The sequence below is a fragment of the Zhihengliuella salsuginis genome (assembly GCF_014651715.1).
GTDB lineage: Bacteria > Actinomycetota > Actinomycetes > Actinomycetales > Micrococcaceae > Zhihengliuella > Zhihengliuella salsuginis.
In genome coordinates this window covers 1-115,343 of the sequence record NZ_BMXK01000008.1, presented here as the reverse complement: position 1 = coordinate 115,343, position 115,343 = coordinate 1, and the positions used below count along the sequence as shown (strand labels likewise).

General features: G+C 69.1%; 96 protein-coding genes, 6 tRNA genes and 1 pseudogene. 69 read left to right on the top strand and 34 right to left on the bottom strand.

What is annotated here, in order from left to right; genetic code table 11:
- Window positions 1-13: 13 nt before the first annotated feature.
- Complete coding sequence (locus IE069_RS10360) at window positions 14-442, top strand: HIT family protein (RefSeq protein ID WP_189350217.1); 429 nt, start codon at window positions 14-16, stop codon at window positions 440-442.
- Window positions 443-524: 82 nt separating this feature from the next.
- Here IE069_RS10360 and hrpA read toward each other — a convergent pair whose 3' ends face one another.
- Complete coding sequence (gene hrpA / locus IE069_RS10355; protein ID WP_189350215.1) at window positions 525-4,592, bottom strand: ATP-dependent RNA helicase HrpA; 4,068 nt, start codon at window positions 4,590-4,592, stop codon at window positions 525-527.
- Window positions 4,593-5,000: 408 nt separating this feature from the next.
- On the opposite strand from hrpA, the gene IE069_RS10350 reads away from it, so the two are divergent.
- From IE069_RS10350 to IE069_RS10340, 3 genes are all read left to right on the top strand, one after another.
- Window positions 5,001-5,999, top strand: a complete 999-nt coding sequence (locus IE069_RS10350) for an ABC transporter substrate-binding protein (protein WP_189350213.1) — start codon at window positions 5,001-5,003, stop codon at window positions 5,997-5,999.
- A 109-nt stretch (window positions 6,000-6,108) separates the two neighbouring features.
- Window positions 6,109-7,038, top strand: coding sequence for an ABC transporter permease (locus IE069_RS10345; protein WP_189350211.1), 930 nt, complete (start codon window positions 6,109-6,111; stop codon window positions 7,036-7,038).
- Window positions 7,031-7,822, top strand: coding sequence for an ABC transporter ATP-binding protein (locus IE069_RS10340; RefSeq protein ID WP_189350209.1), 792 nt, complete (start codon window positions 7,031-7,033; stop codon window positions 7,820-7,822). Before IE069_RS10345 ends, IE069_RS10340 begins: the two co-directional genes overlap by 8 nt.
- 105 nt (window positions 7,823-7,927) lie before the next feature.
- Here the strand turns inward: IE069_RS10340 and IE069_RS10335 are convergent.
- Window positions 7,928-8,000, bottom strand: a tRNA-Arg gene (locus IE069_RS10335).
- A 185-nt stretch (window positions 8,001-8,185) separates the two neighbouring features.
- Between IE069_RS10335 and argS the strand changes: the two genes are divergently transcribed.
- The 21 genes from argS to IE069_RS10230 all read left to right on the top strand — a co-directional run bounded on the left by argS (window position 8,186) and on the right by IE069_RS10230 (window position 29,496).
- On the top strand, window positions 8,186-9,826 hold the full coding sequence (gene argS / locus IE069_RS10330; RefSeq protein WP_189350207.1) for an arginine--tRNA ligase: 1,641 nt from the start codon (window positions 8,186-8,188) through the stop codon (window positions 9,824-9,826).
- Window positions 9,827-9,829: 3 nt separating this feature from the next.
- On the top strand, window positions 9,830-11,245 hold the full coding sequence (gene lysA / locus IE069_RS10325) for a diaminopimelate decarboxylase (protein WP_189350206.1): 1,416 nt from the start codon (window positions 9,830-9,832) through the stop codon (window positions 11,243-11,245).
- A gap of 11 nt (window positions 11,246-11,256) precedes the next feature.
- On the top strand, window positions 11,257-12,555 hold the full coding sequence (locus IE069_RS10320; RefSeq protein ID WP_189350204.1) for a homoserine dehydrogenase: 1,299 nt from the start codon (window positions 11,257-11,259) through the stop codon (window positions 12,553-12,555).
- Window positions 12,556-13,656: a threonine synthase gene (gene thrC, locus IE069_RS10315; protein WP_189350202.1), complete on the top strand. Its 1,101-nt coding sequence runs from the start codon at window positions 12,556-12,558 to the stop codon at window positions 13,654-13,656. It abuts the gene before it with no gap.
- Between the two features lie 5 nt (window positions 13,657-13,661).
- On the top strand, window positions 13,662-14,684 hold the full coding sequence (thrB, locus tag IE069_RS10310) for a homoserine kinase (RefSeq protein ID WP_229791080.1): 1,023 nt from the start codon (window positions 13,662-13,664) through the stop codon (window positions 14,682-14,684).
- Between the two features lie 259 nt (window positions 14,685-14,943).
- Window positions 14,944-17,091: a transcription termination factor Rho gene (gene rho, locus IE069_RS10305; protein ID WP_189350200.1), complete on the top strand. Its 2,148-nt coding sequence runs from the start codon at window positions 14,944-14,946 to the stop codon at window positions 17,089-17,091.
- 177 nt (window positions 17,092-17,268) lie between these two features.
- On the top strand, window positions 17,269-18,354 hold the full coding sequence (gene prfA, locus IE069_RS10300; RefSeq protein WP_189350198.1) for a peptide chain release factor 1: 1,086 nt from the start codon (window positions 17,269-17,271) through the stop codon (window positions 18,352-18,354).
- Between the two features lie 4 nt (window positions 18,355-18,358).
- Entirely contained in the window at window positions 18,359-19,222 is an 864-nt protein-coding gene (prmC, locus tag IE069_RS10295) for a peptide chain release factor N(5)-glutamine methyltransferase (protein WP_229791079.1), read from the top strand.
- 55 nt (window positions 19,223-19,277) lie between these two features.
- Entirely contained in the window at window positions 19,278-20,000 is a 723-nt protein-coding gene (locus IE069_RS10290; RefSeq protein ID WP_373287811.1) for an L-threonylcarbamoyladenylate synthase, read from the top strand.
- Between the two features lie 6 nt (window positions 20,001-20,006).
- Entirely contained in the window at window positions 20,007-21,128 is a 1,122-nt protein-coding gene (locus IE069_RS10285) for an MraY family glycosyltransferase (protein WP_189350194.1), read from the top strand.
- Between the two features lie 91 nt (window positions 21,129-21,219).
- Window positions 21,220-21,711 (top strand): hypothetical protein, encoded by a 492-nt coding sequence (locus IE069_RS10280; protein ID WP_189350192.1) that lies wholly within the window; start codon window positions 21,220-21,222, stop codon window positions 21,709-21,711.
- A complete protein-coding gene (locus IE069_RS10275) occupies window positions 21,698-21,928 on the top strand; it encodes an AtpZ/AtpI family protein (protein ID WP_189350189.1) in 231 nt (76 codons plus the stop codon). The genes IE069_RS10280 and IE069_RS10275 overlap by 14 nt, the downstream gene beginning before the upstream one ends.
- Window positions 21,929-22,027: 99 nt before the next feature.
- The gene (atpB, locus tag IE069_RS10270) at window positions 22,028-22,837 is read left to right on the top strand and encodes a F0F1 ATP synthase subunit A (protein ID WP_189350187.1); all 810 of its coding nucleotides are present in this window, start codon (window positions 22,028-22,030) and stop codon (window positions 22,835-22,837) included.
- Window positions 22,838-22,924: 87 nt separating this feature from the next.
- Window positions 22,925-23,137, top strand: a complete 213-nt coding sequence (gene atpE, locus IE069_RS10265; protein ID WP_102159851.1) for an ATP synthase F0 subunit C — start codon at window positions 22,925-22,927, stop codon at window positions 23,135-23,137.
- Window positions 23,138-23,194: 57 nt separating this feature from the next.
- Window positions 23,195-23,743, top strand: a complete 549-nt coding sequence (locus IE069_RS10260) for a F0F1 ATP synthase subunit B (RefSeq protein ID WP_189350185.1) — start codon at window positions 23,195-23,197, stop codon at window positions 23,741-23,743.
- Entirely contained in the window at window positions 23,743-24,555 is an 813-nt protein-coding gene (locus IE069_RS10255) for a F0F1 ATP synthase subunit delta (RefSeq protein ID WP_189350183.1), read from the top strand. The genes IE069_RS10260 and IE069_RS10255 overlap by 1 nt, the downstream gene beginning before the upstream one ends.
- A 104-nt stretch (window positions 24,556-24,659) precedes the next feature.
- Entirely contained in the window at window positions 24,660-26,297 is a 1,638-nt protein-coding gene (gene atpA / locus IE069_RS10250; protein ID WP_189350181.1) for a F0F1 ATP synthase subunit alpha, read from the top strand.
- Window positions 26,298-26,366: 69 nt separating this feature from the next.
- Window positions 26,367-27,263, top strand: coding sequence for a F0F1 ATP synthase subunit gamma (locus IE069_RS10245; RefSeq protein ID WP_189350179.1), 897 nt, complete (start codon window positions 26,367-26,369; stop codon window positions 27,261-27,263).
- 52 nt (window positions 27,264-27,315) lie between these two features.
- A complete protein-coding gene (atpD, locus tag IE069_RS10240; protein ID WP_189350177.1) occupies window positions 27,316-28,776 on the top strand; it encodes a F0F1 ATP synthase subunit beta in 1,461 nt (486 codons plus the stop codon).
- A 2-nt stretch (window positions 28,777-28,778) separates the two neighbouring features.
- A complete protein-coding gene (locus IE069_RS10235; RefSeq protein WP_189350175.1) occupies window positions 28,779-29,063 on the top strand; it encodes a F0F1 ATP synthase subunit epsilon in 285 nt (94 codons plus the stop codon).
- 58 nt (window positions 29,064-29,121) lie between these two features.
- Window positions 29,122-29,496: a DUF2550 domain-containing protein gene (locus IE069_RS10230; protein ID WP_189350375.1), complete on the top strand. Its 375-nt coding sequence runs from the start codon at window positions 29,122-29,124 to the stop codon at window positions 29,494-29,496.
- 97 nt (window positions 29,497-29,593) lie between these two features.
- On the opposite strand, the gene IE069_RS10225 is transcribed toward IE069_RS10230, so the two are convergent.
- The 3 genes from IE069_RS10225 to nucS form a co-directional block, all read right to left on the bottom strand.
- Complete coding sequence (locus IE069_RS10225; RefSeq protein WP_189350173.1) at window positions 29,594-29,797, bottom strand: cold-shock protein; 204 nt, start codon at window positions 29,795-29,797, stop codon at window positions 29,594-29,596.
- A gap of 206 nt (window positions 29,798-30,003) precedes the next feature.
- A complete protein-coding gene (locus IE069_RS10220; RefSeq protein ID WP_229791077.1) occupies window positions 30,004-31,272 on the bottom strand; it encodes an N-acetylglucosamine-6-phosphate deacetylase in 1,269 nt (422 codons plus the stop codon).
- Between the two features lie 29 nt (window positions 31,273-31,301).
- A complete protein-coding gene (gene nucS / locus IE069_RS10215) occupies window positions 31,302-31,997 on the bottom strand; it encodes an endonuclease NucS (RefSeq protein WP_189350171.1) in 696 nt (231 codons plus the stop codon).
- Window positions 31,998-32,066: 69 nt separating this feature from the next.
- Here nucS and IE069_RS15815 point away from each other — a divergent pair, with 69 nt between their 5' ends.
- From IE069_RS15815 to IE069_RS10185, 7 genes are all read left to right on the top strand, one after another.
- On the top strand, window positions 32,067-32,393 hold the full coding sequence (locus IE069_RS15815; protein WP_506016868.1) for an Rv1322 family protein: 327 nt from the start codon (window positions 32,067-32,069) through the stop codon (window positions 32,391-32,393).
- Between the two features lie 161 nt (window positions 32,394-32,554).
- The gene (locus IE069_RS10210; RefSeq protein ID WP_189350169.1) at window positions 32,555-34,291 is read left to right on the top strand and encodes a hypothetical protein; all 1,737 of its coding nucleotides are present in this window, start codon (window positions 32,555-32,557) and stop codon (window positions 34,289-34,291) included.
- An 18-nt stretch (window positions 34,292-34,309) separates the two neighbouring features.
- Window positions 34,310-35,221, top strand: coding sequence for a tetratricopeptide repeat protein (locus IE069_RS10205; protein ID WP_189350168.1), 912 nt, complete (start codon window positions 34,310-34,312; stop codon window positions 35,219-35,221).
- A 172-nt stretch (window positions 35,222-35,393) separates the two neighbouring features.
- Window positions 35,394-36,188, top strand: a complete 795-nt coding sequence (locus IE069_RS10200; RefSeq protein WP_189350166.1) for an ABC transporter ATP-binding protein — start codon at window positions 35,394-35,396, stop codon at window positions 36,186-36,188.
- On the top strand, window positions 36,173-37,744 hold the full coding sequence (locus tag IE069_RS10195; RefSeq protein ID WP_189350164.1) for a transporter: 1,572 nt from the start codon (window positions 36,173-36,175) through the stop codon (window positions 37,742-37,744). The genes IE069_RS10200 and IE069_RS10195 overlap by 16 nt, the downstream gene beginning before the upstream one ends.
- A gap of 24 nt (window positions 37,745-37,768) precedes the next feature.
- Window positions 37,769-38,056: a DUF3039 domain-containing protein gene (locus tag IE069_RS10190; protein WP_189350163.1), complete on the top strand. Its 288-nt coding sequence runs from the start codon at window positions 37,769-37,771 to the stop codon at window positions 38,054-38,056.
- 144 nt (window positions 38,057-38,200) lie between these two features.
- Complete coding sequence (locus tag IE069_RS10185) at window positions 38,201-39,970, top strand: DEAD/DEAH box helicase (protein ID WP_189350161.1); 1,770 nt, start codon at window positions 38,201-38,203, stop codon at window positions 39,968-39,970.
- Between the two features lie 3 nt (window positions 39,971-39,973).
- Here IE069_RS10185 and IE069_RS10180 read toward each other — a convergent pair whose 3' ends face one another.
- Together IE069_RS10180 and IE069_RS10175 are read right to left on the bottom strand one after the other, a co-directional pair.
- Window positions 39,974-40,588, bottom strand: a complete 615-nt coding sequence (locus IE069_RS10180) for an isochorismatase family protein (RefSeq protein WP_189350158.1) — start codon at window positions 40,586-40,588, stop codon at window positions 39,974-39,976.
- A 62-nt stretch (window positions 40,589-40,650) separates the two neighbouring features.
- Entirely contained in the window at window positions 40,651-41,961 is a 1,311-nt protein-coding gene (locus tag IE069_RS10175; RefSeq protein WP_189350156.1) for a nicotinate phosphoribosyltransferase, read from the bottom strand.
- 146 nt (window positions 41,962-42,107) lie between these two features.
- On the opposite strand from IE069_RS10175, the gene clpS reads away from it, so the two are divergent.
- The 7 genes from clpS to IE069_RS10140 are packed head-to-tail and all read left to right on the top strand — an operon-like array spanning window position 42,108 to window position 47,471.
- Window positions 42,108-42,413, top strand: coding sequence for an ATP-dependent Clp protease adapter ClpS (clpS, locus tag IE069_RS10170; RefSeq protein ID WP_229791076.1), 306 nt, complete (start codon window positions 42,108-42,110; stop codon window positions 42,411-42,413).
- The gene (locus IE069_RS10165; RefSeq protein ID WP_189350153.1) at window positions 42,413-43,072 is read left to right on the top strand and encodes a DUF2017 domain-containing protein; all 660 of its coding nucleotides are present in this window, start codon (window positions 42,413-42,415) and stop codon (window positions 43,070-43,072) included. The genes clpS and IE069_RS10165 overlap by 1 nt, the downstream gene beginning before the upstream one ends.
- 49 nt (window positions 43,073-43,121) lie before the next feature.
- Window positions 43,122-44,063, top strand: coding sequence for a glutamate racemase (murI, locus tag IE069_RS10160; protein ID WP_189350151.1), 942 nt, complete (start codon window positions 43,122-43,124; stop codon window positions 44,061-44,063).
- Window positions 44,060-44,968: an MBL fold metallo-hydrolase gene (locus IE069_RS10155; protein ID WP_189350149.1), complete on the top strand. Its 909-nt coding sequence runs from the start codon at window positions 44,060-44,062 to the stop codon at window positions 44,966-44,968. The genes murI and IE069_RS10155 overlap by 4 nt, the downstream gene beginning before the upstream one ends.
- A gap of 36 nt (window positions 44,969-45,004) precedes the next feature.
- Window positions 45,005-45,787 carry a ribonuclease PH gene (gene rph / locus IE069_RS10150; protein WP_189350147.1) on the top strand — a complete coding sequence of 261 codons (783 nt, stop codon included), beginning with the start codon at window positions 45,005-45,007 and terminating at the stop codon, window positions 45,785-45,787.
- Window positions 45,784-46,422 carry an RdgB/HAM1 family non-canonical purine NTP pyrophosphatase gene (gene rdgB / locus IE069_RS10145; RefSeq protein ID WP_189350145.1) on the top strand — a complete coding sequence of 213 codons (639 nt, stop codon included), beginning with the start codon at window positions 45,784-45,786 and terminating at the stop codon, window positions 46,420-46,422. The genes rph and rdgB overlap by 4 nt, the downstream gene beginning before the upstream one ends.
- Before the next feature lie 44 nt (window positions 46,423-46,466).
- The gene (locus IE069_RS10140) at window positions 46,467-47,471 is read left to right on the top strand and encodes a 3'-5' exonuclease (protein WP_189350143.1); all 1,005 of its coding nucleotides are present in this window, start codon (window positions 46,467-46,469) and stop codon (window positions 47,469-47,471) included.
- Here the strand turns inward: IE069_RS10140 and IE069_RS10135 are convergent.
- The gene (locus tag IE069_RS10135) at window positions 47,468-48,310 is read right to left on the bottom strand and encodes a hypothetical protein (protein WP_189350141.1); all 843 of its coding nucleotides are present in this window, start codon (window positions 48,308-48,310) and stop codon (window positions 47,468-47,470) included. The two genes, IE069_RS10140 and IE069_RS10135, sit on opposite strands and share 4 nt — an antisense overlap.
- A gap of 76 nt (window positions 48,311-48,386) precedes the next feature.
- Between IE069_RS10135 and IE069_RS10130 the strand changes: the two genes are divergently transcribed.
- Entirely contained in the window at window positions 48,387-49,550 is a 1,164-nt protein-coding gene (locus IE069_RS10130) for an exonuclease SbcCD subunit D (protein WP_189350139.1), read from the top strand.
- On the top strand, window positions 49,547-52,597 hold the full coding sequence (locus IE069_RS10125) for an AAA family ATPase (protein WP_189350137.1): 3,051 nt from the start codon (window positions 49,547-49,549) through the stop codon (window positions 52,595-52,597). Before IE069_RS10130 ends, IE069_RS10125 begins: the two co-directional genes overlap by 4 nt.
- Window positions 52,598-52,669: 72 nt before the next feature.
- On the opposite strand, the gene IE069_RS10120 is transcribed toward IE069_RS10125, so the two are convergent.
- Window positions 52,670-53,428 carry an IclR family transcriptional regulator gene (locus IE069_RS10120; protein WP_189350136.1) on the bottom strand — a complete coding sequence of 253 codons (759 nt, stop codon included), beginning with the start codon at window positions 53,426-53,428 and terminating at the stop codon, window positions 52,670-52,672.
- Between the two features lie 173 nt (window positions 53,429-53,601).
- Here IE069_RS10120 and IE069_RS10115 point away from each other — a divergent pair, with 173 nt between their 5' ends.
- On the top strand, window positions 53,602-53,985 hold the full coding sequence (locus IE069_RS10115) for an META domain-containing protein (RefSeq protein ID WP_189350134.1): 384 nt from the start codon (window positions 53,602-53,604) through the stop codon (window positions 53,983-53,985).
- Here the strand turns inward: IE069_RS10115 and IE069_RS10110 are convergent.
- The 9 genes from IE069_RS10110 to IE069_RS10070 all read right to left on the bottom strand — a co-directional run bounded on the left by IE069_RS10110 (window position 53,972) and on the right by IE069_RS10070 (window position 62,978).
- Window positions 53,972-54,664 (bottom strand): phosphoribosyltransferase, encoded by a 693-nt coding sequence (locus IE069_RS10110; RefSeq protein WP_189350132.1) that lies wholly within the window; start codon window positions 54,662-54,664, stop codon window positions 53,972-53,974. The genes IE069_RS10115 and IE069_RS10110 overlap by 14 nt on opposite strands.
- A gap of 110 nt (window positions 54,665-54,774) precedes the next feature.
- Window positions 54,775-55,872 carry a 3,4-dihydroxyphenylacetate 2,3-dioxygenase gene (gene hpaD / locus IE069_RS10105; protein WP_189350131.1) on the bottom strand — a complete coding sequence of 366 codons (1,098 nt, stop codon included), beginning with the start codon at window positions 55,870-55,872 and terminating at the stop codon, window positions 54,775-54,777.
- A gap of 79 nt (window positions 55,873-55,951) precedes the next feature.
- Entirely contained in the window at window positions 55,952-57,457 is a 1,506-nt protein-coding gene (hpaE, locus tag IE069_RS10100) for a 5-carboxymethyl-2-hydroxymuconate semialdehyde dehydrogenase (RefSeq protein WP_189350129.1), read from the bottom strand.
- Window positions 57,458-57,485: 28 nt separating this feature from the next.
- A complete protein-coding gene (locus IE069_RS10095; RefSeq protein WP_189350127.1) occupies window positions 57,486-58,169 on the bottom strand; it encodes a GntR family transcriptional regulator in 684 nt (227 codons plus the stop codon).
- Window positions 58,156-59,694 (bottom strand): fumarylacetoacetate hydrolase family protein, encoded by a 1,539-nt coding sequence (locus IE069_RS10090; protein WP_189350124.1) that lies wholly within the window; start codon window positions 59,692-59,694, stop codon window positions 58,156-58,158. The genes IE069_RS10095 and IE069_RS10090 overlap by 14 nt, the downstream gene beginning before the upstream one ends.
- A gap of 89 nt (window positions 59,695-59,783) precedes the next feature.
- Window positions 59,784-60,554, bottom strand: coding sequence for an alpha/beta fold hydrolase (locus IE069_RS10085; protein ID WP_189350122.1), 771 nt, complete (start codon window positions 60,552-60,554; stop codon window positions 59,784-59,786).
- Window positions 60,555-60,564: 10 nt separating this feature from the next.
- Window positions 60,565-60,891: a biotin/lipoyl-containing protein gene (locus IE069_RS10080; RefSeq protein ID WP_189350120.1), complete on the bottom strand. Its 327-nt coding sequence runs from the start codon at window positions 60,889-60,891 to the stop codon at window positions 60,565-60,567.
- A complete protein-coding gene (locus IE069_RS10075) occupies window positions 60,884-61,849 on the bottom strand; it encodes an alpha-ketoacid dehydrogenase subunit beta (RefSeq protein WP_229791087.1) in 966 nt (321 codons plus the stop codon). Before IE069_RS10075 ends, IE069_RS10080 begins: the two co-directional genes overlap by 8 nt.
- A gap of 79 nt (window positions 61,850-61,928) precedes the next feature.
- Window positions 61,929-62,978 carry a thiamine pyrophosphate-dependent enzyme gene (locus tag IE069_RS10070; RefSeq protein ID WP_189350116.1) on the bottom strand — a complete coding sequence of 350 codons (1,050 nt, stop codon included), beginning with the start codon at window positions 62,976-62,978 and terminating at the stop codon, window positions 61,929-61,931.
- A gap of 116 nt (window positions 62,979-63,094) precedes the next feature.
- Here IE069_RS10070 and IE069_RS10065 point away from each other — a divergent pair, with 116 nt between their 5' ends.
- Genes IE069_RS10065 through IE069_RS10040 form a run of 6 tightly spaced genes read left to right on the top strand, consistent with a single transcriptional unit; the run spans window position 63,095 to window position 69,462 of the window.
- Window positions 63,095-63,568, top strand: a complete 474-nt coding sequence (locus tag IE069_RS10065; RefSeq protein WP_189350114.1) for an Lrp/AsnC family transcriptional regulator — start codon at window positions 63,095-63,097, stop codon at window positions 63,566-63,568.
- 34 nt (window positions 63,569-63,602) lie between these two features.
- Window positions 63,603-64,388, top strand: a complete 786-nt coding sequence (locus tag IE069_RS10060) for an NUDIX hydrolase (protein ID WP_189350112.1) — start codon at window positions 63,603-63,605, stop codon at window positions 64,386-64,388.
- Window positions 64,385-65,680, top strand: a complete 1,296-nt coding sequence (gene nadA, locus IE069_RS10055; protein ID WP_189350110.1) for a quinolinate synthase NadA — start codon at window positions 64,385-64,387, stop codon at window positions 65,678-65,680. The genes IE069_RS10060 and nadA overlap by 4 nt, the downstream gene beginning before the upstream one ends.
- The gene (gene nadB, locus IE069_RS10050) at window positions 65,677-67,413 is read left to right on the top strand and encodes an L-aspartate oxidase (protein WP_189350108.1); all 1,737 of its coding nucleotides are present in this window, start codon (window positions 65,677-65,679) and stop codon (window positions 67,411-67,413) included. The genes nadA and nadB overlap by 4 nt, the downstream gene beginning before the upstream one ends.
- Complete coding sequence (gene nadC / locus IE069_RS10045) at window positions 67,376-68,323, top strand: carboxylating nicotinate-nucleotide diphosphorylase (protein WP_189350106.1); 948 nt, start codon at window positions 67,376-67,378, stop codon at window positions 68,321-68,323. Before nadB ends, nadC begins: the two co-directional genes overlap by 38 nt.
- 5 nt (window positions 68,324-68,328) lie before the next feature.
- Window positions 68,329-69,462 (top strand): cysteine desulfurase family protein, encoded by a 1,134-nt coding sequence (locus IE069_RS10040; protein WP_308425385.1) that lies wholly within the window; start codon window positions 68,329-68,331, stop codon window positions 69,460-69,462.
- 52 nt (window positions 69,463-69,514) lie between these two features.
- Here IE069_RS10040 and IE069_RS10035 read toward each other — a convergent pair whose 3' ends face one another.
- The 8 genes from IE069_RS10035 to IE069_RS10000 all read right to left on the bottom strand — a co-directional run bounded on the left by IE069_RS10035 (window position 69,515) and on the right by IE069_RS10000 (window position 76,143).
- Window positions 69,515-69,976 (bottom strand): MarR family winged helix-turn-helix transcriptional regulator, encoded by a 462-nt coding sequence (locus IE069_RS10035; protein ID WP_189350102.1) that lies wholly within the window; start codon window positions 69,974-69,976, stop codon window positions 69,515-69,517.
- Window positions 69,969-71,099 carry a CE1758 family FMN-dependent luciferase-like monooxygenase gene (locus tag IE069_RS10030; protein WP_189350100.1) on the bottom strand — a complete coding sequence of 377 codons (1,131 nt, stop codon included), beginning with the start codon at window positions 71,097-71,099 and terminating at the stop codon, window positions 69,969-69,971. Before IE069_RS10030 ends, IE069_RS10035 begins: the two co-directional genes overlap by 8 nt.
- A 166-nt stretch (window positions 71,100-71,265) precedes the next feature.
- Window positions 71,266-72,756, bottom strand: coding sequence for a malate:quinone oxidoreductase (locus tag IE069_RS10025; protein WP_189350098.1), 1,491 nt, complete (start codon window positions 72,754-72,756; stop codon window positions 71,266-71,268).
- 79 nt (window positions 72,757-72,835) lie between these two features.
- Window positions 72,836-74,584: an ABC transporter substrate-binding protein gene (locus IE069_RS10020; RefSeq protein WP_189350096.1), complete on the bottom strand. Its 1,749-nt coding sequence runs from the start codon at window positions 74,582-74,584 to the stop codon at window positions 72,836-72,838.
- A 113-nt stretch (window positions 74,585-74,697) separates the two neighbouring features.
- Window positions 74,698-74,782, bottom strand: a tRNA-Leu gene (locus tag IE069_RS10015).
- An 80-nt stretch (window positions 74,783-74,862) separates the two neighbouring features.
- Window positions 74,863-75,333: a thioredoxin-dependent thiol peroxidase gene (gene bcp / locus IE069_RS10010; RefSeq protein ID WP_189350094.1), complete on the bottom strand. Its 471-nt coding sequence runs from the start codon at window positions 75,331-75,333 to the stop codon at window positions 74,863-74,865.
- A 63-nt stretch (window positions 75,334-75,396) separates the two neighbouring features.
- Window positions 75,397-75,472 (bottom strand) — tRNA-Lys (locus IE069_RS10005).
- Between the two features lie 194 nt (window positions 75,473-75,666).
- A complete protein-coding gene (locus IE069_RS10000; RefSeq protein ID WP_189350092.1) occupies window positions 75,667-76,143 on the bottom strand; it encodes a hypothetical protein in 477 nt (158 codons plus the stop codon).
- Between the two features lie 101 nt (window positions 76,144-76,244).
- On the opposite strand from IE069_RS10000, the gene ilvD reads away from it, so the two are divergent.
- The 5 genes from ilvD to IE069_RS09975 all read left to right on the top strand — a co-directional run bounded on the left by ilvD (window position 76,245) and on the right by IE069_RS09975 (window position 84,009).
- Entirely contained in the window at window positions 76,245-77,948 is a 1,704-nt protein-coding gene (ilvD, locus tag IE069_RS09995) for a dihydroxy-acid dehydratase (RefSeq protein ID WP_373287810.1), read from the top strand.
- Window positions 77,949-78,268: 320 nt separating this feature from the next.
- The gene (locus tag IE069_RS09990; protein ID WP_189350090.1) at window positions 78,269-80,146 is read left to right on the top strand and encodes an acetolactate synthase large subunit; all 1,878 of its coding nucleotides are present in this window, start codon (window positions 78,269-78,271) and stop codon (window positions 80,144-80,146) included.
- Window positions 80,147-80,148: 2 nt separating this feature from the next.
- On the top strand, window positions 80,149-80,667 hold the full coding sequence (ilvN, locus tag IE069_RS09985; RefSeq protein WP_189350088.1) for an acetolactate synthase small subunit: 519 nt from the start codon (window positions 80,149-80,151) through the stop codon (window positions 80,665-80,667).
- 34 nt (window positions 80,668-80,701) lie between these two features.
- A complete protein-coding gene (gene ilvC / locus IE069_RS09980) occupies window positions 80,702-81,727 on the top strand; it encodes a ketol-acid reductoisomerase (protein WP_189350086.1) in 1,026 nt (341 codons plus the stop codon).
- A gap of 86 nt (window positions 81,728-81,813) precedes the next feature.
- Complete coding sequence (locus IE069_RS09975) at window positions 81,814-84,009, top strand: cell wall-binding repeat-containing protein (RefSeq protein ID WP_189350084.1); 2,196 nt, start codon at window positions 81,814-81,816, stop codon at window positions 84,007-84,009.
- A gap of 1 nt (window position 84,010) precedes the next feature.
- Here the strand turns inward: IE069_RS09975 and IE069_RS09970 are convergent, their stop codons facing one another.
- Complete coding sequence (locus IE069_RS09970; RefSeq protein WP_189350081.1) at window positions 84,011-86,050, bottom strand: cell wall-binding repeat-containing protein; 2,040 nt, start codon at window positions 86,048-86,050, stop codon at window positions 84,011-84,013.
- 300 nt (window positions 86,051-86,350) lie between these two features.
- Between IE069_RS09970 and serA the strand changes: the two genes are divergently transcribed.
- Window positions 86,351-87,943: a phosphoglycerate dehydrogenase gene (gene serA, locus IE069_RS09965; protein ID WP_189350079.1), complete on the top strand. Its 1,593-nt coding sequence runs from the start codon at window positions 86,351-86,353 to the stop codon at window positions 87,941-87,943.
- A 131-nt stretch (window positions 87,944-88,074) separates the two neighbouring features.
- Window positions 88,075-89,634 (top strand): methionine--tRNA ligase, encoded by a 1,560-nt coding sequence (metG, locus tag IE069_RS09960; RefSeq protein WP_189350077.1) that lies wholly within the window; start codon window positions 88,075-88,077, stop codon window positions 89,632-89,634.
- A gap of 88 nt (window positions 89,635-89,722) precedes the next feature.
- On the opposite strand, the gene IE069_RS09955 is transcribed toward metG, so the two are convergent.
- The 4 genes from IE069_RS09955 to IE069_RS09940 form a co-directional block, all read right to left on the bottom strand.
- Entirely contained in the window at window positions 89,723-89,866 is a 144-nt protein-coding gene (locus IE069_RS09955) for a hypothetical protein (RefSeq protein ID WP_189350075.1), read from the bottom strand.
- Between the two features lie 43 nt (window positions 89,867-89,909).
- Window positions 89,910-91,430 (bottom strand): hypothetical protein, encoded by a 1,521-nt coding sequence (locus tag IE069_RS09950; RefSeq protein ID WP_189350071.1) that lies wholly within the window; start codon window positions 91,428-91,430, stop codon window positions 89,910-89,912.
- A gap of 116 nt (window positions 91,431-91,546) precedes the next feature.
- Complete coding sequence (locus tag IE069_RS09945; RefSeq protein WP_229791086.1) at window positions 91,547-94,027, bottom strand: FtsX-like permease family protein; 2,481 nt, start codon at window positions 94,025-94,027, stop codon at window positions 91,547-91,549.
- A gap of 1 nt (window position 94,028) precedes the next feature.
- Window positions 94,029-94,808, bottom strand: a complete 780-nt coding sequence (locus IE069_RS09940) for an ABC transporter ATP-binding protein (RefSeq protein WP_189350068.1) — start codon at window positions 94,806-94,808, stop codon at window positions 94,029-94,031.
- A gap of 96 nt (window positions 94,809-94,904) precedes the next feature.
- On the opposite strand from IE069_RS09940, the gene IE069_RS09935 reads away from it, so the two are divergent.
- Window positions 94,905-96,104, top strand: coding sequence for an LCP family protein (locus tag IE069_RS09935; RefSeq protein WP_189350066.1), 1,200 nt, complete (start codon window positions 94,905-94,907; stop codon window positions 96,102-96,104).
- A 17-nt stretch (window positions 96,105-96,121) separates the two neighbouring features.
- Here the strand turns inward: IE069_RS09935 and IE069_RS09930 are convergent, their stop codons facing one another.
- Complete coding sequence (locus IE069_RS09930; protein ID WP_189350064.1) at window positions 96,122-96,823, bottom strand: response regulator; 702 nt, start codon at window positions 96,821-96,823, stop codon at window positions 96,122-96,124.
- On the bottom strand, window positions 96,820-98,019 hold the full coding sequence (locus IE069_RS09925) for a sensor histidine kinase (protein WP_189350062.1): 1,200 nt from the start codon (window positions 98,017-98,019) through the stop codon (window positions 96,820-96,822). The genes IE069_RS09930 and IE069_RS09925 overlap by 4 nt, the downstream gene beginning before the upstream one ends.
- 177 nt (window positions 98,020-98,196) lie before the next feature.
- Between IE069_RS09925 and IE069_RS09920 the strand changes: the two genes are divergently transcribed.
- From IE069_RS09920 to thiL, 12 genes are all read left to right on the top strand, one after another.
- Window positions 98,197-100,272: a PQQ-binding-like beta-propeller repeat protein gene (locus IE069_RS09920; RefSeq protein WP_189350060.1), complete on the top strand. Its 2,076-nt coding sequence runs from the start codon at window positions 98,197-98,199 to the stop codon at window positions 100,270-100,272.
- Between the two features lie 68 nt (window positions 100,273-100,340).
- Window positions 100,341-101,399 (top strand): 3-isopropylmalate dehydrogenase, encoded by a 1,059-nt coding sequence (locus IE069_RS09915; protein WP_189350058.1) that lies wholly within the window; start codon window positions 100,341-100,343, stop codon window positions 101,397-101,399.
- An 81-nt stretch (window positions 101,400-101,480) separates the two neighbouring features.
- Window positions 101,481-102,569: a branched-chain amino acid aminotransferase gene (locus tag IE069_RS09910; RefSeq protein ID WP_189350056.1), complete on the top strand. Its 1,089-nt coding sequence runs from the start codon at window positions 101,481-101,483 to the stop codon at window positions 102,567-102,569.
- An 84-nt stretch (window positions 102,570-102,653) separates the two neighbouring features.
- On the top strand, window positions 102,654-103,415 hold the full coding sequence (locus tag IE069_RS09905; RefSeq protein WP_189350054.1) for a fumarylacetoacetate hydrolase family protein: 762 nt from the start codon (window positions 102,654-102,656) through the stop codon (window positions 103,413-103,415).
- 154 nt (window positions 103,416-103,569) lie between these two features.
- The gene (locus IE069_RS09900) at window positions 103,570-106,239 is read left to right on the top strand and encodes a heparinase II/III domain-containing protein (RefSeq protein ID WP_189350052.1); all 2,670 of its coding nucleotides are present in this window, start codon (window positions 103,570-103,572) and stop codon (window positions 106,237-106,239) included.
- Between the two features lie 319 nt (window positions 106,240-106,558).
- Complete coding sequence (gltX, locus tag IE069_RS09895; protein ID WP_189350050.1) at window positions 106,559-108,073, top strand: glutamate--tRNA ligase; 1,515 nt, start codon at window positions 106,559-106,561, stop codon at window positions 108,071-108,073.
- Window positions 108,074-108,214: 141 nt separating this feature from the next.
- Window positions 108,215-108,286, top strand: a tRNA-Gln gene (locus tag IE069_RS09890).
- 68 nt (window positions 108,287-108,354) lie between these two features.
- Window positions 108,355-108,427: transfer RNA gene (locus IE069_RS09885), tRNA-Glu, on the top strand.
- A gap of 81 nt (window positions 108,428-108,508) precedes the next feature.
- Window positions 108,509-108,581 (top strand) — tRNA-Glu (locus tag IE069_RS09880).
- Window positions 108,582-108,671: 90 nt separating this feature from the next.
- Window positions 108,672-110,471: a dynamin family protein gene (locus IE069_RS09875; protein WP_189350368.1), complete on the top strand. Its 1,800-nt coding sequence runs from the start codon at window positions 108,672-108,674 to the stop codon at window positions 110,469-110,471.
- On the top strand, window positions 110,464-112,161 hold the full coding sequence (locus IE069_RS09870) for a GTPase family protein (RefSeq protein WP_229791074.1): 1,698 nt from the start codon (window positions 110,464-110,466) through the stop codon (window positions 112,159-112,161). The genes IE069_RS09875 and IE069_RS09870 overlap by 8 nt, the downstream gene beginning before the upstream one ends.
- Window positions 112,158-113,201, top strand: coding sequence for a thiamine-phosphate kinase (gene thiL, locus IE069_RS09865; RefSeq protein ID WP_189350048.1), 1,044 nt, complete (start codon window positions 112,158-112,160; stop codon window positions 113,199-113,201). Before IE069_RS09870 ends, thiL begins: the two co-directional genes overlap by 4 nt.
- Before the next feature lie 97 nt (window positions 113,202-113,298).
- Here the strand turns inward: thiL and IE069_RS09860 are convergent.
- A pseudogene (locus tag IE069_RS09860) lies at window positions 113,299-114,311 on the bottom strand (IS481 family transposase).
- 344 nt (window positions 114,312-114,655) lie between these two features.
- On the opposite strand from IE069_RS09860, the gene IE069_RS09855 reads away from it, so the two are divergent.
- Window positions 114,656-115,343: phosphohexomutase domain-containing protein (locus IE069_RS09855; protein WP_506016866.1), on the top strand; the 688-nt coding region annotated here is incomplete at its 3' end.

The following is a 115,343-nucleotide window of genomic DNA, read 5'->3' as shown; positions in this document are numbered from 1 at the left end:
TAGGATGCGAGGCATGAGTTCTCTGTTTTCCAAGATCATCGCCGGCGAGATCCCGGGCCGGTTCGTGTGGAGCGACGCCGACGTCGTCGCGTTCCTCGACGTGCGCCCGCAGACCGACGGGCACGTGCTGGTCGTCCCCCGCGAGGAGGCGGACCGGTGGACCGACGCGGATCCGGTGCTCTACGCGAAGGTCACCGCCGTGGCCCAGAAGATCGGTACCTCGCAAGTCCGGGAGTTCGGATCGGCCCGTGCAGGGACCACCATCATGGGGTTCGAGGTCCCGCACCTGCACGTGCACGTGTGGCCCGTGAATTCGATGCGCGACTACGATTTCTCGAGCCCGCAGGGCAGCACCGACGCCGAGACGCTCGACGCCGTCGCGGTGCGCCTGCGCGCCGCGCTCCGTGCCGACGGGCACGCGGAGGCGGTGCCCGCGGAGTAGCCCGGCAGGGCGCCGGTACGACGCCGTCGCGTCGCCCTGAGCGTGGAGGCTGCGTCCTGCCGTCGTTCCGGAGCGGTCCGCGCTACTTGGCCCGCGCCTCGCGCAGCGCCGTGCGGATGCGCTTCTCCGAGACGGAGTGCGCAGTGCCGAGCTCCTGGGCGAAGAAGCTGACCCGCAGTTCCTCGATCATCCATTTGACCGCCGCGAGTTTCGCGGGTGTGCGCACGCCGGCGGGCAGTGCTTCGAGGGCCGCGTCGTAGTCGTCCTCGACCGCCTGCACGGCGAGCATGTGCTGGTTGTCGCGGGTCACGGCCCCGGCCTCGAGCTTGTCGAGCCGGATCTCGATGGCCTTGACGTAGCGCGGCAGGTGCGCGAGCTGGGCGTAGCCGGTGCCCGCGACGAATCCGGGGTATACGAGCTGCTCGAGTTGGGCCCGGATGTCGGAGAGCGCGTGCATCAGCGCCAGGGACGAGGCCTTCTTGATCCGCTGGTCGACCCGGCGCGCGGAGGAGAGGACCTTCTCCACGATCGCGGTGACCGAGAAGACCGTGTCGATCAGCTCGGCCCGGACGTGCTGGTAGAGCCCGTCGAACTCGGGCCGCGTGAACGGCAGCTGCTCCGGGACCAGCTTGTCGACCGCGGCCTGCGCGCAGTCGGCGATCAGCGTCTCCACGGACCCGTGCGGGTTCTGCGTGAAGACCAGCTTCTCCTGGTTGTTGAGATGGTCGGTCACGTAGCGCGTCGGCGAGGGCACCTTCAGCATCAGCAGCCGGATCACGCCGGTCCGGTGGGCGGCGAGCTGTTCCGCCTCGTTCCGGTAGACGGTCAGCGTGACGTCCGAGCCGGCATCGACGAGCGCCGGGAACCCGGTGATGACCTGGCCGGCGGCCTCGCTGGTCACCTTGCGCTCGATCGTGCCGCCGGCGCCCACGGAGTCGGTCCAGTCGGTCAGGCCGGAGGCCTCCCACCGGGACGACGCCGGTCCGGTCCGGCCCGCTGGTTCGCCCCCGCGGTGTGCGCCACGGCCCTTGTTCTTCTTCCCCGGTGCGCCGGCCCGTGCGGCCGCCCCGGGCGACGGTGCGCCCGCGAGGTCGGCCAGCGCTCCGCCGCCGGAGCCCAGCGATTCGGCCAGAGCACGGCGGTTCGCGGCGGCCAGCGACTCCTGCAGGACCTCGAGGTCCCTTCCCTCGGCGAGGACCTTCGCCTGCGCGTCGACGACCTGGAAGGTCGGCAGCAGGTAGGCGGGCACCGCGCTCCAGTCCCACGAGCCCGGGGGGATGACGAATCCGCGCAGCCGGCGCAGGGCCAGCTCGAGCGACGGCTCGAGTTCCTCGGTCTCCGGGTCGAAATCGGCGGCGAGCGCCGCGACCGCCTGCTGGGCGACATCGGGCGCCGGGACGAAGTTCTTCCGGACCTGCTTGGGCAGGGACTTGATGAGCGCGGTCACGAGCTCGACGCGCAGCCCCGGGATCTGCCAGCGGAAGCGCGCCGGATCCAGCTGGTTCAGGAACAGGATCGGGACCCGGATGGTGATGCCGTCGTGGTCCTCGGGGCGCTGCGGCGCGTGCGGGCCGGCCGTTGCCGCGCTGCCGCGCGACGTCGTCGCCTGCGAGGGGTTGAACTCGTAGCTCAGGTCGAGGTCCAGGTCCCCGTGCCGCCACTTGCGCGGGTACGCCGACTCGTCGACTTCTTCCGCGTCGACGGCCAGGACCGCGTCCGGATCGAAATCGAGCAGCTTCGGGTCCTCGTGCTGGGCCTTCTTCCACCAGCGGTCGAAGTGGCGCTCGGTGGTGACGTCCCCGCCGAGACGCTGATCGTAGAACTCGAAGAGGTCCTCGTCGGAGATGCGCAGATCCCGCCGGCGCATGCGCGACTCGAGCTCCTCGACCTCTGCGAGGAGCTTGCGGTTGCGGTGGAAGAACCGGTGCCCCGTGCGCCAGTCGCCTTCGACGAGCGCGTGGCGGATGAAGAGCTCCCGCGCCAGCGGCTTGTCGACGCGCCCGTACTGGATGCGCCGCTGGGCGATGATCGGCACGCCGAACAGCGTGACCTTCTCGTAGCCCATGACGGCCCCCTGCTTGCGGGACCAGTGCGGCTCCGAGTAGCTGCGCTTGACGAGGTCGGCGGCGACGTCCTCGACCCACTCGGGCTTGAAGACCGCCGCGGTGCGGGCCCACAGCCGGGAGGTCTCGACGAGTTCGGCCGCCATCACCCAGTCGTGGTTCTTCTTGAAGAGGGCGGAACCGGGGAAGACCGCGAACCGGGTGCCGCGGGCGCCCGCGTACTCGCGCTTGCGCTCGTCCCACAGTCCGATGTGGCTGAGCAGGCCGGCCAGCAGGGACTGGTGGATCGGCTCCTCGAGCCCGGAGGGATCGACCGGGCCGGGCGTGAGCGTGATGTCGAGCGGTTTGGCGAGCTGGCGCAGCTGCGCGAAGAGGTCCTGCCACTCGCGCACGCGCATGTAGTTGATGAACTCCTTCTTGCAGAGCCTGCGGAAGGCCGAGGAGGAGAGCTCCTTCTGCTGCTCCTGCAGGTACTTCCACAGCAGCAGGAAGGAGGAGAAGTCGGACCGCTCGTCCTTGAACCGCGCGTGCATCTCGGCGGCCTTCGCCCGGTTGCCGGTCTCCTCGCTGGGGCGCTCCCGCGGGTCCTGGACAGTCAGCGCGGCCGCGAGGATCATGACCTCTTTCGCGACGCCCCGCCGGCCGGATTCGACGATCATGCGGCCGAGCCGGACGTCGAGGGGGAGCTGAGCGAGCTGGCGGCCGACCCTGGTGATCTCCACCGACTTGCCGTTCGTCACGGCTCCGAGTTCGCGCAGGAGGGTGACGCCGTCGTTCACCGCCTTGGCGTCGGGTGCCTCGACGAAGGGGAAGTTCGCGACGTCGGCGGGGGAGGAGACGACGCCCATGGAGGCCATCTGCAGGATGACGGCCGCCAGGTTGGTGCGCAGGATCTCCGGATCCGTGAACTCCGGGCGCGCGGAGAAGTCCTCCTCGGAGTAGAGGCGGATCGCGATGCCGTCCGAGACGCGGCCGCAGCGGCCGGACCGCTGGTTCGCGCTGGCCTGGGAGACGCGTTCGATCGGCAGCCGCTGCACTTTGGTGCGGTGGGAGTACCGGGAGATGCGGGCGGTCCCGGCGTCGATCACGTACTTGATCCCGGGCACGGTCAGCGAGGTCTCGGCGACGTTGGTGGCCAGGACGATCCGGCGGTGGGAGCTGCGGGAGAAGACGCGGTGCTGCTCCGCCATGGACAGGCGGCCGAACAGGGGAAGGATCTCTGTGCCGGCGAGCCGGCGGGACACTCCCACCTTGGCGCGCAGAGCGTCGGCGGCGTCCCGGATCTCCCGTTCGCCCGAGAGGAAGACGAGGATGTCGCCCGGCTCCTCGGCGGCCAGCTCGTCGACGGCGTCGGAGATCGCGTCGATGGGGTCGCGATCGTCCTCCCGCTCGTGGGTCTCGAGCTCGTCGGCGTCGAGCGCGTCTGCGGGGTTCAGCGGGCGGTACCGGATCTCGACGGGGTAGGTGCGGCCGGAGACTTCGATCACCGGGGCCGGGTCCACGGTGTCGCCGTCGGGGCGCCCGAAGTGCTGGGCGAACCGTTCCGGGTCGATCGTCGCCGAGGTGATGACGAGCTTGAGGTCCGGGCGCTGCGGCAGCAGCTGCTTGAGGTAGCCGAGCAGGAAGTCGATGTTCAGGCTGCGCTCGTGGGCCTCGTCGATGACGATTGCGTCGTAGCGCTTGAGCAGCCGGTCGTGCTGGATCTCGGCCAGGAGGATGCCGTCGGTCATGACCTTGATCCGGGTCGAGCGCGAGGCCTGGGACGTGAAGCGGACCTGGTAGCCGATCTCGTCGCCGAGCTCCACGCCCGTCTCCTCGGCGAGGCGCTCCGCCACGGAACGGGCGGCGATCCGCCGCGGCTGGGTGTGCCCGATGAGCCCGCGCCTCGTCGCCGGCCGGCCGTCGGCGTGGCGCTGGGCGCGCTCCTGCTCGAGGACCTCGTGGACCATCTTGGGCAGCTGGGTCGTCTTGCCGGAGCCGGTCTCGCCGGCGATGACCACGACCTGGTTCTCGCGGATCGCCGTCGTGATGTCGTCCCGACGCGCGCTGACGGGCAGGGACTCGGGATAAGTCAAGGTGAGAGCCATGGTCCGGCCAGTCTATCGGCGGACCGGCGCCTTTCTCACGTTGGACCGGTACGACGGCGGAGGTCGGCTCCGCGCAGCGGTGCCCACCTCTTGTGGCGCCTTGCGTCAGGACCGCGGTGCGCGTCAATTCTCCGAACCGTCCAGCGCGTAGGTCGAATCTTCGGTCTGGCAATGGACGAATATCCGGACATGGGAGGAAAGTGATTCCATTTTGATTACGTTCCCGGGAACTCCCGCCATTTCCGTCCAATCTGTTCCGTGCTGGGGATAAAAAGTGATGTTGTTCACAGGTAGGATGCGTACGTAACCATGAAGGGGGTCACATTCGCCAGAGTGTGCTTCCCAAGAGGTCGACGCCGACCTCCACATCGGACGGGGGCTGGGATGCCTCCAGTCGAAAGGACTGCCATGAAACTCGCACAATCCATGAAGGTAACCGCCGCTCTGGCGGCGTCTGCACTCGCGCTGTCGGCGTGCGGTGGTTCCGATTCCCCGGAGGGCGGCTCCGGGGCGGATGAAGAGGTCAAGATCGGCATCAGCCAGTTCGTTTCCCACCCGTCACTGGACGCCGTCGCGGAGGGCTTCAAGGCGGGTCTGGAAGAGGCCGGCTACGAGAACGTCGTCTACGACGAGCAGAATGCCCAGCAGGACACCGCCACGAATACCTCGATTGCCGGACAGTTTGCTGCTGACTCGGATCTGGATCTCATGCTGGCCATCGCCACGCCGTCGGCGCAGGCGCTCGCCCAGGCCGTGACGGACACGCCGGTGCTCTTCTCGGCGGTGACCGATCCGGTGGCGGCGAAGCTCGTCGAGTCGCTCGAGGCGCCGGGTGGCAACATCACGGGCACCAGCGACAAGAATCCGGTGAAGGAACAGCTCGAGCTGCTGCAGGAGCTCTCACCGGATGCCGAGAGTGTCGGCATCGTCTACTCCTCGGGCGAGGTCAACTCCCAGGTCCAGGTCGATTGGGCCAAGGAAGCCGCGGAGGAGCTCGGGCTGACGATCGAGGAAACGGCGATCTCCGCCTCCTCCGAGGTGCAGCAGGCTGCTGCCGGGCTGGACGTCGACGCGATCTACGTGCCGACCGACAACCAGGTCGTCTCCGCCCTCGAGGGCCTGCTTCAGGTGGCCCAGGACAAGAGCATCCCGGTGATCTCCGCGGACGGCGAATCGGTCGAGCGCGGTGCTGTCGCCACCTACGGGATCAACTACGAGAAGCTCGGTGAGCAGACCGCGGCGATGGCCGTGAAGATCCTCGAGGGCGAGGATCCTGCCGGTATGCCGGTCGAGACGCTGACCGAGGTCGAGCTGTACGTCAACACGGACACGGCGGAGAAGCTCGGCATCGAGATTCCGCAGGAGATGCTCGACGAGGCCGCCGAGGTCTACGGCGACACCGAGTAGCTGCCCGACCTGCTCGCGCGGCCGGACAAGGAGGAGATCCGTCCGGCTGCGCGGGCCGTGCACCCGCTGCCGGCGATGGCAGCTTGATCGACAACACAAGGATCCACCCATGATCACAGCGGTTGAGCTGGGCCTGATTTACGCAATCATGGCCTTGGGGGTCTACCTGACCTTCCGCATTCTCGACTTTCCCGACCTGACCGTCGACGGCTCGTTCACCACCGGTGCCGCGACGGCCTCCATCCTGATCGTCAACGGGACCAACCCGTTGGTCGCCACCGTCTGCGCCTTCTTCGCGGGAGCCGCCGCGGGCGTCATCACCGGCCTGTTGCACACGAAGGGCAACATCGACGGCCTGCTGGCCGGCATCCTGACCATGATCGGCCTGTACTCCATCAACCTCAGAATCATGGGCAAGGCCAACGTGCCGCTGCTCGGCGAGGACACGCTGATGTCCCCGCTGCGCGCGAACGGCTGGCTGGGCTCGTGGGTCTCCGTCGCCCTGCTGCTGCTCCTCTGCCTGGTCGCGGTCGCCGTCATCGTCTGGTTCCTGCACACGGATGTGGGCATGGCCATGAGGTCGACCGGCGACAACCCGGAGATGATCCGCTCCTTCGGTGTGAGCACCGACAACCAGAAGATTCTGGGACTCGCGCTCTCCAACGGGCTGGTCGCATTCTCCGGCGCCTTGATCGCCCAGTTCCAGGGCTACGCGGACATCGGCATGGGCATCGGCATCATCCTGATCGGACTCGCGTCCGTCATCGTCGGCCAGGCCATCTTCTCCCAGCGCTACATCTGGCTGGCCGCGATCGCCGTCGTCTTCGGTGCGGTGATCTACCGGCTCGTGATCCAGTTCGCGCTCGGTGCCGGCCTCGAGGTCAACGACATGAAGCTGATCTCCGCCGTCCTCGTGGTGCTCGCGCTCGTGCTGCCACAGGTGGGCGTGTTCCGGAAGCTGGCCGCGCGGATCCAGATCACCTCGCGTGGAACAGCCAAGGCCGATGCGCCGGAGGAAGAGGAGAAGCAGAATGCTTGAAATCACCAACCTGAACAAGACCTTCTTCCCGGGAACCGTCAACGAGCGGAAGGCGCTGCGCGAGATCGATCTGACACTCGCCGAGGGCGACTTCGTCACCGTGATCGGCTCGAACGGAGCCGGCAAGTCGACAGTGCTGAACATGGTGGCCGGCAAGCTGTACCCGGATTCGGGAAATGTGCGCATCGACGGCCAGGATGTCACCAAGCTGGCCGACTTCAAGCGCGCCAAGTACCTGGGCCGCGTCTTCCAGGATCCGATGGCCGGCACCGCGCCGTCGATGACGATCGAGGAGAACCTGGCCCTTGCGCTCGGACGCGGCAAGGTGCGAGCCCTCGCGCTCGGAGTGACGAACAGGAAGCGCGAACTGTTCGTCGAGGAACTGGCGAGCCTGGAGCTGGGTCTCGAGAAGCGGCTCAAGACCAAGGTCGGGCTGCTCTCCGGTGGTCAGCGTCAGGCGCTCAGCCTGTTGATGGCGACGCTGACGGGCCCGAAGATCCTGCTGCTCGACGAGCACACTGCGGCCCTCGATCCGCAGCGCGCGGCCCTCGTGACGCGGTTGACCCGGGAGATCGTCGAGCGCCACCGCCTGACGACCCTGATGGTCACCCACAACATGGAGCAGGCTCTGGCGCTCGGCACGCGGCTCATCATGATGCACGACGGCCAGATCATCCTGGATCTGTCGCAGGCGGAGAAGGAGAAGATGACGGTCAAGGGTCTGCTCGGCGAGTTCGAGAAGATCAAGGGCGCCCAGCTCGATGACCGCACGATGCTGCAGTAGGGGCAGCGTCTAGACATGAGAGAACCCCCGGGCCGACGGCCCGGGGGTTCTCTCATTACTTGTTTCTCGACTCATCTGGGACATATGTCCCGACTCATCACACGGTGCCCTCGAAAGGATTCGAACCTTCGACCTTCCGTTCCGGAGACGGACGCTCTATCCCCTGAGCTACGAGGGCGTATCCATCAAACAGGTGACTGCCTGGCGGACCTTGAAGAGCTTAGCAGGAATCCCGCGCGAGGGTGGAACCGGTCCTTCGGTGCGTCGACGGCGTGGCGCGGGGCGGCGCGCTCCGTCCTGCGAAGCCGAATCGCAGGGACTTACGATGCGGGGGCGGGGCGGTCGGGCCGTTATCCTTGACGGGTGACTCCAGAACAGCTTTCCGACGCCATTTCCCATGCCCTCTCCGAGGCCGTTTCCGCCGGTGAATTCACGGTGGACCTGCCGGACACGGTGAAGGTGGAGCGACCCAAGAGCCGGGACCACGGCGACTGGGCCACCAACGTCGCCCTGCAGCTGGCCAAGAAGGCCGGTATGAACCCGCGGGAATTCGCACAGCTCCTGCAGGGCCGCCTCGAGGGCGTGGAGGGCATCTCCGGTGTGGAGATCGCCGGCCCGGGCTTCCTGAACATCACTCTCGACGCGGCCTCCGCCGGCGAGCTCGCGCGGAAGATCGTCGAGACGGGCGCCGCCTACGGCACCAACGACTCGCTGTCCGGCCACGTGGTGAACCTCGAGTTCGTCTCGGCGAACCCCACCGGCCCCCTGCACATCGGCCACACGCGCTGGGCCGCACTGGGCGACTCCATCGGCCGCATCCTGCGCGCCGCGGGCGCCGAGATCACCCGCGAGTACTACATCAACGACGCGGGCAACCAGATGAACGTCTTCGCGCAGTCGGTCTACAACCGTCTGCACGACCTCCCCGTACCAGAGGGCGGCTACCCGGGCGAGTACGTGCGCCAGCTGGCCGACGCGGTCGTCGCCGAGCGCCCCGAGGTCCGCGACCTGGACGAGGAAGCCGCGCTGCCGCAGATCCGCGACCTCGCCTACAAGGCTCAGCTCGCCGACATCAAGGCGACGCTGAGCGACTTCGGCGTCGAGTTCGACGTCTACTTCTCGGAGGCGGAGCTGCACGACTCCGGCGCGGTCGAGGCCGCCGTCGAGCGCCTGCGCGAGCAGGGCCACGTCGACGACGAGGGCGGCGCCGTGTGGCTGCGCACCACCGACTTCGGCGACGACAAGGACCGCGTGATGATCCGCGCGAACGGCGAGCCGACGTACTTCGCCGCCGATGCCGCGTACTACCTGTCGAAGAAGGACCGCGGCTTCACCGAGAAGATCTACCTCCTCGGGGCCGACCACCACGGCTACGTCAACCGCCTGAAGGCCATCGCGGCCTGCGCCGGCGACGATCCGAAGAAGAACATCGAGATCCTCATCGGGCAGCTGATCTCGGTCAACGGCGCCAAGCTCTCCAAGCGCGCCGGCAACATCATCGAGCTGCGCGACCTCATCGACTGGCTCGGCGCCGACGCCCTGCGCTACTCGCTGGCGCGTTTCCCGGCCGACTCGCCGATCGCGATCGACCCGGAGCTGCTGCAGAAGAAGACCAACGACAACCCGGTGTTCTACGTCCAGTACGCCCACGCCCGCGCCTGCGCCGCCGCCCGGAACGCGGCGGAGAAGGGCGTGGACCGCTCCGCGTTCGACGCCTCCCTGCTCACCCACGAGACGGAGAACGAGCTGCTGGCGCTGCTGGCGCAGTACCCGAACCAGATCGCGGGCGCGGCAGAGTTCCGCGAGCCGCACCGCGTCGCCCGCTACCTCGAGACCTTGGCGGGCGCCTACCACCGCTGGTACGGAGCGTGCCGCGTCGCGCCGCTGGCCGGAGAGGACGTGACCGACACCAACCGCACCCGCCTGTGGCTCAACGACGCCACGACGCAGGTGCTCGCCAACGGTCTTGCCCTGCTGGGCGTGACCGCACCGGAGAGGATGTAGCGCATGCCGGCATCGAACCTGGCCCCCGACTGGCTGACCTTCCCCGCCGACCCGAACGCCCTGCGCGAGCCCCTGTGGCCCGAGGGGGTCGCCCGCAACGGGGACGGCGAGGTGGCCGTCCACGGCATCGCCGTCTCCGAGCTGGCGGCGGAGTACGGCACGCCGCTGTACGTGGTCGACGAGGACGACCTCCGCTCCCGGGCCCGCGCCTTCCGCGATGCCTTCGACGAGGCCTTCGCCGACCTCGCCGGCGGGGTCGACGTGTACTACGCCGGCAAGGCGTTCCTCACCGTCGACGTCGCCCGCTGGGTGACCGAGGAGGGGCTGCGCCTGGACACCTGCTCGGGCGGCGAGCTGGCCGTCGCCCGGCGCGCGGGCGTGCCGGCCGCGAACCTGAGCCTGCACGGCAACAACAAGTCGGTCGCGGAGATCGAGGCCGCGCTGACCATGGGCCTCGGCCGCATCGTCGTCGACAGCCTCGACGAGCTCGAGCGCGTCGGCCGCACCGCGGAGCGGCTGGGAACCACGGGCAGCATCATGCTGCGCCTGACACCGGGCGTGCACGCCTCCACGCACGAGTTCATCGCCACCGCCCACGAGGACCAGAAGTTCGGCCTCTCCATGGTGGACGACGACGGCGCCTCGCCCGCCCAGCGCGCCGTCGCCTTCGCGCTGGAACACCCGCGGCTCGAGCTGCTCGGAGTGCACGCGCACATCGGGTCGCAGATCTTCGAGGCGTCCGGCTTCGCCGTCGCCGCCCGGAAGCTGCTCGCGTTCACCGCGGCGGTCAAGGCCGAGCACGGCGTCGAGCTGGCGGAGATGGACCTCGGCGGCGGCTACGGCATCGCCTACACCGAGGCCGACACCCCGCGGCCGGCGGGCGAGCTCGCCGCGGCGATGGCCGCCGTCGTCCGTGAGACCGTGGCCGAGCTGGGGATCGCCTGCCCGCGGATCTCGATCGAGCCGGGCCGTGCGATCTCCGGCCCGGCCGGGTTCACGCTCTACGAGACGGGCGTGCAGAAGACGGTCGCCGTCGAGGCGGGGGAGTCGACCCTGCCGCGACGCTACATCTCCGTCGACGGCGGCATGAGCGACAACGCCCGCCCCGTGCTCTACGAGGCGGACTACACGGCCGTCGTCGCCAACCGTGTGACGGAGTCTGACGCAATTGTTTCCCGTGTGGTTGGCAAGCACTGCGAGTCCGGTGACATAGTCGTCCGGGACGTCTACCTTCCGGAGGATGTCGCAGCGGGCGATCTGCTCGCCGTTCCCGCCACGGGCGCCTACTGCTGGGCGCTGTCGAGCAATTACAACTACCTGGCCCGACCGGCCGTGGTCGCCGTGCGTGGGGGAGCGTCGCGACTCATGGTCCGGCGGGAGACCGAAGACGATTTACTGGCCCGCGACATGGGAGCTTAGGGACTTAACTGATGACTTTGAAGGTTGCGCTGCTCGGCTGTGGAAACGTTGGATCGCAGGTAGCGCGCATCCTGCTCGACGAGTCGGAGGAGCTCGCGGCGCGCATCGGCGTGCCGCTCGAGCTGACCGGCATCGCCGTGCGGAATGTCGATGCGCCGCGTGAGGGCGACCTGCCGCGAGAACTGTTCACCACCGACGCGGAAGCCCTGGTCGACGGCGCGGACGTCGTCGTCGAGCTGATGGGCGGGCTGGAGCCGGCGGGCTCGATGATCCTGCGCGCGCTGGGCAACGGCGCGTCGGTCGTCACCGGCAACAAGGCGCTGCTCGCCGCGCGCCTGCCGGAGCTGACGAAGGCCGCCCGCGACGGCGGTGCCGAGCTGCTCTACGAGGCGGCGGTCGCGGGCGCGATCCCGATCCTGCGCCCGATCCGCGAGTCGCTCGCCGGCGACCACATCACCAAGGTCCTCGGCATCGTCAACGGGACGACGAACTTCATCCTGGACGCGATGGACACCCACGGCTCCCAGTTCGACGCCGTCCTCGCCGAGGCCCAGCAGCTCGGCTACGCGGAAGCCGATCCGACGGCCGACGTCGCAGGGCACGACGCCGCGTCGAAGGCCGCGCTGCTCGCCTCGCTCGCGTTCCACACGACGTTCGACCTCGAGAACGTCTACTGCGAGGGCATCACCGGGATCTCCGCCGACGACGTCGCCGGGGCCGCCGAGGCCGGCATGGTCATCAAGCTGCTCGCCATCGCGGAGCGCACCACCGACACCGCAGGCAACGAGGGCGTCAACGTGCGCGTCCACCCGACGCTGCTCTCCCGCGAGCACCCGCTGGCGGCCGTGCGGGGCGCCTTCAACGCGGTCTTCGTCGAAGCGGAGAACGCCGGCGAGCTCATGTTCTACGGCCAGGGAGCGGGCGGCGCGCCGACCGCGTCGGCCGTGATGGGCGACGTCGTCTCCATCGCCCGCGGCCTGTCCACCGGAGCCGGCGGCGGAAGCGAGGCGCAGCCGCGTCCGACGCGCGCCCTCGGCATCGAGGAGTCGACGACGCGCTACAGCATCAGTCTCGAGGTCACCGACGAGACGGGCGTGCTGGCCGAGATCGCCGGCATCTTCGCCCGTCACGGCGTCTCCATCGAGACCATGCGCCAGACCATCTCCGCCGACGACAACGGCGGGCAGGCGCGCCTGCGGATCATCACCCATGAGGGCCGCGAGGCCGCGCTGGCCTCCACCGTGGCCGAAATCGAACAGTTGGCCGTCGTCGAGGCGGTCTCCTCCGTTGTGCGAGTCGAAGGAAAGTAAATGGCACATCAGTGGCGCGGCGTCATCCGCGAATACGCCGACCGTCTCCCGGTCACCGAATCCACCCGCGTCATCACGCTGGGCGAGGGCGGCACGCCGCTCGTGTACGCGCCGGCGCTGTCCGAGCACACGGGCAACGAGGTCTACCTCAAGGTCGAGGGGATGAACCCGACCGGCTCCTTCAAGGACCGCGGCATGACGATGGCCATCACTGCAGCCGTCGAAGCCGGGGCCAAGGCCGTGGTCTGCGCGTCGACCGGCAACACGTCGGCGTCCGCCGCGGCCTACGCGGCACAGGCCGGCCTCACCTGCGCGGTGCTGGTGCCGGACGGCAAGATCGCCATGGGCAAGCTGAGCCAGGCCATCGCCCACGGCGCCGAGCTGCTCCAGGTGGACGGCAACTTCGACAACTGCCTCGACGTCGCCCGCAAGCTCAGCGAGTCGTACCCCGTGTTCCTCGTCAACTCGGTCAACCCGGCGCGCATCGAGGGCCAGAAGACCGGTGCGTTCGAGGTCGTCGACTTCCTCGGCGACGCCCCCGACTTCCACATGCTGCCCGTCGGCAACGCCGGCAACATCACGGCGTACTGGAGGGGCTACCGGGAGTACGCCGCCCCCTACACGAACACCGCCGGCGAGGAACTGGCCCCGGTCTCGACCAAGACCCCGATCATGTGGGGTTTCCAGGCAGAAGGGGCGTCCCCGATCGTCAAGGGCTACCCGATCACGGAGCCGGAGACGGTCGCGACGGCCATCCGCATCGGCAACCCCGCCTCGTGGCAGCTGGCCGAGGAAGCGCGCGACGAGTCGGGCGGCATGATCGACTCGGTCACCGACGAGGAGATTCTGCTGGCGCACCGCTGGCTCTCCTCGAAGGAGGGCGTCTTCGTCGAGCCGGCGTCCGCCGCCGGCGTCGCCGGTCTCCTCAAGCACCACGCCGAGGGGAACGCGCCCCAGGGCAAGAAGATCGTCATCACCGTCACCGGCCACGGCCTGAAGGACCCGCAGTGGGCGCTGAAGGGCGCGGACGGGGCCGAGGCCGAGCCGACCAAGGTGCCGTTCGACGTCGTCGCCGTGGCTGACGCGCTCGGCCTGAACTGACCGCCGTGGAAGAAAACGCGACACCCGTGGACCGGCAGTCCACCGGCCTCGACCACCGCATCGCCGCCGGCCAGCGGGTGACGGTCACCGTCCCCGCGACGAGCGCGAACCTCGGTCCGGGGTTCGACTGCATGGGGCTGGCCCTGGGACTGCAGGACACGCTGGTCGTCAGAACTTCGGACCAGCCGGGAGCCCGCGTGAGCGTCTCGGGGGAGGGGGCCGCCGACCTGCCGACGGATGAGTCGCACCTGGTGGCCCGCACCATCCTTGACCGCTGGCGCGAGCTCGGCGTCGAAGCAGCCGGGCTCGAACTGGAGGCGACCAACCGCATCCCGCACGGGCGCGGGCTCGGCTCGTCGGCCGCGGCAATCGTCTCCGCACTTGCTGCCGCGGACGCGCTGCTGCCGGCAGAAGCGGCTGCGAAGGCAGGCGGCCGAGACGGCCTCTTCGAGGCCGCCGCGCTTCTCGAGGGCCACCCCGACAACGTGGCTCCGGCCGTCTACGGCGGGCTGACGCTCTCGTACGAGACGGCGCAGGCCACGCTGATCGACGGCGGCGAACCGCACCGCCCGTCCACCATGCACACGGTGGCCCTGGCCCTGCACCAGGACATCGTTCCTGTGGTGGCCATCCCGGACGTCGAGCTCTCGACGAAGGCCGCCCGCGGACTGCTCCCGCAGACGGTGCCGCACGCGCACGCTTCGGCCAACGCGGCGCGCGCAGGACTGCTCGTCACTGCGCTGACCCGTGAACCGTCGCTCCTGCACATCGGCACGGAGGACTTCCTGCACCAGAGCTACCGGTTCGCCGCGATGGAGGAGTCCGCCGGCCTGATCCGTTCACTGCGTGCGCAGGGCTACGCCGCCGTCGTCTCCGGGGCCGGACCGACTGTGCTCATTCTCGCCCACGGCAGCGAGCAGGCGGGTTCCATCGCGGAGGCCATCGAACGCGGCGTGGATGAATTCGGGCCGTGGCGCGTTGAAATTCCGGGCCTCGACGTATCTGGTGCTATGGTGGAACTGCACTAGATGCCAGATGATGCTGGCCCTGCCCCGGTATTGGATCGTTCATTGATCCCCCGTGGCCTGGTGCGACTCTCACCGCGTCACCCACCACTTCACGATCATCGACTGTGCAGTGGTGCTGGCCGGATCACCGTGAGTCATCAGCGCCACTGAAGGCGTGTTCTCGACAAAAGTCGACTGGCGTATCTGAAGCGTCGCCGACGAGAAAACATTTCGCGGGCCCATCTACTACGGCCCGCCCGACGAGGGAGAAGGAACCTTCGTGACAGAAACCACTAGCCTTGAATCAGGCGTGGACACCAAGACATCTGCCCCACAGAGTGCCGGCCTGGCCGGCTTGAAACTCGCGCAGCTCCAGGCCCTGGCTTCCCAGCTGGGAATCACCGGCGGGTCCCGCATGCGCAAGTCCGATCTGGTGGAGGCGATCTCCAAGCACCAGCGCGGCGGCTCCGTAGCCGACCGCTCTACCGTCAAGGCGGCGCCGAAGAAGGACGCCGCAGCCGAGAAGCCCGCCGCCGAGGCGGGCGAGGCGCCAGCCGAGGCACCGAAGAAGAAGCGGGCCTCCCGCTCCAACGCCGCCAAGCAGGACGCCGGGGAGGCTCCCGCGGAGAACAAGCAGGACGCCCCGGCCGAAGAAGGCGCCGATGCTCCGGCACGCACACGTGGCCGCCGCGGCTCCCGCCGGGCGACCGACGCCAGCGTCGAGACCAAGAGCGATTCCGAGGCCGTTGAGAAGCCGGCCGAGGGGAAGCAAGCCGACGACTCGTCGTCCGACAACGAGTCCGAGGGCCGCGGGCGCAACCGTTCCCGTCGCGGCGGTCGCCGCAACGAGGAAGCCGAGCAGAACGCCGAGAACGAGGGCGGGCAGTCCGAGCAGAACCAGGACGAACAGTCCGAGCAGGGCGACGGCGACAAGCAGGAGCGCCAGGGTCGCAACCGCCGCGGCCGCAACCGCCGCGGCAACCAGAACGACGACGGACAGCAGTCCGGCGACAACGACGCCTCGGAGAAGCGGGAGAACTCGAACCGCGACTCCAACCGGGATGCGAACCGCGACTCGAACAGGGACGCGAACCGCGATTCCAACCGCGACGACAACGACGACCGCGGCGGGCGCAACCGTCGCGACCGCGACCGCAACCGCCGCGACCGCGACCGTGATCGCGACAAGGACCGCGGCCGCAACCGCAACGAGCGCCGTCGCGGCCGTGGACGCAACCAGCCCGAGGTCGACGAGACCGAGCTGAGCGAAGACGACGTGCTGCTGCCCGTGGCCGGAATCCTGGACGTGCTCGAGAACTACGCCTTCGTGCGCACCTCGGGGTACCTGCCGGGACCCAACGACGTCTACCTGTCCCTGAACCAGGTGAAGAAGTACAACCTGCGCAAGGGCGACGCCGTCGTCGGCGCCATCCGCGCCCCGCGCGACGGCGAGAAGTCCGGCGACAGCGGCCGCCAGAAGTACAACGCGCTGGTGAAGCTGACCAGCGTCAACGGGAAGGCGCAGGAGGAGAACAAGAACCGCGTCGAGTTCAGCAAGCTCGTGCCGCTCTACCCGCAGGACCGCCTGCGCCTCGAGACCGAGCCCAAGAAGATCGGCCCGCGTGTGATCGACCTCGTGGCGCCGATCGGCAAGGGCCAGCGCGGCCTGATCGTCTCCCCGCCGAAGGCCGGCAAGACGCTCATCCTGCAGTCGATCGCCAACGCGATCACGCTGAACAACCCGGAAGTTCACCTCATGATGGTGCTCGTGGACGAACGTCCCGAGGAAGTCACCGACATGCAGCGCACGGTCAAGGGCGAGGTCATCGCCTCGACGTTCGACCGTCCGGCAGACGACCACACGACCGTGGCCGAGCTGGCCATCGAGCGCGCCAAACGCCTGGTGGAGATGGGCATGGACGTCGTCGTGCTGCTGGACTCGATGACCCGGCTGGGCCGTGCGTACAACCTGGCGGCACCGGCGTCGGGCCGCATCCTCTCCGGCGGCGTGGACTCGTCCGCGCTGTACCCGCCGAAGCGCTTCTTCGGCGCCGCCCGCAACATCGAGAACGGCGGCTCGCTGACCATCCTGGCCACCGCGCTGGTCGAGACCGGATCCAAGATGGACGAGGTCATCTTCGAGGAGTTCAAGGGCACCGGCAACATGGAGCTCCGCCTGTCCCGCAAGCTCGCGGACAAGCGCATCTTCCCGGCCGTCGACGTCAACGAGTCCGGCACGCGTCGCGAGGAGAACCTGCTGTCGCAGGACGAGGTCAAGATCATGTGGCGCCTGCGCCGCGTGCTCTCCGGTCTCGACACGCAGCAGGCGCTCGAGGTGCTGACGACCAAGATCCGCGACACGCAGTCGAACGCGGAGTTCCTGATGACGGTCTCCAAGACCACGCTGGGATCCAAGTCGGACGACTAGCTGCCTGAAACGCCCGGGGCCGGTCCCGTCCACAGCATCGCTGTCGGACGGGGACGGCCCCGGGCGTTCTGCGATTAACCGGACCCGCGGGCGCGGGGCCGGGCCAGACTGAATACACTGAGACAGAATGCGGGCGCGATCGGCGCCTCGCCTCGGGCTATCGGAAAGAAGTGAGCGATGTTTGAGTCCGTCCAGGGACTGCTAGACGAATACGAGGAGCTGCAGCGAGAGCTCTCCGACCCGGCCGTGTACGCGGACCAGGCGCGGGCGCGCAAACTGGGGCGCCGCAGTGCGCAGCTGGGCGGCATCGTCGAAGCTCACAAGCGCTGGAAGCAGACGACCGAGGACCTCGAGGCGGCGCGGACCATGGCCGACGAGGATCCCGAGTTCGCCGCCGAGGCGAAGGAGCTCGAGGCAGCGCTGCCGGCGGCCGAGGAGAAACTGCGCCGTCTGCTCATCCCGCGCGACGAGAACGATGCGCGCGACGTCATCCTCGAGGTCAAGGGCGGCGAGGGCGGCGACGAGGCGGCACTGTTCGCCGGGGACCTGCTGCGCATGTACACGCGCTACGCGGAGTCGAAGGGCTGGAGGACCGAGCTCATCTCCTACACCGAATCGGATCTCGGCGGCTACAAGGACGCGCAGATGGCGATCAAGGGGTCGTCGAACGACCCCGCCGAGGGCGTCTACGCGCACCTGAAGTTCGAAGGGGGCGTGCACCGGGTGCAGCGCGTGCCGGTCACCGAGTCCCAGGGCCGAATCCACACGTCGGCCGCGGGCGTCCTGGTCCTCCCGGAGGTCGACGAGCCCGAGGAGATCGACATCCACCAGAACGATCTCAAGATCGACGTCTACCGTTCGTCCGGCCCGGGCGGCCAGTCCGTCAACACGACCGACTCGGCCGTGCGCATCACCCACCTGCCGACGGGCATCGTGGTCGCCATGCAGAACGAGAAGTCGCAGATCCAGAACCGCGAAGCGGCCATGCGGGTGCTCCGCTCACGCCTGCTGGCCCACCAGCAGCAGCAGATCGACGCCGAGAACTCGGCCGTGCGCGCCTCGCAGATCCGCACGATGGACCGGTCCGAGCGGATCCGGACCTACAACTACCCCGAGAACCGCATCGCGGACCACCGCACGGGGTACAAGGCGTACAACCTCGACCACGTGCTCAACGGCGACTTGAATCCCGTCATCACCTCCTGCATCGAGATGGACGAGGCCGAGCGCCTCGCCGCCCTCGGCGAGAACAAAGAGAAGTAGGGGCGTGGGTACGACGGCGGAGCTCTCCGCCGCACTGCACGCCGCCACCGCGCGCCTGGCCGCGGCCGGAGTGCCGAGTCCCCGCGTCGACGCCGAGCTGCTGGCCGCGCACCTGCTCGACGTCAGCCGCGGTCGGGTCGGCGCGATGGCCCTCGCCGGTGCCGACGCTCCAGCGGGGCTCGACGAACTCGTGGCAGAACGCGCCCGGCGCGCCCCCCTGCAGCACCTCACAGGCGTCGCGCACTTCCGCCACCTGGATCTCAAGGTGGGGCCCGGGGTCTTCGTGCCCCGCCCCGAGACCGAGACGCTGGCGCAGCTCGGGATCGACGCGGCGCGGGCTGCGGTGGCCGCATCCGGCACGGCCACCGTCGTCGACCTGGGGACCGGTTCGGGCGCAGTCGCCGCAGCGATCGCGTCCGAGGTCCCCGGCACCACCGTGTACGCGGTCGAGCTCAGCGAGCACGCAGCCGCGTGGGCGGAGCGCAATCTCTCGCCCCTCGGCGTCGAACTGCGGGTCGGCGACCTGCGCGACGCGTTCGCCGACCTGGACGGCCGCGTCGACGTCGTCGTGTCCAATCCCCCCTACATCCCGGCCGGAGCCGTGCCCAACGAACCCGAAGTGCGCGACCACGACCCGGAGCTCGCCCTCTACGGCGGGGGAGCGGACGGGATGGAACTGCCCCGTGCCGTCGAGTCGACCGCCCGGCGGCTGCTGGTCCCCGGCGGATACGCCGCGATCGAGCATGCCGAAGTGCAGGAGCGGGCCATGCGGGCCCTCTTCGAGCAGGCGGGCGGGTGGGGCGACGTCGCCGGTCACCTGGACCTGACGGAACGGGCGCGCTGCACCTCCGCGCGGCTGTCCGGCTAGATCCCCGCCGGTGGCTTCCGGCGATTACTGCGACCTACATGGAAGAATGACACCCGTGACATCACGTTTTGACTGCCAGGATGCTGTGGACCGCGAAGCGGGCCTCGAGGCCGCGCGCACGGTCCTCGCGGAGAAGCAGTGCATCGTCCTCCCGACCGACACCGTGTACGGAATCGGCGCCGATGCCTTCTCCCCGCAGGCCGTGGCCACACTGCTGGCCGCCAAGGGCCGCGGGCGGTCCATGCCGCCCCCCGTGCTGATTCCCCGTCCCGAAACGCTCGACGGGCTGGCCGCGACCGTTCCCGACGGCGCCCGTGCGCTGGCCGAACGGTTCTGGCCCGGCGCGCTGACGCTGATCCTGCAGGCCCAGCCATCGCTGACGTGGGACCTGGGCGAGACCAGGGGGACGGTCGCGCTGCGGATGCCGGACGACGACGTCGCCCTGGAACTGCTCCGCCACACGGGGCCGTTGGCCGTGTCGTCCGCGAACCGCTCCGGGCAGCCCGCGGCGACGAACGCGGACGACGCCGAGGATCAGCTCGGCGAGGCCGTCGCGGTGTACCTCTCCGACGGGGCCCGCCCCCGGGACGGCGACGCGCTCCCGTCGACGATCGTCGACTTCACCTCCCGCACGCCGCGAGTCGTGCGGCAGGGGGCCATCGCCCTCGAGGTCCTGCGCGAGGAGGTTCCCGCACTGCTCGGCGAAGGCGAGTCCGCCGAACCATCCGAGTCGCCGGATTCGGCGGAGACCGCGGCCCCCGAAACCGAGCAGTCCTAGCCGTCGATGCGCCTGTACCTGCTCCTCATCGCCCTCACCTTCGCGACGTCGTTCCTTCTGACGCCACTGGTGCGCCGTATCGGACTGAAGGTCGGGCCGGCGGAGCTCCGGGACCGCGACGTCCATACCGCCCCCATCCCGAAGCTCGGGGGAGTGGCGATGATCATCGCCGTGCTGCTGGGCGTGGCCGTCGCGTCGAGACTGGACTTCCTGTCCGGCTCCTTCCGCGATCCGGGCCCTGCGCTCGGCGTTCTCACCGGTGCGCTGCTGGCCCTGGCCATCGGCGTCGTCGACGACGTGTGGGATCTCAGGTGGTACTACAAACTTGCAGGTCAAACACTGATCGGGACGGTCATCGCTTTCAGCGGCGTCCGTCTCGAGGCGATGCCCGTCGGCTGGATCGGCATCCCGTCGGAACCGGTGCAGATCCTGTTGACCGTCTTCCTCATCGTGCTGACGATGAACGCCATCAATTTCGTGGACGGACTCGACGGGCTGGCGGCGGGGGTGGCCGCCATCGGAGCGACCGCGTTCTTCGTCTACTGCTACTGGCTCGCCCGCACCATCAGCCAGTACGACAACTCGAATTTCTCCGCGATGCTGATGGCCATCCTGCTGGGTGCCTGCCTCGGCTTCCTCCCGCACAATTTCAACCCCGCGAAGATCTTCATGGGCGAATCCGGCGTCATGATCATCGGGCTCCTGATGTCCGTCGCCGCGATCATGGTCACCGGCGACGTCGGAGCCCAGGAGGGGTACCGGTTCCGCAACATCCCGGCGTACATGCCGATCATCCTGCCCGTCGCGGTGATCCTGCTGCCACTGCTCGACCTCGCGCTGGCGGTCATCCGACGCACCGCCAACGGCCGGTCACCGTTTTCAGCCGACCGGGGGCACCTGCACCACATCCTGGTCGACGGCGGCTACACCCAGCGGCAGGCCGTGCTCGTCCTGTACCTGTGGTCCGGGATCGTGGCCTTCGGATCCGTCGCGTTCATCTTCAAGGAGTTCGACTGGCGCATCATCGTCGGCATCAACCTGCTGGCGGCCCTCGGTGCGGCCCTGCTGACGATGTGGCCGTGGCTTCGACGGAGCCTCGCCGCGTGGAAACGAAAGCGCGGCGCGTAGCGAACATCTCTCTACGTCATGTAGAATTTACGACGGTGTCCTTCGTGGACACGTTCACTCATTCCGCCAGCACAGCATCGACGGGACCAACATGAGCTCCAGCACCACAGGCGCGGCGCAGCCTCAGCGCGCTTCGGGGGAGACCCCGAACCCGTGGCTCCGCCTGTTGTGCTCCTGCAGTCTGGTCTCACTGGTCCTCGCGGCTGCAGGATCTGCCGCTGGGGGAGCCGTCTCCGGTCTCGCGGCCGCCGCCAGCGTGGCGGCCGCCGTCGCGCTCGTCGTCGTCTTCTTCGGGATCACCCTGCTGATCGGCCACGTCGTCGGTCTGCGGAATCCGCGTGCAGCGCTCGGCGCCTTCATGTTCGGCTATGTCGTCAAAGTCGTCGGTTTCGGCGCGGTGGTCTTCCTGCTGGGGACGCCGGCCTGGGTCGACGCGGCCTGGTTCATCGGCGCCTCCGTCGGAACGGTCATCGCCTGGCAGGCGACCGAGATGATCGTCTTCTCGCGGCTTCGCTTCCAGCTGTACGACGACGGGGCCCCGGACGCGGACTCCCAGGAGCGGGGTGCCCGTGAAGCAGCATGATCCCGTTTACCGCGAGCCGACCAACGGCTCCTGGACCCGCGAGTTCATCAACTACATCGTAGGCGGGATGATCGTCTTCGGTTTGATAGGCTGGGGTTTGGATTTCCTCTTGCCAACTCGCTGGATCTGGCTTGTCGGGGTCTTCATAGGCGCTATCGCGGGTGGCCTTCTAGCCAACGCCCACCGAAATGCTTATCGGCGGCGCCAGAGTGAATGAACACCGGGCAACAGGCCCACATAACAAGAGACTTATGGAACACCGCCCTGAGCGGAAGACCTACATGCCCAAAGACGGACACTGCAGAGAGGAAACGCGTTGATCCCGCTTGCGCTTCCGGCGGCCACCAATGAATCCGAGGGATTCATTGCCCCGACGATTGATGACTTGCACCTTCCGGAGATTCTTCCGTGGGGAGCACACTACGGCGAGGGCTTCGGCAAGCAGATGCTGCTGGTGCTGCTCTCCGTCGCGCTGATCTCCTGGTTCCTGGTCGCGGCCTCACGCCGCCGCCAGATGGTCCCGGGAAAGTTCCAGTTCCTCGGTGAGTACAGCTACAACTTCGTCCGCAACAGCGTCGGCAAGGATCTGATCGGCGAAAAGGACTTCCGTCCATTCGTTCCCGTTCTGGTGTCACTGTTCTTCTTCATCCTGGTGAACAACCTGTTCGGCTCGATTCCGTTCCTGCAGCTGCCGACCACGTCGCACGTGGGCACGGCCTACGCGCTGGCCGGCTTCGTGTACATCATGTGGATCGTCCTCGGCATCCGGACCCACGGCATCGGCTACTTCAAGGTCGCGGTCGTGCCCTCGGGTGTGCCGAAGGCCTTCATCGTCCCGGTGGTCATCATCGAGATCGTCTCGACGTTCCTGGTCCGCCCGCTGACGCACTCGTTGCGACTCTTCGCGACGATGCTCGCCGGCCACATGATCATCGCCCTGGCGGCGTCGGGCTCGGCCTTCCTGCTGACCCAGACCTCGGGTGCCATGCCGGTACTCGGCGTGTTGACCATGGCCGGCGGCGTCGGCATGTACCTGTTCGAGATCTTCATCCAGGTTCTGCAGGCCTACGTCTTCGTGCTGCTGACCGCGGTCTACATCCAGGGCTCGATCTCCGAGGCCCACTAAATAGCTGTCCCCCTTCGCGGGGGTCGACATTAACGCAACCAATCTGCCTGATCGGAAGAACCGTGATGGCATCGTGAAAGGAAAACAATGGAAATCTCCGGCAACCTGAATGCGATCGGTTACGGCCTCTCCGCCATCGGCGGCGGTATCGGCGTTGGACTCGTCTTCGCCGCGTTCATCAACGGCGTCGCCCGTCAGCCGGAAGCCCAGCGCGTTCTGCAGCCGCTGGCCTTCATGGGCTTGGCGTTCACTGAAGCGCTCGCCATCCTCGGCCTCGTGTTCGCCTTCGTCTGGAACTGATCTCGGGCTGAACATGCCCAGATCAATCCATACGCTCTTCAGAAAGACGGGTGAAAGATGAACGAGGCAGTTATTCTCGCTGCTGAGGGTGCAAACCCACTGGTTCCTAACTGGTGGGAGATCCTTGTCACGGTCCTGGGCTTCGCGGTACTGCTCTTCATTGTGACCAAGTTCGTTGTTCCTGCGTTTGAAAAGACGTACGAAGAGCGTTCGCTGGCCATCGAGGGCGGAATCGCGAAGGCGGAGGCCGCCCAAGCCGAAGCCAACGCAGCTCTTGAGGAATACAAGAAGCAGCTCGTCGACGCACGGACCGAGGCCAACCGGATTCGCGAGGAGGCTCGCGCCGAGGGCGCGCAGATCCTCGCCGAACTGAAGGAGAAGGCCGCTTCGGAGTCGGCGCGCATCACCGAGCAGGCCCATGTGCAGATCGAAGCGGAGCGCACCGCCGCAGTCGCTTCCCTGCGCAACGAGGTCGGCACGCTGGCCACCGAACTCGCCGGAAAGGTCGTGGGCGAGTCCCTGGCCGACGACGAGCGCTCGGCTCGCGTGGTCGACCGGTTCCTGGCTGATCTCGACTCCCAGCAGAGTGCAGGTGCATCGAACTAATGGCAGGCGTATCGAGCGAGTCATTGGCAGCGGCTCAGGAGCAGTTGGAACCCCGGCTCGCAACAGCAGAGCTGTCGCTGGCCGAGGAGCTCTTTGTCACCCTGGGCCTGCTGGACGGCAACGCCGGCCTGCGCCGCGCCCTGACTGATCCTGCACGCGAAGGTAAGGACAAGGCCGCATTGCTGTCGCGGCTGGTCACGGGCAAGGTCTCCGCTGCTGCGGAGGCCACCGCGGCCGACCTCGCCGCTGCGCGCTGGCGCTCGGCACGCGACATCGGGGACGCGCTGGAAACTCTGGCCGCAACGACCGCAGTTGCTGTGGCTGAACGCCAGGGCGGTTCGGCGGGCTTGGATGCTCTTGAAGGACAGCTCTTCAAGTTCACCCAGGTCGTCGGTTCGAGCCACGAGTTGCAGCGCGCGCTGGACGAGCCGCAGGCCGACGCCGATGCCAAGGCATCGCTGGCCTTCAAGCTTGTTCCAGAGGCAGGTGAGCCGGCCAGGCTCCTGATCCGCCAGGCCGTCGTGGCCCCGCGCGGGTTGAAGCCGGTCGAACTGGTGGGCCGCTTCATTGAACTGGTTGCCAAACGGCAGCAGCGGTGGATTGCGCACGTCAGCGTCACCCGTCCGCTGACGGGAGAGCAGTCCAACCGACTGCAGACCGGTCTCAACAACCTCTACGGCCGTGAGCTGAATCTCAATGTCAGCGTGGAACCGGAACTCATCGGCGGCATCCGTGTGGCTGTCGGCGACGAGATCCTGGACGCATCCACGGTCGCGCGCCTCAGCGAGCTGCGCCGCAGGCTGGTCGGCTGAGAGCCTCGCGCTTCTCAGCTGCCGCATCACAGACTGAATCAAACATTAGGTCATCGACTGAAGATCGACACGATGACAGAGACACAGGAGAGCAGGGACTGCAGATGGCCGAATTGACCATCAACGCCGATGACGTCCGCAATGCCTTGACCGATTTCGCGTCGTCCTACGAACCGGGCACCGCAGATCGCGTCGAGGTTGGCCGCGTCACCACGGCAAGTGACGGCATCGCCAAGGTGGAGGGTCTTCCCTCCGTCATGGCAAACGAACTTCTCGAATTCGACAACGGCGTTCTGGGCCTCGCCCAGAACCTCGACACCCGCGAGATCGGCGTCGTCATTCTCGGCGACTTCACGGGCATCGAGGAAGGCCAGGAAGTCAAGCGCACCGGACAGATCCTGTCCGTCCCGGTGGGCGACAAGTTCCTGGGCCGCGTCGTGGACCCGCTGGGCGCCCCGATCGACGACCTGGGCGAGATCGAAGCCGAGGGCCGTCGCGCCCTCGAGCTCCAGGCCCCGGGCGTCACGCAGCGCAAGTCGGTGCACGAGCCGCTGCAGACGGGCATCAAGGCCATCGACGCCATGATCCCGATCGGCCGCGGACAGCGTCAGCTGATCATCGGCGACCGCCAGACCGGCAAGACCGCCATCGCCGTCGACGCCATCCTGAACCAGAAGGAGAACTGGGCCTCGGGCGACGTCACCAAGCAGGTGCGCTGCATCTACGTGGCCGTCGGGCAGAAGGCGTCGACCATCGCCGCCGTCCGCCAGACTCTCGAGGACCAGGGCGCGATGGAGTACACGACGATCGTCGCCTCCCCGGCGTCCGATCCCGCGGGCTTCAAGTACCTCGCTCCCTACGCCGGTTCGGCCATCGGCCAGCACTGGATGTACGGCGGCAAGCACGTCCTGGTGATCTTCGACGACCTCTCGAAGCAGGCCGAGGCCTACCGCGCCGTGTCCCTGCTCCTGCGCCGTCCGCCGGGACGCGAGGCATACCCGGGCGACGTGTTCTACCTGCACTCCCGCCTCCTCGAGCGTTGTGCGAAGCTCTCCGACGAGCTCGGCGCGGGTTCGATGACCGGTCTGCCGATCATCGAGACCAAGGCGAACGACGTGTCGGCCTACATCCCGACCAACGTCATCTCGATCACCGACGGTCAGATCTTCCTGCAGTCGGACCTCTTCAACGCCAACCAGCGCCCGGCCGTCGACGTGGGCATCTCGGTGTCCCGTGTCGGTGGTGCCGCTCAGGTGAAGTCGATGAAGAAGGTCTCCGGCACGCTCAAGCTCGAGCTCGCCCAGTTCCGCGACATGCAGGCATTCGCCATGTTCGCCTCCGATCTGGACGCCGCGTCGAAGCAGCAGCTGACGCGTGGTGCGCGCCTGATGGAGCTGCTCAAGCAGGGCCAGTACCAGCCGTTCCCCGTCGAAGAGCAGGTCGTCTCCGTCTGGGCCGGCACCAACGGCCACTTGGACGACGTCCCGGTCGAGGACGTTCGCCGCTTCGAGAGCGAGTTCCTCGAGTACCTGCGCCACCGCACGCAGATCCTCACGACGCTGGCTGAGACCGGCAAGATCGAAGACTCCACGGTCGAGGCCCTGAACGCGGCTGTCGCCGACTTCAAGCCCGGGTTCTTCGGCGAGGGCGACGACAAGTTCGTCGGCCCCGGCCACGAAGAGCACGACGCCATCGGAGAAGACGCCGTCGACCAGGAACAGATCGTCAAGCAGAAGCGCTGACACCGTCCGCGGAACGGGTGGGCGAACTGAACTTCGCCCGCCCGAACCGAGGAACAGGAAAGGAAAAACATGGGAGCCCAGATTCGGGTCTACCGCCAGAAGATCGCATCGACGCAGTCGATGGGCAAGATTTTCAAGGCGATGGAACTGATCGCCACTTCCCGTATCGGCAAGGCACGCAGTCGTATGACCGCCTCCCTGCCGTACGCGAATGCGATCACCCGTGCTGTTTCTGCCGCCGCGTCCCAGTCCGAGGTGGACCACCCGCTGACGACCGAACCCGAGCAGGTTCGTCGTTCCGCGGTTCTGATCCTCTCTTCGGACCGTGGTCTCGCCGGAGCCTACTCCGCCAGCGTCCTGAAGCAGGCCGAGGGGCTTACCGAACTCCTCCGTGACGAAGGCAAAGAGGTCAAGTACTACCTGGTGGGCCGCAAGGCCCTGGCGTACTACGACTTCCGCGGACGCGAGTACGCCAAGGTGTGGACCGGGGGCACGGACAACCCGGATTTCGAAACCGCACGTGAGATCGGTGCAACGCTGCTAGAGGACTTCGCCACCGACTTTGCGGAGGGCGGTGTGGACGAGATCCACGTCGTCTACACGCGATTCCAGTCGATGGTCGTCCAGGAGCCCGTTGTCACCCGTCTGCTGCCGCTCGAGGTGGTGGAGGGGGACGCACCGGCCGACAGCTCGGAGTTGCTGCCGCTGTACGAGTACGAGCCCGAGCCAGAAGAGGTGCTCGACGCCTTGCTGCCGCGCTACATCGAGTCCCGGATCTTCGCCGCCATGCTCCAGGCGGCGGCTTCCGAGCTCGCCGCACGTCAGCGCGCGATGAAGGCCGCCGGTGACAACGCCACCGAGCTTGTGAAGAAGTACACGCGACTTCGCAACAATGCACGCCAGGCGGAGATCACGCAGGAGCTGACCGAGATCGTGGGCGGTGCGGACGCACTGAACGCGTCCTAGCCAGCCGATTCAACACGTTATCCACGCGATACACTCAAGCGAAGTGAGAGACATGACTGCCCAACTGAACGAGCAGGGAACCGCCGCCGCGGGTGCCGGGGCCACCGGCCGCATCGCGCGCGTCATCGGTCCGGTCGTCGACGTCGAATTCCCGGCCGACGCCCTTCCCGCAATCTACAACGCACTGACCGCCCAGGTCACCCTCAACGGTGTGACCCGGACGCTGACCTTCGAGACCAGCCAGCACCTCGGGGACAACCTTGTCCGCGCGATCTCGCTGCAGGCCACCGACGGCGTCGTCCGCGGCACTGTCGTGACCGACCTCGATTCGCCGATCACCGTTCCGGTGGGCGATGGCGTCAAGGGCCACATCTTCAACGTCCTCGGCGAGCCGCTGGACGTCGAGGCCTCGGAGATCCAGGCCAGCGACCGCTGGTCCATCCACCGCCCGGCCCCGAAGTTCGCCGACCTCGAGGGCGCGACCGAGATGCTGGAGACCGGCATCAAGTCGATCGACCTTCTGACCCCCTACATCAAGGGTGGAAAGATCGGCCTCTTCGGCGGCGCCGGCGTCGGCAAGACGGTTCTGATCCAGGAGATGATCACCCGTGTGGCCCGCAACTTCGGCGGCACCTCGGTGTTCGCCGGTGTTGGCGAGCGCACCCGCGAGGGCAACGACCTCTGGGTCGAGATGGGCGAGGCCAACGTCCTCAAGGACACCGCGCTGGTCTTCGGCCAGATGGACGAGCCGCCGGGAACGCGTCTGCGCGTGGCGCTCTCGGCCCTGACCATGGCGGAGTACTTCCGCGATGTGCAGAACCAGGACGTGCTCCTCTTCATCGACAACATCTTCCGCTTCACGCAGGCCGGCTCCGAGGTCTCCACGCTGCTGGGCCGCATGCCGTCCGCAGTGGGCTACCAGCCGAACCTCGCTGACGAGATGGGTCTGCTCCAGGAGCGCATCACGTCGACGAAGGGCCACTCGATCACGTCGATGCAGGCCATCTACGTGCCGGCCGATGACTACACCGACCCGGCTCCGGCGACGACCTTCGCGCACCTCGATGCGACCACCGAGCTCTCGCGTGCGATCGCCTCGCGTGGTCTGTACCCGGCCATCGATCCGCTGACCTCGACGTCGCGCATCCTCGACCCGCAGTACGTCGGCCAGACGCACTACGACGTCGCAGTCCGCGTCAAGCAGATCCTGCAGAAGAACAAGGAACTGCAGGACATCATCGCGATCCTCGGTGTCGACGAGCTCTCCGAGGAGGACAAGGTCACGGTCGCCCGTGCCCGTCGCATCGAGCAGTTCCTGTCGCAGAACACCTACACCGCCAAGCAGTTCACCGGTGTCGACGGCTCGACCGTGTCCCTCAAGGACACGATCGAGGGCTTCCAGGCCATCTGCGATGGCGAGATGGACCACATCTCGGAGCAGGCCTTCTACAACGTCGGCGGTCTGGATGACGTCGAGCGCCAGTGGGCCGAGATCCAGGAATCGACCAAGTAGCCATGGCTGAACTGGACGTTGAGATTGTCGCGGCGGACCATTTCGTGTGGTCCGGTGCCGCGACCCTGGTGAAAGCGCGCACGAGCAACGGTGACATCGGCGTGCTGCCGGGCCACACGCCCGTGCTCGCGGTCATGGAACCTGGCCAGCTGGAGATCACGCCCGTTTCGGGTTCGAAGGTCCTGGTCGATGCGGAGGGTGGTTTCTTCTCCGTCGACAAGGACCGGGTCGTGATCGTGGCAGACAACGCCAGGCTCCAGGACGCCGCTACGGCAGGGAACCGATAGTCCTACCTTGAGCGACGTCGGCATCCTACTCGTCATTGTGGCCATCATCGTGGTCGTGATGATGTGTGGTGCCTTCGGACTCCGCCGCTATCAGCTCCGCAGTGCCCTTGGCACTTTTGACGCCTCCGTCCGCCACGCCTCCGGGCGTTGGCGGGCGGGGGTTTGTCGTTATGCGGACCGGGAGCTCGAGTTCATGTCCCTGTTCTCACTCTCGCCGATCCCGCGGCACCGGTATCTGCGCAGTTCACTCCGACTCGACGGATGGCGCGAACCGCAGGGCCCGGACGCGAAGCGACTGCCCGCTGGGTGGGTTGTCGCATGTCTGCGGCACGAAGGTGAGGACATCGAGATGGCGATGAACTACGGGGCCTACACCGGACTGAGCTCATGGCTCGAGGCCGGCCCCGTGATCGGAGTCGGTACCTGGCGGTAGCAGGCCAGCTTTGCCGACTGATCGGCAGCAGCAGAAGAGGCGGGGGCCCAGACCTTCAAGGTCTGAGCCCCCGCCTCTTCTTTTGTGTACAGCGGTACTAGACCGCGGTCACACCGGTCGCCTGCGGGCCCTTGGCCCCCTGGCCCACCTCGAACTGAACGCGCTGGTTCTCTTCCAGCGTGCGGAAGCCCTGCGATTCGATTTCCGAGTAGTGGACGAAGACGTCGCTCTCGGCTCCATCGGGCGTGATGAAGCCGAAGCCCTTCTCCGCGTTGAACCATTTGACGGTTCCCTGAGCCATTCATTCCTCCTGCTGAGTACTTCTCATGCCGAACATTTCACCAACGTGGCTGGGAGGCGAAATCATGGATCCTCCCGGAAGTGGACCCACGGTGATTCTCAACCGCAACCTGCTTTGCGGGTGCGGATATCACCAACACAAAGACCGAGTTCAGCATCACACATCCACGTGAGGTCGGCAATGGTTGCGGGCAACATTGCGTCGATTCAGGATCGTGTCGCTCCCACGGCCTGCCCCGAGCGGAATGCGGTGATCAGGCCCAGGTCCTGATCCGTGACGAGGATGTCGGCCCGGTACCCCGCGTGAAGTGCGCCGATCTCGTCCTCGAGTCCGAGGATGGCCGCCGGTACGGTGGTCGCCGCCGTCAGCGCGCGCTGCAGCGGCACGCCGGCTCCCACACAGGCTCTGACGCACGCGAGGAGGGTCGCACTCCCTCCGGCCAGCTGGCCGTTGTCGGTGCGCAGGACGGAGTTCTTCAGGCGGGCCTGCTGGCCGCCGAGCCGGTAGTCGCCGTCCGGCATGTCCGTTGCGGCCGTGGCGTCGGTGACCAGGGCGAGTGCCGTCGGTGGCAGCGTGGCGAAGAGCATGCGCAGTGTCTGCGGATGCAGGTGGTGGCCGTCGCCGATGATCTCGAGGACGGCGCGACCGAGGGCCGCGGCTTCGAGGCTGGCGCCGACGGGGCCGGGGGAGCGGTGGTGCCACGGGGGCATTCCGTTGAAGACGTGGGTGATGGTCGGAGTCTCCGTGTAGCCGTCGAAGCCCGCGGATTCCAACTCTTCGAGGACCAGTTCGAGGGAGGCGGTGGTCTGCTCCGCGGTGGCGCCCGTATGGCCCAGCGAAGGGATGACGCCGTGGGAGACGAGCTGTTCGACCAACCCGTCGGCGCCCGGGAGCTCGGGCGCGTAGGTCATCGTGCGCAGGGAGCCCTGGCAGGTGGCTACCAGTTCTTCGACGAAGTCCGGATCGGGATCGCGCAGGGCTGCCGCCGGCTGGGCTCCGTTCCGCGCCGCGGACAGGAAGGGACCCTCGGCATGGATGCCGGCGATCAGGCCTTCTGCGACGAGCGGGCTGAGCCGTTCGGCTGCCGCGAGCATCTCGTCTTCGGCCGCGGCCATCAGCGAGGCGAGGAGCGTTGTCGTCCCCGCGTTGTAGTGACGGGTCAGCGACTCCCGGAGTTCCACGTCGTCTGCGGTCGAGAAGTCGACGCCGAACCCGCCGTGGCAGTGCAGGTCGATGAGACCCGGAATGAGCAGTGCATCGTCGTCGAGCGGGATCCCGGCGTAGGACCCGGCGTCATCGCGTTCGGCGAAGACCGCGGCGGGCCCGGCGAATTCGATGCGGTCGCCATCGACGGCGACGATTGCATCGGGGAGCTGCTCGCCTTCGGTGACGAGTGTCCCGGCCACGGCGAACCGTTGGCCCGGAGCGCTGTCCATCGGTGGAAGAGGGGCGGAGTTCTCGTCTTTGCCGGCCATGGACCCATCCTAGGCGGTGGGAACGGAGACTAGAACAGGCGCGATGCCGAGTCGTCGACGCCGCGCATGGCGTCGTAGTCGAGGACGCGGCATTCGATGCCCCGGTCCTCTGCCAGAGTCCTCGCCTGGGGCTTGATCTGCTGCGCAGCGAAGACGCCGCGGACGGGAGTCAGGAGCGGGTCCCGGTTCATCAGCTCGAGGTAGCGCGTGAGCTGTTCGACGCCGTCGATATCGCCGCGCCGTTTGAGTTCGACCGCCACGGTCTGGCCAGCGGCGTCGCGCGCGAGGATGTCGACCGGGCCGATGGCGGTCATGTATTCGCGGCGTACCAGGGTGAAGCCGGTGCCGAGTACCTCGATCTGCTCGGCGAGGAGCCGCTGCAGGTCGGACTCGACGCCGTCCTTGATGAGGCCGGGGTCGATGCCGAGCTCGTGGCTCGAGTCGTGGAGTGTCTCGTAGATGCGGACGATGAGTCGGTCGTCGCTCTTCTGGTGCGCCACGTGCCAGACGGCCTCCACGCCCGCCTCGCGGTCGACACCGTCCGGGGCGGCGTCGCGCATGACCGCGGGCGGCGTCATCCAGTTCAACGGCTTGTAGGAGCCGCCGTCGGAGTGGACCAGGACGGAACCGTCGGCCTTGACCATGAGCAGGCGGGTGGCGAGCGGAAGGTGCGCACGGAGGCGACCTTCGTAGTCCACGGAGCAACGAGCAATAACTAAACGCACAAGAGTCCACTCTAGCGACTCGGGCCGTCGCGGTTTAACTCATGTTGCCGCGAACGGCAGAATGGACACATGCCTCGTTCGAATCGTCCCCGCAGAGTCACCGGCGGCAAACGCCGCAACAAGTGGGCGGAGGCCGGAGGCGGTCCCCAGGTCGAACGGCTCGGTTTCGCAGCCCCTTCGCTCGAATCCGGCCGTGACGGCCAGTGGCACGTCCGCCGAATTTCCGGTGCGCGGGCGGAGAAGCACTATGTCTGCCCGGGCTGTCATCTTGAGATTCCGCCGGGCGTGGAGCACGTGGTTGCCTGGCGCGCGGATGACTGGGCGGGCGATGAAGTGTCGGCTGCAGCCCGCCGGCACTGGCATTCTCACTGCTGGAGGACGAGAATCGGCAAGTGAGGCGACGACGCGGAAGGGGACCATCGAGTGGGACGAAGATCACTGGCAGGAATGTCTTCAGTTCGGGAACCCCGAAGAGTAACCGATTCGTTATCATTGGAGGTGTCGCCACGGGTGAAGTCTGCCCTCGGGCCGATGCCGATTCTGTTCCCATCCGATAGGTGAGTAAGTACGTGCGAATCTTGACAGCCATCGTGGCCATAGTCCTCGGTGCCGCAGCGCTCGTCGCCGGCATCGGCCAGAAAACCTTCTGGGCGCCGTCGGAGACGCTGACCGCAGCGATCCCCGGCTCCGTCGAAGAAGCACCGTTGACAGTCATCGAGTCCGGCGTCGACGAAGTCAACGACGAGCCCATCGAGATCACGGTCAAAGGTGACGGCGAGTTCCTGCTGGCACTGGGCCGCAGCTCCGATGTCGACGCCTGGGTGGGTGATGCTTCGGTGAACCGCGTCACGGAGGTCGACGCCGAGGAGCGTGTGCTCAAGACCGTGCACGAGGGCAGCGAGGACGTGGTGCCGAACCCGAAGGGCTCCGATCTGTGGGTCGCAGAGGACACCGTCGAGGGTGAAACGGTCTACACATGGACCGAACCCGCCGAGGGCGACTGGTCGCTTCTCTTGGCCGCGGACGGTACGGAACCGGCGCCGACCGACATCAGCGTGGAGTGGCCCAACACGGCCACGACGCCGTTCTCGCTGGGCCTGATCATCGTCGGCGCGCTGCTTGTGCTCTTCGGCCTGCTTCGCCTGCTCTGGCCCTCGAAGCAGGGCGGTTCGGGAGCCGGTGCAGCGGACGACAGCACCCGCGAGGTGCCCGAGGTCGACGGAAAGAACGGCCATGGGAGTGTCGCCAAGCGGCTCACCGCTGCGGTCGCGACGGTTGCGCTGACGTTCTCCGGCGCGACGGCGGCGCAGGCGGCGGAGTCCGAGTCGGCCGAACCGACTTCCAGCGAGTCGTCCCCATCGCCGGCGGAGGAGCAAGCAGATGATGCTCCGGCCCATCCGGTACTGATGGAGTCCCAATTGGAACGCATCCTGGCCGATGTTGAGCGGGTGGTCGGCGCCGCTGATGAGAGTCTCGACCGCAAGGGCCTTCGGGAGAGGATGACGGGTGATGCTTTGTCGCGTCGGTCGGCGAATTTCGGACTGCGTCATTCCGGCGTCGAGATGGAGGCGCCCGAGCCAATCGATGGAGGCAATATCCGTTCCGCCGCGGTGCCGTCGGAGGCCGGGTGGCCGAGGCAGATCGTCGTTGTCACCCAGTCGGACGGCCCCGTGCCGCTCGTGAACACTCTTCAGCAGCTCAGTCCCCGGGACAACTACAAAGTGGTCAGCAGTGTGAGCATGCTCCCCGCTTCCAGCTTCCCCGGGCTCTCACCGAAGGATGACCGCGTTCGGATGCTCGAGCCAGGCGCTGGTGACGGGCTGAGCGAAAGCCCCGAGAAAGCTCTGGACAATTTGGCAGCGTTCCTGAACGAGGACTCCGAGGAGGGGCAGGAGCGATTCGAGGAGAATACTTTCATCGACGCGCTTCACGGCAAGCAGAATGAGTTGAAAGACGCCAACGAGGATTTCGGGGCTGTATCGTTTGAGCGCTCGGTCAACAAAGAGGAGACCGTCGCGCTCTCGGTTCCCGATGCCGGCGCCGTCGTCGTCGGTTCGATCACATCCACGGTGACCGTCGAACCGAAGGAGGAGGGCGGGACGATCGCCTGGGGAGACGAGGATCCAATGGCGCCTGCCTACGCTAAGATCACCGGAGTCGATGAGACGTCCGGTCCGGTCGATTTCACGTATTCGGAACCGGTGGTTCTCTACGTCCCGGCCTCGGGCGAAGAAGGTAAGATTCGCGTGATAGCAGCGCAGTCGATGTTTGAAGACGTAACGATCGAAGAGTAAGGAAACCTTCCCCAGCCTATGAGCACCGAGAACGAGCCGACCCCCGCCTCCACCCGAGGCGCCATCGATCTCTCCGCCCTGTCGACGCCGGACGCCCCCTCGGGCGCCGGTGCGGGCGGTGCGACGTGGACCAAGCGCATCACCCAGGCCGATCTTCAGGCCGTGGTCGAGCAGTCCGCGACCGCGCCGATCCTCGTGTCCCTCGGCGCCGCGTCAGCCGCGCCGTCCGTCGAGCTGGACGCGCTCGTCGGCCGCATCGTGGATTCGTACGCCGGGCGTCTCGGCCTCGTGCTGGTCGACGCCCAGCAGGAGGCCGCCGTCGCGCAGGCGTTCCGGGTGCAGCAGATCCCGGCCGTCGTCGCTCTGGTCAAGGGCCAGCCGGTTCCCCTGTTCCAGGGTGCCGCCGCGGAGGAGCAGATCCGATCGCTGCTGGACGAGCTCCTCCAGCTCGCCGCTCAGCACGAGGTGACTGGCAGCCTGCCGCCGTTCGGCGGCGGCGAGGTCGAGGAACCCGAGCTGCCGCCGCTGCATCAGGAGGCACTGGACGCGATCAACGCCGGCGACTACGGCACCGCAGCCGCAGCCTACCGGAAGGCGCTCTCGGAGAAGCCGAACGATCACGAGGCCGAAGCGGGCCTGGCGAACGTGGAGCTCCTGGGCCGCGTGCAGGACAAGGACCTGGGGGAGATCCGCAGTGCGGGTGCTGGAGACCCGGACGACCTGCAGGCCCAACTCGATGTCGCCGACGTCGATGTGGCCGGCGGGCACGTCGACGACGCCTTCAACCGCCTGATCGCCTTCATCGGCCGGAACTCCGGAGACGCCCGCGAAACGGCACGCGCCCGTCTCGTCGACCTGTTCACGATCGTCGGACCACAGGACTCGCGCGTCGTTTCGGCGCGGCAGAAGCTGGCACGGGTCCTGTTCTAGGAGGGCCACGGCTTCCACGGAGTGGGAGACGGCGACCATCGGCGCGGTGCCCCGGGAGACCGGGGACCGCGCCGATGGTCGTTCCGGGCCGGGACAGCGTGGGCACCAGACGGGCCGATGATCCGCCTTCCGGATGACGACCGTTAACGGCCCGGATTGCTACATTGTCGATATGAGCAATCTGAACGCCGATCCCACGACCGCGAGACCCGCGGGCGCACCAGCCATCGTCGTCCGCGGCCTGGGCAAGCATTTCGCCGACAAGGTCGCGGTCAACGGCATCGACCTCGACGTTCCGGCCGGGTCGTTCTACGGCCTGGTGGGGCCCAACGGGGCCGGCAAGACGACCACGCTGTCCATGGCCACCGGCCTGCTGCGGCCGGACGCCGGTTCTGTCTGGGTGCACGGTGTCGACGTGTGGAGGGAACCGCTCAAGGCCAAGACGATGCTGGGCGTCCTGGCCGACGGGGTCCGCCTGTTCGACCGCCTGACCGGGCGCCAGCTCGTGACCTACTCCGGCCGCCTGCGCGGCATGGACCCGGAAACGGTGGCCGAGCGCACCGAGGACCTCCTCCGCGTGCTCGACCTCGAAGACGCCGGGTCCAAGCTCGTGGTCGACTACTCCGCGGGCATGACGAAGAAGATCGCCCTCGCGACCGCACTGATCCATTCGCCGAGGGTCCTGGTGCTCGACGAGCCGTTCGAAGCGGTGGACCCCGTCTCGGCGGCGAACATCCGATCCATCCTCACGGACTACGTCGGCCGCGGAGGTACGGTCATCGTCTCGAGCCACGTCATGGACCTCGTCCAGCGCATGTGCACGCACGTGGCCGTCATCGCCGCGGGCAACGTGATGGCGGCCGGGACGGTCGACGAGGTGCGGGGCTCCGAGAGCCTCGAGGACCGTTTCGTCGATCTCGTCGGCGGTCGCTCCGACGGCGGGGGGCTCCAGTGGTTGCGCAGCTGATCCGCCTCAAGGCGCGCCTTCTCGCCAACAGTTTCCGGCGCAGTCCCTGGCAGCTCGTCGGGGTGATCCTCGGCGCCGCGTACGGCCTTTTCCTGGCGGTCATGCTGATCATCGGCATGGTCGGGCTCGGTTCCCAGGAACCTGAACTCGTCCGCACCGTCCTGGTCTGCGCCGTGTCGGCGGTCGTGCTCGGGTGGGCGATCGTCCCCGTCCTCTTCTCCGGCGCGGATGCAACGCTGGATCCGGCCCGGTTCTCCACCTTCCCGGTGCCCCGGCGCGAGTTGACCGCCGGCCTGCTGCTGACCGGGTTCATCGGCACCCCCGGAGCAGTGACGCTCGTGCTCTTCGTCGCAGCGGCCGCCGCGTGGCGGCAGTCGGGGCCGGCGGCCCTGACCGCCGTGGTCGCGGGCGCGCTCGGCGCCCTCTTCTGCCTGGCGCTGGCCCGGCTGACGACGACGGCGGCCCTCGCCCTGACCTCGAAGCGTCGCTTCCGCGAGGTGGCCACGGTGCTCGTCTTCATCCCGCTCGTGGCCCTCGGTCCCATCCTGGGCGGACTGCAGGCCGGCATCTCGGCGGTCTTCGACGTGCTGCCGCACGTCGCGGACGTGCTGGCGTGGACACCGCTGGGAGTCTTCGCGGCCCTGCCCGGCGATGTTCTGGCCGGGGAGTGGGCCACGGGAGGCGCGCGGCTGCTGCTGGCGCTCGCCTACCTCGCCGTCGTGGTCTGGGCCTGGTCCGTTCTGCTGATGCGCTCCCTGCAGAACCCCGTCCAGGCGTCCGGCGGTTCCAAGGGGTCGCTGGGGCTCGGGATGCTCGCGTGGTTCCCGGCCACCCCGTGGGGCGCAATCGCCGGTCGCAGCCTGACCTACTGGTTCAAGGACCCGCGGTACGCGGCGGGAATCGTCGTCGTCCCGCTGCTGCCGTTCATCCTCTGGTACGCGTCGAGCCAGACGCCGACCCCCTACATGGTCTACGCGGCGGCACCGCTCATGGCCGTCATGATGGGGTTCTCCATCTCCGCCGACATCTCCTATGATTCGACCGCCTTCTCCCTGCACGTCACCACCGCCGTCCGGGGCGTCCACGACCGGGCGGGCCGGGCTCTGGCCTGCGGTGTACTGGCACTGCCCCTGGTCATGGCCGCCGCGATCGTCCCGCCGCTCGTCATCGGCCGGCCCGGCGACGTGGTGGCGCTGGCGGGTCTGACGGTGGGCGCACTGCTCTCGGCGCTCGGCGTGGCCTCGGTCGCGTCGGCGCGCTGGACGTACGCCGTCGTGCAGCCGGGGGAGAACCCCTTCAAATCGCCGCCCGGCGCCGGAGCCCGGGCCGCCCTCACGCAGCTGGCCACGATGGGGGTGGCGTTCCTCCTGCTGATCCCCGAGATCGCCCTGGTCATCACGTACTTCGTCACGGACCGCGCACTGTTCGCGTGGCTCGCGCTCGCGGTCGGACTGGCCGCGGGATCGGTGCTGCTGACGGTTGGCATCCGTGTCGGGGGACGCTGGATCGACACGCGCATGCCGGAACTCATGCAGGCGGTCACGCTGAATAAGTAGAGCGCGGTTGCTAGACTGGTCGGTATGAGCTTGCCTTCGAACTCCATCGAAAACGACCCCCGCGAAGATCAGGGCGGCGGAACCGCCACGATCGAGCGTGAGGAGACGCGACAGGTCGTCGAGCCGGGGGACTCGGAGCGCTTCGCGCACTACGTCCGCAAAGAGAAGATCATGGAATCGGCGTTCACCGGCGATCCGGTGATCGCGCTGTGCGGCAAGGTGTGGACTCCCGGCCGCGATCCGCAGAAGTTCCCCGTCTGCCCGGACTGCAAGAAGATCTACGAGGGGTTCAGCCCCGACGACGAGTCCTAGTCCCCCCGGTCCCACGCTTCGGCCGTTCGAACGCATCAGCGCGTTCGGACCCCGTCCGAGCGCGGGCCGGGCGGCGCGCCGACGTCCAGTTGGCCATGCCGTTGCACCAACGCAATAATTTGCAGTCTGACCAGGGGATAAAACGTGACTGATGCCCTCTTTTCCGTGGGCGAAACCATGCCGCCCGCCTACCCGGACCGGGCGGCCCGGGGCACCGCGCCGAAGCTGCGCCAGTGGCAGCAGGAGGCGCTCGAGCTCTACTTCTCGAGGGGGCCGCAGGACTTCCTCGCGGTCGCCACGCCCGGCGCCGGCAAGACGACGTTCGCGCTCCGCGTGGCGAAGACGCTGGTGGACGCCGGCGTCGTCAACCGCATCACCGTCGTCGCCCCGACGGACCACCTGAAGAGGCAGTGGGCCGACGCGGCCGGCCGCATCGGGATCTCGCTCGACCCCAACTTCAAGAACTCCGACGGCCGGCACGGCGCCGGGTACATCGGCGTCGCGGTCACGTACGCGCAGGTCGCGTCGAAGCCGCTGCTGCACCGCGCCAAGACGGAGGCGGCCCGGACCCTCGTCATCCTCGACGAGATCCACCACGGCGGCGACGATCTGAGCTGGGGCGACGGCATCCGCGAGGCCTTCGAACCAGCGACCCGCCGGCTGGCACTGACCGGAACGCCGTTCCGTTCGGACACCTCGGCGATCCCGTTCGTGCAGTACGACGAGGACGCCGAGGGCATCCGCCGCTCGAAGGCGGACTACACCTACGGCTACGGCGAGGCGCTCAAGGACAACGTCGTGCGCCCCGTCGTCTTCATGGCGTACTCCGGACAGATGCGGTGGCGCACGAGCGCGGGCGAGGAGATGGAGGCGAACCTCGGCGAGGGGTTCACGAAGGACATCACAGCGCACGCGTGGCGCACCGCACTGAACCCCGAGGGCGAGTGGATCCCGGCGGTCCTCGCGGCCGCCGACCGCCGGCTGACCGAGGTCCGGCGGACCATTCCGGACGCGGGCGGCCTGGTCATCGCCACCGACCACGAGGGCGCCCGCGCCTATGCCGCCCAGCTGCAGGAGATCACCGGAGAGAAGGCGACCGTCATCCTCTCCGACGACCCCGCCGCGTCGACGAGGATCGAGGATTTCACCGAAGACGGATCCCGCTGGATGGTCGCGGTGCGCATGGTCTCCGAAGGCGTCGACGTCCCGCGCCTCGCCGTGGGCGTCTACGCGACGAGCACGTCGACCCCGTTGTTCTTCGCGCAGGCCGTGGGCCGTTTCGTGCGCTCCCGCCGGCGCGGCGAGGTCGCCAGCGTCTTCCTCCCCTCCGTGCCCCTGCTCATGGCGCTGGCCAACGAGATGGAGCTCGAGCGGGACCACGCGCTCGACCGCCCCGAGAAGCACGTCGACGACCCGGATTTCATTCCGGAGGACGGCCTCCTCGAGGAGGCCAACCGCGAGGAGAAGGCCTCCAACGAGCTCAACAAGCAGAAGTTCGAGGCTCTCGACTCCAACGCGTCGTTCGACCGCGTGCTCTTCGACGGGGACGAGTTCGGCATGGGCGGGCACGTAGGTTCGGAGGAGGAGCAGGACTTCCTCGGCATCCCGGGCCTGCTCGACGCGGACCAGGTCGGCGCGCTGCTGCGCCAGCGCCAGCAGGACCAGGTCACGCGCCGTCGCGACGGCGGAGCGCCGCCGAGCGAGCACGTCGTCGACCACCGACAGCTCATGGACCTGCGCCAGGAACTGGCCAAGAACGTCTCCGCGTGGGCGGCCCGGACGGGCACGGCCCACGGGTCGATCCACAACAAGCTGCGTGAGGTCTGCGGCGGCCCGCCCGTCGCGCAGGCCAGCGCCGAGCAGCTGCAGACCCGCATCAAGCGCCTGCAGGGCTGGTTCGTCGGCCGGAAGTAGGCGCTATCCGGCGTGGATCTCCACGCCCGCCGTGCGCAGTTCGCTGAGCACGTCGGCCAGCTTCTCCGGGTGCACGGCCGCCGTCAGGTGGGGCACGACGGCGGTGCGCAGCCCTGCGCGGACGGCGTCGAGGGCCGTGGCGCGCACGCAGTAGTCGGTCGCGATGCCGACGATCCTCACCTCGGTCACGCCGCGTTCGCCGAGCCAGTCGGCCAGGTGCGGCATGGCGCCCTCGCCGGCGGCGCCGGCCGCGCCGCCGTCGTCCCGGCCGTTCCCCGGCGCGAGTCGGCCCTCGAAGCCCGAGTAGCCGGCCGTGTACTCGCCCTTGCGGAAGATCCCGTCGAGGCGGCCGCGGATCGGGTCGAGCCCCGAGTGCAGCGCGGAACCGGGCTCTCCCGCCACGCAGTGCACGGGCCACGAGTCCACGAAGTCCGGTGTGTCGGAGAAGTGGCCGCCGGGCTCGATGTGCCAGTCCTGGGTGGCCACGACGTAGTCGTAGCCGTATCCGGTGACGTGCTCGGAGATGTCCTCGGCGGCCCGGGTGCCGCCGTCGACGCCGAGCGCGCCCCCTTCGCAGAAGTCGTACTGGACGTCGACGATGATCAATGCATCGGCCACGGGTGTTCCTCTCGACGATGGCTTCGCGTCGCTTCGACGCGTCGGTGTTGGCGGCTGAGGGGTCAGCCGGTCACGAATTCGGTAGGGATGACGGGCTCGCCGCGCTGCATCTTCCGGGCGATGCCGGGCAGCTCGCCGACGCTGGCCGCGTGTCGCAACGTGGCCCGGCGGACGCCCTCGGCACCGGTGTACTCGGACCGGGGCCGGCCGCCCTCGACGAGCGGGACCATCAGGTCGCGGTCGTTGTCGTCCGCGGACGGGCGGCGGCCGACTCCGACGAGCTCGGCGGTCGCGCGGCCGCGGTGGTCCAGCTGGCGGACGGCCTGCTTGCGGCCGCCGACACTCGCCTTGTTCTTCGCCGACTTGGCCACGTCGACGTACTCTCCGGCGTCGTTCTCGCGGCTGACGAGCTTGTAGACCATGGAGGCGGTCGGGGCGCCCGACCCGGTGACGAGGGACGTGCCGACGCCGTACGTGTCGACCGGGGCGGACTGGAGCGAGGCGATCGCGTGCTCGTCGAGGTCGCTCGTGACCATGATGCGGGTGTTGTGGTTGCCGAGGTCGTCGAGCAGGCGCCGGACCCAGCGGGCCTGGTCGACGAGGTCGCCGGAGTCGAGGCGCACGGCGCCGAGCTCAGGACCGGCGACCTCGACGGCGGTGCGCACGCCCTCCTCGACGTCGTAGGTGTCGACGAGCAGGGCGGTCCCTCGGCCGAGGGAGGCGACCTGGGCCTCGAAGGCCTCGCGCTCGGAATCGTGCAGCAGCGTGAAGGAGTGGGCGGCCGTGCCCACGGTCTTGAGCCCGTAGCGGAATCCGGCCTCGAGGTTCGACGTGCTGTCGAAGCCGGCGATGAGCGCGGCTCGTGCAGCGGCGACCGCGGACTCCTCCTGCGTGCGCCGGGACCCCATCTCGACGCACGGTCGGCCGTGCGCGGCCGCGACCATGCGGGAGGCGGCCGAGGCGATGGCCGAGTCGTGGTTGAGGACGGAGAGCACGAACGTCTCCAGGACGCAGGCCTCGGCGAAGGTCGACTCGACGACCAGGATGGGGGAGCTGGGGAAGTAGAGCTCGCCCTCCGGGTAGCCGTAGATGTCGCCGGTGAACCGGAAATCGCGCAGGTAGTCGATGGTCTCGTCGTTGACGATCCCCTGCTCGGAGAGGAAATCGAGCTGTTCCGCTTCGAAGCGGAAATTGGCCAGCCCCTCGAGGATCCGCCCCGTGCCGGCCACGACGCCGTACCGTCGCCCCTCGGGAAGCCGACGGGCGAACGCCTCGAAGACCGACTTGCGGTGGGCTGCTCCGGAGCGCAGCGACGCCTGCAGCATCGTCAGCTCGTACTGGTCCGTGAAAAGCGCTGTGGGCTGCTGCCACATGGAAGGCTCCCTTGAGGTCGGCACTCATCGGGGCGCTCGGGGCGCGCCCGGGAAACCACTCTACTCATCGTGGGCGGCCCGATGCGCCCCGTGTCCCCGGCGCGGATGAACGAACCTGCTCGAAGAACTAGACTGGAATAATGCCCATGATGAGTCCCGACACCATCGATCACACCGAAACCGAGGGGGACGCCGCCCAGGCGACGGCGCTCGACGTCCCCTACGTCCTGATCGTTTGGAACGACCCCGTCAACCTGATGAGCTACGTGAGCTACGTCTTCCGCAGCTACTTCGGGTATTCGAAGGGAAAGGCCGACCAACTGATGATGCAGGTGCACAACGAGGGTCGGTCGATCGTAGCGACGGGTTCGCGGGAGAAGATCGAGGCCGACGTGTCGGCCATGCACGGATTCGGCCTCTGGGCCACGCTCAAGCGGGCGGACGAAGCCTGATGGCGCGCGCATTCAAGCACTCCCCCCGGGGCATCGTCGGCCAGCTCGAAGGCGCCGAACGCGACCTGCTGCGGAACCTGTTCGACGACGTCGTCCTCATGCTGGAGCCCGACGGCGAGGGTGACACCGCGCCTGAGACCGAGGACGACGGCGGCGACGGCGCGCCCGAGGAGACGGGCGAGGCGGCTTCAGGCCCCGATCCGCTCTGGGCGCTCACCGGCCTGTCGCCGGAGGACTTCGGGGGAGCCGGCGGGGAAGCGGAACCGGTGCCGACGCCGTCGGACCCCGCGGTCCTGCGACTCCTGCCCGACGCGTTCCGCGACGACCCCGAGGCGTCGTCGGCGTTCCGCGCCATGACGGAGCGCGGATTGCGCCAGCGGAAGATCGCAGCGCTGCGGGGCGCGACGATGGCGCTGGAATCGGCGCACATCGAACTCGACGAACCGGCCGCGCAGCGGTTCGCCGCAGCCCTGAACGACGTCCGCCTGGTCCTCGCCGAGCGGCTCGAGATCCGGTCGGACGCCGACTCCGAACGGGTGCACGACGTCGACAACTGGGCCGACGCCGAGTCCGTCGACGACTACCTGGCCCTGGTCTACAACTTTGTCAGCTGGGTGCAGGAGAGCCTGATGCAGGCTCTGCTCGATACCCTCGACTAGCCGCGCGGCGATGCCGCGCATCGTCCGGCATCGGATATTCTGATCCATCATGGCAGTTGATTCATTCGCCGGCCGGCCGGCTTCCACCGTCGAACGGAAGCTGCGCGCGTCGGCTCCCATCGGGATCTTCGATTCCGGGGTCGGCGGGCTGACAGTCTCGCGTGCGGTCATCGACCAGCTGCCCGGGGAGGCGACGCTCTACGTGGGCGACACCGCCCGGAGCCCCTACGGGCCGCTGCCGATCGCGGAAGTGAGGGCCAACGCCCTCGGCATCATGGACGAGCTCGTCGACTCGGGTGTGAAGCTGCTGGTCATCGCCTGCAACTCGGCGTCGGCCGCCGTCCTGCGCGATGCCCGCGAGCGCTACACCGCCCGGTACGGGATCCCCGTGGTCGAGGTCATCCAGCCCGCCGTGCGGCGCGCCGTCGCGGCGACGCGGAACGGGCGCATCGGCGTCATCGGCACGGCGGCGACGGTGGGTTCCCGCGCCTACGAGGACGCGTTCGCGGCGGCCCCGCACCTGGAGATCACGTCGGCGTCGTGCCCCCGCTTCGTGGAGTTCGTCGAACGAGGTGTCACCGCCGGCGAGGAGCTGCTCGCGACGGCGGAGGAGTACCTCGCCCCGCTCAAGGCGGCGGACGTGGACACCCTCGTGCTCGGCTGCACGCACTATCCGCTGCTGACCGGCGTGCTGTCCTACGTGATGGGGGACCAGGTCACGCTCGTCTCGTCGGCCGAGGAGACGGCGAAGGACGTCTACAAGGCGCTGATGCGCTCGGGCCTGTCCCGTACGGACGGGACCGCGGGCAGTCATCATTTCATCGCGACCGGCGACGCGGGTACGTTTGAAGCACTGGCGCGACGGTTCCTCGGGCCCGAGGTCCTGGGGGTCGAACACGTCGACCACGTGTCGGCGAGGTATCCGACGGGGTCGATGGCGAAGGTGACTCCGGAAATGATCGAACGGGCGTCGGTAGGAAGAGGATCATGAAACTGACCATCATCGGCTGCACCGGGTCCTTCCCCGGGCCCGGATCACCGGCTTCCTGCTACCTCGTGAGCGCCTTCGACGGCGAGCGAGAGTGGCAGATCCTGCTCGACCTCGGCTCCGGCGCCGTGGGCGTGCTCCAGCGCTACACGGGGCTGCGCGATCTCGACGGCGTCATGATCACCCACCTCCACCCCGACCACTTCATGGACCTGTGCGGCATGCACGTCGCGATCCGCTGGGACCCGAACAAGTGGGGACGCGAGCGGATGCTGGTCTGGGGTCCGGAGGCCACCGAGGACCGCATCGGCACCGCGTACGGGCTCGCCCCGGACGACGCCGAGGGCATGCACAAGGACTTCGACTTCCGCTCGTGGGAGCCGCTGCAGCCGGTCGAGATCGGGCCGTTCAAGATCACCCCCTACCCGGTCCGCCACCCCATCGAGGAGGCCTACGCCCTGCGCGTCGAGGCCACGGAGCCCGTCGCGGACGGTTCCATGATGACCTCGGTGCTGACGTACTCCGGGGACACCGACTCGTGCGACGGGCTCGTCGAGGCCGCGCGCGGCGCCGACATCTTCCTCTGCGAGGCGGCGTTCGAGGAGGGGCGCGACGACCACATCGAGGGCGTGCACCTCACGGGCAAGCGTGCGGGCGAGACCGCTACCGCCGCGGGCGTGCACCGCCTGCTGCTCACGCACATCCCCGTGTGGACCGACATCAACACCGTCGTCGACGAGGCCACCGAGGTGTACGACGGCGGCATCGCGGTCGCGGTCTCGGGCGTCACCTACGGCGTCTGGTCCGGCAACCGGCTCGGCGACCCGCGGGCCATGCCCACGGCGCCCGTCGCGATGATCCGGCCCGACCCGCAGCAGCGGACGTGGCCGGGGCGGCCGAGCCGGTAACCCGTTCTGCGGGCGCGGACGCCTAGACTGGTGGGTATGAATTCCATCCCGCAGACTTCCCCTGGTTCCAGCGCGTCCGCCACCGCCGTCGTCCGAGAAGACGGCAGGACGTTCGACCAGCTCCGCCCGATCACCATCACCCGCGGCTGGTCCGCGCAGGCCGAGGGCTCCGCGCTGATCGAGTTCGGCAACACGCGGGTGCTCTGCACGGCCTCGCTGACGGAGGGCGTCCCCCGCTGGCTCAAGGGCGAGGGCAAGGGGTGGGTGACCGCCGAGTACGCCATGCTGCCGCGGGCGACCAACACCCGCAGCTCCCGCGAATCCGTCAAGGGCAAGATCGGCGGGAGGACGCATGAGATCTCGCGCCTGATCGGCCGTTCGCTGCGGTCGATCATCGACACGAAGGCCCTCGGCGAGAACACGATCGTCCTGGACTGCGACGTCCTCCAGGCCGACGGCGGCACCCGTACCGCGGCCATCACGGGCGCGTTCGTGGCCCTGGCCGAGGCCGTCAAGTGGGCGCGCGAGCAGGGGCTCGTCAAGAAGAACGCGCAGGTCCTGACGGACACCGTCTCCGCCGTCTCCGTCGGGATCATCGACGGGACCCCCATGCTCGACCTGCCGTACGTCGAGGACGTGCGCGCCGAGACCGACATGAACGTCGTCGTGACCGGTTCCGGCGACTTCGTCGAGGTGCAGGGCACCGCCGAGGGGGCGCCCTTCAAGCGCGACGAGCTCGACGCCCTGCTGGATCTGGCGCTGCTCGGGACGGTCGAGCTCACCCGCATCCAGCGCGAGGTCCTCGGGAGCGACGCGTGAGCCTTCCGGAGGCGATCGGGCCGCGGCTGGTCCTCGCCACCCACAACCAGGGCAAGGTCCGCGAACTGCGGGACCTGCTCCGGGGGCAGGTGGACGGCATCGACGTGGACACCCAGGTGGTGGACGCTGCGGCCGTCGGCGCACCCGACGTCGTCGAGGACGGAGTGACGTTCGAGGAGAACTCGCTGCTGAAGGCGCGCGCCGTGGCCGAGGCAACCGGCCTGCTGGCGATCGCCGACGACTCCGGGCTGTCCGTCGATGTGCTCGGCGGGGCGCCGGGCATCTTCTCCGCGCGCTGGGCCGGCCGCCACGGCGACGACGCCGCCAACCTCGACCTCCTGCTCGCCCAGCTGGGCGACGTCCCCGACGAGCACCGGGGCGCGGCGTTCGTCTGCGCCGCGACGCTGGCGAGTCCGGCGGGGGACAGCGCCGTCCGCCACGGCCGGCTCGAGGGGACCCTGCTGCGGGCACCGCGGGGAGCCGGCGGATTCGGGTACGACCCGGTCCTGCAGCCGGTCGGCGAGAGCCGCAGCTGCGCGGAGATGGCGCCCGAGGAGAAGAACGCGATCAGCCACCGGGGGAAGGCCTTCCGGGCGCTGCTGCCCGACATCGTGGCAGCCCTGAACCGCGTCTGATGAACGACGGCGGCGCCCGCGGGCGCGCCAGATGAGCAAGGTCTATGAGTTACGACTTCACCGCCATTGACTTCGAGACGGCCAACGGCTTCCGCGGCTCTCCCTGCAGCGTCGGGGTGATCAAGGTGCGCGCCGGAGAGATCGTCGACGAGCGGCTCTGGATGATGCGCCCGCCCGAGGGGTTCGACCACTTCGACCCCCGGAACGTCCAGATCCACGGCGTCACCCCCGAGATGGTGGCCGCCGCGCCGCGCTTCGGCGAGGTCTTCGCCGAGATGGACGCGATGATCGGCGGCGACCTCGTCGTCGCCCACAACGCCGCTTTCGACCTGGGCGTCATCCGCTCCGCCCTCGAGGTCTCCGAGCTGCCGGGACCGGCCTACCAGCACGCCTGCACGGTGATCCTCTCCCGCAGAAGCTACAACCTGGCGTCCTACTCGCTGCCGTTCGTCGCGGAGGCGGCAGGGGTTCCGCTGCGGAACCACCACGACGCCCTGGAGGACGCCCGCGCCTGCGCCGGCATCATGATCGACATCGGCCGCATCCACGGCGCCGGACGCCCGCAGGACCTGGAGGAGGCGCTCGGGGCCGGGTTCAGCGCGGTGGCGCCCTACCGCATCGGCGACGAGGTCTCGCGGGCCACGCAGGACGCCAGGAACTGGAGGGCCAGCGGCTCGAGCATCCCGAAGCAGCCGGACTGGGCGGTGTGGCCGCAGGAGGGCAGCAACCCGGACCCGAACCCGGATGCGGATCCGGCGCACCCGCTCTTCGGCCAGAACGTCGTCTTCACGGGCAACCTGGGCATCAGCCGGCAGGACGCGAAGAACCGGGCGGCGGGTGCCGGCGCCAGCACGGCCAGCCGGGTCACCCGCAAGACCACGGTGCTCGTCGTCGGGGACGGCTTCGTGGCCGGCGACCTCACCTCGGGCCGGCTGACGTCGAAGGCCCGCGAGGTCCTGAAGAAGCGGGACAACGGCCAGCGCATCGAGGTCGTCTCCGAGGGCGAGTTCCTCCAGATGGTCGGCGGCGCCTGGCCCGCGACCGTCTAGGCGGCGAAGACGAGGCCGCGCCACTGCTGCGCGGCGGAGAGCACGACGGCGGACCCCGGGTGCCGGTCCCAGCCCTCCGGCAGGGCGCCCGTGCCGCGTGCCGCGCCGCAGAGGGCCGCTGCCAGCAGGCGCGCCGCCGGCGTCTCCAGCGCGGCCGCGGCGTCCGCGGATGCCGGGTGCGCGGCAGCCGACTGCGCAGCCGCGCGCAGGACCGCGCCCGGCGCATCGTCGGGGGCCTGCGCCGCCAGGTCGCCCAGGGTGTCGAGGGGTTCGGCGGCGGAGAGGATCTCGAACACGGCCGGCCCGACGAGGGCGGCCGTGTCGTAGGCGGACTTCGGGGCGACGAGGGCGGCGGCATCGACGGAGAGCTTGCGCCGGGTGCCGGGGCTGACGTGCGGCAGCAGGCCCGGCACGGTGGCGCCGAGGAGCGCCCAACCAGGAGCGCCGGCGTCGTGGTGGGGGCGCTGCGGCGTGCCCATCTCGGTTCGGGAGAGCACCGACACCAGCCCGGGGTCCGCCGGGAGCAGCGCCTGCCGGGCGCCGGAGAGCTCGCCGTCGATCCAACGGGCCAGCGGCTCCGGTGCGCCGGCGGGGAACGAACCCGTCACCGTGCGGTGCCACCGCAGCGACGCGAGCCACATGCAGGCGGCCTCGTCGCTGCCGACGCCGTCGTTGGCCCACTCGACGGCCTCGAGCAGCCCGTCCGCAAGGTAGAGCTGGAACAGCGCGTGCGGGTCGATGCCGCGGCCGGCATCGACGACCTCCGGCGCGGCGAGGAGGGCCGTTGCACGGTCCATGAACTGGTCGGGGGCGGGGCGGGAGGAATCGGGGGAAGTCACCCGGCCATTCTACGTACCCGGCACCGGCCGCCGCCGCGTGGCCCATTCTGCGGGCGGGGCGGCATAGGGTGATTCCATGAAGATCTTGCACACCTCGGACTGGCACCTGGGGCGGTCCTTCCACGGGGCCGGGCTCGAGTCCGCGCAGCTGAAATTCATCGACGAGCTCGTGGCCTGCGTGGAGGAGGACGGCGTCGACGTCGTCCTGATCTCGGGGGACGTCTACGACCGGGCCATGCCCGGCGTGGACGTGGTGGGTCTCTTTGACGAGGCCCTGATCCGCCTCCGCGAGGCCGGTGCGCAGGTGGTGGTCACCAGCGGAAACCACGACTCGGCCATCCGGCTGGGCTTCGGTGCCCGGCTGATGCGGCTCTCCGGGGTGCACGTGCGGACCGCGGTCGCCGCGGCCGCGGAACCGGTCGTCTTCGACGCGCCGGACCACCAGGTGGCGGTCTACCCCGTCCCGTACCTCGAGCCGCGCATGGTGCGCGAGGAGCTGGGCGTCGAGGCCCCCGGGCACCCGCCTGTGGTGAACGCGGTGCTGGAGCGCATCCGCGAAGACCTCGAACGACGCCGCCGCGAGGGGAGCGCCCCGATCGTCTCCGTGGTCATGGCCCACGTCTTCGCGACGGGCGCCGAGCCGTCGGAGAGCGAGCGCGACCTGAGCATCGGGGGCGTGGACAACGTTCCCGTCGACTACTTCGGCGACTTCGACTACGCGGCCCTGGGCCACCTGCACGGGCGGCAGCGGCTGGCCGGGAACGTCCGGTACTCGGGCTCGCCCATCGCCTACTCGTTCTCCGAGGTGCACCACCGCAAGGGCGCCTGGCTGGTCGAGACCGGCGCGGACGGCGTCGTCGACGTCTCCGCGCGCGACTGGACGCCCGAGCGCCGGCTCGCGACGCTGCGGGGCGACCTCGAGGACCTGCTCGCCGACGCGGCCCACGCCGAGGCCGAGGCGGCCTACTGCCAGGTCACGCTGACCGACCCGGAACGGCCCGCACGGGCTCTCGAACGCGTCCGCGGGCGCTTCCCGCACCTGCTGGTCCTGCGCTTCGAGCCGCGCGGGCGGCAGGACGCCGCCGCGTCCTACGCCGACCGGGTCCGTCGGGCCCGCAACCCGATCGAGGTGACCGGGGACTTCGTCGACCACGTCCGCCGGCGGCGGCTGGACGAGGCCGAGCAGGACGTGGTCGCCGCCGCGTTCGCCGCCGTGCGCGAGGGGAGGGGTGAGGCATGAGGATCCACCAGCTGCGGCTGCAGGCCTTCGGACCGTTCGGGGGAGCCGAGGTCATCGATTTCGACGCCCTGTCTGCGGCGGGCCTGTTCCTGCTCAACGGGGAGACCGGTGCCGGCAAGACCAGTGTCCTCGACGGCATCTGCTTCGCGCTCTACGGGGCCCTGCCGGGTGCCCGCGAAGGCGTCAAGTCCATCCGCAGCGCCCACGCCGACGAGGCGTCCGTCCCCGAGGCCTCCTGCGAGTTCAGCGTGCGGGACCGCCGCTTCGAGGTGAGCCGCTCGCCCGCGTGGGACCGGCCGAAGCGCCGCGGCGAGGGGACAACTCCGGAGAAGGCCCAGAGCCGGCTGCGCGAGCTCGTCGACGGGGAATGGGTGGTCAAATCGACGCGCAACGACGAGGTCGGCGCCGAGATCACCGACATCCTCGGGATGGGCCGCGCGCAGTTCACCCGGGTCGCCATGCTCCCGCAGGGGGAGTTCGCCGCCTTCCTCCGGGCCAGCGACAAGGACCGCCAGTCGCTCCTCGAGAGCCTGTTCGACGTGTCCGACTACCGGGGTGTGGAGAACCACCTCGCCGACCGGCGGCGCCGGCTCGCCGCTGCCGCCCGCGACGCCGACCTCGAGCACCGGCACCTGCTGGAGAGCCTCGCCGACGATGCGGCGAACCACCTCGGGGACCTCGCCGCCGCGGCGGAGGCTGCCGACGAGACGGACGCCGAGCCCTGCGGCGAGGAACTGGTCGCGCTTGTCGCCGACCGGCTGGCCGCCGAGGAGGCCGGCCTGGAGACCGCACTGACAGCCGCCCGCGCACAGCACACCGCGCTCTCCGAACGCGCCCTGCTGCTCGACCGCCGCGCCGGCGACGCGCGCCTGCTGGCCGGATTCGAGCGGCGCAGTGCCGCCCACGAGGAGCGGCGCCCGGCGATCCTCGAGGCGCGGACCGTGCTCGACGGCGACGCCCGGGGCCGGCGGGTCGCGGAGGCCGCCGGTCGCCAGGAGCGCACCGCAGAAGAACTCGCGCAGGCCCGCCGCGCCCACGACTCCGCCCGTGCGACCGCCGGCGAGCTCCCCGCGGCCGCACCGTTTCTGGCGGAACCAGTCGACGACTGCGCCGAGGCCGCCCGAACGCTCGTCGCCCGGGCCACGCGGGCACTCAACGTGGCGGAGTCCCTCCTGCCGCGCGAGCGGGAACTGGCCGAGCGGCGCGACCGTCTGAAGGCTGCCGACGCCGACCACGCCGTCGTCGTGCAGCGCGTCAGCGACTTGGCGCGCCAGATCACAACCCTCGAGGCCGAGGACGGGCAGACGCTCGCCCGGATCGCCGGGCACCGTCCGGCAGCGGCCGGGCTGGCCGAGCGCGCCGCAGCCTCGGACCGGGCCCGGCAAGCGGTCGAGGCGGTCACGGCACGGGACGGCTACCGGCAGGCCCACGCGGCCGCCGTCTCCGACTGGACCCGCGCCGAACGCGAGCACGCCGGCGCCCGCCGGGCTCACGCGGACCTCGTCGACGCACGGCTCGCGCACTCGGCCGAGGCGCTCGCGGCCGACCTCGTCGAGGGGGAGCCGTGCGCCGTGTGTGGCTCGCGCGAGCACCCGGACCCCGCGGGCGGCGACGGCGCACGCGCGGTGACGGATGCGCAGATCCAGGCGGCGGAGGAGCTCGTGCACGACCGCCAGCAGACAGCGGAGCAGGCCGCTCAGGCGAGGACCGCCGCCGAGGCCGAGATGCACCGGCTCCAGGCTCTCGCCGGCGAACGCAGCGCCGAAGACGCGGCAGCGGAACGGGACCGGGCAGCAGCGCTGACGGCCGAGTCCGAAGCCGCCGCTGAGGCTCTGGAAGCAGCCGAGGCTCAGCTCGAACGGATCGGGTCGGAGCGGACCGCACTGGCCGCCGACCTCGCGCGGGCGCGGGAGCGGCAGGCGACGCTCGAGGCACTGCGCACCGAGCTGCGCGAGCAGATCGACTCCGGCTCGCGCCAGATCGCCGATGCCGCCGCACCGGCTGCAACGCTGGACGAGCGGGTCGACGAGCTGCGGCGGGTCGTCGAGGCCGGCAGCGGCTGGGAACGGTCGCTGGCGGCCGTGGGCGAGGCCGAGCGTGCCGAGAAGACGGCCCGCGCCGAACTCGACGCCGCGCTGGCCGAGCAGGGATTCGACTCCGTGCGCACGGCGGCCGCGAGCCGTGTCGACGACGTCCGGCAGAAGGAGCTCGCCAGGAGCGTCGCGGATTTCGACGAGGAGGGGATCCGCCTGTCGGCGCTGGCCGAGAGCGAGGAACTCGCCCGCGCGCGGAGCGACCGGCAGAGCGGACTCGACGTTCCCACCGAGGAAGGGCTCGCAGCCGCGCGGGCGCAGGCCGTCGAGTCCGAACACGACGTCACGAAGCTGGTCACACGCCGGGGGAACCTGGAGGGATACGCGCGGCGCTTCGACGGCCAGCGGGCCCGCCTGGACGCGCTGACCGAGCGCCAGGGGCCGCTGCTGGCCGAATTCGAGCTCGTCAAGGGGCTGGCGGATCTGGCCACCGGGGCAGGGGAGAACAGCTACAAGATGCCGTTGAGCACCTATGTCCTCGCGGCTCGCCTGGAGGCCGTCGCCGCAGCAGCCAACGAACGGCTCGTGGAGATGACCGCGGGGCGTTTCGCGCTCGCCCACGACGACGCCTCAGGCGGCCGGGGCAAGGGCGGACTGGGCATCAAGGTCCGGGACGAGTGGACCGGCGCGGAGCGCGAGCCCGGCTCGCTGTCGGGTGGTGAGTCCTTCATGGCCTCGCTCGCGCTGGCGTTGGGCCTGGCCGACGTGATCCAGGCCGAGTCCGGCGGGATCGACATGGAGACGCTCTTCGTCGACGAGGGCTTCGGGAGCCTCGACCCGGCGACGCTGGAGAAGGTCATGTCCGCCCTGGACGGATTGCGCACCAGCGGCCGTGTCGTGGGCCTGGTGAGCCACGTGCAGGAGCTCAAGGAGCAGATCGCGGCTCAACTCGTCGTGCACAAGACGCAGCAGGGGTCGACGACCGCGCTCGAGCTCGACCTGTCGGGGGTCTGACGCCGGGGGGGCGTCAGGCGGCGACAGGCGCGGTGGTGGGCTCCGCCGTCGTGCTGGTCGCCGGCCGGCGCGTCAGCGCCCCGGCGCGGCGCCGAGGCCGCGCTCGATAGCGCGCGCGGCGCGGATCATCCGGTTCCCGAGGGCGGCCGTCTCCGCCGGCGGCGACGCGGTCGGGTAGACCATCGCGACAGCCGCGGGCAGCTGATTGGGCACCTGGATGGGAGCAGCCACGGCTGAGACGCCCGGAATCACCTCGTCCCGGCTGATCGAGTAGCCGAGGTCGCGGGCCTCGACGGCGGCCTCGCGGTACGGCTCGTCGGGCATGCGCTCGGTCCAGGCCTCGCGGGCCAGTGCCGACTGGATGGCGATCCCCGGGGCGCCGCGGTTGAAGGCGTGCCGGGATCCCGGGCGCTGGATGACCGCCGCGTTGCCGTGCCGGGGCTCGACGGTGACCAGGGTGAAGCAGTCGCGCTGGTCCCAGACGGCGATGAATGCACTCGCGCCGTGCTCGTTCGCGACCTCGGCGAGCTCCGGGAGGGCGGCCGACTGCAGGTCCTGCTGCACGCCGAGGGCCAGGGTGACGAGCCCCGGGGCCAGCTGGACCCGGCCGCTGGCGTCGCGCATGACGAGCAGGTGGGCCTCGAGGGTGCGCAGGATCCGGTAGGCGATCGAGCGGTGCACCCCCAGACTCGCCGACAGGTCGGCGATCGTGACGGGCCCCGGCGACTCGGCCAGGATCTCCAGCATCCGGATGCCGCGGGAGAGCGTCTGCGACGCCGGCTTGGTGTCGTCCTTGGCCGGGTGCGGCGTCGCGGCGGATTCAGATGCCATGCTTACTCCTTGTGTTGCCCATCACAGGACACGAGCCTAGCACCTGGTCTCAAAAATAGAACGAAGCGTTCTGAATACGAACACGCGTTGCCGGGAGGCGGGCGCGGCTCGCGCGGTGCCCGGTGCGCGAGCCGCACCGGGACAAACGCGCCGGCATGCGGCATGCTGGCCGTATGGCCCCCAACCTGCCCCGCGCCCTGCCGCTCGTGCTCGCCGTGCTCGCGGCCGCCGGCCTGTCCGCCTGCGATCCGGCGGGCGGCGGCTCCCCCGTTCAGGAGCGCGTCCTCGGCCGGTGGGGCATGGACGACGGCGCCTCCGCGTGGCTGCGATTCGACGCGGACGGATCCCTGACCGGCTCCGATGGCTGCAACCGCCTGAGCGGGTCCTGGTCCGTGGACGACGGCCGGGTGAGGACGCTCGGCGTCGTCCGCACCCTGATGTGGTGCGAGAACCTCGTCGAGTGGATCGGGGACCTCGACACGCTGGAGGTCGAAGGCGACGTGCTGGTGGTCTTCGATGCCGACGGCGGGCGCGTCGGCACGCTCACCCGCCCGTGAATCCAGGCCCGCCGGGCCCGTCCAGCAGGCGGTGGACCTCGTCGTCGGAGACCTGGTCGAAGCTCTCGTAGGCGGCGCCGACGGCTCGGAAGTCCTCCGGCCGGCAGGGGCAGACCAGACGGTCCACCGCGGGCTCCAGGTCAGCGCACGCCGACGGCGGCCCGACCGGCACCGCGGCGATGCACCGCGCCGGGTCGGAGGTGCTCAGCACGGCGAGCGCGGCGCGGAGGGTGGCCCCGGTGGCCAGGCCGTCGTCGGCGAGCACCACGGTGCGACCGGTGACATCCGGGATCCGCCCGGCGAGGTAGTCCCGCTGGCGGCGGTCCAGTTCGGCGGCCTCCTGCTCCTCGACCACGCGCAGCGCGCGTCGGCCGGCCCTGAGGCCCAGGCCCGCCCGGACGGCGTCCGAGTGGTAGGCGGCCCGCGCGCCGCCGTGGGCCGCCAGCGCGCCGAAGGCCACCTCCGGATGGCCGGGCACCCCGAGTTTGCGCACCACCAGCGCGTCCCATGCGAGGGAGAGCCGCCCCGCGATGCCGGCCGCCACGGGCACGCCGCCGCGGGCCAGCCCGAGCACGACGGCCGCCGGGTCGCCGGCCAGGAACCGCAAGGGCTCGGCGAGCGCGGCCGCAGCCGCGTCGCGGTCGGCGTAGGGCGGGCAGGGGGCGTTCCTCTCGGTCATGCTTCCAGTGTGCTCGGCGCAGCCGGCGGCGGCTAGAGGGGGAACGACGGCGTCCGGCGACTTCCCTGGGGAAGTCGCCGGACGCCGTCGTACGCTCGGGGCAGGGCCGGTCAGACCTGGTTGCCGAGCTTGAAGCCCTTCGAGGCCTGGCCGCGGTAGGTGCCGGACTCGTCGTCCTCGCGGGTGTAGGAGAACCCGTCGGCGCCGACGGTCACGGCCATCTCCGAGTCGTCCGTGCGCTCGATGACCTCCTGCGGGTTGCCGTCGAGGTCGAGGACCAGGGAGGCCTCGGTGTACCAGGACGGGACGACCGGGTTGCCCCACCAGTCGCGGCGCTGGTTGTCGTGGACGTCCCAGGTGATGGTGGGGTTGTCCGGGTCGCCCGTGTAGTAGTCCTGCGTGTAGATCTCGATGCGGTGGTCGTCCGGGTCGAGGATGTACAGGTAGAACGCGTTGGAGACGCCGTGGCGGCCGGGGCCGCGCTCGATCCGGTCGGACATGCGCAGAGCGCCCATCTTGTCGCAGATCTGGATGATGTTGTGCTTCTCGTGGGTGGAGAAGGCGACGTGGTGCATGCGCGGGCCGTTGCCGCCCGTGAGCGCGGTGTCGTGCACGGTGCCCTTGCGGTGCATCCAGGCGGCGTAGGTGGTGCCCTCCTCGTCCTTGATGTCCTCGGTGACGCGGAAGCCCAGGTCCTCCAGGTACTTGCGGCCGCGCTGGACGTCCGGGGTGACCTGGTTGAAGTGGTCCAGGCGGACCAGCTCGCCGGCCGAGTAGAGGTCGTAGCGCATGTGCAGGCGCTCGACGTGGTCGACCTCGTGGAAGAACTCGTACGGGAAGCCCAGCGGGTCCTCCACGCGCAGGGCGTCGCCGACGCCGTTGACGAAGCCGTCCTTGCGGCGTTCGGTGCGGCAGCCCAGCTCCTGGTAGTAGGCCTCGGCGAGGTCCACGTCCTCGGGGGCGCGCACCCGGAAGGCCATGGCCTTCAGCGCGGCGACGGGGCCCTTGGTGAGGACCAGATTGTGGTGGATGAACTCCTCGAAGGAGCGCAGGTAGATCTGGTTCTCGTCCTCTTCGGTCACGTGCAGGCCGAGCAGGTCGACATAGAAGTCGCGGGACTTGGCGAGGTCGGTGACGACCAGCTCCATGTAGGCGCAGCGCAGGATGTCGGGGGCCGGGGCGGTGGGCCGGGGGATCTCGTTGCTCATTGTTTCTCTCCTGGTGGTTCGGTACGACGGCGGCACGCGGCTGTGGGTGCCGCCGTCGGAAGGGCGGTGCCGGGCGGTGTCAGCCGCCGAACTTGGGGGTGTGCACATCGCCGAGGGTGATGTGCACGGCCTGCTGGTCGGTGTAGAAGTCGATCGAGCGGTAGCCGCCCTCGTTGCCGAGTCCGGATGCCTTGACGCCGCCGAAGGGGCTGCGCAGGTCGCGGACGTTGTGGCTGTTGAGCCAGACCATGCCGGCCTCGACGTCCTGGGCGAAGTTGTGGGCGCGCTTGAGGTTGGTCGTCCACACGTAGGCGGCCAGGCCGTACTTGGTGTTGTTGGCGAGGGCGAGGGCCTCCTCGTCGGTGTCGAACGGGGTGATCGCGACGACCGGGCCGAAGATCTCCTCCTGGAAGATGCGGGCGTCCGGGGCGACGTCGGCGAAGACCGTCGGGGCCACGTACGAGCCGTTCTCCTGGCCCTCCGGGAGGTTCTCCGGGCGGCCCCCGCCGGCGAGGACGCGGCCCTCGGACTTGCCGAGCTCGACGTAGCTCATCACCTTGTCGTAGTGCTCGGGGTGCACGAGCGCCCCCACCTGGGTCTCCGGGTCGTGGGGGTCGCCCACCTTGATGGTCTTCGCCCGGGCGGCGTACGCCTCGCAGAACTTCGAGTAGATGCTGCGCTCGACGAGGATGCGGGAGCCGGCGGTGCAGCGTTCGCCGTTCAGGGAGAAGACGCCGAAGAGGGTCGAATCGATCGCGGCGTCGAAATCGGCGTCGGCGAAGACGATGGCCGGCGACTTGCCGCCGAGCTCCATCGACATGCCCTTGAGGCCCTCAGCGCAGTTGCGGTAGATGGTCTGGCCGGTGGAGGACTCGCCCGTGAAGGAGATCAGCGGGACGTCCGGGTGCTTGACGAGGGCGTCGCCGGCGGACTCGCCGAGCCCGTTGACCATGTTGAAGACGCCGTCCGGCAGGCCGGCCTCCTTGAAGATGGTCGCCCACAGGGACGCCGACAGCGGCGTGAACTCGGCCGGCTTCAGGACGACCGTGCAGCCGGAGGCGATCGACGGGGCGAGCTTCCAGGACTCGAGCATGAACGGGGTGTTCCACGGGGTGATCAGGCCCGCGACGCCGATCGGCTTGCGGTTGACGTAGTTGACCTGCGAGCCCGGGACCTTGAACGCGTTGTCGTGCTGGGCGACGATCAGGTCCGCGAAGAAGCGGAAGTTCTCCGCGGCGCGCTGGGCCTGGCCGCGCGCCTGGGTGATCGGCAGGCCCGTGTCGAACGTTTCCAGCTCGGCGAGGCGGTCCTCCTGGGCGACGACGGCGTCGGCGATCTTGTTGAGGATGTTCGCCCGCTGCCGGGGCTTCATGCGCGGCCACGGGCCGTTCTCGAAGGCCTCGGTGGCGGCGGCGACGGCCGCGTCGATGTCCGCCTTCTGGCCGGAGGCGGCCGTGGCGTACGTCTGGTTGGTCACCGGGTCGAGGACCTCGAAGGTCTCGCCGCCGACGGAGTCGACGAACTGGCCACCGATGTAGTGCTGGATGCGGGTGGGGAGGTCCTCCGGGACGAAGTGCTTGCTCATGGGTTGTCCTTTCGACAGTGAAAAGCGGTCAGGGGTGAACTGCGGCGGGCAGCGTCAGCGTGGACGGTGGCAGGCCCGCGACGGCCAGGTAGGCGTTGAGGGTGTTGGTGCGGTGCTCCCGGGCTGCCGCCTCGACGGCCGCCGACGGGGCCTGCGAGACGAGCAGGTCCAGCAGCGCGTCGTGCTCCGCGACGGAGTTGCGCGCCCGGCCCGGGACGGTGGAGAACGTCGGCGAGCGCATGGCCCGCATCCGCTTCCAGCCCCGGTGCACGAGGTCGAGGATGTGGGGGTTCGGGCACGAGCCGTACAGGAGCTCGTGGAAGGCGATGTTCAGCCGCGAGAACCGATCGGGATCGAAGTCGGCGAGGCAGGCCTCCATCTCGCGGTTGAGGCGGCGCGCCTCCGCGAGGGTCTCGTCGCTGATGAGCGGTGCCGCGAGCGCGGTGGCCGCCCCCTCGAGGATGGAGAGCGTCTGCATCGTGTTCAGGTAGAGCGTCGCGTCGACACTGGCGACGGTCGCGCCGACGTTCCGTTCGAAGGAGACGAGCCCCTCGGCCTCGAGGCGGCGGATCGCCTCGCGGACGGGGACGACGCTGCAGCCGAGCTCCGCGGCGAGGGAGCTGAGCACGAGCCGGTACCCGGGGGAGTAGTCCCCGGAGACGATCTTCGACTGCAGCAGCTCGTAGGCCTGCTCGGATTTAGAGGGCGTCAAGGTCCGCTCCCGAGTTGACCCACGCGTGGTACTTCTCCAGCCAGTCCTTGTTCATGGGGAAGAGCCCGTCGATCTTGTGGCCCTTCTTGACGTGCTCGAACACGAAGGTGTCGCGGCGCTCCTGCTCGACGGTCTCGTCGGCGATCTCGGCGGCCAGTGCCGGCGGGATCACGAGGATGCCGTCGGCGTCCCCGACGATGATGTCGCCGGGCTGGACGGTGGTGCCGCCGCAGCCGATCGTCTCGTCGATGCTCCAGGGGACGTGCTTGCGGCCGAGGACCGCGGGGTGGGCGCCGTTGTGGAACGCCGGGATGTCGAGGTCCTCGACGGCGGAGAGGTCGCGTACACCGCCGTCGGTGATGATGGCCTCGGCGCCCGCGACCTGCGTGCGCAGGGCGAGGATGTCGCCGAGCGTGGCCGAGCCCTGCTCGCCGCGGGCCTCCATGACCAGGATCTGGCCCGGCTCGAGAGAGTCCATCGCCCGTTTCTGGGCGTTGTAGCCGCCGCCGTGGGACTTGAACAGGTCCTCGCGGTTGGGGACGTAGCGCAGGGTGCGGGCGAGCCCGATGACCTTGCGGGTGCCCTTCGTGGCCGTCAGGCCCTCGATGGCGACGTTGTTCAGTCCCCGCTTGCGCAGGGCCCCGGAGATGGTGGCGGTGGCGACGGAGAGCAGTTTCTCCTTGACGCCCTCGGTCAGGGCCTCGGCCCCGGTGAGCGGGCGCTCGATGCCCGCGGCCTCCGGGGTGCCGAACGCGTCGATGCGGTCGGCGTCGGTGATCTTCGTGGGGTTGCCGAAGGCGGCGAAGCCCTCGGCGCCCTCGGTGACGGTCGTCGAGAGCCGGCCCGTGGAGCGGGAGGAGGCGACGTCGTCGACCTGGACCTCCACGACGTCCCCGGGCACGATGACCGACGAGCCGGCGGGGGTGCCGGTGAGGACCACGTCGCCCGGCTGCAGCGTCATCTGCTGGGAGAGGTCGGCGACGATCTGCCCGAAGCTGAAGATCAGCTCCTCGGTGGTGGCGTCCTGGGCGAGACTCCCGTTGACCCACGTGCGGATCCGCAGGTTGCCCGGGTCGACGTCGGCTGCGGGGAGCAGCGCGGGCCCGATCGGGGTGAACCCGTCACCCGATTTCGAACGTACGTTCGAACCCTTGTCGGCGTACTTGATGTCGTACAGGCCGAGGTCGTTGCTCGCGGTGACCCACCCGACGTGGCCCCAGCCCTCGTCGGGGGAGATGCGGCGGGCGGCTGTGCCGATGACGAGGGCGATCTCGCCCTCGAAGGCGAGCAGCTCGGTCCCGGCGGGGCGTTCGACCGTTTCGCCGGTCGCCGCCAGGGAGGAGGTGGCCTTCATGAAGTAGGACGGGAAGGTCGGCGTCCGCCCGCGCTGCTCGGCGCGGGACCGGTAGGCCAGGTGGACGGCGACGACCTTGCCGACGCGCTCGCAGAACGCGGCGTCGACGGTCGTGGCGTGTGCGGCGTCGTTGCCTTCAGGTGTGGTGGTCACGGACCCTCCCGGTGTCATGTATGAAATCGTATACGATCATTGTGGTGTGTGTCACCGGGAATGTCAAGACCCTCCGGCGCGCCGCGGCGCCGGAGGGTCGGGGGTCTCTATTCGGCGGCGAGGAACTCCGTCGCCGCCCGCTTGAACGCCCGCGCCGTCACCGCGTTCGCGTGGGTCCGCCCGGGCACCAGGACGACGTCGGGCGCCTCCCCGCCCGCCTCGCGCACCAGCCGCAACAGCTCGGCGCTGGTCTCCGCGAGGTCGTCGCGCTCGCCGGCGACGGCCAGCGTGGGAGACGTCGGCACGGAGCTGGCCGGATCGTAGCGCTGCGACTGGATGGATTCAATGAATGCCAGCACGGTGGCCAGCCCGTCCGAGCGACCGAGCATCTGCTCGCCGGCCCGGGCCGCGCCCAGCAGCTGCTCGGAGACCGGGTCGGACATCGCGTCGGCCCCGTCGGTCGGGTCGAGGACGCGGTGCGCTTCCGCTGTGTCGAACCCGGCCAACGGGTCCACGGCCGCCGCGCCGCCGAGCACGAGGCGCCGCACGCGCTCCGGGTGCCGGCCGGCCAGCTCCCAGCCGAGCCGCGCTCCCAGGGAGTAGCCGATCACGTCCGCGACGCCGACGTGCTCATCGATCACGGAGGCGACCTCTTCGACGAGGTCCGCCGGTGTCCAGTCGGCAGCGGCCGGGGTGTTCCCGTGGCCCGGCAGCTCGACGGCGACGACGCGCCGGCCCGCCTCTGTCAGGTGCCGGATCCAGCCCGTGGCCTCCCAGTTCGCGTGGATCGACGAGGCGAACCCGTGGATCAGGACGACGGGGGGCAGCCCTGCGGCGTCGCCGAAGGCCTGGACGCCGAGTAGTCGGGTTGAGGTCATGGTTCCTCCGTCAGTCATCGAGGTCGACGTTCAGTCGCACCCGCCGCTTCGGCTTCTCGTCCTTCGGGACGGTGCCGATGATCCCGGCGGTGTCGTCGGGGACCTCGAACACGATGAGCGGGTCGCCCACGTCGATCGTCTCACCCGGTCCGCCGTGCGTGCGCACCACGACGCCGGTCTGCGGGCTGGGCAGCTCGAGCGAGCTCTTGGTCGTCTCGACCTCGACGAGCGGCTGGTTGCGCTCGACGTGCTCGCCCTCCTCGACGAGCCACTCGAGGATGGTGGCCTCGATGAGGCCCTCGCCGAGATCGGGCAGGGGGAAGGACAGTTCAGCCACGGCGGTACTCCAATACGCGCTGGATCCCATACAGGATGCGGTCGATGTTCGGGATGTATTCGTTCTCGAGGCTCCCGGAGGGGAACGGCACGTCGAAGCCGGTCACGCGCTCCACCGGGGCCTTGAGCGTGCCGAAGCACCGCTCCGTGATGAGCTGGGAGACCTCGGCGCCCAGGCCCGCGGTCTTCGGGGCCTCGTGCACGACGACGGCGCGCCGCGTCTTGCTGATCGACGCCGCCAGGGCGTCCGCGTCGATGGGGGAGAGCCAGCGCAGGTCGAGGACCTCGACGTCGAGCCCGTCCTCCGCGGCGGCCTCCGCCGCCTGCAGGCACCGGGAGACCATCGCGCCCCACGCGACAAGCGTCAGGTGCCGTCCGGCGCGGGCGACGTGCGCGCCCTCGAGGTTTCCGGGCTCGTCGAAGTCGACCCGGCCCTTCTGCCAGTAGCGCGACTTCGGCTCCATGTAGACCACGGGGTCCGGGCGCTGCGCGGCGTGCCGCAGCAGGTGGTACGCCTGGTGCGGGCTGGACGGGGAGACGACCTTCAGTCCGGCCACGTGGGCGAACAGCCACTCGAGTGACTCCGAGTGCAGCTCGGGGGACTGGATGCCGCCGAAGCTCGGCATGCGCAGCGTGATGGGCATCGGCAGGGCGCCGCGGGTGCGGAAGTTCATCCGGGCGATCTGCGTGACCAGCTGGTTGATCGCCGGGTAGGTGAACCCGTCGAACTGGACCTCGGGGATCGGGTGGTAGCCCGCCATCGCGAGGCCGGCCGACATGCCCAGGATGCCCGACTCCGCCAGCGGGGTGTCGAAGACGCGGTCGGCCCCGAACTTCGCCTGCAGCCCGTCCGTGACGCGGAAGACGCCGCCGAGCCGGCCCACGTCCTCGCCGAGGACGAGCGTGCGCGGGTTCTCCGCGAGCGCGTCGTGCAGCGCCGCGTTGATGGCCTGGTTCATGGACAGGGTCGTCCGTCCGGTGCGCTCTGCGGGGACGGTCCGGCCCGCGCCGGCATCCACCGGCGGGGTGGCTACGGCATTAGACATGATCGGATTCCTCTCGCCATGCGGCGGCCTGCTCGCGCAGGGGTGCCGGCATCTCCTGATAGACGTACTCGAACATCTCGGCCCCCGGCCGGGGCCCCTGGGCCTGGACGTCGGCCCGGACGCGTTCCTCGAATGCCTCGGCCTCGCTCTGAATCGCCGCGACGTCCTCCGCCGTCAGCGCGCCGGCCTCGAGGAGGCGGTCCCTGAGCGCGTCCATGGGGTCCACCCCGCCGTCGCGACGCTCCTCGGCCAGTGAGCGGTAGCGCCCCGGGTCGTCCGACGTCGAGTGGGGGCCGCGCCGGTAGGTCATCGCCTCGACGACGGCGGGTCCCGCGCCGGAGCGGGCGTGGGCGACGGCGGCGCGTGTCGCCTGGACGACCGCCTCGACGTCGTTCCCGTCCACGTGGATCGACGCGATGCCGTAGCCCGCGCCGCGTGCGGCCACCGAGCCGCCGGCGACCTGGCGCTCCGTCGGAACGGAGATGGCCCAGCCGTTGTTCTGGACGAAGAACACGGTCGGCGTCTCGAAGACGCCGGCGAAGTTCATCGCCTCGTGGATGTCGCCCTGCGAGCTCGCTCCGTCGCCGAGGTAGACCAGCGCGACCGGCAGGTCCAGTGGTTCGTCCGCCCCGGCCGCGGCGGCGTCCAGCCGCTGCCCGTGCGCCCACCCGACGGCGTGCAGCGCGGACCCGCCGATCACCGTCTGGATCGGCGTGACCCGGGTTTCGCGGGCGTCGTACATGCCGCCGTTCCACGTCGCCTTGTGGGTCGCCATGTACTCGCCCATATCGACGCCGGCGGCCAGAGCCGCGCCCATCTCGCGGTAGGTCGGGAAGACGAAGTCGCGGGACATGTCGAGCGCGGCCACGCTGCCCACCTGGGCGGCCTCCTGGCCGCGCATCGGCGCGTAGCCGGGGAGGATGCCCTGGCGCTGCCAGGCGATCGCCGACGTGTCCAGGTGCCTCACCTGCGTCATCTGGGAAAAGAGGCGCACCAGCTCGGCGTCGGGCAGAGCGGCGCGGCCGTAGGACAGAGTATTCATGTTTGTGACGGTAGACACGCCAGGGCGGCTATGCAAGGTGCATCATAGAGGGTAGGCAAACTGCACTAATTGCCGAGCCAGAACCCAATAGCCCTAGACAAACTGCAAGGAATATCATGGACACCCTTGACGCCCGAATCGTCGCTCTCTTCACCGGCGACCACAAGATGTCCGTCCTCGAAGCCTCCCGCGCGCTCGCCGTCGCCCGCGCCACTGTCCAGGCGCGGCTGGACAAGCTCCAGGCCGCGGGGGCGATCACCGGGTGGGGGCCGCAGCTGGACCCCGAAGGGATCGGCTACCCCGTGCGCGCCTACTGCTCGCTCGCCATCCACCAGGACGCCGGGCACGACGGCGTCGCCGCCGCGCTCGCCGGTATTCCCGAGGTGCTCGAGCTGCACACCGTCTCCGGCGAGTTCGACCTGCTGGCGTGCGTCGTAGCGCGGTCGAACGCGGATCTGCAGCGCGTGCTCGACGCGGTCCTGGCCACCGGCACTGTGGTGCGGTCGTCGTCGTCGGTCGTGCTGAATACGCCGATCGCGTCGCGCATGCTGCCGCTCGTCGAGGCGGCCGCGGTGCCGGATGAGTTATAGTCGTTGTGACATTAACTCTTCACCGGCGGGATCCATGGAATTTCTGAACGTCTCCGAGCGGGCCGCGACGAGCCCGGAGCTGGCGGTCTCCACCGTGATCTTCTCCCTGCGCCGCGACCGCGGCGCGGACGAGGACAGCCCCCTGCGGCTGTGGATCCCCCTGGTGAGGCGCACCCGCCAGCCGTACCGCGGGCAGTGGGCGCTGCCGGGAGGGCCGCTGGCCGCGGAGCAGTCGCTCCAGTCCGCGGCCGCGGAGAACCTGCGCACGACCACGGGCCTGGTGCCGCGCTACCTCGAGCAGCTCTACGCGTTCGGCGGCACCGACCGCTCGCCGGCGCGGCGGGTCGTCTCGATCGTCTACTGGGCGCTCGTCCGCCAGGCCGACACGAGCGGGGCGCGCGACGACCGGGGCGCGCCCCATTCAGAGCTCATCGAAGACCCCAACGTCGCCTGGTTCCCGGTCGACTCGCCCGAGGTCCGGGAGCAGCTGGCCTTCGACCACGGCCGGATCGTGGAGTACGCGCTCTGGCGGCTGCGGAACAAGGTGACCTACGGGAAGGTCGCCCACCGCCTGCTGGGAGACCGGTTCACGCTCGCCCAGGTCCGCGAGGTGTACGAGGTCGTCCTCGACACGACGCTCGATCCCGCCAACTTTCGGCGCCAGCTCAAGGGCTCGCCGGGCCTGGTCGAGACGGGGGAGCACCTGCACGGCGTCAAGCACCGCCCGCCGAAGCTCTACCGCTACGAAGACCCTGTCACCGCACTGCCCGCCCCGGCCCCTGCCGCCACCGCATCCCCCCAGGAAGGTTCACGAGTATGACAAGCGTCCAAGTCAAGATCCAGAGCTTCGAGACGGCCCGTCCGGCCCCCGGTGCGGCGACGTCGCCGGCCGCCGGCGGCTCGTGCACGCCGGAGCTGGCCGTCTCACCGTGGAATTTCGACGCCGGCTCGCCGGCCTACGGGCCCGGGTCCTCGATGGAGGACGTCGCCCCCGCGGACACGCCGCGCCAGGGCGTGATCCCCGAGGAGTACCGGCTGGCCGACGACGCCGAGCTCGGCGGGCGGATCCGCCGCGCCAAGGAGCAGCTCGGCGAGGATCTCGTGGTGCTCGGGCACTTCTACCAGCGCGACGAGGTCGTCGAGCACGCGGACTTCGTCGGCGACTCCTTCCAGCTCGCCAACGCGGCCCTGTCCCGCGAGGACGCGAAGTACATCGTGTTCTGCGGCGTGCACTTCATGGCAGAGACGGCCGACATCCTCTCCCGCGACGACCAGGCGGTGGTCCTGCCCAACCTGGCGGCCGGCTGCTCGATGGCGGACATGGCCGATTCCTCCAGCGTCGAGGAGTGCTGGGAGCAGCTCATGGAGCTCTACGCGGACGAGGACGACGACGGGCGCGCCGCCGTCGTGCCCGTGACCTACATGAACTCCTCCGCCGCGTTGAAGGGCTTCGTCGGGCGCAACGGCGGAATCGTGTGCACCTCCTCGAACGCGGCGACGGTGCTCGAATGGGCGTTCGAACGCGGCCGGCGGGTCCTGTTCTTCCCCGACCAGCACCTGGGCCGGAACACGGCCAAGGCCATGGGCGTGCCCCTCGAGGCCATGCCCATGTGGAACCCGCGCGCGGCCCTCGGCGGCAACGACGAGCAGACGCTGCGCGACGCCCGCGTGATCCTCTGGCACGGCTTCTGCTCGGTGCACAAGCGCTTCACGGTCGAGCAGATCGAGGGCGCCCGGGCGCAGTTCCCCGAGGTGCAGGTGATCGTCCACCCCGAGTGCCCGATGCCCGTCGTCGACGCGGCCGATGCCGCGGGCTCCACCGATTTCATCCGCAAGGCCGTCGCGGCGGCGACCGAGCCGAGCGTGTTCGCCATCGGCACCGAGGTCAACATGGTCAACCGCCTGGCGGACGAGTACCCGCAGCACACGATCTTCTGCCTCGACCCGGTGGTCTGCCCGTGCTCGACGATGTACCGCATCCACCCGGGCTACCTGGCCTGGGTCCTGGAGGAGCTCGTCGCGGGCCGCGTGGTCAACCGGATCACCGTCGACGAGGGGACGACCGCGCACGCGAAGGTCGCCCTCCAGCGCATGCTCGACGCGAAGCCGTGAGCACCGCCGTCGGAGGGGGCGGGGCGCGTTCGCTGATCATCGTCGGCTCCGGCATCGCCGGGCTCTACGCCGCCCTCGCCGCCGCCGAGCGGTCGCGTGCGGCGGGGGAGCCGGCCGCCACCCTCGTCACGAAGGACCGGCTGCAGGATTCGAACACCTGGTACGCCCAGGGCGGGATCGCCGCGGTCTCGCCGGACTCGGAGGCGGCGGGCGACAGCGTCGCCTCGCACATCGCCGACACCCTGACGGCCGGGGCGCACGCCGGCGACCCGGCCGCCGTCGAGCTCCTCTGCCGCGAGGCGTGGACCCACGTCGAGCGCCTGATCGCGGCCGGAACGGAGTTCGACCGTGCGGAGCGCGGGTTCGCCCTGGGGCTGGAGGGCGCGCATTCGCACGCCCGCATCCTGCACCACGGCGGGGACGCGACGGGCGCCGGCATCGCGTCCGCGCTCATCCGCGCGTGCCGCACCGCCGAGGCCCGCGGCCGCCTGCGGATCCTCGAGAACGCGTTCGTCACGGATCTCGTCCAGCACGACGACGGCACGGTCGCCGGCGTGCGCCTGCTCGCCGGCGGGGCGGCCGGTCCGGACGGGCCGATCCGGGAGCTCGCAGGGGACGCGGTCGTCATCGCGACGGGCGGCATCGGCCAGCTCTACGAATTCACGACCAACCCGTCCGGGGCGACGGGGGACGGGGCGGCGCTGGCTTGGCGGGCCGGCGCCCGGCTCCGCGACCTCGAGTTCATCCAGTTCCACCCCACCCTGCTGGACGCCGCGGCCGTCGGCACCCGCCCGCCCGGGGCGCAGGACGCCCCCACGCTCATGATCTCGGAGGCCGTGCGGGGCGAGGGCGCTGTGCTGCTCGACGGGGCGGGGGAGCGCTTCATGCCCTCCGCCGACCCGCGCGCCGAGCTGTCCCCGCGGGACGTCGTCGCCCGCGCCATCCACGCCCGGCGCCGCGCGACGGGCGGCGTCTTCCTCGACGCCCGCGGGATCGAGCGCAGCCGGGGAGCAGGCTTCCTCGCGGGCCGCTTCCCGGGCATCGTCGCCTCCCTCGCCGCCGCCGGACTGGATCCGGCCCGCGACCTGATCCCGGTGGCCGAGGCCCAGCACTACTGGATGGGCGGGATCGCCACCGATGCCAGCGGGCGGACCGGCGTCGCCGGTCTCTACGCGGTCGGGGAGTCCGCCTGCACCGGGGTCCACGGGGCCAACCGGCTCGCCTCCAACTCGCTGCTGGAGGGCCTCGTCTTCGCCTGGCGCGCCGTCGACGCGGCACTCGCCGGTGCGGCGGCGCCCGCTGCCGCGCCCCGTTCCCGTCCGCGCCGCCCCCTGCGGGGTGCCCCGGACCGGGCGCCGCTGCCCGGCCCGGGCACGGCGGAGCTGTCCGCACGGCTGCGACGGGTCGCCAGCCGGCACCTGGCCGTCGAACGCAACGCACGAGGCCTCCGGGAGGCGGCGTCCGAGGCCGGGCGCATCGCAGCCGAGGCCGAGCGAAGCCTGGGCGGCGGGGAGTCCCGCGCCGTCCACGAGCTCGCGAACCGCGCGCTCCTCGGCCGGCTGATCGCGCGCGCGGCCCTGGCCCGGGAGGATTCGCTCGGGGCCCATTTCCGCAACGACACCGGGCGCCCCGACGGGCACCGCCCGGCACCGACGACACCGACGACATCGACGAGAACCGACAGGGGAGAACGACATGCAGCACAGCCCTTCGCAGCAGCCCAGCATTCGTGAGCGGGCGGTCCTCCGGGCTCCCCGCCCGGTGCCGCGTCCCGCCCTGGAGCGGATCGTGGCCGCGGCCCTCGCGGAGGACGCGCCCGCCGGCGACATCACGGCGGACACGCTGATCGACGACACCGCGACGGCCGTCGGCCGGGTCGTCGCGCGCGAGGCCGGCGTGTGCGCCGGGCTCGCCGCCTTCGCCGCCAGCATGCGCCTCGTGGACGATTCGGTGTCCGTCTCCGAGCACCTCGCCGACGGGGACCGGTTCGCGGCCGGGGACGCCCTGGTCACCGTGAGCGGTCCGGCGCGGGCGCTGCTGACCGGCGAGCGGGTCGGCCTGAACCTCCTGCAGCGGCTCAGCGGCATCGCCACGGCGACGGCGGCCATGGTCGCCGCGGCCGGCGGCGCCGTCTCCGCCAACGGCCACCCGGTCCGGGTCGCCGACACCCGCAAGACGACGCCCGGGCTGCGCGTGCTCGAACGCTACGCCGTGAGGTGCGGCGGCGGGTACAACCACCGGGACAACCTCAGCGAGGCCGTCATGGCCAAGGACAACCACCTCGCCCTGCTCGGCACCGGCGGGGAGCTGACCCGGGCCCTGCGCCGGGCCAGGGAGCAGCTGGGCCACACCGTGCACTTCGAGGTGGAGATCGACCGCCTGGACCAGCTCGAGCCCGTCGTCGAGGCCGGTGTGGACACGGTCATGCTCGACAACTTCGCGCTGGCCGACCTGGCCGAGGGCGTGCGCCGGGTCGCCGGACGCTGCCTGGTGGAGGCCTCGGGCAACGTCCGCGCCGAGACCATCGGCGAGATCGCGGCCACGGGTGTCGACGTCGTCTCCTCGGGCGCGCTGACGCACAGCGTGCGCTCCCTGGACCTCGGCCTCGACTTCGAGGCCGCGACGGGCGGCGGGGCGTCGTGATCTACATGGATGCGGCCGCCACGGCGCCGACGCGGCAGGACGTCCTGCAGACGGTCTGGCCTCTGCTCACCAACGACTTCGGCAACCCGTCCAGCCGGCACGAGCTCGGCGCCTCGGCCGCCCGCGCCCTCTCGTTCGCGCGCGGCACGTCGGCGGCGGCGCTCGGCGTGCGCGAGAACGACGTGGTCTTCACCTCCGGGGGGACCGAGTCGAACAACCTCGCCCTCAAGGGCCTGGCGCTGGCGGCGCCGCGCGGCCGGCACCTGGTCGTCAGCGCGGTCGAGCACTCGTCCGTGCGCAACGCCGCCCGGTACCTGGCCGAGCACCACGGCTTCGAGCTGACCGTCGTGGGGGTGGACCGGCGGGGCCGGGTCGACCCCGCCGACGTGGCGCGCGCGCTGCGCGAGGACACGACCCTCGTGTCCGTCATGGCCGTGAACAACGAGGTCGGAACGATCCAGCCGATCGCCGAGATCGCCGGAGCCGCGCGCGCCGCCGGGGCGCTGGTGCACACCGATGCCGTGCAGGCGGCCGGCTGGCTCGACCTCGCCGAGCTCGCGGGCGGGGTCGACGCGCTGACCGTCTCCGGCCACAAGATCGGGGGCATCAAGGGGGCCGGGCTGCTCATGGTCCGCGCGCGCCTGCCGCTGGCGGAGCAGCTCGGCGGCGGCGGCCAGGAGCGCGGCCGCCGCGGCGGAACCGAGAACGTGGCGGGGGCGGTGGCGACGGCGCTCGCGCTGCAGCACGCCGCGCGGGCCGCGCGGGACGACGACGGACGGGCGGCGGGGTTCGGCACCCACCTGCGCGACGCCGTCGTGCAGGACCTGCAGGACCGGGCGGTGCCCACGGGCCACCCGGAGCAGCGGGTACCCGGGATCGTCTCGTTCTGCTTCCCGGGGACGGCAGGGGAGGCGGTCCTGCTCGAGCTGGAGCGCCGCGGCATCCAGTGCTCCTCGGGCTCGGCGTGCCACGCGGACAGCGACGAGCCCTCGCCCGTCCTCCTCGCGATGGGCTACGCGCCGGACCTGGCGCTGACCTCGGTCCGGCTGAGTTTCACGCGCGACGTGAAGGAGGCCGAGATCACGCAGACGGCACGCGCCCTGGTCGCCGCCGTCCGGGCGGTCGCCCCCGGGGCATAGAACAGCCCGGGCGCCGTTCGCAACGGGCGCCCGGGCTGTTCGCGCCGGGAGGTCAGGAGGGCCCGACCGAATCGCTGAGGGCCTGTGTGAGCCGGCGCAGCTGGCACAGCTCGTCCCGGCTGAGCCCCTCCGCCATCACCTCGTTGATGTGCCTCACGTGGGCCCGGCCGATGCGCTGCTGCACCTCGGCGCCCGCCTCCGTCAGCGTGATCAGGACGGCCCGGGCGTCCGCCGGGTCGGCGATGCGGGCGACGAGTCCGCGGGTCACGAGCCGGTCGATCATGCGGGAGAGGCTCGGCTGGCTGAGCAGCAGGTGCTCGTTCAGGTCGCCGAGCCGCAACCCGCAGTCGGGGGCCCGCTTGAGGTTGAACAGGACGTCGTACTCGCGCATGTTCAGCTCGCGGAAGTCCGGCAGGGTCTGCAGCCGGCGCATGATCGTCACCTGGCAGCGGAACAGGGATTCCCAGGCCAGCGCGGTCTCCCGCACGTTCGGGGGCTCCGGTTGATCAGCCATTCTCGATCGCCTCGGCCTGCTCGTTCTTCATCTGGGCCGGCTTCACGCCGGCCTGCTTCGCCGCCGTCAGGCTCGCGTGCGTGGGGGCGTCCGGGTGGTCGGCCGGCTTGCGCTTGGCGTACTCGGCGCGCAGCTCCGGCAGGACGTGCTCGCCGAACATGTCCAGCTGGTTCAGCACGGTCTTCAGCGGCAGGCCGGCGTGGTCCACCAGGAACAGCTGCCGGTGGTAGTCGCCGAAGTACTCCTGGAAGGACAGGGTCTTCTCGATGACCTCCTGCGGGCTGCCGACGGTGAGCGGGGTCTGCGAGGTGAAGTCCTCCATCGACGGGCCGTGGCCGTAGACCGGGGCGTTGTCGAAGTAGGGGCGGAACTCGCGGGCCGCTTCCTGGGAGGTCTTGCCCAGGTAGAACTGGCCGCCGAGACCCACGAACGCCTGGTCGGCGCGGCCGTGGCCGTAGTGTTCGAAGCGCTCGCGGTAGAGGCTGATGAGCTGCTGGTAGTGCTCCTTCGGCCAGAAGATGTTGTTGGCGAAGAAGCCGTCGCCGTAGTAGGCGGCGATCTCGGCCACCTGTGGCGTGCGGATCGAGCCGTGCCAGACGAACGGCGCGACGTCGTCGAGCGGGCGCGGCGTCGAGGTGAAGTTCTGCAGCGGGGTGCGGAACTTGCCGTCCCAGGTCACGGAGTCCTCGTTCCACAGGCGGTGCAGCAGATGCGCGTTCTCGACGGTCAGATCGACCGAGTCCTGCATGTTCTTGCCGAACCACGGGTACACCGGTGCGGTGTTGCCGCGGCCGAGGACGAGGTCGACGCGGCCGTCGGAGAGGTGCTGCAGCATCGCGAAGTCTTCGGCGATCTTCACCGGATCGTTGGTGGTGATCAGCGTGGTGGCCGTCGAGAGGATGATCCGCTCGGTCTGCGCCGCGATGTGCGCGAGCGTCGTGGTCGGGGACGAGGAGAAGAAGGGCGGGTTGTGGTGCTCGCCGATGGCGTAGACATCCATGCCGATCTCCTCGACCTTCTTGGCGATCGCCACCGATGCCTTGATGCGGTCGTTCTCGGACGGAGTCGTGTTGTTGGTGGGGTCGGTCGTGATGTCGCTGACGCTGAAGACGCCGATCTGCATGGTGTGCTCCTTTGTTCGGTGGCCTTGAAGCCAGTATGCCACATTTATATGTGTTTGCATACAATAGCGTTCGACCCGCCGGCGTTATTCCCGGCCGTGCGCTCCGCAGACGAGAGAAGACCCGGCAGGTGCCTGCCGGGTCTTCTGGATCAGCGTCGGGGCCGGCTCAGGAGTCGAGCTCGAGCGCCTTGTCGGTCGCCGCAGTCACGTCGGCGAGCAGCGCGGGGTTCTCGTTCAGACGCTGGCCGAAGCTCGGGATGATCTCCGTGAGCTTCGACTCCCAGCCGCCGAACTGGGACGGGAAGCAGCGGCGCAGGACCTCGAGCATGATCGGCGCGGCCGTGGAGGCGCCCGGCGAGGCGCCGAGCAGGCCGGAGATCGAGCCGTCCGAGCTCGTGATGACCTCGGTGCCGAACTGGAGCACGCCGCCCTTCTTCGCGTCCTTCTTGATGACCTGCACGCGCTGGCCGGCGGTGATCAGCTCCCACTCGTCGCCGTCGGCCTCCGGGTAGTACTCGCGCAGCGCGTCGTCCTTCTTGGTGCGCGACTTGAGGACCTCCTTGACGAGGTACTTGGTCAGGTCGAGGTTGTCCTTGCCGACCGCGAGCATCGGGAGGATGTTGCTCGGGCTGATGGACAGCGGCAGGTCGAGGTAGGAGCCCGACTTGAGGAAGTTCGTCGAGAATCCGGCGTAGGGGCCGAACATCAGGGAGCGCTTGCCGTCGACGAAGCGCGTGTCCAGGTGGGGCACCGACATGGGCGGGGCGCCGACGGATGCCTGGCCGTAGACCTTCGCGTGGTGTCGTTCGATGGTGGAGTCGCTGGTGTTGCGCAGGAACTGGCCGGAGACGGGGAAGCCGCCGAAGCCCTTGATCTCGTCGATGCCCGCGGACTGCAGCAGGCGCAGCGCGCCGCCGCCCGCGCCGACGAAGACGAACTTCGCGTTGACCTTGCGCTTCTCGCCGGTCGCGTTGTTCTTCACGGAGATCTGCCAGCCGGAGCCGTCGCGGCTCAGTCCGAGGACCTTGTGCCCGAAGTTCAGCTCGACGCCCGACGCCCCGAGGTGCGTCGTCAGCTGGCGCGTCAGCGATCCGAAGTCGACGTCGGTGCCCGTGGTGAACCGCGATGCGGCCACGCGCTGGGACTCGTTGCGGCCCTCGGCCACCAGCGGCGCCCAGTCCGCGATGGTGGAGAGGTCCTCGGTGTGCTCGATGTTCTCGAACAGCGGCTGCGTGCGCAGGGCGTCGCGACGGGCTTGCAGGTAGTCGGAGTTGTCGTCGCCGATGACGAAGCTCATGTGCGGCAGGGCGTTGATGAACGACTTCGGGGGGCCGATGAGGCCCTGCTCGACCATGAAGGCGTAGAACTGGCGGGAGACCTGGAACTGCTCGTTGATGCCGACGGCCTTGGCGGGGTCGACCCGGCCGTCCTGGCCCGCGGGCGTGTAGTTGAGCTCGCACAGTGCCGAGTGCCCGGTGCCGGCGTTGTTCCACGGCCCCGAGGACTCCAGGCCGGCCTCGTCCAGATTCTCGAAGAGGCTGATCGTCCAGTTGGGCTCGAGCTGCTTGATGAGCGTGCCGAGCGTGGCAGACATGACGCCGCCGCCGATGAGCGCGACGTCGATGTTCTGGGTGGCAGGTGTGGCGGGCACAGGCATTCTCCGTCGAAAGGCGAGGTTTTACCGAAAGGTTAGCGCGTCCACGTCAGCGCACCGAAATTCAGGGCCCGGACGGGCGTCAGGTTGTGACCATCCTCACCCGGTCGAGGGGCTCGTCGAGGACGGGGCTCACCGGGTAGGCGGTGACGTCGGTCGTGACGGTCAGCGCGGAGATCGGGAAGGCCAGCGGCAGGGCCGGAACGTCCCGGGCGAGGACCTCGCCGATGGCCCGGTACGCTGCGGTGCGCTCCGGGGTTTCGGGCATCGACCGCGCCGCGGCGATGTGGGTCCTCAGGGTTGCCGAGTCGTACCCGAACTGCTGGTCGGCACTGGCGAAGATCGACCCCAGGAAGTGGTCGGGGTCGCGGTAGGAGCCCGTCCAGCCGAGGAGGTGGAAGCCGGCGTGCTCGCCGCCGAAGATGGCTTCGATGTACCCGTCGGACCAGTCCAGCGGGACCGGCTTGATGTTGAACCCGGCCGTCGTGAGCTGGGCGCTGATCTCGGCGTAGATCCGCTCGGGCAGCGGCAGGTAGCCGCGGGTGACGTTGAGGGGGTACAGGAACGGGATCGGCTCGCCGTCGTACCCGGATTCCTCGAGCAGGCGTTCGGCCTCGTCCGGGTCGTAGCCGTAGTACGTTGCCGGCGGTTCCACGCCGAGGCTCGGCGGGGTGAAGGCCTTGGCCTCGTCCGTGCCCGCGATGAAGTGGTTCTCGATGACCTGGGAGCGCTGGATCGCGTGCGAGACGGCCTGGCGGACCGGCAGCGAGGCGAGGGGCCCCGACGACTGGTTCATGCCGAGGTAGAGCACGGAGAAGGGGTCGCGCTGGAGGATCTGCTGGCCGCTGCGCACGAGCTCGCGCATCTCGTTGACCGTCACGGCGTCGAACCCGTCCAGCGAGCCGTCGAGCAGGGACCGCAGTCTCGAATCCCCGTCGCGCAGGACCCGGAACTCGACCCGTTCGACGGCTTCCGGGGTCGTGTGCCAGTACTCGTCGAAGCGCTCGAGGGAGTAGGTCCCGTCGCTCGCACCGGTGTACCGGTACGGTCCGGTGCCGACCGGCGCTTCGGGGGTCGACGACGGCGCTGCGACCGCCAGACCGGGGATCGTGAGGGCCTGGACGAGCCCGGTGAGCGGGGCGTTGAGTTCGAGGACGAACGTCTCCTCGTCCTCGGCGCGGCAGCCGGCGAAGTAGCTCTCTCCCGCGGCGATGGCCTCCGGGACCTCGGGCATCCGGCCCAGCGCCTCCTGCGTCAGGCCGTCGAGCGTCGGCTCGTCGTCGGACGGGGCCGGCAGTTCGGAGGCGCGGTGGTGGAAGACCGCGTCGAAGGAGAGGGCGTCCTGGGAGGCCGCGTCGCCGATGCTGGCGGCCCAGCGCTCGAAGTTCTGCACGACGACGTCGGCCGTCAGCTCGGTGCCGTCGTGGAAGGTGACACCGGGGCGCAGTGTGAACGTGTAGGCGAGGCCGTCGTCCGACGCCTCCCACGAGGAGGCCAGGGCGGGGCGCGGGGCGCCGCTCTCGGGGTCGACACCCACGAGGCCCTCGAAGATCTGGCGGGTGACACGGTGGGATTCGGCGTCGGTGACCATCGACGGATCGAGGGAGACGGGCGCGGCCGGTGTGCCGAGTCTGAACGTGAGCGGCCCGGTCGGCGACGGCGAGGGGGATGCGGACGGTGCGGGCGCCGGCGTCGTGCTGCAACCGCTGAGGCCGAGCAGGGCGGCGGACCCGAGCCCGGCGCCGAGGCCGAAAAGCGCGCGGCGGGAGAGACCCGAGGCCGAGCCCGGGGCTGCGGCCGTTCCGGGGGACTGGAGGTTGCCGGGGTTCAACGCGCGGTCTCCTTGCTGCCTTGTGGTGGGGGCGGTGTTGCGGACGGTTCCGCCGACTGGACCGTAGGGTGCCGATACTGAAAACCGACCGGCGCGGCGCCGGTCGGTCGGGATGGTGCGAGCGGGGGGACTTGAACCCCCACGTCCGAAGACACTGGAACCTAAATCCAGCGCGTCTGCCAATTTCGCCACGCTCGCGTGCGACCCGCCGCGGCACACGGCTGCAAGCGGACCAATCCAGTGTAGCGGACCGGCCTCCGCGGCGGGGTCGGGGATCGCTAGTCGAGCCCCAGATCCCGACGGAGTTTCGCGACATGGCCGGTGGCGCGCACGTTGTACTGTGCGAGTTCGACCGTGCCGTCCTCGCCGACGACGATCGTCGAGCGGATCAGGCCCTCGTAGACCCTGCCGTAGTTCTTCTTCTCGCCCCAGGCGCCGTAGGCCTCGGCGACGGCGTGGTCCTCGTCGGAGAGCAGGGGGAAGGTCAGGGTCTCCTTCTCGACGAACTTCGCCAGCTTGGCGGGCTTGTCGGGGGAGATGCCGAGCACCTTGTATCCGGCGGCCTCGAGCGGGGCCAGGCTGTCGCGGAAGTCGCAGGCCTGCTTCGTGCAGCCCGGGGTCGACGCCGCCGGGTAGAAGTACACGATGACCTTGCGGCCGCGCAGATCGGAGAGCTTGACCTGCTGCTCATCGGACGTCGTCAGCTCGAAGTCGGGGGCGGGCGTTCCCGGGGTCAGGCGTTCTGCCATGTGGTCCTCCTCGTGTCGGGTTAAACCAAAAGGAGGCCAGCCTCGCGGCTGACCTCCTTTTCCTGGTGCACCCCTCGGGACTTGAACCCGAAACCTACTGATTAAGAGTCAGTTGCTCTGCCAATTGAGCTAGAGGTGCATTATGCGGTGCGATCGGGCCTTTTCGCTGCCCTGTCGCGTTCGCAACGAGATAAAACAATACATGCCCTGAGTAGGCCGTGCAAATCGGAATGCCTCGTTGAGGCACACCTCACATATTCCGTTGCGGACGGCCCCGGAGCAGTCCTCTTTATGCCCCTGCACGCGCGGGCGCGCACGCGTAGCTAAGGGCGGCTACGCGGATGACGCGGAGGCGAGCTCGTCGACACGGGTCATGAACTCGTCCATGAAACCGACGAAGTCCGCCGCGTCCGACTCCTGCTCCAGCAGCGTGCGGGTGCCGCCCTCGGGGGAGACCGAGGGCGGGACCTCGATGCTCGGGTAGGCGGCGACCTCGAAGCGGAAGACGCGCCCCGTGCTGGTGCCGACTTCGAATCCCCCGTCGCGAACCTCGGCGAGGTGGGAGAGGTTCGTCAGGTTGACCGACACGGCCGCATCGCGCGGCATGAGGGTCGAGGGGTTGACCGGGGCGATGACGAGTTCCAGCGGCTGGCGCCGGAATCCGACGATGAAGGACCCGCTCCCGCCCGCGCTGCCCGCGGCGTAGACCAGGTTGTAGCTGCCGAAGTTGGGGATCTGATCGTCGAACGCGCGATGCAGGTGCGCCTTCAGTGCCGAATCGCTCAGATTCCCATTCGTCTCGTAGGCCATGCCGCCAGTCTATGGGTGGGCCCTGACAGATTGCTGGACATCGTTACGAGATCTGGTCACGGGTTCTCCGTTGGGAATGCGACGTGCCTAGAATCGCGGATATGACGCAGGACTCCACACCAGACATCAAGCCACGCAGTCGCGCCGTCACGGACGGGATCCATGCCGCTCCGGCCCGCGGCATGCTCCGCGCCGTCGGCATGGGCGACGACGACTTCGCCAAGCCGCAGATTGGCATCGCCAGTTCGTGGAACGAGATCACCCCCTGCAACCTCTCCCTCAACCGGCTGGCGCAGGGTTCCAAGGAGGGCGTGCACGCGGGCGGCGGCTACCCGATGCAGTTCGGGACGATCTCCGTCTCCGACGGCATCTCCATGGGGCACGAGGGCATGCACTTCTCGCTCGTCTCGCGCGAGGTCATCGCCGACTCGGTCGAGACCGTCATGATGGCCGAGCGCCTCGACGGCTCGGTCCTCCTCGCCGGCTGCGACAAGTCCCTCCCGGGCATGCTCATGGCGGCGGCGCGGCTGAACCTCGCCTCCGTCTTCCTGTATGCCGGGACGATCATGCCGGGCTTCGCGCAGATGTCCGACGGCACGGAGCGCGAGGTCACCCTCATCGACGCCTTCGAGGCCGTGGGAGCCTGCGCGGCCGGCACCATGAGCGAGAAGGATCTCGACGCGATCGAGCGCGCGATCTGCCCGGGCGAGGGCGCCTGCGGCGGCATGTACACGGCGAACACGATGGCGTCCATCGGCGAGGCGCTCGGCATGTCTCTGCCGGGCTCGGCGGCCCCGCCGTCGGCCGACCGCCGCCGCGACATGTACGCCCACAAGTCCGGCGAGGCCGTCGTCGAGATGCTGCGCAAGGGCATCCGCGCCCGCGACATCCTGACCAAGGAGGCGTTCGAGAACGCGATCGCCGTCACCATGGCGTTCGGCGGCTCCACCAACGCCGTCCTGCACCTTCTGGCGATCGCCCGCGAGGCCGAGGTCGAGCTGACCCTCGACGACTTCAACCGCATCGGCGACAAGGTCCCGCACCTGGCCGACATGAAGCCGTTCGGCAAGCACGTCATGTTCGACCTGGACAAGATCGGCGGCGTGCCCGTCGTCATGAAGGCCCTGCTCGACGCCGGCCTGCTGCACGGGGACTGCCTCACCGTCACGGGCAAGACCGTCGCCGAGAACCTCGCCGACATCGCGCCGCCGGATGTCGACGGCAAGATCCTGCGCCACATGGACAACCCGCTCCACAAGACGGGTGGCGTCACCGTGCTGCACGGATCGCTCGCCCCGGAGGGAGCGGTCGTGAAGTCGGCCGGCTTCGACGCGGACGTCTTCGAGGGCACCGCCCGCGTGTTCGAGCGCGAGCAGGGGGCGCTCGAGGCCCTGGACCGCGGCGAGATCGCGGCCGGCGACGTCGTCGTCATCCGCTACGAGGGCCCGAAGGGCGGACCCGGCATGCGCGAGATGCTCGCCATCACCGGCGCCATCAAGGGCGCCGGCCTCGGCAAGGACGTGCTCCTCCTGACCGACGGCCGCTTCTCCGGCGGCACGACCGGCCTGTGCATCGGGCACGTGGCCCCGGAGGCCGTCGACGGCGGCCCGATCGCGTTCGTCCGGAACGGCGACACGATCCGCGTCGACATCGCAGCGCGCTCCTTCGACCTCCTGGTCGACGAGGCCGAGCTGGAGTCCCGCAAGGAGGGCTGGGAGCCGTTGCCGGCCCGCTTCACTAAGGGTGTGCTGGCCAAATACACCAAGCTGGTCAAGTCGGCCAGCGTCGGAGCCTACTGCGGTTAACCGCTGGCGCAGTACGACGGCGGGAGGCGGCCGCGCGCGGCCGTGGCGCCTTCCGCCGTCGTCCTGTAGTGTCCAAAGAGTGAAATGAATGTCCAAATAGTGAGACGGTGAGCGTGGCTCGTTGACACCCGTCGTGGGGGCGGGAAAACTGGGTGGCATGCAGAACATCACCACCGTCCTACGAGTTACCGAGCGCGTGGCCTGAATCCCAACACGGACAGCCCCTTGGTTGGACAGGTGACGCGCCACTCCCCACTGAAGCCGCAATCGGCCAGAGGGGTTTTTTTATGCGCGAAAGAAGAGAAGAGAAGGAAGAATCCATGACTAACGGATCCGACATCAGCCCAGCGCTGGCGGCCAAGGCTGCAAGTCGCACCAAGGATGCTGCTCCTGTCTCTTCCGCAGTGGAGGCCGGCGGTCCCGTCCAGGGACCGAACAACACGGTGGCCCCCACGGAGATGACTGGCTCACAAGCCATCGTCCGCTCACTGGAAGAACTGGGCGTCAAAGACGTCTTCGGGTTGCCGGGCGGGGCCATCCTCCCCACCTACGACCCCCTGATGGACTCGAGCGTGCTCAACCACGTGCTCGTCCGTCACGAGCAGGGCGCCGGCCACGCCGCCCAGGGCTACGCCATGGTGACCGGGGAGGTGGGCGTCTGCATCGCGACGTCCGGCCCCGGCGCCACCAACCTCGTCACGGCGATCGCCGACGCGCACATGGACTCGGTGCCCCTCGTGGCGATCACCGGCCAGGTCAACAGCGCCGTGATCGGCTCGGACGCGTTCCAGGAGGCCGACATCGTCGGCATCACGATGCCGATCACGAAGCACTCGTTCCTGGTCTCCGACCCGGAGGAGATCCCGCGCGTGCTGGCCGAGGCGTTCCACATCGCCAGCTCCGGCCGGCCCGGTCCCGTCCTGGTGGACGTGACCAAGGACGCCCAGCAGGCCGGCATGGTGTTCCAGTGGCCGCCGAAGATCGACCTGCCCGGGTACAAGATCGTCACCAGGGGGCACGCCAAGCAGCTGCGCGAGGCGGCCAAGCTCATGGCCGGCGCCAAGCGGCCCGTGTTCTACGTCGGCGGCGGCGTCATCAAGGCGCATGCCTCGCACGAACTGATCGAGCTCGCCGAGTACGTGGGCGCGCCGGTGGCGACGACGCTGCAGGCCCGTGGCGCCTTCCCCGACTCGCACGAACAGCACGTGGGCATGCCGGGCATGCACGGCTCGGTCTCCGCGGTGACCGCGCTGCAGCAGTCCGACCTGCTGATCACGCTCGGCGCACGGTTCGACGACCGGGTGACCGGCGTCCTCTCCACGTTCGCGCCCAATGCCAAGGTCATCCACGCGGACATCGACCCCGCCGAGATCTCCAAGAACCGCACGGCGGACGTCCCGATCGTGGGCGACGTCAAGGAGATCCTCCCCGAGCTGCTGGCGGCCTACAAGACGCAGATCGACGGCGAGAAGCCCGACCTGACGTCGTGGTGGGCGACGCTCAACCGGCTGCGCGAGACCTACCCGATGGGCTTCACGGAGCCGAACGACGGGCTGTCGGCGCCGCAGCAGGTCATCCAGCGGATCGGCGAGATGACGGGCCCGGAGGGCGTGTACGTCGCCGGCGTCGGCCAGCACCAGATGTGGGCCGCCCAGTTCGTGAAGTACGAGCGGCCGCACCAGTGGCTGAACTCCGGCGGACTCGGAACCATGGGCTACTCCGTTCCGGCGGCCATGGGCGCGAAGGTCGGCAACCCCGACCGCGTGGTCTGGGCCATCGACGGGGACGGCTGCTTCCAGATGACCAACCAGGAACTGGCCACGTGCGTGATCAACCAGATCCCCATCAAGGTCGCGATCATCAACAACTCGTCGCTCGGCATGGTGCGGCAGTGGCAGACCCTGTTCTACGAGGGCCGCTACTCGAACACCGACCTGAACACCGGGCACGGCACGGTGCGCGTGCCGGACTTCGTGAAGCTGGCCGAGGCCTACGGCGCCGTCGGCCTGCGCTGCGAGAGCGCCGAAGACATCGACGCGACCATCGCCCAGGCGCTCGAGATCAACGACCGTCCCGTGGTCGTCGACTTCGTCGTCAGCCGGGACTCCATGGTCTGGCCGATGGTGCCCGCCGGCGTCAGCAACGACGCCATCCAGATCGCCCGCAACATGACTCCCGACTGGGAGCAGGAGGACTAGACATGGCACGTCATACGCTTTCCGTGCTGGTCGAGGACGTCCCGGGCGTCCTGACCCGCGTCGCCGGACTCTTCGCCCGCCGTTCCTTCAACATCGACTCCCTCGCCGTGGGGCCGACCGAGCACCAGGGGATCTCCCGCGTGACCGTCGTCGTCGATGCGGAAGGAGACCTGCTCGAACAGGTCACCAAACAGCTGAACAAGCTCATCAACGTTCTCAAGATCGTAGAACTGACGCCCGAATCCTCCGTGCAGCGAGACCACATCCTGGTCAAGGTCCGCGCGGACGCCGTCACCCGGCTGCAGGTAACTCAGGCGGCCGACCTCTTCCGCGCCTCGGTGGTGGACGTGTCCACCGACTCACTCGTCATCGAGGCCACCGGCACCGTCGAGAAGCTCCATGCGCTCCTCGGCGTCCTCGAGCCCTTCGGGATCAAGGAGATCGTGCAATCCGGAACGCTCGCCATCGGGCGCGGCGCGAAATCCATGTCGGAGCGCGCACTCCGCTCCGCCTCCGCATAAAGCTTCCAAGACCAGTCCTATCCAAGGAGTAAAAGTGACCGAACTGTATTACGACGACGACGCCGACCTGTCGATCATCCAGGGCAAGAAGGTGGCCGTCATCGGCTACGGCTCCCAGGGGCACGCCCACTCGCTGAACCTGCGCGACTCCGGCGTCGACGTCCGCGTCGGCCTGAAGGAGGGCTCCACCTCCCGCGCCAAGGCCGAGGAAGAGGGCCTGACCGTCGGCACGCCGGCGGAGGTTTCCGCCTGGGCCGACGTCGTGGTCGTCCTCGCGCCGGACCAGGTCCAGCGCCACCTGTACGCCAACGACATCGCGGCCAACCTCAAGGACGGCGACGCGCTGGTCTTCGGCCACGGCTTCAACATCCGCTTCGGCTACATCACGGCCCCGGACGGCGTCGACGTCATCCTCGTCGCCCCGAAGGCCCCGGGCCACACCGTGCGCCGCGAGTTCGTCGCCGGCCGCGGAATCCCGGACATCATCGCGGTGGAGCAGGACGCCACGGGCACCGGCTGGGACCTCGCCAAGTCGTACGCCAAGGGCATCGGCGGCACGCGCGCCGGCGTCATCAAGACGACCTTCACCGAGGAGACCGAGACCGACCTCTTCGGCGAGCAGGCCGTCCTCTGCGGCGGCATGTCCCACCTGGTGCAGGCGGGCTTCGAGACGCTGACCGAGGCCGGCTACCAGCCGGAGATCGCCTACTTCGAGGTGCTGCACGAGCTCAAGCTGATCGTCGACCTCATGTGGGAGGGCGGCATCGCCAAGCAGCGCTGGTCCATCTCCGACACCGCCGAGTACGGCGACTACGTCTCCGGCCCGCGCGTCGTGACCGACGACGTCAAGAAGTCGATGCAGGCGATCCTCGCCGACATCCAGTCGGGGGCCTTCGCCAAGCGCTTCATCGACGACCAGGACAACGGCGGTGCCGAGTTCCTGAAGCTGCGCGAGAAGGAGGCCGGCCACCCGATCGAGGAGACCGGCAAGAACCTGCGCTCGCACTTCGCGTGGAGCCAGCAGGACGACGACTACAACGAGGGCAGCGCCGCGCGCTAAACAGGCGGCCGTTTCACCCGGGAAGCCCGGCTCCGACTAGGGGCCGGGCTTCTTCGCGTCATGGTGCACAGGCGTAGAATGGTGGTATGAATCGCGCCACGTCCAACACGATTTCCGCCGGCCCGGCACGACGTCGCCGGCGTGGGATCGCGCTCGCCTCCATTGCCGCGCTGGTGCTCGCCGGCACCGCCTACGCAGCGCCCGCGACCCGCGCCGACGCGGCCACCCGGATCCCCGTATCGTTCGAATTCGACGGAGCCGGATGGGGCCACGGCGTGGGCATGAGCCAGTACGGGGCCAAGGGGCGGTCCATGAATGGCCACTCTGCGACATCCATCCTGGAGCACTACTACGCCCCGGCGGACGTGACCACCTCGGCCACGTACGCGACCAGCGACATCCACGTCCAGCTCGTCAAGACCGGGCAGACCACCATTACACCGCGCAACGGATCCCTGCGCATCCGGGTCGACGGCCGCTGGGTCGTCACGGGGAGTCCGGTCGTCTTCACGGCCGACGGCGACTACGTGTTGGTCAGCGGCGGCGTTCGGGCCCGCGGTACACAGCTGGACGTCGAGTGGCAGCGGACCCGCGCCTGGCCGCAGGGGAGCGGGAACACCACGGTCACCGTGACGGGCGCCGACGCCGGGGAGCCCGGGGAGTACCGGCACGGCCGCATCAGGGTTGGAGCTCTGGACGGGCAGGTCAATGTGCTCAACAAGCTTCGCCTCAACGACGAGTACCTGTACGGCGTCGACGAGATGCCCTCTCTGTGGGGCGATTCGGCGCTGCAGTCCCAGGTGATTGCGGCCCGCACCTACGCCATGCGCAACAAGGCCTCCTTCCGGCCCGGCTGCGCCTGCCACGTGTTCGACGACTCGCGGTCGCAGAAGTTCTCCGGCTGGGAGAAGGAGTCCCAGGGCCCTGAAGGCAGGTACGGGGCGCGATGGCGTGCGGCGGTCGACGCGACGGTGAACACCTCGGGTGGAGAGCCCACCTCGGCGCGGGTTATTGTCCACAACGGCGGCCTGATCGATGCCGTGTACTTCTCCTCGTCCGGGGGCAAGACTCGGGCGGCCGCCTCCGTCTGGGGAACGGACGTGGCGTACCTGCAGTCGCGTGACGACCCGGAATCGATCAGCTCCGCCGTGGGCAACCCGTACAGCACCTGGAGCAAGACGGTACCGCAGGCAACGGTGGCCGGGGCCTTCGGGCTCGGCGACGTCGTCGAGGTGCGGCGCAGGAACGGCACCGACGGTGCGGTATCGACGGCCACCGCCGTCTCCTCCGGTGGACGGACCGCCAGCATCTCCGGGGTCGACCTGAGGAACAAATTGGGGTTGCGCAGCGCCGACGTCAACGCGGTGGACCCGGTCTTCCAGACCTATGCGGTCGGCCGCATCCACGGCCCCGACCGGTACGCCACCGCGGCCGCCGTGTCGCGGCACGGGTTCCCCTCCGGAACAGACGTGGTCTACGTGGCGACGGGCGGCGACTATGCGGACGCCCTCGTCGCGGCGCCTGCCGCAGCCCACGACGGCGCCCCGCTGCTGCTGACGCGTTCGGCGTCGCTCCCGGCGGAGACGCGGACGGAGATCGAGCGGCTGGGGCCGAGTCGCATCGTCGTCGTCGGGGGGCGCGGGGCCGTCAGCGACGCGGTGTTCGCCGAACTTGATCGCTTGGCCGCGGCGACCCGAAGGGGCGGGGCGGACCGGTACGCGACCGCCGTGGAGGTCTCTGCCGGCGCGTTCGGTTCGGCGGCGGATGCCTACGTGGCGACCGGGGCGAACTATCCCGACGCGCTCTCCGCCTCGTCCGTCGCCGCCGCGCAGGACCGACCCGTGCTGCTGGTCCGGGGCAGCGCCGGCACCGTCTCCGGCACCACACGGGACGGTCTCAGGCGGCTCGGTGTGGATCGCGTCACCGTCGCCGGCGGCCCCGGAGCGGTGTCCGCGAGCCTCTTCGACTCCCTCGCCGAATTCTCACCCGTCCGCCGCTACGGTGCGGACAGGTACGCGACGAACCGGGCGCTGAACGGCTCGTCGACGCCCGGATACGCGACCGGATCGGCCGCCTACCTTGCTACGGGCTACGACTACCCGGACGCGCTGGCCGGAGCGGCGGTAGCCGGGAAGAACCGTTGGTCCCTCTACCTCAGCCGGACCGACTGTGTCCCCGACGCCACGTTGGCGCACCTCGACGCGAGCGCTGCCCGCAGCGTGCTCCTCCTGGGCGGCACGGGCGTGCTCAGCGGGGACGTCGCGGCGTTGAAGGCCTGCTGACTCAGAAGCAGGGCTCCAGATCGCCGACGGAGTCATGCACAATTGCCGAACCGCCGAGGAGCGTCAGCCGGGAGACGCTGGAATCCAGGATGTCCGCTCGGGCCTGCTGAGCGATACAGTTGCGCTTCGCAAGGTACAGCGGGGCGTCGCGGGTACCGGCGACGGCCGCCCCGGAGATGGCGTCCGGGAAGCTGTAGCCGGTGGCGAAGTAGGCCTCCGATGCTCCAGAGACGAGGCCGGCGTTGAGCTTGTGGTTCGTCGCGTAGCGGTCGGCGCCGTAGACCCGGTAGGGCGAGAACTCCCGCAGCGAATCGGCGACTGCCCGCGAAACGATTGCCGGTCCGCCGACCACGACGACCTTCGAGACGCCGAGGGAACGCAGAGTGCGCAGATTCGTCTCACCAGCGGAGCCACTGCTCCCGCGGACTAGAATTACCGGTGCACCTTCGGAGCCGGCGACGGCGGCCGCGGAGAGTGCGTCGGGATACGAACCGCCGGTCACCGCATAGGCGCGGTTCGCCGAGGGGAAGGCCCCGCGGATCACTGCCGTCGCGGTCTCGTACCGGTCCGCACCCGAATGGCGGACGACGGTCGGGACGATCTCGTCGATCTGCGCGGCGGCCTTCCTGGACACGGCGCCCGTGCCGCCCACGATCACGGCACTGCTCGGATTCAGGCGCCGCACCTCGGCGAGAACCTCCGAGGGCACGGACGCCGACTTGGTCAACAGGAGGGCGGCACCCCGATGGGCAGCAGCGGGGGCGGCCACCAGTGCGTCCGCGTAGTTCTCGCCGGTGGCGATGTATACCTTCTTGGCACCGTTCGGGTGCGAGCGCTGGGCTGCCTCGACCGACGTCGTGTAGCGCGTATCGCCGGACAGGCGGGTGTCCGAGACTGTCCGGCGGGCCTCCTCGTATTTCATGTAGGCGCCGGCGTCGGAACGGAACTGGGTGAGGTATGTGTAGATGTTGTCGCCCGGGCACGTGGTGTATCCGACGTCCCTGTGGCCGATGACCCTGTTGATCGTCACCCTCTGACCGGCGGGGTATCTGCCTCCGCCACCGGCGGTCAGGGTCACCTTGCCCGCCGGATCGTAGCCCCAGTACTTGGCCTGCCAGGCGACGATCCGGGTGAGGGAGTTCCGGACGGACCACGTCGGCTTCGCGTACCGGTAGTCGCCGAGGACGGAGACGCCGAAGGTGTCGCTGTTCCACCCGGCGGCGTGGGTGGCGATGCGGGCCTTCGTGACTCCGCCGCCGCGACCCTCGTAGATGTTGCCGAATTTGTCGACCAGCATGTGGTAGCCGATATCGCACCACGTCGGATTCTTGGCGATGTGGAAATTCTGGATGCCGCGCAGGATGGACGGGACCTGCCAGGCCTCGTAGGCATTGGATCCAGCCGTGTGGTGGATGATCGTGGCGTGCTTCTGGTCCGCGTTTCCGAGATCGCAGACGGGAGCCCGCGCGCCCCATGATTCCCGCGGGATGACCTGCTGGAGGACGCTGTTGCTCGTGGACGACTGCATCTTGGCGATGCCCGCCTGCGTGACCTGCCGGTCGACGTCGGTCACCTCCGAGGCGTACGCCTCCACAGTAAGGGATTCCGTGTTGGCGTCGGGCGCCGTCGGCCTGATCTGGATCTCCTCGGCGTTCACGATCGCCAACGGGTCGTAGATCTCCGCTCCGTGCGCTTCGTCGTCGGGACCGTCGTGGGAGTCGCTGGGAACTTCGGCCCAGTCGCCCCAGGATTCGCCCGTCAGGACGCGGTACTGGGCGTGCGGTTCCGGCCCCTCCCACGAGATGGAGACGACGACGGGCGCCGACGGGGACGCGTCGATGCTCACGACGTCGGCCTCTTGGACGGCGGAGAGCTCGTCGAGCTCGGCCGCCGGGTTGCCGGGTCCCTCTGGAATGCCGGGTCCCTCCGTCGTGGAGGCTGTGGGAGCCGCAGGCTCGTCCGCATGGACCGGCGACGAGCCGGCCGCGACGAGTACGAGGGTCGCGAGGCCGACGGCCAGCGTTCGGGGTGAGGGTCTCATGATGGTGGCGTCTTCCGCTCTGATCGGTTGCGAAGCGATGGCCCGGCCGGTGATGTCGGGGCAGCGGGCCGGACCGCGCCGGCCGGGACGTGGATGCCGCAGGACTCGGCACAACGGGTCGCTATCGCCGATGTTACCCGCAACAGGAGGCGAATGACGTCATATATGAGGTGAACTTTTCCCGGCCCGGTGTAACAGTGCGGCGCGCGGTTCGGCGCGGAAGACCGCCCGCGGATAACCTTGTGGCCGACGCGCTCTGCGTCCCTGTTTGCATCCAACCGAAGCAAAGGTGCCACTGAAGTGTCAGAAACCAAGCCCGTCGTCTTGCTTGCCGAAGAGCTCTCGCCCGCCACTGTCGAGGCTCTCGGCACGGACTTCGAGATCCGTTCGGTCAACGGCGCGGACCGTGCCGAGCTTCTCCCGGCGATCGCCGATGTCGACGCGATCCTGGTCCGCTCGGCCACGAAGGTCGATGCGGAAGCGATCGCCGCCGCCTCCAAGCTCAAGGTCGTCGCCCGCGCCGGCGTCGGACTCGACAACGTCGACATCAAGGCCGCGACGCAGGCCGGCGTCATGGTCGTGAACGCTCCGACGTCGAACATCATCTCGGCCGCCGAGCTGACGGTGGGCCACGTCGTCTCCCTCGCCCGGCGCATCCCGGCCGCCAACGCCTCGCTGAAGGCGGGGGAGTGGAAGCGTTCCAAGTACGCGGGTGTCGAGCTCTACGAGAAGACCGCCGGCATCATCGGCCTGGGGCGCATCGGCGCCCTGGTCGCCGCCCGGCTCCAGGGCTTCGGTATGAACGTCGTCGCCTTCGACCCCTACGTGACGGCGGCGCGCGCCCAGCAGCTGGGCGTGCAGCTGGTCGAACTCGACGAACTGCTCGCCTCCAGCGACTTCGTGACGATCCACATGCCGAAGACCCCGGAGACCCTGGGCATGCTCGGCGCCGACGCCTTCGGCAAGATGAAGGAAACGGCCTACGTCGTCAACGTGGCCCGCGGCGGGCTGGTCGACGAGGCGGACCTCTACACCGCGCTGAAGGACGGGCAGATCGCCGGCGCCGGCATCGACGTCTACTCGACCGAGCCCAGCACTGATCTTCCGTTCTTCGAGTTCGAGAACGTGATCGTGACACCGCACCTCGGCGCCTCGACGGAGGAGGCGCAGGAGAAGGCCGGCGTCTCCGTGGCCAAGTCTGTGCGCCTCGCCCTCGGCGGCGAGCTCGTCCCCGATGCCGTGAACGTCGCCGGCGGCGTCATCGACGAGAACGTCCGTCCGGGCATCCCCCTCATCGAGAAGCTCGGCCGCATCTTCACCGCGCTCACGGCCGACTCGCTCGTCAGCCTCGACATCGAGGTCGCCGGCGAGATCGCGTCCCTCGACGTCAAGGCACTCGAGCTGGCCGCACTGAAGGGCATCTTCACCGACGTCGTCTCCGAGCAGGTCTCCTACGTCAACGCGCCGGTCCTCGCCGAGCAGCGCGGAATCTCCGCACGGCTCATCACCACCGCGGATTCCCCGGAGTACCGCAATCAGCTCAACCTGCGCGGGTCGACCAGCGACGGGACACAGCTCGGCGTCTCGGGCACGCTGACCGGTCCGAAGCAGATCGAGAAGCTCGTCGGCATCGACGGCTACGAGATCGAGATCCCGATCGCCGAGCACCTCGTGGTGCTGCGCTACCAGGACCGCCCGGGCGTCGTCGGATCCCTCGGCGCCATCCTGGGCGAACGCGGCGTCAACATCGTCGGCATGCAGGTGGCCCCGAGCGAGAACGACGCCGAGGCGCTGGCCGTGCTCACCGTCGACGACGCGCTGTCCGAGGGCGTCCTCGACGCCATCCGCGACGCGGTCGGGGCGACGTTCGCCCGCGAGGTGGACCTGACCTAGAAGCACAACCGCCCTGTGAGCACCGACGCCGCCGCGCCCTGCACCTCGCAGGGGGCGGCGGCGTCGTCTCGGCCGGCGTCATCGACGCCGACGACAGGGCCCCGGGGCCGCAGATGCGGTAGATTTCTGGGGTGACTTCTACCGAGCAGACTCCCTTCTACATCACCACCGCGATCTCGTACCCGAACGGTGTTCCGCACATCGGGCACGCCTACGAGGTCATCGCCACGGACGCGATGGCGCGTTTCAAGCGGCTCGACGGGTTCGACGTGTTCTTCCTGACCGGCACCGACGAGCACGGCCAGAAGATGCTGCAGACCGCGCAGAAGCAGGGGATCTCGCCCAGGGAGCTCGCGCAGCGCAATTCTGATTCCTTCCAGCAGATGAACGACGAGCTGGGCATCAGCTACGACCGTTTCATCCGGACCACGGACCCGGACCACATCGACGCCGCGCAGGAGATCTGGCGCCGGATGGAGGCCAACGGCGACGTCTACCTGGACAAGTACGCCGGCTGGTACTCCGTCCGGGACGAGGCCTACTACTCCGAGGAGGACACGGAGCTCCGCGAGGACGGGGTCCGCTACGCGACCGAGACGGACACGCCGGTCACCTGGACGGAGGAGGAGTCCTACTTCTTCCGCCTGTCCGCCTACCAGGACAAGCTGCTCGAGCACTACCGCAACGCCCCGGACTTCGGGGCGCCGCGCTCGCGCTTCAACGAGGTGATCCGCTTCGTCGAACGCGGGCTGGAGGACCTCTCGATCTCCCGCACGACGTTCGACTGGGGCGTCCCCGTGCCCGGCAACGCCGACCACGTCATGTACGTCTGGGTGGACGCGCTCACCAACTACCTGACCGGTACGGGATTCCCGGACACGACGTCCGCGAGCTTCAAGAAGTACTGGCCGGCCGACGTCCACGTGATCGGCAAGGACATCTCCCGCTTCCACGCGATCTACTGGCCGGCCTTCCTCATGTCCGCCGGCCTCGAGCTGCCCGGCCGCGTGATGATCCACGGCTTCCTGCACAACAACGGCGTGAAGATGTCGAAGTCGTTGGGCAACGTGATCGCGCCGGCGGAGTTCGTCGACCAGTACGGACTCGACTCGATCCGGTACTTCTTCCTGCGCGAGGTCCCCTTCGGCGCGGACGGTTCCTACAGCCACGACGCGATCGTCGGCCGTATGAACGCCGATCTGTCGAACAACCTGGGCAACCTCGCGCAGCGCTCGTTGTCGATGGTCAAGAAGAACTGCGATTCGCAGGTGCCGGCTCCGGGTGAATTCACCGCTGCCGACCAGCAGATCCTCGACGCGGCGGCCGCCCTGCTGCCGATCGTGCGCGACCACTTCGAGCGCCAGGAGTTCAGCCGGGCCCTCGAGGCCGTCTGGAATGTTCTGGGCGACGCCAACGCCTACTTCGCCGACCAGCAGCCTTGGGTCCTGCGCAAGACCGACGAACCGCGGATGCGCACGGTCCTCTACGTCACCCTCGAGGTCGTCCGCCGGGTGGCCCTGCTGGTCCAGCCCGTCATGCCGGATGCGTCGAGCCGGCTGCTCGACGTCCTCGGCCAGGCGGACGGCGCCGCGCGCGTCTTCACCGCCTTCGACGAGCCGCTCGAGTCCGGGTCCGATCTTCCCGAGCCGGCCCCGATCTTCCCGCGCTACGAGGTGCCCGCAGAGGTCTAGACACACGGCGTGACGACGGCGGCCCGCCTCGTGCCCTTCTCCAGCAGAGGGGCACGCGACGGGCCGCCGTTTTCGTCGCGGGTCCGCGCTATTCGCTGGCGAGGCCCTCCACGGGGGAGAGGCGGGCGGCGCGGCGCCCGGGGACCACGGAGGCCAGCCATGCGGCGATGATCGCGATGGTCGGGACCGCGGCCAGCTGCAGCCACGGGATGGAGATCACGGTCGTCGCCATCGGTCCCCAGCGCCGGCTGGACCCTGAGCACGCTATGGCCTCGTTATTCTTCGCTGAGGACCCGTTCCAGGCGTGAATTGACCGTGGATTGGCGTAAGGGGACTTGTGCCGCCGACATATCGTAAAGGACGATGTTCGGGTTCTGGTCGATTGCATAGGAGAGTGCGTTCTGGTCGACCATCCATTGTCCGCCATTCGTGAGCCAAAATCTTAGGTATTCCGCAACGGAATTGAGTAGGTTGCCGGCAGTAGTTGTTGGTCGAATGAAGACGCTGCCAGCCAAGTAGCGTTTCCAAGGCATCAGCCCCGCTAGGGAACGAGAAGCGACGATGGAAATGTCCGCCGCCTGCATCCTTGCGAGATGTCCGGTGAAGTCGCCGTCTGGGAAAAGGTCCAGGTCTTGGATCCAGAGACCGGCCGGGAACCCTTCGAGTTGTTTATTAGCGAACAGGAATCGGGCGCTTGCATAAAAGGAGACGATGTTGTCGACATCATCGGGGACTTCGCAGTATGAGGCGCTGAAAGGAACGGCTGTGCGATGTTGGAAATGCGCTAATTCTTCCTGCAGGCGTACGAGGTCACTTGCGCAGGCCGATGCCTCGGATTGAGATCCGATGATAAGGAAGTGGTAGTCGAATTCGGGAAACGCGGTCATGTAGAAAAACAGGCGAGGTGCGTAGGTCCGTATGAAGCGCGGATCGCCCGAGTAGAGGATGCATGGTCTGCCTGTTCCGCGGGAAACGATGTCGCCGATCAAGTCCTTGGCGGTGAACCTACAGACGCTGGGTTCGACAGGCCGGGGGGTTCCGAAGGTCAACACACCCGTCTCTGGTTCTGCAGAAGCAGTCTGCGGTGAAGAATGCAGTTGGCGAGCGCGGTCCGCGACCCGGGACGCTTGCGTCCAATCCGAGGTGACGCTGGTGATCGCCGTGGAGAGGGCAACGCAGAGGGGGAGCCTGTCGAGTTTCACGATGTCACGGTGAATCGCCGTTAGTGCCCCGAGCCGTTCGTCTTTGCTGGTGTGAGCTGTGGCACGAAGAAGCTCATTGTAGAAATAGATGTACGCGAGTGCATTGGAGATCGAGGTGCCGTCGTTCAGGCCTTGACCGACCTCCTTCAGCAGGGCCTCGAGGACGGTCCCCTGGTATGGACGATACGCTCGCAATGCGTTCCGGGGTGCGTGTTTTATCAACGCTCGTAAAGCTGCCTCGACGACCGGTGTGCCTATCCATCGGGCCAGTCTCACGGCGCCTAATATCCGGTCGAGATCCGTCGAAGTGCTGCTTGGAGCAAATAACTTGTCCACGGTTATCTTCTGGAGCTCACGAAGGAGTCCCAATCGGTGGCGCGACGTTGTCACGGTGGCGCCCGAGTTATCCGTATGCTGCAGGAAAGCAATTGTAGAGTGGTCGACGAAGGCGAGTTTTGGAATCGACGCGAGCTCATAGGTTCGGTCCCGGGTGAGCTTGAGAGACTCCCGGCGGTCGTCAGTCGTGGAAAAGAACTTGGCTACGGGCTCCGACGTCCCTGTGATGAATTCTTGAGGGACCCGGGCGACAAACATGTGTGAATCGTACATCAGTGATGCCGGTGGACAAAGAGGAATTAATGGAGACAGCCCGCCGCGTTCCCCTCCAATAGGAGATGGACGCGACGGGCCGTTGTCGTTTTTGCCGAGAGCTATTCGCTGGCGAGACCCTCCACGGGGGAGAGGCGGGCGGCGCGGCGCCCCGGAACCACGGAGGCCAGCCATGCGGCGATGATCGCGATGGCGAGGACCGCGGCCAGCTGCAGCCACGGGATGGAGATCACGGTCGTCGCCATCGTCCCGAGCGCCGACTGGACGCCGAGGACGCCGTAGGCCGACCCCAGGATGATCCCCAGCAGGGCGGCTGTGACGCCGACGAGGACGGACTCGACGGAGAGCATCGTTCGCAGCTGCCGCGCCCGGAGGCCGAGCGCCCGCAGCAGGGAGTTCTCCCGGGTGCGCTCGAGCACGGACAGGCTCAGCGTGTTCGCCACGCCGATCACGGCGATCAGCACCGCGACGGCGAGCAGGCCGACCACGACCATCAGCAGGCCGTCGATGATCTGCGTGAAGAGGCCCTTCTCCACCAGCCCGCCGCTGACGGAGAATTCCTCGACGCCCAGGGCCTCGGCGATCTCGGTGCGCAGCTCGAGCGCGGCGGCGGGATCGACGCCCGGCTCGGCCTTGACCCACAGGGCGGCGGGGTGGTCCGGGGCCTCGGCGCCCAGCGTTGCGGCCGTTTCCGACGTGACGACCGGCGGCAGCCCAACGCTCTGGCTGACGACGGCGGTCAGCGTCGTCGTTCCGTCGGCGGTCGGTACGACGACGTCGTCCGTCACGTACTGGGGCACCGTCACCTCGCCCGGGCCCGGCACGAGGGATGGGTCGTTGAGGACGGAGGCGAGCTCGGCCTCGTCGGCGCTGTAGACAGGCATCCCCGATTCGTCGCTGGCCACCGCAGTCGCCAGAATCGCCGACTCGACGCCGTCGAGAGCGGAGACCGTGGCGACGGAGTCCGCATCCAGTTCGACGCCGGCCATGCTCCCGTCGACGGAGGTGTCGATCGGGAACTCGCCGGCCAGTCGCGAGTCGAAGGTCGCCTTGGCGGTCTGCGCGCCGGTCATCATCATCGTCACGAGAGTGACGCCGATGAGCAGGGCCGTCGCCGTGGCTGCCGTGCGCGAGGGGTTGCGCACCGCGTTGAGGGCCGCCAGCTTCGCCGGCACCGTGCGGCCGGTCAGCCGGCCGATCCACGTGATGGCCGGCAGGACGAACAGGGGAGCCAGCAGGAGCAGGCCGATGAACGAGACGATGCCGCCGGCGAACCCGATGACGAGCTGCCCCTGCGACGCTCCGAGGCCGAGAACGGCCGCGCCGAGCAGGGTGAGGACCGCGCCGAAGACGATGCGCACCCGTCCGAGCCGCTGCGACTCGCTGGCCGCATCCGCGGGGCGCATGGCCTCCAGCGGTGCCACCCTGGTGGCCTTGCGCGCCGGCCACCAGGCGGCGGCGAGCGTGAGGAGCGTGCCGACGACCGTGGTGACCACCACGGCCTCCAGCGGGATGGCGAGGGTGACGAACGAGGCTTCGGGCATCGTCTGCGCGTAGGCGACGAGTCCCGACATGATCAGGGCCGCGGCCCCGACGCCCAGCAGCGAGGACACGAAGCCGACGATTGCGGCTTCGACGAGCACGGAACGGTTCAGCTGCCCGCGGGAGGCGCCGATCGTCCGCAGGAGTGCGAGTTCTCGGATGCGCTGGGCCAGCAGGACGGAGAAGGTGTTGACGACCACGAGCCCGGTCACCACGAGCGCGACGAGAACGAAGACCATGAGCACGAGCGTGATCGCCTGGTTGCCGCCGGTCATCTGGTTGACCTCGGCCATCACCTGCTCGTCGGCCGTCTTCACGGAGACCGGACCCGCGTCGGAGTCCGCCATGGCCGCCGACACGTCGGAGGCGACCGCCGCGGTGTCGGCACCCGCGTCGAGCATCAGGTGCACGGCGCCGACCTGCTGCTGCTGCTCGGCGGTCAGCGTCGCCTCCAGGAGCTTCGGGAGGCCGTAGATCTGCATGTTCGCCGCCGTCATGGGGTTCATGCTGGGCTCGGTCAGGCCCGAGACGGTCACCGTCACCGGATCCGCGTTCGCCTCCGTGAGGAGCTCGATCGAGTCGCCGACGGCGATGCCGGCGTCGGCCGCGGACTCGGTGTCGAGCACCACCTGGGTGTTCCGCGTCGGCAGGTCGCCTTCAGTGATCTCCGGTGCGGGCCACGGTTCCCCGGGGATCTCCGCCAGGCCCGCGGCGACGGTCTTCTCCCCGGCGCTGGCGCGGATCGGATCGACGTCGTAGCCCAGGGCGGACTGGACGCCGGGCACGCCGCCGGCCTGGCGCACGTCGTTCCGGGTGAGGGCGCCGGTCGAGTCGCCGCCGGCGAAGCGGTCCCAGTCGACGGCCGCCACCAGGTCGGCGTCCTGGTAGGACTCGCCGATGCTGCGCTCCAGCGAGGCGGTGGTGCTGGCGTTGACCATCAGGGTCGCCGCGAGGAAGGCGGTCCCGATGAGCACGGCCAGGACGACGGCGATGAGCCGCCGGGCGTAGGTCCGGATGTTGGCGAGGGCGAGGGTGAGCATCTCAGGCACCGGCCTCCGAGGCGAGGGGCGCGGCGCCGGAGAGCTCGGCGAGGGCCCGGGTGACGGAGGCGGTCGTGGGATCCTGGAGGGCGCCGACGATGTCGCCGTCGCGCATGAGGACCACCTGGTCGGCGTAGCTGGCGGCGGCCGGATCATGGGTGACCATGATGATCGTCTGCCCGAAGTTGCGGGCGGAGTCCTGCAGGAGGCGGAGGACCTCGGCGCCGGTCTGGGAGTCGAGGTTGCCCGTCGGCTCGTCGCCGAAGACGACGTCGGGCCGCGTCAGCAGGGCGCGCGCCACCGCAACGCGCTGCTGCTGCCCGCCCGAGAGCTGGTGCGGCTTGTGGGCCAGCCGCGGACCGAGGCCGAGCGAGGCGACGACGCGGTCGAACCACTCCCGGTCGGCGGCCCGGCCGGCGAGCTGCAGCGGCAGGAGCATATTCTGCTCGGCCGTCAGGGTCGGGACGAGGTTGAACGATTGGAAGACGAAGCCGACCTTGTCCCGCCGCAGGGCGGTCAGGCCCGAATCGTCGAGCCCCGAGATCTCCTGGTCCCCGACGAAGATCTGACCGCCCGAGGACGAGTCGAGCCCGGCGAGGCAGTGCATGAGCGTCGATTTTCCGGAGCCGGACGGGCCCATGATGGCCGTGAAGCGTCCGGCCGCGAAGTCGATGTCGATGTCGCGCAGGGCCTCGACCTGCGTCTCGCCGTGTCCGTAGACCTTCCGGAGGCCGCGGGCGGAGACCGCGACCGGGATGTTTGCAGTGGAGTTTTCAGTCATGCCCCCACGCTATGAATTCCCTGTGCGCCACCACATCGACCCCCGGGCGCGAAATACTGCGCCGGGTCTCAGCCCTGGGGATGAGACCATGACGTCATGCAGTCATCCCCGCGCCGCTTCGGCCGCCGTCTCGTCCCGGCAACCGGCGGCCTGATCTCGCTGTCCTTCGTGCTCGCGGGGTGCGGGGCGCCCGCCGAACCGCCGGCGGAATCCGAGGCCCCGTCCGCGTCGGCCTCGGCGTCGCCGACCGCCGAGGTTCCTGAGATCGACACGGGCGGCATGCCGGCGCCCCTGGCCGAGCTGATCACGGGCTGGTACCGCGGGGAAGAGGTGCCCACAGGGGAGCGGGCCGCGTCGGCGGCGGCCGCACGGACGACGTCGTCCGGTTCCCTCAGCGTGGAGAGCGCTACCGGGACGTGGAACGGCGAGCAGATCGCCGTGCTCACCTCGGGCGACGACGTGACCCTGGCCGTCTCCGCGGGAGGGTCGTCCGGCACGGACGGCGGCTGGAGGGTCGTGGGCGGGTGGTGGCCCAGCCTCGGCGTCGACATGCCCGCCCTCGGCGACGGCGCCCGTCACGTGCTCTTCATGGGCGCGGACGCGCGGGAGAAGGAGGGCGAGCTCATCACAGAGACGCGTGCCGACGCCCTCCAGGTCGTGGGCGTGGACGGGATGGGCGGCGGGGGCATCGTCGGCATCCCGCGCGACCTGTGGGTTCCCCTGGCCGGCGGCGGCGAGGCGAAGATCAACGCGGCGCTCGTCTTCGGCGGTCCCGACGGGCAGCAACAGGCGGTGACGAACGCGACCGGGATCGAACTCGACGGGTACGTCCTGACGGGATTCCAGGGTTTCCAGTCGATCGTCGAGGACGCCGGCGGCCTCCCGCTGGACGCGCCCGTGCCGGTCAAGGACGTCTCCGCCGGGGAGGTGCTGCTGAACCCGGTCGACGCGCTGATGTACGTGCGGGAGCGCAAGACCCTGCCGGGCGGCGATTTCGACCGCAGCTTCCACCAGGGGGTCGCCCTGCTGGGGTTCGGGGCGCACGCTCTGGCGGAGGGGCCGCAGGCCCTGGCGCGGACGCTGTCCCTGGTGGACCCGCACGTGGAGACGAACCTCTCCGCCGAGGACATGCTGACGTTCGCCGCGTGGCTCTACCAGGCGGACCTGGCGCAGATCGGGCATACGGTGCCCGAGGCGCCGTTCGGCACCAGCGCGGACGGCCAGTCGATCCTCATCAACGACGACGGCGTCCGGGCCGTGTTCGACGACTTCGCGGACGGCCGCCTCGGAAACTGACGGCGGCAGCCGTTTCCTCAGGGGGAGACGACGCCGGTGCTGTAGGCGATCACGACGGCCTGCACCCGGTCCCGGGCGCCGAGCTTGGAGAGGACCCGGCGCACGTGCGATTTCACGGTCGCTTCGGAGAGGAACAGCTGCCCCGCGATCTCCGGGTTGGACGCGCCCTGGGCCATGAATTCGAAGACCTCTCGTTCCCGCGCCGTCAGCGAGGCGACGGCCCGATGGTCCGGGGACTCCTCCTGCGTCTCGGCGCGCAGCATCGGCGCGACGTGGTCCAGCAGCCTCCGCGTGGTGGAGGGCGCGATGACGGCGTCGCCGCGGTGGACGGTGCGGATCGCCTCGAGCAGCTCCTCCGGCGGAGCGTCCTTGAGCAGGAAGCCGCTGGCCCCCGCGTGGATGGCCGAGAGCGCGTACTCGTCGAGATCGAACGTGGTCAGCACCACGATGCGGGGCCCCTGCTCGGCGGTGCCGGCGGCCCCGGCCGAGGCGAGGATCCGCTGGGTGGCCTCGATACCGTCCACATCGGGCATGCGGATGTCCATGAGTATGACGTCGGCCCGCGCCACGGCCGGCGAGGCCAGGGCCTCGCGCCCGGTGCCCGCCTCGGCGATCACCTCGAGGTCGGGCTGGGAGTTGATCAGCATCCTGAATCCGCTGCGGACCAGGGTCTGATCGTCGACGAGTGCGATCCGGATGGGGGATGTTGGTGCGTTCATGCGTCCTCCGAGACTGGAATGAAGAGCGAGACGGCGAATCCTCCCCGCGGCAGGGGTGCGGCGGACACCGTGCCGCCGTAGAGACTAACCCGTTCGCGCATCCCGGCGAGGCCGAGGCGCGATCCCTCCCCGGAGCGGTCCGATTGGGAGCCGCGCCCGTTGTCGGTGACGGAGACGTGGATGCCGTCGGGCGCCCACCGGACGTCGACCCGCGCCGCGGCCGCCGGTCCGGCGTGCTTGAGCACGTTGGTCAGCGCCTCCTGCACCGCGCGGTAGACGACGAGTTCGGCGCCCTGCGGCAGCGGGGTGGTCCGGCTGCCGTGCGCGTGGAGCTCCACCGGCTGGCCGGCGGCGGCAACCGTTTCGACGAGTTCGGGCAGGCTGGCGATGGTGGGCTGCGGCCGGTATTCGGCATCGTCGTCGTTGCGCAGGATCCCGAGCAGGCGCCGCATCTCGCGCAGCGACTCCCGTCCCGTCGCGGCGATCGTCTCCAGGGCCTGGCGCGCGGTGTCGGGGGATTGCGCGGCCGCGTAGCGGCCCCCGTCCGCCTGGGCGACCATGACGGACAGGGAGTGCGCGACGACGTCGTGCATGTCCCGCGCGATGCGCGCCCTCTCGTCGGCGGCGGCCGCGGCGCGCTCGGCGGCCTGTTCCTTCTCGAGCCGCTGCGCCCGCTCCTCGAGCGTCTGCACGTTGAGCCGCCGGGTCCGGGCGAGATCGCCGGAGGTCCAGACCACCAGCATGCCGAGCATGATCACCAGGGCGTTGAACACGAGGTAGGCCGGGTTCAGCAGGCCGCCGACGGCGCCGAAGGTGACGGTGGAGAGGATCGCGCCGAGCAGCGAGAGGGCGAGCCCGGTCGTGGACTCCCAGCGCCGGCCGTACTTGGCGAGTGTGAACACGATGATCGGCACCGCCACGATGGACGGCAGGTACAGCGGCACGAGGGCCAGGTGGAGGAGGCAGGCCAGGACGACGACGCCGGCCGAGAGGGTGGTCTTCGTCCGGCGCCACGCCAGCGGCAGCGTCTCCAACGAGCTGATGACGAAGTAGAGGATCGCGTCCGGGACGCTCATGGCGACGCCGAAGGTCAGGCTCCCGCCGGCGCAGAAGAACCAGAGGACGCCGGCCAGGGCGGCATCGACATGCCCGGGGTGGTCGCGGAGCCATTGATCCGCGCTTCGATGCCATGCCATGGCTTAGTTGTATGTCAGGCGGGCTGCGCAGAGCAAACGACCGGCCGGCTCCCGACGGCTCGGAGGGGCTGGTCGTCGCCCGGGCGTCTTTCGGTCCCGATACCGTCCGGCATAGGCTGGTGGACGGTGCTCGAAGCGGAGCTTTGACCGTCCTGGGTATTCGAGCGAGAGGTGCGTATGAACTTCAGCAGGCGCGCCGTCCTGCGCGGAGCCGGTGCCGCCGCCCTTGCATCGCTGGGGGCGGAACGGCTGCCGACGGCCGCGACGCCGAGCCCTTCGCCGGCCGACCGGGAATCGCCCCCGATCGAGATCCGTCCCCGATTCGGTGCCGACCGCGGGACGGACGTCCTGCGGAGGTTCGAGCTCCCCGTGAACGGCGAGACGCCTTCGGTCTTCCGGTTCGGAGAAGACGAACGCGGAGAAGCCGCCGTGTTCGTCGGTTCCAGTGGACTGGAGAACCAGCTCCACGTGCTCGAGGCCGCGACCGGTCGTGTCCTGCGAGTCTTTCCGCAGATCACCACGGCCCAGCGTGGAGTTCAGGAGCTCGCCGTCCTCGGGGGCGGCGAACTGCTCAGCCTCTCCAGCCGCGGCTGCCACAGCGTCTTCGTCGACGGACGGGTTCAGCAGTGGAGCGGGTCCGAGGACTGGTTCTCCGATGCCTACGACCCCCAAGTCGACGTGGAGGGGACGGTCTGGGCCGGAACGCACGGGCCCGGGGGAGAGGCGCGTCTGGTCCGGCTCGATCCCCGCCGGCGCACGGTCGAGAAGGGGCCGGTGGTCGGGGAGCACGTCGACTACGTCCGGTGCGTCTCCACGACGCGGACGCACGTCTGGGGCGGCACGGGAAGCGCCCGGCCCCAGCTGCTGTGCGCGGACAGGGGCACGGGGGAGACGATCGAGCTCATCGATCTCCCGGAGGCGAATCTGGAGGGCAACGTCCAGTGGCTCAGGGCCTGGGACGACGTCGTCGCACTCGGGTACCGCGGCGACGACTGGCAGTCGAAGACCGTCCTCTGGGACGTCGCCCGGCGGGAGTTCCGGCAACTCGACAGTCCGGCGTACTACACCTTCATGGAACGCGTGGGCGACTTCTTCTACGCCTACGGCGCAGCCGGCCTCCGCCGACTGCACGTGGACGCGACCCGGTGGGAGGTCGTGGCCCCGGCCGACGGAACGGGACGATTCCCCCTCGCAGCCACGTTGACCACGGGCGGCGGCACCTTTCCCCTTCTGCGGACGGTCTACGCAGACCAGGAGGAGAACGGCTACACACTCGAGTCGCTGTACGTCGAGGCGCCCGGCTTCCGGTACTCGGTCCCGCTCGACGTCGGCGAGTCGGCCCAGAAGGTGCAGACGATTCACGGCTCCGGCGACGGATCGGTCTATGCGGCGGGATACCTGGGCGAGTCCGTGACCCGTCTGAGCGCCGACCTGGCGTCCGACCGCGTGTACACGGGGGACGGCATCGAGCAGGTCGAGTCGATGGCGGGCTTCGGGAACGAGATCGTCCTGGCCTCGTACCCGGGGTCCAGGATCGTCAGGCTGCGGCCGTCCGACGGTCGGGTGACCCCGCTCGCCGCGCTGGAATCCGACTACGGCCAGTCCCGTCCCTTCGGGCTGACGTCCATCGGGAACACGATCTTCGTCGCCTCCGTACCCGGGCAGGGCCAGCGGGGCGGGGGGATCGTCGCCCTGGCAGCCGACGACGGCCGTGTGGAGGGGAGCTGGCTCGACGTCGTGCCGGATCAGTCGATTGTCGGACTGACGCGCCACGGGGACCGGTTGATCATGACGACGTCGGTCCGGGCCGCGTACGGCGCAGCGGATTCCCGCCGGCCCGCGCGCGTGGTGGGCATCGACTGGAACGAGCGGCGGGTCGTCTGGGAGACGGAACTGCCCGGCGAGGGGGAGGTCAATTCGCCGATCGTCGTCGGCGACTCCGTGTTCGCGTCGACTGGCAACGGCATCGCGCAGCTCGACCCCGGGAGCGGAGCCTTCGCGAAGTTCTTCCGGCTCTACGGGACCCGGCGGTCCAGAGGATATCGGACGACGCGCATTGCCCACCACGCGCCGACGGGCTCTCTGATCCATGCCAGCGGCGGGCAGGTCGCAGCCCTCCATCTCCGGACGCATCAGGCGGAGAGGCTCGCCCGGGGCGGGTTCGAGTATCCGGTGGTGTCCGGTGCGCACCGCATCTACGCGATCGACGGCGGGCGCGATGTCGTCGAGTTGGCGGCTCCCCGGTTCGCATAGCACCGCCCCGTGTCTCATATGTCGAACCAAACTGTCCAAGATGCGGACGATTTGCCTAGGCTTGGATCATGAGTAGCAACAGCATCGATCTTGCAGTCATCCCGGGCGACGGAATCGGCCCGGAAGTCGTCGCGGAAGCCGTGAAGGTCCTCCGCCGAGCCACGGAGGGCGGCGTCGAGGTCAAGCTGACCGACTACGACCTCGGCGCCAGCCACTGGCTCGAGACGGGCGAAGTGCTCAATGACGACACGCTCGCCGCGATCCGCCAGCACGACGCGATCCTCTTCGGCGCCGTCGGAGCCGCGCCCGGAGACACCCGGATCCCGTCCGGGTTGATCGAACGCGAGCTGCTGCTGAAGCTGCGCTTCACCCTGGACCACTTCGTCAACCTTCGTCCCGCGAAGCTCTACCCGGGCGTGCCCAGCCCGCTGTCCCATCCCGGCGACATCGACTTCGTCGTCGTCCGCGAGGGCACCGAGGGGCCGTACGTGGGCAATGGCGGCGCGCTGCGGGTCGGCACGGAGCACGAGATCGCGACCGAGGTGTCCATCAACACCGCCCACGGCGTGGAGCGTGTTGTGCGTGACGCCTTCGCCCGCGCCGCCGAGCGCGAACGCAAGAAGGTCACCCTGGTCCACAAGCACAACGTGCTGGTCAACGCCGGTCACCTGTGGCGGCGTACCGTGGAGTCCGTCGCGGCGGAGTTCCCGGAGGTCAGCCACGACTACATGCACGTCGACGCCGCCACCATCTTCATGACCACCGACCCGGGCCGGTTCGACGTCATCGTCACGGACAACCTCTTCGGCGACATCCTCACCGACCTCGCGGGCGCGGTCACGGGCGGCATCGGCCTCGCCGCGAGTGGCAACATCAACATGGACCGCACGGAGCCGAGCATGTTCGAGCCCGTGCACGGCTCGGCGCCGGACATCGCCGGGCAGCAGAAGGCCGACCCGACGGCCGCCATCCTCTCCGTCGCCCTGCTCCTCGAGCACGTGGGCCTGCCCGAGGCCGCACGCGCCGTCGAGCGCGCCGTCGAGGAGGACATCACCAGCCGCGCGGAGCTCACGGACGAACGCTCCACGGCCGAGATCGGCGATGCGATCGTGTCGCTCGTAGCCTAAGCTGGCCTCAGAACCCGCGCTGCACCGCTGCAGCGCGAGCTCGACACCCATAGTCCAATAAGAGAAAGCACCGCCGGCACCATGGAATTCTCCCAGCAGCTCTCAACTACCCCCAAGAGCGACGAGGAGCGCGCCGCCGTACTCGCCAACCCGGGGTTCGGCAACCACTTCACCGACCACACCGCGGTGATCGACTGGAACTGGACCGACGACGGCGGCCGCTGGTCGAACGCGCGCATCGAGCCCTACGGACCGATCGCGCTCGACCCTGCCGCATCCGTCCTGCACTACGGCCAGGAGATCTTCGAGGGCCTCAAGGCGTACCGGCACTCGGACGGGACCGTCTGGACGTTCCGTCCGGAGGCCAATGCAGAGCGGTTCAACAAGTCGGCCCAGCGCCTGGCGCTGCCCGACCTGCCCGCCGAGGCGTTCGTCGAGTCGCTCAAGGAGCTCGTCAAGACCGACCAGGAGTGGGTTCCCGCCGGCGAGGGCGAGGCGCTCTACCTGCGCCCGTTCATGATCGCGACCGAGGCCTTCCTGGGCGTCCGGCCGGCACGCGAGGTGTCCTACCGGCTCATCGCGTCGCCGGCAGGCAACTACTTCGGCGGCAAGCTCAAGCCGGTCTCCATCTGGCTGTCCACGCAGTACGCACGCGCTGGACGCGGCGGCACCGGCGAGGCCAAGTGCGGCGGCAACTACGCCGCGTCCCTGGCCGCGCAGCTCGAGGCCGAGGAGAACGGGTGCCAGCAGGTCCTGTTCCTCGACCCGTTCAACGACGACGCCGTCGAAGAGCTCGGCGGCATGAACGTGTTCTTCGTGTTCGACGACGGCCGCGTCGTCACGCCGGCGCTCAACGGCAACATCCTGCACGGTGTGACGCGCAAGTCGGTCATCCAGCTGATCAAGGACCGCGGGCTCACGCTCGACGAGCGGAAGATCACGCTGGACGAGTGGCGCCGCACAGCGGCGAACGGCACCCTGCGCGAGGTCTTCGCCTGCGGGACGGCAGCCGTGATCACGCCGATCGGGGAGCTGAAGACGGCAGACGGCGACATCCCGTCCCCGGAGCTCGCCGAGGACTCGCTCACCCTGAGCATCCGCGAAGAGCTGCTGGGCATCCAGACCGGTGCCGTCGCCGACAAGCACGGCTGGCTCACCCGGCTCGCCTAGACGATCCGTTTTGGTAGAGGACTGCGGTCGATGCAGATGCGTCGGCCGCAGTTCTATTTGGCAGCGACCAGTAAGGTGGACGTCATGCGAATTGCACGTTTTGTTGTAGATGGAGACCCGCAGTACGGCGTCGTGAACGGCGATGAGATCGTCGGGATCGCAGGCGACCCCTTCTATCAGGGGGTCCAGCCGACCGGCACCAAGCACGCGATCGACGATGTCAGGCTGGTGGCGCCGATCATCCCCCGGTCGAAGGTCGTGTGCTTCGGCCGGACCTACGCCGACCACGCGTCCGAGCTGGGCAACGAGGTCCCGGCGTCGCCTCTGATGTTCCTCAAGCCGAATACGGCCATTGCGGGCCCGGGCGACCCGGTCACGCTCCCGTCCTTCTCCGAGGAGATCTCCTACGAGGCCGAGCTGGCCGTGGTGATCGGCCGTATCTGCAAGGATGTCCCGGCGGAGAAGGTCGCTGACGTGATCTTCGGCTACACCTGCGCCAACGACCTCACCGCCCGCGACGTCCAGAAGACCGACCTGCAGTGGGGCCGCGCCAAGGGGTGGGACGGGTCGTGCCCGATCGGGCCGTGGATCGAGACCGAGTTCGATCCCGAAGACGTGGGCGTCGTCGGCCGCCTCGACGGCGAGACCGTCCAGGACGGCAACACGTCGGACATGGTGTGGTCGGTGGCGGAGCTGGTGTCGTTCGCCTCGCAGGCGTTCACCCTCCTGCCGGGCGACGTCATCCTGACGGGCACCCCGGCCGGCGTCGGACTGCTGCGTGAGGGCCAGCGGTTCGAGGTCGAGGTCGAGGGGATCGGGACGCTGCTGAACCAGTTCCGCCGCTGAGGATCGCGACGCGGAGAAGGCGCCCGCTCGAGCGACCGAACCTCACATTGAAAGCATGTGGATGAATCCAACGAATACCGGCTCCTCTTCTGCCGCGGCCGACGCTTCGGGCGCAGACTTGGGCGATTACAGCTATGGTCGGCTGCCGCGACGCGTGGGGGCATCCAGCGACAGCGCGGTGGAGGCGTACCTGACGGGCGGTGTGATCCGCTCGCCGAGGTTCGGCGATCTCACGTACGACGGCGGCCGGGTCTGGGATGACGTGGGCGACCGGACGCGGGACCGGTTCACGCACGGGTTCCTCTTTCTGGCCGATTGGGCGTCGGTCCTCGAGGCACCGGAACAACGGGTACGCGCCGCCGTCCTGGAGCTGATCGGCCGCTGGGTGGAGTCCGCCGGCCTCCAGCCGGAATCGGCCAGGCATCCCATGGCCTACCACGACGAGACAACCGCCCAGCGGTTGATGCACTGGCTGCTGGTGGAGTGGAATCTCCGCCGAGGCGGAGTCTCGGACCTGGCACCTCTGCGGGAAGCCATCGACGCGACCGCTGCGATCCTGCGCCGGGAGGACTTCCACGCGGGGTGGAACAACCACGGAATGTTCCAGGACCTGGCGCTGAGGCACTATTCGGAGATGGCGACGTGGAATGACGCCGGTGTGCTCGAGGCAACGCGTCAGGTGGCCCTGCGGCGGCTGCACGACTACTTCTCGACGTGCTTCACGGCCGATGGCGTGCATGTCGAGAATTCACCGACGTACCACCAGATGGTCTGCCAGTACCTGGGGGAGCACTCCGTGTACCTTCATCAGCGGGGGGACACGGATTCGGAGCTGGACGCGATCCTCGCCAAGGCGGCGCGCTACGCGGCCCACGTCGTGACCCCGACGGGAAGGTATCCGCTGCTCAGTGATTCCGTCGCCAGGGACCTTCGCGGTTTGGCGGGCAGGATCTTCGACGACGCCGGCTTCGACTTCTCCGTTTCCGGTGGCCGACGCGGCCGGGAGCCGGCGGAGCGCACTCTCCTCCTGCCCGCATCGGGCTATGCCATCCACCGTTCGGCATGGGCCGACCCCCAGGCGACGTGGGTCATGACCACGGCCGCCTACAACTCGGACTACCACAAGCACTCGGACGACCTGTCGGTGGTCGTCCACTCTCTGGGGCAGCCGCTGCTGACCGAGGCCGGGCCTTACGGATACAACTACGCGGACCCGTTGACCGTGTACGCGTTCAGCCAGTACGCCCACAACAACATCGTTCTGGACGGCCGCAGCGTCCGGCGCGTCGACACCCGCGCCGAAACAGTCCGCATGAGCGCCGCAGAGACCACGGATGCCGGGTTCGAGGTGACGTCCGAGACCGGGCGGCTGCCGGACGGCCACCATCAACGACAGGTCTCCGTCGCCACCGGCGACGATGCGGATGTCGTACGGATCGTCGACACCGTCGAATCGACGGCGGATCGGACGCGCACCTGGGAGCAGTTCTGGAACCTCGCCGCCAACCTGGAGGTGGTTCCGCATGGACAGGGATTCGAGGCATTCCGGGACGGGGTGAAGGTTCTCGATGCGCTGTTCACCGCGGACGTGCCGACTCGAGTGACCGTGCACCGCGGCGAGTCCGGAGAGCGGCCGCTCGGCTGGTCCTTCCCGGAGTTCGGCAAGGTCGAGCCCGCGAACGTCGTGCGCGTCGAGTTCGCGGCGGCTCGAGCGCGGGTGGAGACGCGCTTCGCCGTTCGAGGTGACTTCAACTATGCGGATCTCGCCTTGGTGGACGGAAAAAACCAGTGGCAGCGGTCCAGCACGGTGCCCCCGTTGAACTACAGGCTCGAAGCCGTCGAGCAGCCGGCGGACGCACCCCTGGTGGTCGTCTTCTCGGCGATCAGCCCCAAGGGGCACTTCACCTACAACTACAAGAACTCGCTGCAGGACCTGCACGTGAATGTCCTCTACATCCTCGACGACTTCGGAGACCAGGGCAGCTACTACCTGCAGGACCACGGCCGGACGCAGATCGCGGACGCGGTTCAACGCGTGATCGCGGAAACCGCTGACCGGTTGGGCGTCTCCCGCCGATCGGTGTACTGCATCGGAAGTTCCAAGGGCGGCACGGCTGCGATCTACCACGGCATCGAATTCGGTGCCGGCGGCATCGTCGTCGGTGCACCGCAGACGCGGATCGGATCCTTCCTGGAGAAGCCTCATCCGAACGTCTTGGAATTCATGACGGGTGGTACCGGACCGGGCGACGTCGAACAGCTCGATTCGGTCCTGTTCGATCAGCTTCCACGGCACCGGGACATCCCCGCCGTCGACCTGATCGTGGGCGATGCCGACCACCACTACAGGAACCACGTGCTGCCGTGGGTGGACCAGGCCCGGGAGGCCGGGCACGAGGTCCGTCTCGAAGTCGTGCCCGGAACTCCCCACGCGGAAGTGGGGCCGGTATTCAAAGACTTCCTGCGGTCCAGGATCGGCGCCGTCTCGGAGGTGCGCCGGCCGGACTCCGCCCGGCCCCGACCCGACGAGCCTGCCCCGCCGGAAGCGAAGACCCCGTCCGGCGATGAAAGCCCGGTCGGTCTCCGGCTGGATGTTGAACCGGACGGGCCGGGGCTCAGGCTGCGGGTGGACGGCGCCGCCGGCAGGCAGATCGCTGTCAAACTGTATCGGGACGCGGACGTCGTGGAGGAGACCGGCTACGGGAACGGTACCGAGTTCGTCTGGGACGGCCTGCCAGCCGGGAAGTACCGGGCACGGGTGTATTCGCGGACCCGCGGCGGACCGGCGACCGGACAGACCACGCCCTGGTGCCGGATCCCGTGACGCCGGGCGATGGGCCGGGCGAGTATCCGCCGCCGCGAAAGCCGGGGCACGGGCAGGCGCGTCATCCAGCCCGGTCGAGGCGATGGCCCCTGGTCCGATCCAGACGGCTCTGGCTGGTCCTCGCAGTGCTCTTCGGGGCCGCCGCACGAGTCGGTGATGCCGTACACCTGCCGGCGCCTCTGGTCGGGACCTGCATCGTCCTGGCGGTCGGGTTCGCTCTCGCCGCGTTTGCGGCTCTGGTGCTCTCGCTCGCACGACGTCGGTGAGTCGCGGTTCCGCCGACGACACCGGTCCGCAGTAGGGCTAGAATCGAGGCATCATGACTAGTGCCACGACTCTGCCGACAGTGACCGAAGAAACCCCCGTCCGCGTCCGTTTTTGCCCCTCGCCGACAGGCACCCCGCACGTGGGCCTGATCCGTACGGCCCTGTTCAACTGGGCCTACGCCCGCCACACGGGCGGCAAGATGATCTTCCGCATCGAGGACACCGACGCTCAGCGCGACTCCGAGGAGAGCTACCAGCAGCTCCTCGAAGCCCTCGAGTGGCTGGGCATCACCTGGGACGAGGGCGTCGTCGTCGGCGGCCCGCACGAGCCGTACCGCCAGTCGCAGCGTTCCGACCTGTACCAGGACGTCATCTCCAAGCTGCTGGCGGGCGGACACGTCTACGAGTCCTACTCCACGCCGGACGAGGTCGAGGAGCGCCACAAGGCCGCCGGGCGCGATCCGAAGCTCGGCTACGACAATTACGACCGCGACCTGAGCGCCGAGCAGATCGAGGCGTTCCGCGCCGAGGGGCGCGAGCCGGTACTGCGCCTGCGCATGCCCGAGGACGACATCACCTTCACGGACCTCGTGCGCGGGGAGATCACGTTCAAGGCCGGTGCGACGCCGGACTTCGTCGTCGTTCGCGGCAATGGCAAGCCGCTGTACACGCTGGTGAACCCCGTCGACGACGCCCTGATGGGAATCACGCACGTGCTCCGTGGCGAGGATCTCCTGTCGTCGACCCCGCGCCAGGTCGCGCTGTACCGGGCCCTGATCGAGATCGGCGTCGCCCAGTACATGCCCCTCTTCGGACACCTGCCCTACGTCATGGGCCAGGGCAACAAGAAGCTCTCCAAGCGCGACCCGGAGGCGAACCTCTTCATCCACCGGGACCGCGGCTTCATCCCCGAGGGACTGCTCAACTACCTGGCCCTGCTGGGATGGAGCCTGTCCGCCGACGAGGACATCTTCACCCGCGAAGAGCTCATCGAGGCCTTCGACGTCTCCGACGTCCTCGCCAATCCGGCCCGCTTCGATCTCAAGAAGGCCGAAGCCATCAACGGTACGCACGTCCGTCAGCTGGAGCCGGGCGACTTCCGCGACCGCCTGGTGCCCTACTTCCAGGCTGCCGGCCTGGTGGGGGAGACGCCGAGCCAGCGGGAGGCGGAGATCCTCACCGAGGTCGCTCCGCTGGTCCAGGAGCGCATCACGCTGCTCGCGGAGGCCCCGGACATGACCGGCTTCCTCTTCACCGCCGATGACGAGCTCGATGTCGCGGACGACGCGCTCAAGGGCATGCCGGAGAATCTCGGTGAGGTCGTCGCGAAGGCCACGGCGGCCCTCGAGGCCCTGCAGGCCTGGGACAAGGACGCCATCGAGGGCGCCTTGCGCTCGGCGCTGATCGATGACCTCGGGCTCAAGCCCAGGAAGGCCTTCGGGCCCGTACGGGCCGCCATCTCGGGGCGCCGCATCTCGCCGCCGCTGTTCGAGTCGATGGTGATCCTGGGCCGTGAGTCGTCGCTGAAGCGCCTGGCGGCCTTCGCAGCCCAGATGCCCGTGGCCTGACTGCGGGCGTGACGAGGGACACGCCCCGCGGGGCGGGCTCCGATTTTGGTTTTCCTCAGCAGTGCGTGTAGAGTATTTACTCGTGCTGAGGCGCTGGAAATGACGCTCTAAAGGGCGGCTGACCAGTAGCTGAGGTAGCCATGGGGTATGGTGTAATTGGCAACACAGCGGTTTCTGGTACCGTCGTTCTAGGTTCGAGTCCTGGTACCCCAGCGAAGAAGTTGGAAGCTCTGCTTCATCTTCTTTCCGCGGAATGCGAGTCATCGTGTTCCGTTGCGTTCGGCCCCATCGTATAGCGGCCTAGTACTCCGCCCTCTCACGGCGGCAACGCGGGTTCGAATCCCGCTGGGGTCACGAACGCAAGCAGTTGATAGCTGTTCCGGAGGTCGTTTTTCGCGTCCACACGGTTCAGGATCTTGTGCTTGTGTCACCAAGGGCCCCATCGTATAGCGGCCTAGTACTCCGCCCTCTCACGGCGGCAACGCGGGTTCGAATCCCGCTGGGGTCACCCTTGAAGTCCCGGAAGCCAGCAGGCTTCCGGGACTTTTGTTTTAACGCGGCTGCAGGAATCTACGGCAGGATAGGAGGCGTGAACCCAATGGATGCAGCGCACGTCGCAGTCGCAGTCGAAACGCTGACGGCGGCCCAGCATGAACTGTCCGCGGCCCGCCTGCCGCTGGCCCTCGGAAGCCGCGAGACCGGCGAGGCGGCTCGCAACCGAGCCATCGGACAGCTCAGAGACCATGTGATTCCCCGGTACCAGAGTCTGGACGCGCCCCTGCTGGCGGTCGTCGGCGGCTCCACGGGGGCGGGCAAGTCGACCCTCGTCAACGCCCTGGTGGGACATCCGGTCACCCGGGCCGGCGCCATCCGCCCGACCACCCGCCAACCGATCCTCCTCCACCACCCGGAGGAAGCGGCCTGGTTCCAAACGAACCGGGTTCTTCCCGGCCTCGAACGGATCGTCGGACGCCGCGCTGGCGGCGAGGGTGACGACGGCGCATCGCGGCCCCTGCCATCCACGGCTGAACAGAATCCGGCACTGGCGGGTTCGCTCGTGGTGCTGGGCGAGACGTCGATTCCCAGGGGACTGGCCCTCCTCGACGCCCCGGACGTGGACTCCATCGCCGACGAGAACCGGCGGCTCGCAGGACAGCTCCTCGCCGCCGCGGACCTCTGGCTGTTCGTCACGACGGCCAACCGGTACGCGGATGCCGTTCCGTGGGAGCTGCTCGACGACGCTGCGAGGCGCGACATCACCGTGGGCGTCGTCCTCGACCGTGTACCGGCGGAGGCGGCGGGAGAGATCTCCTCCCACCTGCACTCCCTGCTCGCCGAACGCGGGCTCGACGACGCCCGCCTCTTCGTGGTGGAGGAGACCAGGCTCGACGAAGACGGGATGCTTCCGCCCACCGCGGTGGCCGACGTCAAGGACTGGCTGACCGGTCTCGCATCTGACGCCGCAGCACGTTCGGAGGTCGCCCGCCGTACGCTGGCCGGTGCCGTCGACCAGGTCGCCGAACTGTCCGAGGCAGTCCTGTCCGCCGAGCAGGACCAGCTGGAAGAAGCCGAGCACCTCGCCGACATCGTCGAGCGGGCCTTCGCGCAGGCCAAGGACGACGTCAGCGACGCCGCGCAGGACGGTACCCTGCTGCGGGGCGAGGTCCTGGCCCGGTGGCAGGACTTCGTGGGAACCGGGGAATTCTTCCGGTCGCTGGAGACGACCGTCGGACGGGTCCGGGATCGCATCGGCGCCTTCTTCACGGGAAAACCCGTGCCCGTCAAAACGGTGGAGGAGGCCATCGAGACCGGCCTGCACGCCGTCATCGTCGATTCGGCCGCGCGGGCCACCGAGCTCGTCTACCGTTCGTGGAGGGCGACGCCGGCGGGCCGCGGCGTGCTGGACGGCACCGACGTCGGACGCCTCTCCCCGGATTTCTCCGAACGGACCGGGGCCGAGGTCCGGGCGTGGCAGACGGACCTCATGGAGCTGATTCGGACCGAGGGGGAGGGAAAGCGTTTCACCGCCCGGATGGTTTCGTTCGGGGTCAACGGCGTCGCCGTGGCCCTGATGGTGGTCGTCTTCGCGTCGACGGCGGGGCTGACGGGCCTGGAGGTGGGCATCGCCGGTGGCTCGGCGGTGGTCGGGCAGAAGCTCCTGGAGGCGATCTTCGGAGAGGAGGCCGTCAGACGGTTGGCACGGAAGGCCCGGTCGCTGCTGGAGGACCGCGTCGCAGGGCTCCATTCTGCCGAAGCGGAGCGTTTCGAGGCGCTCCTGACCGGAGTCCGGGACACCGTTGACGTGGAGAAGCTGGGCCGGGCCGTCGTGGATACGAGATCACTCGTCGCCACGCGTCGCAGCAGTGCCGGCCCGAGGGAAGGCGGGGATCGTGCCTAGAGCACTGAAAACCAAGGGGACAGCTCCGGACGAGCTCGAGGAGCGCCTGGGCTGCCTGCGCGCAGCTGTCGAGGCAGGACGTGGCCGCGTCTCCGGTGAAGCAGTCAGTCAAGGGGAGCAGGTCCTCGAGCGGGCCTCACGGCGGCGTCAGTTGTCGTCCGATCATACGGTGGTCGGATTCTTCGGAGCCACGGGCTCCGGAAAGAGCTCGCTCTTCAACGCGATGGTCGGCGTCGAGCTGGCGCGAACGGCGGCGACACGGCCGACGACGAGCCGGGCGTTGGCTGCTGTCTACGAGCACGCCGGCGCACAGGCGGCCGATGCGGGCGAGCTCCTGGACTGGCTCCAGGTTCAGGATCGGCACGTCATCGAGGACGCGCACGCGTCCGATCAGCCGCAGCGCAGCGGGCTCGGGCGGTGGTGGCGGGGGGACTCCGTCGTGCCGGCCGGTGGGCTCATCCTCCTGGATCTGCCCGATTTCGATTCGACGGCCCGTGAGCACCGCGATGTGGTGGATCGGATGGCCGGACAGGTCGACGTGCTGGTATTCGTCCTGGACCCGCAGAAGTACGCGGACGCCGTCGTGCATCGGGACTTCCTGAGCCGCCTGGCCTCGCACGATGCCGTGACGCTCATCGTCCTGAACCAGTCCGACCGATTGCCGGAGGCGGAGGTGCAACCCGTTCTGGCGTCGCTGTCGGCGTTGCTCGATGCGGATGGGATCCCCCGGCAGAAGCTGCGCGCGGTGTCGGCCGCGACGGGGGAGGGGATCGACGGACTCCGAGCGGACATCCGTGCGATGGTGGATCGGAGGTCGGCCGCACACCAGCGTTTGACGGCCGACGTCAGCCGGGCGGGGGATGCTCTCGCGGTGGACGCGGCAGAGACTGCGCTCGCCCAGCCGGGTCGTCCCGAGCGGCAGGCGCTTGCGGCGAGTCTGGCGGACGCTGTCGGCGTCGAGACGGTGGTCCGGGCGGCGAAACGGTCTTACCGCCTGGACGCTACCGCCTACACGGGGTGGCCCCTCACAAAATGGGTCTCGAAGCTGCGGCCGGATCCTCTGCGGCGCCTCAACCTCAAGTCGGCGGACGTGAATCCCGACGTCAACCGCACTTCTCTTCCGGCTGCGGGGGCGGCCCAGCGTGCCATGGCCGACGGCGCGGTGCGCCGTTTTACCGAGCGGGCCGGAGAAGGGGCGCCACCGGCCTGGCAGTACGCGATTCGCGATGCCGGGATCGCGAATCGGGACGAGCTGCCCCAGCATCTCGATCGTGCCGTCGCCGGTACCGACCTCAAGGCAAACGCGAAATCCTGGTGGTGGTACGTCGTTGCCGTTGTGCAGTGGATCGCTCTGGCCGCAGCGCTGGCTGGAGCCGTGTGGCTCCTCGGATTGGCGGTGGCGGACTACTTCCAATTCGAGGTTCCCCCGGCACCGCGCGTGGAGGGTATTGCCGTTCCGACGTTGTTGGTCGCCGCGGGATTGCTCGCGGGCGTGGTTTTGGCCTTGGCATCTGCCGCGATCGCCCGAGCCGGAGCCGCCATCCGAGGGCGCACAGTCCGACGGCGGCTGCAGGAGTCGGTGTCGCGCGTCGCCGGGGACAAAGTCGTCGAACCGGTGCGTGAAGAGATCGAGCGGTGCAACACTTTCCGGGCCGCTGCCGCGTGCGCAAGATCGGGTGGCGCCTCGTGAGCAGGGGATTTACAGAGAAAGAACTGATCGAGACGTTGCTGGCCGGCTACCGGTCGGCGGCGCCGCTTCTCGGGCCCGGTGACGACGCTGGAATGCTGTCCGTTCCGGACGGCCGACTGGTCACCACGGTGGACACGATCACCGAGGATCAGGACTTCCGCAGGGTCTGGCCCTGCGGCTACCGAACCACCGGCTACGACGTCGGCTGGAAGTCGGTGGCGCAGAATCTCTCGGACATCAACGCGATGGGGGCGAGGCCCACCGGCATCGTGACCAGTCTGAGCCTGCCGGCCGAGATCGATCTCGGCTGGGTTGCGTCCTTCGCCGCAGGGGTATCGGATTCCATCGAACAGCTCGGAGCGCACGACTGTGCGATCATCGGCGGAGATGTCGGCCGGGGACGCGAGATCTCCGTGACGACGACCGCGTTCGGTTCCCTCGACGGGGGAGAGCCCGTGCTGCGCTCCGGCGCACGTCCCGGCGACATACTGGCAGTCTGCGGGGTCCTCGGACAAGCGGCCGCCGGTGTAGATGTCCTCGAACAGGCGACTTCCCGGTCTGAAATTCAGACGATGCCCGTTGGTGACTTCCCCAGCGAATGGCCAGAAGATGTCCGTTCCGCGGTGCTTGGACAGTTGCGTCCCCGGCCTCGCATTGGAGCAGGCGCGGTGGCCCGGGCCAGCGGTGCCCACGCAATGTTGGACCTGTCCGATGGGCTTGTCCGTGATGCTGAACGCATTGCGGACGCCTCTGGCGTATCGATTCGCCTTGAGTCCGCGTCTCTCGAGCACGAACTCCGGAAGCTTCACGAGGCTGCAGGCTCGACTGGAGTCGATCCGTGGAAGTGGGTTCTAACGGGTGGAGAGGGCTTCGCTCTCTTTGCGGCGTTCGACGCGGATGCTGATCTACCGGAGGATTGGTGCTTTGTGGGGCGAGCCGAGCCCGGGGAAGCCGAAGTGCGGATCGATGAGAGGTTCGCACGCGATTGGCTGGCGGAGAACATCGGCCAAGCGTCGAGCGGTTGGGACCCGTTTCGATGATTGATCAAAGTCCCGCCGCCGGTCGGATGCTAGGCCGCGCTGAGAACTGGTGACGAGTTCGGCAGCGCGCGTTGTCCGGTCGAAACCATGGAAACCACTAGTTGTATGAGGCCATGACGTTGGTGACACCGGCACGCAGGCGGGAGGCCGGCGGGCGGCCCCTCGCGGCACTATGCGGTCGATGGTAGTTGAAGTGGATGACCCACGTCTTCAGCGCTTCGGCGCGTTCATTCTCTGAGGTCCAGGTCCGGGCATAGAGGAATTCCTCGGCGAGGATCCGGTTGTAGCGTTCGACCTTGCCGTTGTGCCTGGGCGTGTAGGCCCGGATCCGCTGATGAGTGGACGCGAACGTGAGGACGGTGCGCACGAAGTTCTTCGCCGTGTAGTTCGACCCGTTGTCCGTGATCACGCGGGTGATCCGGGTGATGCCGTGGGCGGCGAAGAACGCGCGGGCCCGGTGGAAGAACCCGATCGTGGTGACTGCTTGCTCGTTGGGCAGGGTCTCGGTGTAGGCCAGGCGGGAGAACCCGTCCACCATCGTGTGCAGGTACACGTACCCGCGTTTGGCGCCCTGCTTGGCCTTCGCCCGTTCGGCGGCGCGGGCCTGGTCGCTGTCGCGGCCGTGGGCGAACCAGCCGCCGCCGTCGGGGATCCGGCCGGTCTTCTTCACGTCCAGATGCGCCATGTGGCCCGGGTACCGGGCGGTGATGCGTCCGGCCGGTTTGCGGGAGGACTCTCCGTCGGGCAGCAGGTGCCGGCGCCGGTTGATGCCGAGGCGGGCGAACCAGCGTCCGACTGTCCGGGGGCTGATCCGGATGCCTTCACGGTCGAGTTCGAACGCGATCCGGGTCGCGGACCACTTGTGATCCCGCCGCAGCGCCTCGATCCGGGCCACGACCTCCGGCGGGTCTGTGACGGGGACGTGTCCGGGCGGCATGAGGACTCTTGCAGGCCGTCAGGCCCATGTTCGGCGTAGCGGCGGCACCACTTGGCCACGGTGGCCCGGCTGATCATGTGCTCGGCCGCGACATGAGCCTTCGGGCGGTGCTGGCAGGCTTCGACGATCCTCAGGCGGGCGACAGGGGTCAACGCGGCGCTAGAGTGGGTCATGAGGGGTAGCTCCTCGCAGGGAATGGTTTCTTGGTCGATATCAATCCTGCCGCGAAGAGCTACCCCTTCTCACATCCCGGTGCTGTCACAACGTCATGACCCACAACAGTTAGAGGTCTCGGCGACACCGGAATCGCAAGTATCGGTGTCTGCGCAGTCTTCGGTCGAAGGCGCCCCGAAACCGACTTCACATTCCGAATTTCAGGACGGGCTCCTCGCGTGTCCCAGGCTGTCCACGGCTTCTGACATTTCGCTCTGGATACTTTCGACTGGGACCTTCGGACCGGTATCCCGCAGCGACTAGACGACTTGAACCGGTTCGCAAGCATTGAGGCGATCAGGTAATGGGAGCAGTCGATTCGATTGGGGTTGGCTATAGTGTTGGGGTGTATAAATCGAATCTTTCTGACGCCTTCAAGGCGTATGACGTTCGCGGCCTCGTCGGCACTTCGCTGACCGCCGAATCGGCCGAGGCCGTCGGTGCCGCGTTCGTGGACGTGCTGGGCCTCTCCGGACAGACCGTGCTGGTGGGTCGGGACATGCGGCCGTCGTCGCCGGAGTTCGCGGCGGCGTTCGCCCGCGGCGCGGCGGGTCGCGGCGGCCGGGTCCAGCTGCTCGGTCTGATCTCGACGGACGAGCTGTACTTCGCCTGCGGTGTCCGCGAGGCGGCAGGCGTGGTGTTCACCGCGAGCCACAACCCGGCGCAGTACAACGGCATGAAGATGGCCAAGGCCGGCGCCGTCCCGATCTCCGCCGACACGGGGCTGTTCGAGATCCGCGACACCGCGGTGCGCTACCTGGACTCCGGCCTGCCCGACGGCGTCGCCGGCGGTTCGGTCGACGAGGTCGACGTCCTGGCCGACTACGCCGCGTACCTGCGGTCGCTGGTGGACCTGTCGGGGATCCGCCCGCTGAAGGTCGTCGTGGATGCCGGCAACGGGATGGGCGGCCTCACGACGCCGGCCGTCCTCGGCGACGTGCTGCTGCCCGGGCTCCCGCTCGAGATCGTGCCGATGTACTTCGAGCTCGACG

What these genes read in the sequence shown, in the direction of transcription:
- IE069_RS10115 (WP_189350134.1), top strand. Translation starts at nt 53,602, where the DNA reads ATGGCCCCCAACCTGCCCCGCGCCCTGCCGCTCGTGCTCGCCGTGCTC.
- hrpA (WP_189350215.1), bottom strand. Translation starts at nt 4,592, where the DNA reads ATGGCTCTCACCTTGACTTATCCCGAGTCCCTGCCCGTCAGCGCGCGT.
- nadA (WP_189350110.1), top strand. Translation starts at nt 64,385, where the DNA reads ATGACAAGCGTCCAAGTCAAGATCCAGAGCTTCGAGACGGCCCGTCCG.
- atpD (WP_189350177.1), top strand. Translation starts at nt 27,316, where the DNA reads ATGACTGCCCAACTGAACGAGCAGGGAACCGCCGCCGCGGGTGCCGGG.
- ilvD (WP_373287810.1), top strand. Translation starts at nt 76,245, where the DNA reads ATGACGCAGGACTCCACACCAGACATCAAGCCACGCAGTCGCGCCGTC.
- IE069_RS15815 (WP_506016868.1), top strand. Translation starts at nt 32,067, where the DNA reads ATGCCTCGTTCGAATCGTCCCCGCAGAGTCACCGGCGGCAAACGCCGC.
- IE069_RS10130 (WP_189350139.1), top strand. Translation starts at nt 48,387, where the DNA reads ATGAAGATCTTGCACACCTCGGACTGGCACCTGGGGCGGTCCTTCCAC.
- hpaE (WP_189350129.1), bottom strand. Translation starts at nt 57,457, where the DNA reads ATGAGCAAGCACTTCGTCCCGGAGGACCTCCCCACCCGCATCCAGCAC.
- IE069_RS10190 (WP_189350163.1), top strand. Translation starts at nt 37,769, where the DNA reads ATGAGCTTGCCTTCGAACTCCATCGAAAACGACCCCCGCGAAGATCAG.
- IE069_RS10225 (WP_189350173.1), bottom strand. Translation starts at nt 29,797, where the DNA reads ATGGCTCAGGGAACCGTCAAATGGTTCAACGCGGAGAAGGGCTTCGGC.
- IE069_RS10350 (WP_189350213.1), top strand. Translation starts at nt 5,001, where the DNA reads ATGAAACTCGCACAATCCATGAAGGTAACCGCCGCTCTGGCGGCGTCT.
- IE069_RS10125 (WP_189350137.1), top strand. Translation starts at nt 49,547, where the DNA reads ATGAGGATCCACCAGCTGCGGCTGCAGGCCTTCGGACCGTTCGGGGGA.
- IE069_RS10280 (WP_189350192.1), top strand. Translation starts at nt 21,220, where the DNA reads ATGAGCTCCAGCACCACAGGCGCGGCGCAGCCTCAGCGCGCTTCGGGG.
- IE069_RS10065 (WP_189350114.1), top strand. Translation starts at nt 63,095, where the DNA reads ATGGACACCCTTGACGCCCGAATCGTCGCTCTCTTCACCGGCGACCAC.
- IE069_RS10235 (WP_189350175.1), top strand. Translation starts at nt 28,779, where the DNA reads ATGGCTGAACTGGACGTTGAGATTGTCGCGGCGGACCATTTCGTGTGG.
- IE069_RS10230 (WP_189350375.1), top strand. Translation starts at nt 29,122, where the DNA reads ATGATGTGTGGTGCCTTCGGACTCCGCCGCTATCAGCTCCGCAGTGCC.
- IE069_RS10340 (WP_189350209.1), top strand. Translation starts at nt 7,031, where the DNA reads ATGCTTGAAATCACCAACCTGAACAAGACCTTCTTCCCGGGAACCGTC.
- IE069_RS09940 (WP_189350068.1), bottom strand. Translation starts at nt 94,808, where the DNA reads ATGACTGAAAACTCCACTGCAAACATCCCGGTCGCGGTCTCCGCCCGC.
- IE069_RS10000 (WP_189350092.1), bottom strand. Translation starts at nt 76,143, where the DNA reads ATGGCCTACGAGACGAATGGGAATCTGAGCGATTCGGCACTGAAGGCG.
- IE069_RS10200 (WP_189350166.1), top strand. Translation starts at nt 35,394, where the DNA reads ATGAGCAATCTGAACGCCGATCCCACGACCGCGAGACCCGCGGGCGCA.
- IE069_RS09945 (WP_229791086.1), bottom strand. Translation starts at nt 94,027, where the DNA reads ATGCTCACCCTCGCCCTCGCCAACATCCGGACCTACGCCCGGCGGCTC.
- IE069_RS10155 (WP_189350149.1), top strand. Translation starts at nt 44,060, where the DNA reads ATGAAACTGACCATCATCGGCTGCACCGGGTCCTTCCCCGGGCCCGGA.
- atpE (WP_102159851.1), top strand. Translation starts at nt 22,925, where the DNA reads ATGGAAATCTCCGGCAACCTGAATGCGATCGGTTACGGCCTCTCCGCC.
- IE069_RS10140 (WP_189350143.1), top strand. Translation starts at nt 46,467, where the DNA reads ATGAGTTACGACTTCACCGCCATTGACTTCGAGACGGCCAACGGCTTC.
- IE069_RS10320 (WP_189350204.1), top strand. Translation starts at nt 11,257, where the DNA reads ATGACTTTGAAGGTTGCGCTGCTCGGCTGTGGAAACGTTGGATCGCAG.
- IE069_RS10245 (WP_189350179.1), top strand. Translation starts at nt 26,367, where the DNA reads ATGGGAGCCCAGATTCGGGTCTACCGCCAGAAGATCGCATCGACGCAG.
- IE069_RS10165 (WP_189350153.1), top strand. Translation starts at nt 42,413, where the DNA reads ATGGCGCGCGCATTCAAGCACTCCCCCCGGGGCATCGTCGGCCAGCTC.
- IE069_RS10360 (WP_189350217.1), top strand. Translation starts at nt 14, where the DNA reads ATGAGTTCTCTGTTTTCCAAGATCATCGCCGGCGAGATCCCGGGCCGG.
- IE069_RS10040 (WP_308425385.1), top strand. Translation starts at nt 68,329, where the DNA reads ATGGATGCGGCCGCCACGGCGCCGACGCGGCAGGACGTCCTGCAGACG.
- IE069_RS10345 (WP_189350211.1), top strand. Translation starts at nt 6,109, where the DNA reads ATGATCACAGCGGTTGAGCTGGGCCTGATTTACGCAATCATGGCCTTG.
- ilvN (WP_189350088.1), top strand. Translation starts at nt 80,149, where the DNA reads ATGGCACGTCATACGCTTTCCGTGCTGGTCGAGGACGTCCCGGGCGTC.
- atpA (WP_189350181.1), top strand. Translation starts at nt 24,660, where the DNA reads ATGGCCGAATTGACCATCAACGCCGATGACGTCCGCAATGCCTTGACC.
- IE069_RS10285 (WP_189350194.1), top strand. Translation starts at nt 20,007, where the DNA reads ATGCGCCTGTACCTGCTCCTCATCGCCCTCACCTTCGCGACGTCGTTC.
- IE069_RS09925 (WP_189350062.1), bottom strand. Translation starts at nt 98,019, where the DNA reads ATGGCATGGCATCGAAGCGCGGATCAATGGCTCCGCGACCACCCCGGG.
- IE069_RS10075 (WP_229791087.1), bottom strand. Translation starts at nt 61,849, where the DNA reads ATGAACCAGGCCATCAACGCGGCGCTGCACGACGCGCTCGCGGAGAAC.
- IE069_RS10110 (WP_189350132.1), bottom strand. Translation starts at nt 54,664, where the DNA reads ATGACCGAGAGGAACGCCCCCTGCCCGCCCTACGCCGACCGCGACGCG.
- prfA (WP_189350198.1), top strand. Translation starts at nt 17,269, where the DNA reads ATGTTTGAGTCCGTCCAGGGACTGCTAGACGAATACGAGGAGCTGCAG.
- IE069_RS10085 (WP_189350122.1), bottom strand. Translation starts at nt 60,554, where the DNA reads ATGACCTCAACCCGACTACTCGGCGTCCAGGCCTTCGGCGACGCCGCA.
- IE069_RS09990 (WP_189350090.1), top strand. Translation starts at nt 78,269, where the DNA reads ATGACTAACGGATCCGACATCAGCCCAGCGCTGGCGGCCAAGGCTGCA.
- IE069_RS10025 (WP_189350098.1), bottom strand. Translation starts at nt 72,756, where the DNA reads ATGCCTGTGCCCGCCACACCTGCCACCCAGAACATCGACGTCGCGCTC.
- IE069_RS09875 (WP_189350368.1), top strand. Translation starts at nt 108,672, where the DNA reads ATGGATGCAGCGCACGTCGCAGTCGCAGTCGAAACGCTGACGGCGGCC.
- IE069_RS09970 (WP_189350081.1), bottom strand. Translation starts at nt 86,050, where the DNA reads ATGAGACCCTCACCCCGAACGCTGGCCGTCGGCCTCGCGACCCTCGTA.
- IE069_RS10175 (WP_189350156.1), bottom strand. Translation starts at nt 41,961, where the DNA reads ATGTGGCAGCAGCCCACAGCGCTTTTCACGGACCAGTACGAGCTGACG.
- IE069_RS09915 (WP_189350058.1), top strand. Translation starts at nt 100,341, where the DNA reads ATGAGTAGCAACAGCATCGATCTTGCAGTCATCCCGGGCGACGGAATC.
- nadC (WP_189350106.1), top strand. Translation starts at nt 67,376, where the DNA reads ATGCAGCACAGCCCTTCGCAGCAGCCCAGCATTCGTGAGCGGGCGGTC.
- IE069_RS10070 (WP_189350116.1), bottom strand. Translation starts at nt 62,978, where the DNA reads ATGAATACTCTGTCCTACGGCCGCGCCGCTCTGCCCGACGCCGAGCTG.
- IE069_RS10090 (WP_189350124.1), bottom strand. Translation starts at nt 59,694, where the DNA reads ATGACACCGGGAGGGTCCGTGACCACCACACCTGAAGGCAACGACGCC.
- IE069_RS10030 (WP_189350100.1), bottom strand. Translation starts at nt 71,099, where the DNA reads ATGCAGATCGGCGTCTTCAGCGTCAGCGACATCACGACCGACCCCACC.
- IE069_RS09910 (WP_189350056.1), top strand. Translation starts at nt 101,481, where the DNA reads ATGGAATTCTCCCAGCAGCTCTCAACTACCCCCAAGAGCGACGAGGAG.
- lysA (WP_189350206.1), top strand. Translation starts at nt 9,830, where the DNA reads ATGCCGGCATCGAACCTGGCCCCCGACTGGCTGACCTTCCCCGCCGAC.
- IE069_RS10255 (WP_189350183.1), top strand. Translation starts at nt 23,743, where the DNA reads ATGGCAGGCGTATCGAGCGAGTCATTGGCAGCGGCTCAGGAGCAGTTG.
- hpaD (WP_189350131.1), bottom strand. Translation starts at nt 55,872, where the DNA reads ATGAGCAACGAGATCCCCCGGCCCACCGCCCCGGCCCCCGACATCCTG.
- IE069_RS10035 (WP_189350102.1), bottom strand. Translation starts at nt 69,976, where the DNA reads ATGGCTGATCAACCGGAGCCCCCGAACGTGCGGGAGACCGCGCTGGCC.
- IE069_RS10260 (WP_189350185.1), top strand. Translation starts at nt 23,195, where the DNA reads ATGAACGAGGCAGTTATTCTCGCTGCTGAGGGTGCAAACCCACTGGTT.
- bcp (WP_189350094.1), bottom strand. Translation starts at nt 75,333, where the DNA reads ATGGCAGAACGCCTGACCCCGGGAACGCCCGCCCCCGACTTCGAGCTG.
- gltX (WP_189350050.1), top strand. Translation starts at nt 106,559, where the DNA reads ATGACTAGTGCCACGACTCTGCCGACAGTGACCGAAGAAACCCCCGTC.
- IE069_RS10120 (WP_189350136.1), bottom strand. Translation starts at nt 53,428, where the DNA reads ATGGCATCTGAATCCGCCGCGACGCCGCACCCGGCCAAGGACGACACC.
- clpS (WP_229791076.1), top strand. Translation starts at nt 42,108, where the DNA reads ATGATGAGTCCCGACACCATCGATCACACCGAAACCGAGGGGGACGCC.
- IE069_RS10060 (WP_189350112.1), top strand. Translation starts at nt 63,603, where the DNA reads ATGGAATTTCTGAACGTCTCCGAGCGGGCCGCGACGAGCCCGGAGCTG.
- rph (WP_189350147.1), top strand. Translation starts at nt 45,005, where the DNA reads ATGAATTCCATCCCGCAGACTTCCCCTGGTTCCAGCGCGTCCGCCACC.
- IE069_RS09935 (WP_189350066.1), top strand. Translation starts at nt 94,905, where the DNA reads ATGCAGTCATCCCCGCGCCGCTTCGGCCGCCGTCTCGTCCCGGCAACC.
- IE069_RS09955 (WP_189350075.1), bottom strand. Translation starts at nt 89,866, where the DNA reads ATGGCGACGACCGTGATCTCCATCCCGTGGCTGCAGCTGGCCGCGGTC.
- thrC (WP_189350202.1), top strand. Translation starts at nt 12,556, where the DNA reads ATGGCACATCAGTGGCGCGGCGTCATCCGCGAATACGCCGACCGTCTC.
- murI (WP_189350151.1), top strand. Translation starts at nt 43,122, where the DNA reads ATGGCAGTTGATTCATTCGCCGGCCGGCCGGCTTCCACCGTCGAACGG.
- IE069_RS09920 (WP_189350060.1), top strand. Translation starts at nt 98,197, where the DNA reads ATGAACTTCAGCAGGCGCGCCGTCCTGCGCGGAGCCGGTGCCGCCGCC.
- IE069_RS09905 (WP_189350054.1), top strand. Translation starts at nt 102,654, where the DNA reads ATGCGAATTGCACGTTTTGTTGTAGATGGAGACCCGCAGTACGGCGTC.
- IE069_RS09930 (WP_189350064.1), bottom strand. Translation starts at nt 96,823, where the DNA reads ATGAACGCACCAACATCCCCCATCCGGATCGCACTCGTCGACGATCAG.
- IE069_RS09950 (WP_189350071.1), bottom strand. Translation starts at nt 91,430, where the DNA reads ATGTTTGTCGCCCGGGTCCCTCAAGAATTCATCACAGGGACGTCGGAG.
- IE069_RS09975 (WP_189350084.1), top strand. Translation starts at nt 81,814, where the DNA reads ATGAATCGCGCCACGTCCAACACGATTTCCGCCGGCCCGGCACGACGT.
- IE069_RS10220 (WP_229791077.1), bottom strand. Translation starts at nt 31,272, where the DNA reads ATGGCCGGCAAAGACGAGAACTCCGCCCCTCTTCCACCGATGGACAGC.
- IE069_RS10205 (WP_189350168.1), top strand. Translation starts at nt 34,310, where the DNA reads ATGAGCACCGAGAACGAGCCGACCCCCGCCTCCACCCGAGGCGCCATC.